The following is a 115,343-nucleotide window of genomic DNA, read 5'->3' on the forward strand; positions in this document are numbered from 1 at the left end:
CTGTGATCGCGAAGCCATCTGCTGGTCGGCGACAACAGGTGGAATAAACAGCGTTATGGTGCAGGATCTGCTGACAGAGAGTGTGGAAAAGCGCTTTGGCAATACGCTTTACCTGCCACATGCCGTTGAGTGGCTGACCGATAATGGCTGTTGCTACATAGCGGACTCAATAAGAACGTTCGCCACCTCACTCAGGTTCATCGTGTGTACGACGCCAGTGCGCAGTCCGGAGAGCAATGGGATGGCTGAATCGTTCGTTAAAACGTTCAAGCGTGACTACGTGTATGTTAATGACCTGCCGGATGCCATGACAGTGATGTGAAAACTGACGGAATGGATGGAAGACTATAATAACTGGCATCCCCATAAAGGGCTGAAAATGCAGTCACCAAGGGAATACAGAAGTTCGCTGCTAGCTATAAATTAACCGTGTCCGTTTTAGCGGGGGCAACTCCACAAAGAGGACGTGGAGCTAAAATATTTGCACGGATAAAAAACCATACTTAACTATTAGTATTACATTAAAAAAATACGGACTCTTTATCAGCAGTCCGCTAAAGTCTATTCAAGGAAAAAACATGTGGCATATCAAGCATTAAAAATTAGTATATAGTGGCAGATTTTATCAAGGTATATATTCCTATAGATACCCTAAAATGATTATCTATTAATCCCCTAATTTAGCGGTCATATGCACTCGATTACCAGTATACGCAGAGAGAATTTTGTATGACGTTTGTGCTTCTTTTGCTTTAGCAGCAATTTTTGCTTCTGCACTGTCAAGAGTGGAAGCAGTTACGCTGACCGTCTGCGCCATACCAGAGAATGAGACAACAGAGAGAAAACCAGCTGCTGCGAGAAGTTTGATATTTTTCATAGTGATAACCCTAGTAAAGTTAATGTTCATCATAAGAGCATACTGCTCGTTTCCTGTTGATGAGCATTAAAAACCCTGCAACTACTATAGGGTCAATACTTTTTATTGTATTTTTTATATAGCGCTGACTGTCTTGAACATCCACTTATCGAGAAATTTTTCTTAAACAATAAAATTCACTCATAATCAATAAGATATGGCAATTTTTATATCGTTTTACACTGAAGATATTTTTTCTTACCCCATTTATATAGGTTTCAAAATATGTCTTTGCAGGTAATTGGAGGCTGGAACTCACGCATTCCTATCCCCTTCCCTTCAAACAACTCTAGCTTTACTCTGATCAAAAGAATAAATACCCAGACATTAAATCACGTGACATGAAATGCCAAAACTGTCTAAATAAACTGGACTGACCCCAGGATTAGATATAACCTTCAATTAGTAATGTCGGTTGGTTTTTCTTCATATTTCCCGTTTCGCCAGCCTGCTGGAAATTCAGCTGGAGTCTGGTAATCCAGCGATGAATGTGGACGGCACTCGTTATAATCCTGCCGCCAGTCATTAATCGTTTTCCTGGTGTGAACTGATCCTACCCACGTAATGTGGACACGGCCCTAAGCAAGGTTCTGGTTTTCAAATTGTTCAGGACTGAGCCCACCACAGGCACTGTGGCGACGCCAGCGATTGTAATCGCACTCAATATAATTAAATACAGTTGTTCTCATCATTTCCCGGCTGATAAAGCGTTCACCGTGGATGCATTCCACTTTCAGCGAGTGGAAGAAGCTTTCCACACACGCATTGTCGTAACAGCAGCCTTTCGCGCTCATGCTCCCGCGCAGATTATGCCGCTTCAGCAACGCCTGATAGTCCGCTGAACAGTACTGGCTGCCACGGTCAGTATGAACAATGACATTTTTCGGGCGTTTACGCCGCCACAGCGCCATCTGCAACGCATCGCAGGTCAGTTGTGCCGTCATTCGCGGTGCCATTGACCAGCCGATGACAGCTCGCGACCACAGGTCAATCACCACTGCCAGATACAGCCAGCCTTCATCGGTGCGTAAGTAGGTGATGTCTCCCGACCACTTCTGATTCGGGCCGCTGGCGTAAAAGTCCTGCTTCAGCAGGTTCTCAGACACAGGCAAGCCATGCTCACGATAACTGACCGGGCTGAACTTGCGGGCTGCCTTTGCCCGAAGCCCCTGGCGACGCAGGCTGCCAGCTATCGTTTTGATGTTGTAGGCCGGGAGCTCATCCGCAAGCCGTGGCGCACCATACCGTTGTTTTGCATCAGTGAATGCTCTGAGAACCGCGGCATCACAGGCCAGACGGAACTGCTGTCGCGTGTTTATCTGATGACGCCGGGAGCACCAGGCATACCAGCCGCTACGGGCCACGCGCAGCACCCGGCACATGGCTTTGATGGTGAACTCAGCCTGATATTTTTCGATAAAAACATACTTCATTTCAGGAGCTTCGCGAAGTATGTCGCGGCCTTTTGGAGAATAGCCAGCTCCTCTGCCTGCTCCGCAAGCTGGCGTTTAAGCCGGGCATTTTCAGCATCCAGTTCGCTTTCGCGTGCAGATGATGTCAGTTGTTGCTGTTGTTTTTTTCGCCAGCCATAGAGTTGCGATTCATACAAACTGAGTTCGCGGGCAGCGGCAGCGACGCCAATGCGTTCAGCAAGCTTCAGAGCTTCCTGGCGGAATTCGGGAGTGTGCTGTTTACGCGGCTTTTTACTGACGGTTACTGATTTAGTCATGTGAGCTACCTCTGGTTGAGAGTTTACTCACTTAGTCGCGTGTCCACTATTGGCGGGTATCTGTGCCAACAGCTCTCAGGCCAAGGGCCGCGTTAAGCGCGCCAACCTGACGCTGCAGGAGCGGCTGGTTAAGGAGATGTGCCTGGAGAATATCACCTGCATTGATGCCGCCAACGCCTGGATCGAAACGTTCATCAGCGACTTCAACCACCGCTTTGCCAGACTGGCAAAATACCCGAAAAACCTTCACCGCACGGTCTAGAGAGCCACCTGGAACTGGACGACATTTTCGCCTGGCAGACGCTTCGGACGCTCTCAAAAGCACTGACTTTTCAGTATGAAAAAATCCTTTATCTGGTTGATCCCACTGACGAAAACTCACGCATAGTCGGAGAAGAAATCCTCGCTTTTGATTATACGGACGGTACGCTCAAATTCCGCCATGGAAACAGAACACTGAAATATCAGATGTTCGATAAGCTGGACTGCATCAGTCAGGGGCGCATCGTTGATAACAAAAGGCTTGACGCGGTGCTGAAGCTGGCGAAGGAAAAACAGGATGAGCTTGAAGCCGCAGGAAAAAGAAAGGCGCAGCCAGAGTATGCCTAAAAGGCGGGCACAGATTCAGGCTCAGCTCAGAGCCATCAATCCGGTTCTGGCTGAACCCTCTCTTTTCAAATCAAGCCTGAAAAAATGAGCTCACTGCCCTTTTTTCTTCATCAGAAATCAGCAGAAAGTGACATTTAAAACCGGGAAATCAGGGTGACATTATCAATAAGGAAAGACAGCGAGTATAATAGTTGTAATATCCGCACCTCCCCAGAACATCTGAATTTGTCTTTGACAGAAAGAACCGCGCTTCCGGCAGGAAGCCGGCCCCCTTGAAAACTCTCTTATCCTGTTAAAAAGCCTGATATGGTTCGGAGTTAGTCGGTGTTTCCTCCGGCAATAGTGCAGTTGGCTTCACAACAGCGTACATTATCACATCAGATTTATGCCAAAACGGCGTAACGCACTGGCCCACAAAAAGAAAATAAGGACGGTTACGACGCAGCAGCTACCCAGCGTGATCCAAAAGCCAAATCGCTGACAGAAAACAGGGAATAGTAAAAACATAGGTAGTGTCGGCACTACATACCAGAATGTATACCACGCATGATTGGCTATTTTTTGCTGACTCTGTCCTTCCAGCTTCATCCACACGAGCACAAGCACAGTAACCAGGGGAAGCGCGGCGACAAGACCACCAAGCCGATCACTACGCTTGGCAACTTCAGAGATAAAAACAACCATTCCGGCGGTGATCGCGTACTTAATCAGTAGCCATAACATCATAAACCCTCACTAATCCTGTAAGTTAACGGCCCTGCACCGACCTATCTCCCCAGCGCAATCCCGGTTTCGCGGTGTCTGTTACGGCCGTATTTTCTCATGCCTCGTCAGCCACGGTGAGGCTCTTTCAAGAGCTGGGTTGTATGAAAACGAAAAAACACAGCCAACAATAATTTACAAAATAACTTATTGACCCTGTATTTACTACAGGGTTTTTAATGCACATCAACAGGTGAGACGGCGATGATGCCGGTATCACCAGATGACCAGATAACCCAAGGAATATGACCATGAAAAATATCAAACTGCTTGTTGCTGCCAGTATGCTCTCCGTAGTCTCTTTCTCTGGCTTCGCCCAGTCAGTCAGTGTTACTGCTGACACACTCAGCAACGCGGAAGCGAAAATTGCCGCTATCGCCAAGGAATCCGGTGCTTCGTCCTACCGCATCACCAGTGCTGACCAGAACAACTTTGCCCGCATGACTGCAGTCCTAGATAAGTAACCCGGGACTGTACTACCCTGAACCTGACCAGTTAACGCAAGAGATGGTCGCAGAGCAAATAGCCGGACTGGCTGTCCCCCAGTGGGATGCATCTGGTTCCGCTGGCGACCTCACACGCAATCCCTCACTGTAACGTTTTCTGATCTCACCACGCTGGCCATAACAGATTGCCCTAGCCACTGCATTACGACCTTCTCTCCGGTTAAGCTGAGTCAGGATACGTCGGCGATAATACTCATCATAAATATAATTAAGAAGGTATAAATTGCTTCATTCGGCGCACTATTGTAAACGTTTTTGGCGGGACAGGATGTACTTGTGTGTACGAAACCGAGGGCCAACAATAAATATTGATTTAATGCAAAGGCCCATATAAGATTGATTTACAAGGTGATGGTGCTCCACCTTTCCCAACCGCCGGTTTTTCAACACCGGATGATGGCGCCTGATATACAGATGAAGTTGTCCTCTTATAGGCATGTATGTCAGGTATAGCTATGCAAAATAAAACCACATTACCGCTTACCGCAGAATCTCTCTCTTTTCAAAGAGATAATCCGATTTATGTCTTCGGTCATCGAAATCCTGACAGCGATGCTATTTGCAGCGCGCTGGTTGTGGCTGACTGGCTTAATTACACCGGTCGTCCCGCAACGCCCTGGCGCCTGGGGGATATCACCCCGGAAACCCGTTATATCCTCAACGCTGCGGGTGTTTCACAACCCGATTTACTCACCGTCGATCTGACAGATAAAACCGTATGGCTGGTTGATTTTACGGATGCAGAGCAGGGACCGTCTTCGCTGATGGACAGCAACGTCATCGGCATCATTGACCATCATCGTATTGGTACCCTTGTTACCCGCAATCCACCGGATGTCTGGGTGCGGGCGGTAGGATGCTGCGGAACAGTAATTCTCTCAATTCTCATGCATGACATTCCGATGCCGCTGACTGCCGCTCAGGCTGTGTTGCTGATGGGGGCGATCCTCAGTGATACCGTTGCGCTGACGGGTCCCACCACCACCACTCAGGATCAGGAATCCGTGGCTGTTTTGCGGGAAATCGCCGGTATCGATTATGACCAGTTTGTGACAGGGCTGCTGCGAGCCAAAACAGATATAACCGGGCAATCCGCGTCGGTTTTACTCAATCGTGACGCCAAAAATTACCGGATCCATGATGTGCCGCTGTTGTTGTCACAAATTGAGGTCCGCGACATGGCTGATATTACTCCCCTGTTGCCTGAGCTACTGCAGGAAATGGATAAAACCTGCAAGGACAGCGTGCTGGACATGGTGATCCTGATGGTGACAGACATTACCAGCCGGAACTCCGTTTTGCTTTTTTCAGACAGCAGCCTGACAGGCTCCCGCCAGGTATCGCTGCCCGGCATGACAAGCCGGAAAAAAGAAATCCTCCCCTGGCTGACCAACCGCTTCGCTTCTTATAAGAGGTGATTTATGCAAATTTACCGGCATGCCTTGTTACTTGTACAGAATGAAACCGATGGTCTGCTGTTGCTTGAGCAGGCAGAACGTCTGGCAAAAGAGATGGGCACCCGTATTACTGTCGGGCATCTCAGTGCTGACTATAGGGAACTGGATTATACCAGTGACTCATTAACCAAAGACCGTCAGTCCCGCGAAGTTATTGATGCAAAGGCAATGCTTAGCCGTCTGGTGGAGTCCAGCAGTATTGATATCAACGTCAGGTCCATCGTCAGCATCCATCGTTTCCGGGACGTTGAGGCCGTTGTTCAGCATGAAGATATCGATCTGGTCATGCTGGGGCATGAAAACCGCCTGTTCGGGGTTTTTTCCTCCTTTTCTTTCGAATTCATCAATCACCTTTCTGTTGATGTTCTGATTAAACATATTCCAGCCCCTTAAAAGAAGGTCAAACTTATGAGCTTTGAAATTGAATGTATCATCGCAAGAGAAATTCTGGATTCCCGCGGTAACCCGACCGTAGAGGTTGAAGTGACTTCTGTAGGGGGCAGTATGGCCCGTGCCTCCGTTCCTTCCGGTGCCAGCACCGGCTCCCGTGAAGCCATCGAGCATCGCGATGATGACAAGACACGTTTTGGCGGTAAAGGTGTTCAGGATGCGGTCCAGTGCGTCAATACCGAAATTAACGATGCCCTGCAGGGCTACGATGTACGCCGCCAGAAAGAAATCGACAACTGTCTGATTGCCCTTGATGGCACAGAAAACAAAGGCCGGCTGGGTGCTAATGCGATCCTTGGCGTATCGCTGGCAGTATCCCGCCTGGCGGCACAACTATCCTCTACCCCGCTCTACCGCTATCTGGGTGGCGTCGGCGCGAATCTGCTGCCGGTTCCCTGTATGAATATCATTAACGGCGGAGTTCATGCCCGCTGGCAGGGCGCTGATTTTCAGGAGTTTATGATTGCACCATGGGGAGCCTCTTCCGTACGCGAAGCTATTCGCTGGGGCAGTGAGGTCTACCAGGCCCTGCGTCAGGTCCTGCTGGAAAAAGGTTTATCCGCCGGCGTGGGCGATGAAGGCGGTTTTGCACCGGCCGTTTCCTCAAACCGTCAGCCGCTGGAGCTTATCGTGGAGGCAATTAGCAAGGCGGGATACCGCCCAGGCGAAGATATCGTTATTTGCATGGATCCGGCCTCCAGTGAATTCTACGTCGATGGGAAATATACCCTGCGTACCGAAAATACCCGGCTCAGCGCCGACGAAATGACCCGCTACTATGAGCAACTGGTGAAGGATTTCCCGATAGTCCTGATTGAAGATGGCCTTGCGGAAGACGACTGGGCCGGCTGGCAGCTCCTGCACCGCGCGCTCGGCGATAAAGTTGAGCTGGTTGGCGATGATATCTTTGTGACCAATGTGAAATATATCCAGCGAGGTATCGATGAAAACCTGGCCAATGCCGCATTGATCAAACTGAACCAGATAGGCACCCTGAGTGAAACCATCGAAGCCGTCCAGTTGTGTCAGGATAACAACTGGGGAACCTTTATTTCGCACCGGAGCGGGGAAACCGTGGACAGCTTCATTGCAGATATGACCGTCGGCCTGCGGGCTGGTCACCTGAAAACCGGTGCACCCAGCCGTGGGGAGCGCATTGAGAAATACAATCAACTGATGCGTATTGAAGATGAATTAGGTGATGCCGCCATCTTCGCCGGTAAAGCCGCCTTCAAAAAACGCTGATTCCGTCACCCTTCCCGTATGCTCAGATACGGGAAGGGGTAGGGTGGTTCTGTGAACGGAAAAATACTCATACTGTAACAGCAACGGGGATCCAGGCAAACTGTCTGGTTTTCCTGATCGCTGATGCCTTTTTTAATATACTGCCGGATGATACCAGTGCCGTTGTAATCGCGCTGTTCATCGGGAGCGGTGCCCATCTTCTGATGCGTCACCTCCTTGACCGGAGTCCAGGTAAATCCGGGTAATCAGTACAAACAACTCAACGGGTTCAGGTCCTTCCGGTTCAGTTGTGGGTGACAGACAGGTAGTTGTTATGGGGAAAATTATTTTACTCCGCCATGGCGAAAGTTAGTTGAATCGCAAAATCGTTTTACCGGATGGGAAAATGTCCCGCTGATGCTGAAAGGAGTGGAGGAAACCCGGCGCGCAGCAAACCTGATAAAACGGTCCGGAATCAGTGTGCCACTACAATCATAGATGGAGCCTGCACATCCGTTCTGAACCGGGCAATTCATTCGCTCTGGCTGATAATGGAAGCGCTGAATCAATTGTGGTTACCGGTGGACAAATCATGGCGGTTAAATGAACGTCATTACGGTGCGCTTCAGGGAATGAACAAAGATGAAGCCACTCAACAGATTGGCCAGAAAATCGTTTATCACTGGCGGAGGAGCTATCGTGGTATCTCCCCTCCGTTGCCGGATGCACCTGCTTCACTTCATCGTGAGGCACGTTATCGTCATGTGTCCCTGACGGATTTGCCGGGGGGAGAAAGTCTGGAAATGACGCAACGAAGGTTGTTGCCTTACTGGCACCACGTCATTGTCCTGCGCGTCGCCAGTGGCGAAACCATGTTGCTGGTCAGTCATGCTAATACACTGCGTGCGCTGACCATGTTTATTGAGCAGATTGATGAAAATAAGGTTCCCGATCTGCATGTCCTGACGGGAATCCCCGTACTGTATGAAATGAATGAAAAACGGGCCATCACCGCACGTTATTCCCTTGAATGACGGTCTGATGGTGCCCTGATTTCAGCGAGGTGGTATGTACAAATCATTATTCGCGGTGGTGATAGGCGGATCGATCGGCTGTGTGATCCGCTGGATACTGTCCATGCGTCTCAATGCACTTTTCCCCAATCTTCCACCTGGTACCCTGGTGGTTAATCTGGTTGGCGGATTTATCATCGGTATGGCACTGGCCTTTTTTGTCCGGCAGCCTCACCTTGATCCCGCCTGGAAGTTTTTTATTACCACCGGCATATGTGGCGGTATGACAACCTTTTCCACCTTTTCTGCTGAGGTGGTGGTGTTACTTCAGAATGGCAATTATGCATGGGCTGTCATTTCCGTACTGACGCACGTAACTGGCTCGCTTCTGATGACTGCCACTGGTTTCTTTGTGATGACACTGCTGTAAAAGCATATGCGCCATACACTTAACCGCGCCATGTCTCCGGCAGATTTTCATTTTATCGCCATAACAACATACCTGACCTGCCGGGTCAGGTATTTCCGGAGAAGGGTGTATGGAGATGCTCCCTGAGAATATCGTGAAGGGACTTTCCGAAGCCGAGGTGCAGACCCGGCTGGGTCAATGTGGCTATAACGAAGTGCGTGAACAGCCTCCGGACCAGGTGCGTGCTATCCTCAAACGTCTGCTGGGTCCCATCCCCTGGATGCTCGAAATTGCGCTGGTACTTGAAGTGGTTCTGGGAAAGACGACTGAACCAGTGCGCGCTCAGACAACGACGAACCATCCATTCACCTCATTCGGAGGTCACAGATAGTCGCTGTCTCACACGCCGAATCCCCTCCTGAGTTCACCACGATCCAGCAGGTCATGGCGGCGTCCGGCGCCATGATCCTAGCAGTCGCAACCGGCAGCGACGGTCATCCCCATATCCGCGGGTTGCAATCATTAGTCGAAGCACTAGGCGATGATACGGCAGGACTCGTCAGGGATACGGTTTCCAGTGAAAGATTAGACTTATTGCTGCCGGCAGTAGTGTCAGCGTTGCCAGTGTGGCTGAAAGCAGCCCACCAATAATGGCAAATGCCATCGGTCCCCAGAAAACATCCCGGGCAATCGGCAGCATCCCGAGAATGGCCGCCGAAGCGGTCAGCATGATGGGGCGTGAACGGTGCAGCGCAGCGACTTTGATCGCCTCATCCGCAGTGAAACCATTTTTCATCCCCACATCCACTTCGCTAATAAGAATGACGGCATTACGGATGATCATCCCGGCCAGTGCAATGATCCCCAGCAGCGCCACAAACCCCATCGGTATGCCAAAAGGCAGCATAGCCACAACTATCCCAGGCAAACCAAACGGTGCCATCAGCAGGGCCAGCAGCATCGACGAAAAGCGTTGTAACTGAATCATCAGCAGTAACAGCATCACCATCAGCGTGACAGGCAATACCGCATACACTGAGCTGTTTCCTTTCTCCGATTCCACAACCACTCCACCTTCCTCCACACTGTAACCCGGCGGGAGACTCTCCCGGAAACCGGCAACCACCGGAGAGAGTGCCGATGACACGGTCTCTGCACGAACGCCGGGCGCGGTATCCGACTGAACCGTGATAAACGGCAACCGCTGCCGACGCCAGATAACCGGATCATCCAGCGTCCATTCTGGCGTGGCGACCTGTCCCAGGGGAACTTTATTCCCGGTCGATGATGTCAGCATCAGAGCATTCAGTAACGCCGGGTTTTGTCGTGAGGCTTCATTTCCCCGCAGCACCACATCAATCTGGCGGTTACGGTCGCGCAGGGTGGTCACGGTGGTTCCGGAAAACAGCGTGGCAAGCGTTCCTGCCAGTGACTGAGACGTCATGCCGGTGGCACGCGCCTGCGTCTGATCCACCCGCAGACGGATGACCCGCTCCGGTTCACCGGACGTCAGATTGACACCCCGGGTATCGGGATTGCGGGCAATCATCCCTGCCAGTTGCGTGGCCAGTTCACGTACACGGGTATTATCCGGCCCGGATACCCGGTATCTGACCGGCCAGCCCACCGGAGGGCCCAGCTCCAGTGTGGATACCCGGGTTGTGAGCGTACTGAAATCTTTCGACAGGATCTGCTCAAGCTGTTTCTGCAGCCGGTTTCTCGCCGCTTCATTTTTCGCCACTACGACCAGCTGGGCAATGTTCTCTTTCTGCAGCAGAACATCCATCGGCAGATAAAAACGCACAGCGCCGGAACCGATGTAGCTTGAGTAATGGTCAATATCAGGATTATCGCGCAACTTCGCTTCAAACTTCAGGACGTCGCGGTGCGTCTGTGCCTGGCTGACATTCTGCGGCAGAGTCAGGCTCACCAGCAGCTCCGGGCGATCGGACGCTGGGAAAAACTCACCCTGCATCAGCAGGGCTCCGCCCCCGGACAATATCAGTATCGCCAGGGCACAACCGAGTGTCTTGCGCCGGTGCTGCATCACCCGGTCGAGCAGGCGGGTATAATGACGGTGAAAGAAACTGTGCTTATGTGACTGATGTGAATGCTGTTCCGGCAGTAACCAGACGCCGGTAAGCGGCGAGAAAAGAACCGCAACCAGCCATGAGCTCAGCAGCGCTGTCAGTACCACCACAAACAGGGAGTAGCAGTATTCTCCTGCGCTCGATGCCGCAAATCCCACCGGTATAAATCCGGCAATCATCACCAGTGTCCCCGTCAGCATCGGGAACGCGGTGGTACGAAATACCTGCGTGGCGGCCACACTCAGGGCATCGCCAGCCTCAAGCCGCGACACCATGGCTTCTACGGTGATCATGGCATCATCAACCAGCAGTCCCAGTGCAATGATCAGGGCACCGAGGGAGATTCGCTGTAGCCCTATTCCGGCCAGTTCCATCCCGGTAAATGTCATGGCCAGCACCAGCGGAATGGCCACGGCGACCACCAGACCTGCCCGGCTGCCCAGCGAAACAAAAGAAACGGCCAGCACAATAATAACGGCCTCAACCAGCACCTGGACGAATCCTCCCACCGCGTCACTGACTACGGCCGACTGGTCTGCCACCTTCTCCACACTGATCCCGTAAGGAAGATGCGTGCGGATCCTGTCCATCGTCGCGTTCAGCGCCCGACCAAAATCAACAATATTTCCACCGCGAGCCATCGAAATCGCCAGCCCGAGTGCTGGTTTACCGTTAACCCTAAACTCCGGTGAGGGCGGATCTGCCTGCTGCAGTGTGACCGTGGCCAAATCGGTGAGTGGGATAAAACGGTTTCCGGTATGCAGCACAATTTGCCGCAGGCTGTCCACGGATGTGAAGGCGCCACTGACTTCCACCGACATATTTTCCTGTGATGTCCGGATACGTCCGGCGGGCGTGACGGCATTCTGTGCCTGCAGAGCCGCCGTCACCTGCTGAAGATCGAGTCCCATTCCCGACAGTTTCAGTGGATCAAAAGCAATCACCACCTGTTGTTCGCTGTCACCCAGCAGCGTAACTTTCCCTGTTCCCGGAACAGCCAGCAGAGATGTCCGGATATCATCGACGGTATCGCGTAACTGCCGGGGAGTGAAGCCGTCCGACGTGAAGCCATAAATTGTGCCGTATGTATCATCGAATTCATCATCCACGGCCGGGGTGGTGGTGCCGTCCGGCAGGGATGCCCGGATGTCGTCCATCTTTTTCCGCACGCTATACCAGATACCCGCAACCTCTGACGGCGGTGTGTCATCACGCAGGTTCACAAAAATCACCGACGAGCCCGGACGCGTGTAACTCTCGATATAATCCAGATGTGGGATTTCCTGGAGCTTCTTCTCCAGCGTGTCGGTGACGAAACTGACGGTATCTTTTACCGTTGCGCCCGGCCACTGTGCCGACACCACGGCGGTCTTAATGGTAAACGCCGGATCTTCGCTGCGCGGCAGATTTAGAAAGCTCATGACGCCTGTCACCGTGACCATCAGCATCAGAAAAGCCACCAGTTGTCGGTGGGCCAGTGCCCAGGCAGAAAGATTAAAACCGCCGGAAGCGTGCATAACATTTTTCATTTTTGGTTCTCCGTCAGCACGTTTTCCCCGTCACGTAACTGACTGACCCCGGCAGTGACCACCTGTTCACCGGCTGTCAGCCCTTTGCGGATGAGCACCGAATCGGTCATATAGGCCGCAATGTCAACGGGTGTCAGGCGCAGGCGATTTTTGCCGGTGTCCACCACGAACACTGCCGGTTTCTGTTCTTTCCTCGTCAGGGCAGATGCCGGTACCTGAAACACTTCACTGCCGCCCAGGGGTAATGACCCGGTGACCGTCGCCCCCATAGCCATTACCGCGGGTGCATTCTCAAGGTCATAGCGTACCCGCCAGGTCCGGGTCTGTGTGTCGGCCTGCGGGCTGATGTCACGCAGCGTTCCGGTTACCGACACCGACGGGTTATCCGCCATACGCAGGGTGAGTGTCTGCTGCTGTTTCAGGGTGTCAGCCAGAGCCCCCGGTACGCTGAAGACCGCATCACGGGCCCCTGACTGCGCCACCCGCAGGATTTCCTGTCCGGTGGTCACTACCTGTCCCGGACCGGCGCTGACGGTGGTGACCACCCCGGTAACCGGTGAGAGCAGTCGCGCATACCCCAGACGGTCCGCTGCACTGCTCAGGTCGGCCTGAGCGCTCTGCAGTTTTGCTGTTGCCGTGTCGCGGTTTGTGCGGGCCTCGTCAAGCTGAACCCGGGCAACCGCACCCTGCGGGGCAAGCAGCGTCATGCGTCGCAGGTTTATCTCAGCAAGCCTGGCGCTTGCCTCGGCTTCCTGTACTGCCGCCTGAGCACTGCGGTACTGATTACGCAAATCGGTATCATCCAGTTCAGCCAGTACCTGCCCGGCAACCACTGACTGCCCCACATCCGTGAGTCGTTTCACCATCCGGCCATCGGTACGGAAGCCGATAATCGTCTCTTCATGGGGCAATATTTCACCGGTCATCAGCGTCTGTCCGCCATGATTGCCGGCAGATACCTCCGTGGTCATCACCGGTCTTGGTGGGACATGGCGGGATACCGGCTCATTATCACAGCCGGTCAGTTGCAGGGCGAGGGCGAAAACCAGGGCTGAGCCCCGTCGCCAGAAAAGCAAAGACGCTATCAGGGGGATGAATGAATATGATGGCATGGCAGCCTCCGGAAAAAATGCTGCCATGAGTAAACCGCAGGTGTGTCCAGATACGTTCGACGAACCATCAAGATTTGGTCAAGAAAAGTGAAAAAGAAAACTCATACGGGCAGTTTCACCCGAAACAGGAGTCCGTTCCCCTCTTGCGGGATACTGGCGGTCAGCGTTCCGCCGTGAGACTCACAAATGGCTCTGGCAATCGACAGACCCAGTCCACTGCCTCCTGAATGACGGGAACGGGAAACATCAGAACGGGTAAACCGGTCAAACATCACCGGCAGAAAATCCGGTTCGACGCCCGCGCCGTAATCCCGGAAGGAGAACGTCCAGTAGCCTGACTGAACGGAACCCTGTATCGTTTGCTTCCCGCCTTCCGTCGCGTAACGCAGTGCGTTCTCCATTAAAATGGTAAAGACCTGTCCGATTCGCAGCGGGTCCGCACAACATTCTCCCGGAGGGATATCCGTGTCGTAACCGAAATGCCCGGCGGTAGCCTGTGGCCGTAGCCAGGCAATCTTTTCCTGCAGTAATCCGGCGGGTGAGAAGCGTTGTTTATTCAGCGTAAGCTGCCCTGCATCAGCCAGTGAGAGCAGGTGCAAATCATCAATCAGACGGCTGAGGCTCAGGAGCTGGTTCATCACCATATTCATCTGCGCTTTATCAGCCGGGAATACGCCGTCCATCATTCCCTGTAGACGGCCCACCGCGGCCGTCAGTGGAGAGCGCAGTTCATGCGCGGCTGCAACATGAGATGCCCGTAATTCCCGGTCATAACGTTCAAGTCTTTCGGCCATGGTATTGAAGTTCTGCGTAAACAACATCAATTCAGAGGGCGCACTTGCATCCATTTTTGAGCGAGTGGTAAAACGCCCCTGCGCTATCGCTGCGGAGGCTCGCGTCAGCAGACCGAACTGCCGGGCGAGAGGCCGGGCGGCCAGCAAACCGAGCATAATTATCAGCGGTGTCACAAACAGGACCAGCCCTCCCAGCGTCAGCCAGTCTGTTGACGCAATGGACGGATCTGAGAACTGCAGTCCGTACCAGTCATCAATAATTTCATGGTAACGGATGCGATTAAGATCGGGATTTTCCCGCAGATGCAGAAATTCCTGTCGTACCGCCTCCGGCATCCGATGCTGTACCCAGGCATCCAGCAGGGCAAAACGCAGCCACATGCACAGGGCGATAAGCACGACACTTCCGGCCGCCAGCGACAACACCCTGACGCAAATCCAGCGCCATAATGAACGGGACTCTCTTTTTTTCATGGCTGCAGATACCGGTAACCGATCCCTCTCACGCTGGTCAGCACACCGCTGACCCCCGCTTTTTCCAGTTTGCGGCGTAGGTTATAGATGTGTGTATCAACCACCCTCTCCAGCGCATCACTTTCCGGCAGGCAGTGTTCAAGCAGCGTCTGACGGGAACAGACGCTCCGGGGGCGGGTCATCATCATGTCCAGCAGTGAAAACTCGGTGGGGGTCAGCTCAAGGTGCACCCGGTTTTCATCGTGAATAACAGCGACTGACATGGTGTCCCGGTTGAGTTCAACGGCCCCCACCCGGCGATAATTTTCAGCGCTAGCATGCGCTGCCGCCCCACGCCGTAACACCGCCTGCACCCGGGCCACGACCTCACCCGGATGATAAGGTTTGACGACATAATCATCCGCACCGAAGCGTAAGGCCCCGATACGGTCCGGGGCCTCGCCCATTGCGGTGACCATTATCACGGGAACATCGGATTCGCGGCGCAGCCGGCTGAGTATTTCTGTTCCGGTCATACCCGGCAGCATGATATCAAGCAGAATAAGTGCAGGATGCTGGGTAAGGGCGGCTTCAAGTCCTGCTTTTCCATCATGGGCCAGTATGACCCCGAAGTTTTCACGGCGAAGATAGGCTTCGAGCACATTCGCCGCATCCCGGTCGTCCTCGATAATCAGAATACGTTTTGTGTTCATTCATTCTGCCTTGATGGTTTCTTGATGGTTTCCACGCTGAGTCTTGATAAAGCATCGTCATAATCCACTGCGGGTGGCCGGGCGGGTCACAGCTTACCGTAATGCATAAACATAAAACGAGGGATATATGATGGCAACGTATTCGTCTGTAACAGGGTGTACAGTGATCCTGCTGGCAGCGACCTGCGGGTCCGCTATTGCCGACAGCGGCAATCAGGATGGAGTGACGGTGGGGATAATGGGAGAAAACGCCCCCCGCTACAGTGGCGCGGATAAGCAGCACTGGACAGTGATGCCTTCCCTGCAGGTCCGTAAAGGCGCGTTTTTCTTCGACTCAACAAAAGGTATCGGTTATGACCTGCAGACGGATAATGGCCTCTATTTTGAAAATGCGTTCGGATACAGTTTTGGCCGTGCCGATCAAAATTCATCGTGGCGCGATGGTTCTGACAAACTGAAAGGAATGGGAAACATCCGTGGTGCACTGAACACGCAGGTTGCTGTTGGCTGGCAGGTGAACAGCTGGTTTACCCCGGAAATCCGTGCAACTCTGCCGCTGACGGATTCACAGGGGGTACAGTACCAGGCCTCGCTGACGCTCGTGCCCTGGCAGAACGACACAGATACGGTTGCCCTGCAGGGCGCGGCACTTTTTGGTGACGCCCGGTACATTAACACCTGGTACGGCGTTAATGCTGCCCAGAGCCGCACAACCGGTTTCCGGGAATACAACCGTAGCGCAGGATTTTATGCTACGCAGACTACCCTGAGCTGGCAGCATCAGTTTAATGAACACTGGGGCACCCTACTGGGCGCTTCATATGCCTGGCTTGCGGATAAAACCAGTGACAGTCCTGTTGTGTCAGCGCGAGACAATATCAGCGGTTTTGCTGGTATCAACTGGACATTCTGACACGCCAGGAACTGGCAGAGTCTCCGAAAAGTGGACTATCAGAAACATATATTTGAATGTTGATATCAGATGATGTTTTGCGAGTCATCTACTGGCTTGGAAATGGCTTCAAGCCCTGAGTGATATATCACCGGAAGATTACGAGCAGGAGCATGTACTATTACACTTTCAGTGGAGTGGATTATAAGCGCAGGATAATAGCATATGAGGACAGCATTAAAATTCATTACATTCCCAAATCCTTTATCTATATTCTCGCTAGTATAAAATCATGTATAGCGAAAGAAAACCCTAGCACCTTAAATAAGACCGCACCGACAGTCTTTTGCGCCGAGGTTCTTCTCCCCCCCATAAACAATGACCACGAAAATATCAGGAAAACTACGACATCACATGTCAGATGGGCCGAATCCCAGCTTAACCAGAATTGACGAATGAATACTTGAAAAATTTGACATAAATTGAATATCGTCATTCCATAATAGTATGGGCATAGTACGAACTGCCAGCTAGTTTGTTCCGTCCGTTGAGTCTCTAACTGACTATTATTTTAAGACTAACATATCAGTCTCTTTGATTTTTAGATAGCAATAATATTTGCTGATATTACTTCATTGAGTACTTCTACCGCCATACTGGCATCAAGATTCTTGACCGACACATAGACCTTTATATGAGCCTCCACGCTATCGAGAATTATCTCGAACGTACGGTCAAGCTCTTCTGGATAGTAGTTCATCACGCTGTCGAACACGCTATTGTACGATGCCCTGACAATCCCATTACATACCGTAAGGAATAAGGCGATATTTCTCATTCAGAACTGAATCACATGCGGTAGCAGGAGGATGAAAATCAGCTACTGAAGAAACAGGTGGCTGGCCTGAGTGTGGACAAGGAGATGCTTCAGGAGATGCTGAAGCAAAAGTTCTAAGGCCGGCACAGAAATACCAGTCGGTGCATTCTCTGCGGGAAGCATATCGTATCAACGCCTACCGGGGACGCGGGTTACTAATGCAAAGCAGAACTGTTTAACCGCCGCTATCGGACATAAATACTGGATTTTAATCTATTTAGAACTCAGAATGAGGTACGGGAGAATTACATTATGCTGGCTGAGGTAATACAATAACGAGCGGCCTCATGAATCTCTGAATAACCTGATACAGGAAGAGGTATCGGCTGATGACTGAAAACCCGGAGCTATCAAGAAGTGCATGGAACAAAAATGGCATGCTTAAACTTACAGCGTTTGGTTTACGTATACTTCGCTCTTCTTACTTTTTATGATGATAAATTTGGCATACCACCCTGTTCTTAATATATTTAAAAAAAACCAAATACTCCCTCCACAAATACTTGACGTCACATGATACATTAATGAGGCCTTAAAAGAAAAAACCGATGATTTAGTAAATCACACATAAATATTGAACACAATACATTTAACATAGAGAAAAAATTAGTGAGTTAAGTAATAGACATATTAAATCAAAACTACAACTCAAGACATCTAAACACCCCACCATGGTGCATAATAATAACAGAAATACTTCTAACCGTAAGGATACATGATAAAAAATGGTTACCACAGCGGGGAGGTAACCATTTTTAGTTAACTACTCTCTCGGAGGAAAACCTGCCTCACGTAAAGCATTAGCAACTTGTTCAGTAGATAAAGAAGTTTTCACTTCGATCTTACGAGTCGGTGGATCAGTTATGATACTTGCCTCAGGATCAATATTTTGAATCACTTTAGTCACTGTCCGGGCACATCCGCCGCATGTCATATTTTCTAGATGTAATTGCATATATATATCCTATTTAGTTGTAGTAACTTCAATGATAGAACTTGCCACCGTTGTAAGGTCAAGCCCTATCGCCAAAAATTTTCGTGCTTATATTCTCTGACTAAGCGTTTCACCTGAGGTGGGGATATATACTGCCCCAAAGTATTTCAAGTAAACCGTTCAGTTGTGCTTTCTGCCGGCTGTCGGGCAACAAGACGAAGACGTAGCAGTCCTCGCAGTAAAAGAAGTGGTTGCCGCGCCGTAACCCCTTATCCCTACGACAATGCAATACGCGGGCGGTTTTATCCCTCCACCCACGTATTGCCGACCTTATCGCCAGACAGTGGCGTTAACCTGCCCGGAGAGTTATGGCTTAGCCGGAGAGCTTTCTGTCCATCCGCCCCCCAGCGCTTTATACAAATTGACCAAATTGCTCATTCGCGCCAGTCGGGTCTGAACCAGAGTTTGCTGTGCACTGAACAGCGCTCGTTGCGCGTCAAGCTCCGCCAGATTATCGTCAATACCGGCCCGGAAGCGCTGTGAGGCCAATTCATAGTTAGCCTGGCTGGCCTGCACCAACAATTGTTCTGAACGGAATTGATCGTCCAGGGTTTGTCTGCCCGCCAGGCCATCAGCCACTTCGCGGAAGGCAACCTGAATCGCCTTCTCGTAATTCGCAATTTCGATGCGCTTTTGTACCTGGGCTAGGTCCAGATTGGCGCGCAGAGCGCCTCCCCGGAAAATAGGCAACGAGATTTGCGGAACAAAACTCCAGGCCGCTGACCCCGGCTCGAACAACCCGTCCAGACTCGAACTGGCCGTACCAGCCGATCCTGTCAAACTGATTGCCGGGAAAAATGCCGCGCGAGCGGCCCCGATATTGGCATTGGCCGCACGCAGTTGCTGCTCTGCCGCACGGACATCCGGACGACGCACCAGCAATTCTGCCGGCAAGCCCGCCGGCAACGCGGAAGGGATGATGTCATCGGGCAAGGTATTCGCCTTATCCAGGCTGGCCGAGAGTTCGGCCGTCAATGGCTGCCCTAAAAGCAAAACCAGTGCATTGCGATCCTGCGCCGCCACCCTCGTATAAGCAGCCTGACTGACTTCCGCAGTACGCAACGCAATCTCTGCGCGCCGCAAATCAATTTGCGTTGCATTACCCGCATCAAACAGCGCCTGGGTCAATGCGTAAGTCCTCTTTTGCGTGCTCAGCGTATCGTGAGCCAGTTGCAGCAACTCCTGATCCGCACGCAACGTCAGATAAGCGTTTGTCACCTCAGCGAGCAGGCTCAGCCTTGCCGCAATCCGTGTTTCATCCAACGCCAGGTACGTTGCCAGCGCCCGATCGCTGAGGCTACGAACCCGTCCCCACAAATCCAGCTCCCAGGCTGACACCGCACCATTAACGTCATAACTCCGCGTTATCTGCGTTGTACCACTCGGGCTGACATCTGCGGGCAGACGCTGCACGGTAGCGCCCGCATCCACATTCAGTGTTGGCAACATATCGGCACGACGGATCCGGTACTGAGCCCGCGCGGCCTCAACATCCAGCACCGACTTGCGCAGATCGCGGTTGTTTGCCAACGCGACCTCAAGTAATTGTTGCAACAACGGATCACGATAGAAATCGCGCCAACCGATATCAGCCACGGCAGTCTGAGCCGCTGAAACTGTTCCCTGAGCATAAGCCGCTCCCGAAGGATAGCTTGAGCTCGTTGGTGCAGAAGGCCGTTCGTAGTCCGGCGCCATAGTACAACCGGCCAATACCAGCGCCATCGCCAGCACCGAGAGTTTATTAATACGATGGTTCATTTCATACTCTGCTTTCATTATTCTCTCTCCGCCCGTCATGGCCGTGAATCACTGATTGCCCGCTGTGCCTGCTTGATTTCCCGGCGAATAACCAGCTTACGGACCACGACATAGAACACTGGCGTCAACAAGAGTCCGAACAGCGTCACCCCCAGCATCCCGGCAAACACGGCAATCCCCATGGCATGACGCATTTCCGCACCGGCACCGCTCGCGATCACCAAAGGCACAACCCCCGCAATAAATGCCAACGAGGTCATCAGTATCGGGCGCAGACGCAGGCGAGCGGCCTCCAGCACAGCAGCCAGAGGATCGACGCCTTCACTCTCTCTGGCGCGAGCGAACTCGACGATCAGGATTGCGTTTTTCGCCGCCAGTCCCACCAGCACCACAAAACCAATCTGCGTGAAGATGTTGTTATCTCCATTCGATAGCCAAACCCCGGCGATCGCGGAAAGTAATGCCATTGGGGCAATTAACAGCACCGCAAACGGCAGCGACCAGCTGTTGTATTGTGCGGCCAGGATCAGGAACGCCAGGAACACCGCCAACGGGAAGATATACAGCGCCGAGTTGCCAGTCTGCTTCTCCTGGTAAGTCAGATCGGTCCATTCGTATGTCATTCCCTCAGGCAGCGTTTCACTAACGATCTTCTCAATAGCTGCCGTTGCCTGTCCGGAGGAGTAGCCAGGCGCTGCGCCACCGGTAATATCCGCCGACGGATAACCGTTGTAACGCATAACACGGTCTGGTCCAGAGGTACGGGTAATGTTCACCAGCGTTCCCAGTGGGATCATGTCACCCGCGGCATTACGCACTTTAAGCAACCCGATATCTTCAGGCTGCATACGGAATTGCGCATCCGCCTGAGTGATCACCCGATACGTACGACCGAAGCGGTTAAAGTCATTTACATACAGCGACCCCAGATTCACCTGCAACGTATCAAAGATATCGGTCAGTGCGACGCCCTGAGACTTGGCTTTGACGCGGTCGATATCAACCTGCAACTGAGGTGCGTTGGTCTGGAAACTGGCCATCATCCCTGCCAGTTCAGGAGCCTGCATGGCCTTCGCCATAACCATCCCTTGAACACGGGTCAGCTCTTCAAAGCCAAGCCCTGCCCGGTCTTCGATCTGGAGTTTAAATCCTCCCATGCTGCCCAGCCCCGGTACCGGTGGTGGCGGGAAGATCCCGACAAAACCGTCAGGTATCTGGCTAAATTTCCCCATCAGGCTACCGGCAATAGCCTCGGCAGACAGCGAAGGATCCTTACGTTCACTGAAGGGTTTCAGCATGGTAAACATCAATGCGGAGTTAGGCATGTTAGGGCCGTTTACCGACAACCCAGGAAACGCCACGACGCTTTCCACTCCAGGTTCCGCCAGCGCAATTCGGGACATCTCTTTCACTACGGCTTCCGTGCGATCCAACGAGGCGCCGGAAGGCAATTGAGCAATCCCAACCAGATAGTATTTGTCCTGAGCGGGCACAAAACCGTTAGGAACCTGCTGGAACCCCAACAGTGTCAGGCCCAGGAAACCGGCATACAGCACCAGCACGATGATACTGCCGCGTACGGCCCGGCGGACTGCGCCAACGTAGTTGTTCGACAATCTATCGAAGAAAGCGTTAAAGCGACGGAAGAAACCACCGAATACGCGATCCATGATGCGCGTCAACCTGTCGGCCTGCGCCATATCCTGATGGGGTCTAAGCAGAACCGATGCCAGCGCCGGCGACAACGTCAACGAGTTGATCGCAGACAAGATCGTCGAAATGGCGATGGTCAGCGCGAACTGGCGATAGAACTCCCCCTGCAATCCTGACAGGAACGCAGAAGGAATAAACACAGCAGCCAAAACGGAAGTAATGGCTAAAATAGGGCCAGTCACCTCGTCCATGGCCCTTCTTGCCGCTTCTTTCGGAGAACGGCCCTGTGCAATATGCCGTTCGACGTTTTCAACCACCACAATGGCATCATCGACAACGATACCAATCGATAACACCAGACCAAACAACGACAGCGTGTTGAGCGAAAAGCCGAACAAATACATGAGGGCGAAAGTACCGACCAACGAAATAGGTACCGCGACCAGAGGGATGATCGAAGCCCGCCAGGTTTGCAGGAACAGCATCACCACCAGTACCACCAACACCGTCGCCTCCAGCAACGTCATTGCCACTGATTTCAACGAGGCGCTGACAAACACTGTCGGGTCATAAGCGATACGGTATTCGATACCTTCCGGGAAGTTGGCCTGCAGCCTCGCCATCGTCGCCCGAACCGAGGCAGAGACGTCCAGCGCATTGGCGCCTGGCGTCATAACGATGTGCATACCCACGGCATTTTTATCGTCCAGCAGGCTGCGCAGGGAATAGTTGTCCGATCCCAATTCCAGACGCGCAACATCGCGCAGGCGGGTAACCTGCCCGTCAGCGCCAGCTTTGATCACGATATCGCCAAACTGCTCAACGGTGGTCAGACGCCCCTGGGCATTGATACTGACTTCGAAGGCTGAGGAGCTGTTCGGCTGTTGACCGACAGAACCGGCCGCGACCTGGACATTCTGCTCACGAATTGCTGCGGTCACATCACTGGCCGTCAAACCGCGGGAAGCGACTTTGGTCGGATCCAGCCAGACGCGCATCGCGTATTCACCCTCGCCCCCAAGCGTGACGCTGGCAATACCTGGCAAGCGTGATAGCTCATCACGCACGTTCAACATGGCATAGTTGGAAACATAAAGCGGATCGTAGCGATCGCCCTGTGCAAATATATGCACAACCATGAGGATATCCGGTGACGTTTTCTCCGTCACGACACCGATCTGCTGCACCTCAGTCGGCAAGCGCGGCAAGGCCCGAGAAACCCGGTTCTGCACCTGAATCTGCGCAATATCGGGGTCGGTTCCCTGCCGGAATGAAATCGTCAAGACCATTCGACCGTCGGCAGACATCTGGGAACTCATGTACAACATGCCTTCCACCCCGTTGATTGCCTGTTCCAGTGGAGCAGCAACGGTGTCAGCAATCACCTTAGGGTTAGCACCAGGGTAGCTTGCCGAAACCTGCACGGTAGGCGGTGTTACCGATGGGTATTCACTCAGCGGAAGCTGAAAGAAAGCCAGAGCGCCAGCTATCAGCATAAACACCGATAACACAATCGCGAAAATAGGCCGCTGGATGAAGAAGTGTGGGAATTTCATTATTGGCCTCCCCCTTCAACGGAGCCGGCTTTTTCCCCCTCGCTAACCGACGCGCCAGAAGCCTGCATCGGGGTCAAACGCGGCGTCACCGCCATACCGGGACGCACCAGCCCCTTGATAATAATGTTCTCACCGGCTTTCAGGCCACTCTTGACCACGCGCAAACCATCAACCACCGCGCCCAGCTCAATCGGGCGATACTGCGCCTTATTATCCGCACCCACCACCAGGACATAGTTGCGTCCCTGATCGCTCCCTATCGCCTGATCGTCAATCAGAATCGCCTGATGTGCCGCACCGGTGGCCAGCTGCACGCGGGCAAAGGCACCTGGCGTCAGTTTCCCATCGTCGTTAGGGATTACGGCACGTACCCTGACAGTACCGGTACTACGATCGATCTGATTCCCGACAAAATCGAGCGTTCCCTGATGCGGGAAACCTTTTTCTGTCGCCAGCCCAACATGCACGGGTAAACGCTCTTCCACCTTGTTAACTGCGTCAGGACGTGCCTTGCTGACTGAATTAAGGAACGTCGCTTCGTCAATATCAAAGTAAGCGTATAGCGGATTGACGGAAACAATCGTTGTCAATAGCGTCGCAGATCCCGTACCACCGCCGCTGACCAGATTTCCCTCAGTCACCAGCATGCGATCCACGCGGCCGGTAATCGGTGCCACCACGCGCGAATAAGACAAGTCCAGTTTCGCCGCCGCAACCTCGGCCTTTGCAGCCTGCACCTCAGCCTGACGAGCATGACGTGTAGAAGCGGCGTCATCGTAATCTTTCCGGGATACCGCGCCATTGTTCACCAGCCGACCAACTCGTTCAAAATCGCGATTGGCCTGGATAGCCAGCGCTTCTGCCTGCTTGAGTCGTGCTTGCGCGCTGTCAAGAGCCACCTGGAATGGACGAGGATCAATTTGGAACAGCAGCTGCCCCTGACGCACCATGCTGCCTTCAGGTACGCTGACAGCGTCGATGGTACCGCCAACGCGTGGGCGTAGCTCTACGGTTTTTGGGGCCGCCAATGAACCGGTAAACTCTGCCGAAGGGACTATCTGACGCGAGAGCACTTCGGCTACGGGAACCTGGGGAGCCATAGGTGCGGCCGCTGCGGCCGGCTCATCGTTGCCGCCACTATCCCGGGCAAACGCAATCCCGGCAGTGGCGATGATTGCGGCCGACACAATCAGAACCCCAATTTTCATTTTCATAACAGTGATCCTTTCATACGCCACAGGCAGCCCCGGCCCATCCGAAAACGGCGCTGTAGCAATTTCTTACAAGGCTAAAGGTTGATGTTACTGGAAGGTCAAGCACACCAATTAAAAAAAATGAAAAACATCCAATCAGGCTTAATTAATATTTAATGTGTAAGCGTTAAACGAGCGCCGTATTGACGATTATTTATCGGGAAGAACCACGTTCCATGGAAGTAGTTCGGCCACTTTGTTGCTGGACTACTCCGGTAGTATGCTCAAGATATGGCGAAGGTAGTGACCCATGCAGCAATTGAGCTCACCGCTGAAGACTCACGCCAGACCTTCCCCCTTCTCCCGGGATAGCCGCCTGCGGCAGCATGTCATTCGTCATCGCGCTGCCAACCTGACCATTCAGAACCAGCGGCACAACATGCCGCATTTCTTTACGCAACTGGCTGATTTGCTAGCGCGGGACCAGCAGATGATTGGTAGGTGCTTGGCTGTCCGCGTGTCTCCGGGGTCAGACACTGACCTTTACTGACAGCTGGCGGCCCCCATTAAGGTCGGAACCACAGTACTTGGCGGGCTGTGCTGCAGGCGCTGATACTGCCCCAGTACCAGTTCGGCGCTGTTCAGAACATTTAGCATCCAGAACGGGGACATGTCTGCCATGCGCTCGTTACTATAGGGCAGGATCGTCTACCGGGGTGGGGTCAGTCCATCAACGGCTCGGAAGTGTCTAGATTACCCGTGGCGATTCAAGAAGGTTGAATATGATTCCCGACTCATTAATGGAACGCTGCATGATGTTATGCATTACGGGTTGACATTACGATGTGACGGGCCGGGTTAGCTGTATGGAGCCTGTACACAAGTTTGTGTAATTGCCTGATTTTGATATGTTCAATTCAACATCAAAAGCAGGTTACTTTATGGACGAAAAACAGTTGTAGGCTCTGGCTAACGAACTGACCAAAAATCTCAAAACCCCTGACGATCTCAACCAGTTCGATCGCCTGCTGAAAAAAATCAACGTTGAGCGCCGCCTCAACGCCGAAATGCTCCATCACCTCGGCTACGGTAAACATCAGTCTAAACCGGGTGCCAACTCCCGCAACGGCTATTTCACAAAAACCGTTACCACCGGCGATGGCCCGCTGGAACTGCGTACGCCGTGCGATCGTGACGGCTCCTTCGAGCCCCAACTGGTGAAGAAAAACCAGACCCGGATCACCGGGATGGATAACCAAATCCTGTCACTGTACGCCAAAGGGATGACCACCCGTGAGATAGTGGCTGCGTTCAAAGAGTTGTATGACGCGGATGTCTCACCGACGCTGGTAGTCCTTCATGCTCCGGAAGGTCAGACTGATGTTGTCTTCACTGCCATCATCAGCAAGCGTGTTTTTAACGGTAAGATTGACTTTTGGGGAATATTCAGAAATGACAGAATCACAATTATTTTTATTCAAATCAACTTTTTTGCGCTCAGACAAGGGGCAGACTCCTGACCATTACTGAAGTCGCCCGCCACGAGCAATTTCAGGGGGAGCTCCGTTTTCTTGCTCGCACCACCGGTATGCAAATCAAGTTTTAAATTAATACGCGCTTTAGGGATTTCGGACTGAAAGGAAGAATTAGACATGGCTGTCCCTGTTCTATGGAGTGATAGAAACGGTCAATGCCAGTGAAAAATAAATAAGAAAAAATTACCCAGCCAGAACAACTTTCCGGTTCGCGTCATCCGACGTAAATAAAAATCCCGGAACCAAAAAAAGCGGGCGCATTCCATCCACCAGCATGTCGACACTGTATTTTCTGGGTATTTGTCTGAAATGAAAAATTTCGGATAAGGCCCAATGGCTGGAGTTTGGGAACGTTCCCTGCCAGATCGAAAATGAAAAAATGTAACAAAGATTTACATTCCTGGCTTTTAACAAAAAAAATATCATCTTTCTGATTTATAAAAATTTTACACCATAACCCTTCAGGCCCCGCGGGATAAGGATGTACAGAAAATGATCAATTTGGCTTAGGGTGTATATTTGTACAAAATATCACCAGTCACGTGAAATATCTGATTTTGTACTTTTATCAGAAATTGAGAAGCTGGACGTGACTGAGCATGTGAAAAACTGGCGACAGTTTCAGGTTTCCATCATTTCTTATTATTCACGTAAACCGGGCTTATTTATTTTTTTTCAGATTAAAGGAATTGCAACGCCCGGACTTTACGCATATCTCATACCTGTACCAGCGATATGAATATCTCAGCCGCCGGTGCATTAGCGCGACCAGGAACAACACCCGTTCGGTTTACAGAAAGACAGACGTGGACAGTGATGAGCTTTGCTGCGGGTTGAGAACGGTTGTTTTACTGCTCAAGGTTGTAACACGATCCGATTCGACTCCAGCATGACAGCCGACAGTGTATGAGCCGCAAAAACAGCCATACAGGCTGACAAGTCGCCATTCACAAGAAACTCAACCGGCGCAACGAGTTTCCCTCCATCCGAAAATCCGCAGGTCAGTGCCGACTTCCTTACCAGCAGTGCATTCGCATCGCTGTATTCCAGGGCCAGAAGCGTTTCATTGTCCCAGTCCCTGTCACTCACCGCTGCATTGACCCAGCCCCGCGATTTAAGCTGTTCAATTGCGTACGTCAGCCGATACAAATCCGACTGCGCTGACACCGGTCCGGTGCACGAAGACCACAGATATTCCAGACGACTGAATAAGCTGGCGGCAAGGCCTTTGTTACGCCCCAGCGTCAGCAATCCCTCAATATCAGATGCGATTGCACGTGGAAACCGTTTTTGCTTATACGCCACCGTTAACCAGCGCAGTATAAATGCATGCGTGCTGAGTGGCGACAATGCCTGACCATCCTGCTGAGCGGTACGTAAGGCGACAAGGGCGCACCAGGCGAAATGCGCAAGTGCTGTGACGGTTTGTTCCGGGGGTAAGGTATCGTGAGCTTTTTTCATTCAGGGATTATATCGGCGCTGCAGACACCGGGGAAGACCTGGATAACTCCCCCATTAATTAGAGAAGCTATTACTTTCACGGACAAATCATCCCCGTTCTGGCCGTTGCTATTGGCTCTGACATGGCCTTAACATGCACGGTAAGCTGGTTAAAGGGTGTTGCGAAGACTCCCTGAGCGACGCGGTTAATAATGATCTGCGTCATACTCGTTACACCGTCAGTGCAGGCGGTACCGGTCACCTTTTGCCATGCGTCGGCGATGATGGCGTTAAGCCCCGGAGGCGCACTGTCGGTCAGTTGCAGGTTTCGCCCTGTACCCAGCGTATCGAGATTGAGCAGCAGCACCATTTTGCACTCCGGTGCGCTGGCCGTCTCCCATATCCAGCGTAACAGCGTCGGGAGTGAACGATGTCGTGCCTGCTGACGCTGGCGCGAATATTCGCCGGTGCGCTGCCAGACTTCAGAGTGAAAACGCAGAATCAATGACCGGTATTCGCTCATGGCTTCACGATACGGTAGCGCCAGCGTAAAGCTGAATGCCGCCAGTCGCGGGTAATGGTCAACGGCCTGTTGCAGAAATGCACGCGTGCTGACGGCATCCGCGCTGACAGCATCAGACGCCCGTATGTAAGAATGATTCATAATGCAGACTCTCTTTAGGTTAAATCAGGGAGGACACCGCCTCTACGGCGGTATCTGGTTCATAAAGACGGGGAACTATCTGGTACTGCAGCAGTAGTTTCTCTGCCAGTGCGCTTCTTCGATGCTGTAGATACCAGTCAGACACCGGGGACAGTGCTTCACGCCCTGGTAATGGTCGCCGCACCACACGCAGTACCAGGAGAGCACCATTACCGTCGCTTCCAGCCCGTTGATGAGACTGCGCAGCTTTCGGTGCCGGGCTTCGGTTTTCACTTCCGGGTCAAGGTGGGCGCAGGCCATCAGCACATGCCGGGCCACGCTCTGCTGGTCATGTTCAAACCACGGCGGCTCCCCGTATGTCCCCGCATGGAGCACCAGTCGACAGCCGCAGGACGCGCAGCTCCATATCTGCCCCGGCGCACTCACGGCCTCCCCGGCTGTCGCGAAGTGGCCTTCGCGGTCATTGGCCAGATAACATTTCAGCATGCGCATGCCGTCACTTCCTCTATCCGGTTGGTATCAGCACGCACATCACTGTGCTCGCCCGTCCGGCAGGTGAGGCAGTAGCGCTCACCGTGGTAATCACTGCCGCAGCCGTGACAGTGCCAGTCTGCGTAGAAAACCAGGGGACGGGCTTCCGGTACATAAGACTGCAGTTGCCGGATATGGCGGGTCTCCCTCACCCCGGGCTTTACATACGGGCAGTGCTGTCGACCGTTCTCCGAAAGCTTTGCTGCATGATGTTCAAACCACGGACGTTCGGTGTCGTATTCAGGATGGTACTGCAGGGCACTGGCACACAGATGGCAGCTGTAGCGGTCATACGGCGCGGTCTGCGCGGTTATGGCTCCCGTGAGACGGCCGTTGCCGTCCAGAGCCATAAACGATTTTGCATACATAGTGGTACTCTCCTTACCGCCAGACGACACGCAGGCGTCAGCCGTCCCGGTACGGGCAGCGTGGCAGGGTGAATGGCGGTTCAGTTATGCGTTAGCGGGTCGGTACGGTTGGTGGTCGGCACCGGAATACAGAAAGGTTACGGTTGTGCAGGTGCGTCGGTGGGTCTGAAACAAACGGGACAGGGTCTGGCGCCACAGTACTGTCGCCGGCAACGGGGACACGTCCAGCGAACCGGGATGGCCTGTGGCTGAGTGCGGCGTCGTTTTTCCATTCAGATATCCTCCCTGCTCAGACGCCACGGGAATCAGCAATACGCTGCTGCATCCAGGCTTCCACCTCGCTTCTGCGCCAGCGGGAGCTGCGCCCCAGCTTGATGGGTTTCGGAAACAACCCGTCGCCAATCAGTTTGTAAAACCATTTGTCGGTCATCCCGGTAAACGTGGTGATAAAGGTCATGTCGATAAGCGGGTCCTGAGCTGAAAGCAGTGTGTCAGGGCTGGCATTAATATTCGTATTCAACGTGGTCATGGTATTTTTCTCCCTCTGAGGATATGGCTATCGGGAGACGTCCGGTGGTGGTTGAATCATGGGGTTACCGGTTCTCCTCAGAGGATAGGGGAACGTTGTAAAAAATTACCCGGCCCGCACAATCAGGCCTGATGAATCGAGATATGTCTGGCTCAGCCACGGCTGCAACCGAAGTTACGCTCACCGTCACCGGTGATTTTGGTCTCCAGCTTGGCTAAATAGGCCGCCTGCGACAGGGCCTGTTGCAGTTGAGCACCATCGCCACGTGTCAACCATGAGACTGGACTCGCCGGGAAACGAGCCAGAACGGCATGCGCCTGTGCATCCACCTTCAGGGCGCTGCACCACGCTTGTTTAATCATACCTGCAAGCGAATCCGGGTCTTTGTAATCTCCCGGTCCGCACCACGTATCGCGGTTCAGCAACAGCACCGCGTGGTAATGCTTCTTCCCTTTGATTTCACCAAACTCCCGCGCCCAGATAAAACGCAGCGTGGTCGGCCAGACGCGTTTGCCCTCGCGACGTTGACGCGTCTGAAGGGCATCAATCCGGGCTTTCAGGGAATCGGTGAAGCGGGAGATAACAGCAGCATCGGTGGCCGCTGGCGTATCCGGCAGACGGAGGTCAACACGCAGGGCCAGTAAGCGGGTGTAAGCGTTAAGAGCGCAACTGAAGGTATCAGCGATGCGTTGCTGCCAGTAAGGGTCGTATGTGTAACTCATTAAAATGGACTCCGGTGGGTTATCGTTCATAACCATTACCGGTGCTGTTAAAAAAAACTTATTGCCTTCAGCGAGTCCGCCAGTCGATCCCTCAGAGACGGCTGGCTTCAGTAAAATATCGTGGCTGGCAGAATGATTGCGTAAAGGGTAATCGCCTCTCAGAAATCGGTTCTAATGCCGGGTGACCCGAAGGCTGCGAAAAAACAGTCTTCCCGTTAGACGATGGCGGGTACGCTTGACATAAGCGGCGTCAACGAGTTCATCGGGTGGCAAATCACGGGTGATATTACAAATCGTCGCCAGTGCTGTATCGGAGAGTTTAAAACTCCGTGACAAGGCGTAGTAATCCCCGGTTTTTTGGTTACTGATGTTATCGAATAACGCTCTGAAGAAATCCGTCTGTGAAGGTCTGCGGGCGTTGATAATTGCCTCTGTCGCTTCATCCCTGAATGTTACCTCCACCTCTTCCATCCCCAGTGAGCGAATGATCCCGGCAATGTCAGGCCAGTAGCGAAGATCGAAACTGTTAAGTCGCTGCAATTCTGGCTTACAGAAGCAGCTGAAGATTGCGATGCCCTTGTATTGACCTGGACCCAAAATAGGTTGTGGTTACCCTGAAAAGCAAATATTACCCCAGAGGGATGTATATACCCGGGGCAAGAGCCCCTGTACCAGTCCCTCATTGCTGTCATGATATTATTACCCCGTTCAATAAGCCCGATAAATAATCGTTATCGGGACTACTGCTAAAACGCCCTGTAACGCATCAGGAGCGCCATATTCATACTAACCACAGATTTCCACTATCGTGTTATTCAATGCGCTTATGCAGGCTCACAGGAAGCTATGGCGGTATAAGACACTACAGCGCTCAATTACTTATTAAATAGCTTGCGGTGATTACCAGGATAATCACCCTATTCCACGTCACCTCAATCGGGTTATTCTGTTTACGATACAATCATGACTATTATCACCAACACGGATAATGCCCCGTTTACAGTCGTTACCAATGGCCTTGTTTACACATATCAAAAAACTTTCAGGGATAACGGGTCACCGTAGTATCTGTAACTGACAGGTATTGTAAGCGTCAATATCAGGCAGACAGAGCAATACCGACAGGCTTACTACAGGTTAGTTCACTGACTGAGCATTTAACGCTCATCACTAATACGCAGACCAGTAATAAACCATTGATACTCACCTGCTGATTTTCAGGCATGACCATTCACCCAAAACGTTACTGTTAACCAGTAACCACCCTGTCGTTATGATTATTAGATTACTGATGTTAATCATCTTCACTTTTATCCTGACGAGGACTAGTCAATGGTAATATCGACTCAATTCAATTCTGTTTTCTTAATGATAGATTTTTAATGAGTGCTAAACATTCAGGTTGTGACTACATTGAATGGTGTATTTCTTACCTGATGGCAATGATTGCTCAATGGATACCATCCAATAGTACTATCCCCTTAGTGAATACCTTCAGATAATAATACCTCCCAGGCATAACCCACTTACTGATAACACATCATCGATTACTGTTACAAATGATAAGACCCCTTCTTTAATATATTAATACCAATCCAACACGCCAGGCATAACAATAGCTATGAAGATAACCACGCCAGACAGCACTTACCTACAACAAACGCCTGCATCAGTTACTCTGGAATTATCTTTTTTCAATAACATGAAAATAGACACCACGTCATATCAAATAACCTCAATCAAATTAACCCCGTATCATCACTGCCCGCAGAAGCCCTCAATCCTGATTATGAGCAACAAAATGGAAATACCTCATGGCAGCCCGACCTGATACCAGAAATGCCCCCTGAAGCGAACCAGGCACCATGATGGGGATGAAAACGAAAGCATGCAGGAGAACAAGATAACCTATTGAGACGATACTCATCCAGTAAACAGAGAAGCATCTGAGAGATAAACAAAGAAAATGACAACTTTAAAACCATGGTAAAACCTTGTCAAAACCAGTATAAATCAACAATAAAACCTCACGATGACTACCAGATGTGTTTTTAAGTGACGATAAAACCATCATCGTGATACTGTGTAGCTACAACAATCACCACCATAACCACTACTATGTAGTTTACGATTACAGGTATCCACAATGGTTGTACATTACGACAATGGCAGACAACATCTTATAAAAACCCGTGACCTGAGAGTCTGTGCTTTTTATGCCGGGTGGCTGGGTGTTAATAAAATAATTAACACCCGTGACATTCCTCACCAGGATGCAGAAAGTTGTCGACAGGCACTCAACAAACTGATTAATCAGTTCATACCGAATGCAGAACAGCGGGCAAGACTTTTTTCTGATATGGAAACAGCCCGTGATGAAAACATCCTTCCGCTGGAAAGTTTTGACTGGCTAGAACAGGATGAACGGGCAACATTCTGGTTATGGGCGTATATTTGCAAGGCCGGAGACTACGAACTTGGTATTGACAAACCAGCAAATGCAGAGTTCGGAAAGAACTGGTATCAGCGAATGAATCTGAGTGTATCTCCGACAAGCCACCAGGAAAGAATTAATATTATCATCTCTTTTTTCGACAACATTATTATTCCGACCCCACCGGTAAATCATCTCAAGCGCCAGGTCATGGACAGGCTGAAAGACCAGTGGAAAAATATTTACAGCAAACCAGCTCCGCTGAAATGGTTACCTAATGAAGAAGACGCGGTACTGTGGGCATGGAACAGCCTCAAATCGCTTCAGGAAGAAAGAAATGCGCCCACTATCGGGCTCTCATTAAATATTTCAACGCCAGGAATGAGTACCTGGTTTACCCCCCTGAGTCATTCTGAACGCAATTTAGCCCTGCGCACGGCGATCGACTTATGGGACGATGCACCGGATACAAAGCGTTTATTCCTTCTGAACCTGAATAAAGCCTGGAACCAGCAAAAATTACGTCAGTCCCGTACCGATAAAAAAGCACTCAATACGTACCTGAAGAACGAAACAAAAACTCGACTGGACTTTATGGCAGAACGTAGCGGAGTTCGCATCAGTGATATGCTGGAAATGCTGATTAATGACCATTACCGAAAAACCTGTGGTGGTGAGTGAGGGCTTTGCGCTAAAAACAAGGTGAGCGGAGGCAGTAATACAGACCAGAAATGACATTCAAAATAATTTCAGACCTATATTACCGGTGTGAGAACGGCAGCAGAAGTGCTGCCGTTTTGTTATTTCACTCACGGAGGTTAATGTGTCCAGTAAGAACAAACGGGGTCCCGATACCCTGTTACCGTCGTTATTCCTTCTCCCGGGTCAACTGTCCCACAAAATACCCGTGCGTATGCTTCTCGCGCTAAGTCACAGCTATGCTTTCTGTTCCGGTACCCAGGTCTCTCTGATACACGGTCCGCCAGCTCATGAAGGCGGCTATTTATTGCCAGTAATAAGGGAGAAAGAAATGCATTGTCCGAATTGCGGTTCGCAAAACATACGACTGCGCCATGTGGGTAAAAAGACGGGTGGGGTCATTGGCGCAACAGCCGGAGGCATTGCCGGGCTTGAAGGAGCCTCCACCGGTGCGCTGATAGGTTCAGTCATTCCGGTTGTCGGTACGATAGCCGGAGGCCTCATTGGTTTTCTGTCCGGCGCCTGTGCTGGTGCGGTGGCAGGCTCTCTGGCCGGAGAACAACTGGACGGTACCGTCTTTGATGAATACGGCTGCACGCAGTGCGAGCATATCTTCAGTGCACCGTAACGTTAATAAGGGTCAGCCCATCCTGCACAAAGCCTGAGCCGCTGACCGTACTCGCTACGGCACGACTGATGACAGGGCGTGTCAGCATGCTGTCGTCATTTCAGCTACCTGGCACTAACCCTTTGTTAATTCTCCTGTTTACTGAAAGATGAATTTTACTTTTTCTTTTCCGCCATTACGGGGGATGGACATAACGTGTCCCTCCCCGCCCGCATAATAACCGCATGAAATATCAACCTATTTATCGCACACGGAGCGTCCATGCAACGACCCGATGAAGAGGCCCGCTACGACCGGCTGGCCGTCAGATTGTCGGTCATTATCAGCCGGTTAATGGCCGGAGAAACGCTGACCCTTCAGACACTGTCCGGTGAGTTTGGTGTATCGATACGCACCCTGCGTCGTGACTTACATCAACGGCTGGTCCACCTCGACATTATCGGGGAGAACGGCACGTATCGGCTCAGTGAGAGCGCCACGCGTGATCACTCTCCGGGGGCCGTTTCCTTTGCCCGCAGTACCGGTATCGCACGCATTATCCCGTCGCAGAACCGGCAACTGATGCACCTGCTGATGAATGAAACGGGCACCTCACCCTGCTTTATCTGGCACGACTTACCGCCAGCATGGACACAGGCTGACAGTTTTCATCGTCTGGCCGAAGCCATTTGTCATCACCGGGTGGTCAGTCTGCTGGTCGGCGGTGTCCGTCACGATGAGCAGGAGCCTTACCGCCTGATTTACCGGCATCAGCACTGGTATCTGGTCGTCTGTTGCCGGGGGAGCCTTCGGGTGTTCCGGCTGGAAGACATTATCTCGGCCTCACTCTCAGAGCAAACCTTCCGTCGCCGGAGCGAAATCAGTTCGCTCATTACTGAAGAGGGATTTATCAGCGCACTGCCCCACTTTCACTTTATCAGTGATGTCATTCACACCTTCAGGGAACAACACCCTGAACATCCATCCAGACCCAAAGGAGTCAAATCGTGAAACCTGTCGAAGGCCCTCTGCTGCTCTTCACCCTGATGTTGTCTGCCGTAACCCTGAGCGGCTGTGGCGACAAAAATGAACGCGAGTTTATCCGGGGATGCAAATCAGGCGGCGGTACTACCGCCGTCTGCGGATGTATCCGGGATGACCTCAAAACGAAATATACGCACGGGGAGCTGGAGAAAATGAACCAGCAATACGGTTATGTCCCCCCGCGCTTCATGGACAACATGCTGAGCGCTGCTCAGCAGTGCAGAAAATAAGGAAATCTGAACATGGCGCTTGTCATTAAATATTTCGCGATTGCCTTCGCCATCGCGCTTGTGGTCGTGCTGTTTAACGTGTTCGGGAGTACCGGCGAGATACGCAGTTTTGGTCAGGGAATGGAATATCTGTTCTGGATGACGCTTGGGCCCGGAGCCGGTATGACGGTCGGTGCTGCTCTTCGACAATGGCTGATGCCGGATGCGGTATACACCCGCGAAGGAATGACCGGATTACTCAAGGCCCGTCTGTTCTGGCTTGTGGGCCCACAGTATATCGGCTGGCTGGCCGGACTTATCGTCGTGGGTAAACAACTCATGTAACACGGCTGCCCCCCAACAACATTTTTGACTGAGAAGGAAAAATACCATGCGATTCATGCACGCCATCCTGTCAGCAGGATTACTGACCTTTGCCATCACGGCACAGGCGGTCCCCAATATGTGGAGCAGTGGCTTCGGTATGGGCGTCACCGAGTACATCATCACCAGCCCGGAAAACGTGATGATGAACCTGAACTGCACCGGCAACCCTGACGACCAGAATATCCTGCAGCATCACGTCATGCTCACCCTGCCTGACGGCAGCGGTGCCGATTCACAGGATGAGAAAACCGCCATCACCGTCGTCACGGATGACCAGACGTTCCCCCTGCCGTCCTCTCTGGGCTGGCGTAACGGCGACAACGCCTGGCTGTCGTTCATTGATGCCATCAGAAAAGCAACGTCGTTTGAGATTTACGTCAACGACAAACAGGTGGGGCACTTTACCCCTTCGGCTGGAAACGTTCACAAGGTTCTGGCTGATATGCCCGAATGCACGACACTGACCGCCGGGTAACCCGGCGCATCCCCGGTTTACAGCAAAATCAATCAAGGACAATACGATATGACCGACATTTCGACACTCAGCCAGCGACTGACGACGCCAACCCTGCATTTTGTTCTACTCACCGTCGCCACCTGCGGCATCTGGCCGTTACTGTGGCTGTACCGAAAACAGCAGATTATCAGCGACACCACCGGATATCCGGTTTGCGGCAATCTGTTTATCATCTGGCTCGCCGTCTGTTTTGGGCTCGGACGACAGTTCGGCGTGATGGCCTCACCGGACCTGGCGGGCTACTACACGGGCAGCGATACACTGTTGGCCTTAAGCGGCATTCTGTCGCTCACCTGCGGCGTGATGTACATCGTCTGGGCCTTTAAGGCCAGAGCAGCACTGCGACACTATGCGCTGAACACCTTCCGGTTTGACCTGAAGATGAATGCGTTTTATACCGTGGTGCTCAACGTCTTCTACATTACATACTGCATCAACGATATGCCGCAGGCACTGGCGAAGCACCGCATTATTCATGGTCAGGCCCCTGTGCCGCCGGAGTCTCCGTCACCGCAGTAACGCAGCTCTCCTCTTATTATCCGGCCGGGGCATTCCTGTGTGCCCCAGATTCATCCGGATCCCCCCTCTGAGATTTGACCCAATGACATTACTGAAAATCGTGCTCAACACCCTGCGTCAGGTGCTGACGTGGTGCGCCAGCAGCCGGGCGCAGCAGTTTGTGGAAGACCACTTCCGCGAAGAAGGCTATGACGAAGACAGTATTTACATCGCCAGACAGGCGGCAACCCTGCTCGCAGGTGCCTTAATCACAGCGCTCATGGAACAGATACTGCAGCTTATTGCCACACACTTAACCCACTGATGCCCTGCTCACTGAGCGGGGCATTTTGTTTTATGCCATTCATCAGGAACTGAATATGCAAGTCACTGACGATACGTCGTTACCGCCAGGGCAATTCACCCGCCGACAGGCTGAAGCCGTGGTCACGCTTTACCACAACGTCACTATAGAAGATGACCAGGGTACGCACTTTCGGCTGGTTATTCGCGACAGCGAGGGGACGTTAATCTGGCGGGCCTGGAATTTTGAAGCCAGTGCCGGGGAATGGCTTAACCGCTATCTGCTCAGCCACGGGATCCCCAAACACTGACACACCACAGCTTAACCCAATAGCGACCACACAAAAAAGCCATGCTCCCACAGGAGCATGGCTGTTTTGTTTATGCCGTTAAATCAACAATAAGGAATTTACCATGAGACTAGCCAGCCGCTTTGGACGGACAAACCAGATCCGTCGCGATCGTCCGTTAACCCGCGAAGAACTGATGCAGGTCGTTCCCAGCGTATTCAGTGCAGATCGCCACGGTTCCAGGAGCGAAAAATACGCTTACATACCCACCATTACTCTGCTCGAAAATCTTCAACGCGAAGGCTTTGAACCCTTCTTCGCCTGCCAGTCACGCGTACGCGACCCTGACCGCCGGGAGCACACCAAACATCTGCTGCGCCTGCGTCGTACCGGTCAGATAACCGGCCAGCAGGTTCCCGAAATCATTTTGCTTAACTCGCACGATGGTAGCAGCTCATACCAGATGCTGCCGGGGCTGTTCAGAGCCATCTGCACCAACGGGCTCGTCTGCGGACAGTCGTTCGGTGAAATTCGTGTACCGCATCGTGGCGATGTGGCCGGGAAAGTGATTGAGGGGGCTTATGAAGTGCTCGGTGTCTTTGATCGGGTGGAAGAAAAGCGCGAGGCCATGCAGTCACTTCGACTACCAGCACCCGCGCAACATGCCCTGGCGAACGCCGCACTGACATACCGCTTTGGTGAAGAATATCAGCCGGTGACCGCAGCGCAGATACTGACACCGCGACGGTATGAGGACCATCAGGACGACCTGTGGACCGTTTATAACCGCATTCAGGAATCGTTGCTGAAAGGCGGGCTGAGCGGACGCACCGCACAGGGTAAACGTACCCACACTCGTGCGGTTAACGGTATCGACGGGGATATCAAACTCAACCGCGCGCTCTGGGTGATGGCCGAAGAACTGCAGCAGGCACTGAGCTGATGCAGCACATTCCTGCAAATACCCGTCTGACGGCTGTCTGGCCCGTTTCCCTGCAAAACCAGTCCGGCTGCCGTTCCATCTCCGACGATGACCTCTGCGCCTGGTGCAGACATCTTTGCTACCGTCCCGGCGAGCTCAGCCTGTGCCGACTGTCTGTATCTGACAGCATCTGGCCCTCACGGTGCGATGAAGATGGCTATGCGCAGTCCTGCCCGTCACTCCTGCTGAACCAGCATCCCCAACCCGATAAATAAACAAGGAAAAACTAACATGACCGACATTATTAACCTTCACGATACCCTTCCGTTACCGCCACAACCTGCCGGTTCTGCGCCAGCGCTGACCGCCACCCTCGTACAGGACGAGCAGCGCATCGGCTTTTGGCCGCAGTACTTCGGCAGCATACCGCAGTGGATAATCCTTGAGCCGACGGTCTTCGCGTGGATGGACCGTTTCTGCGCCGACTACAACGGCGGTATCTGGAATTTTTATACGCTCAGCAACGGTGGTGCGTTTATGGCCCCGGAAGCGGAGAACAATGAACCGTGGTCGCTGTTCAACACTATGAACGGCAACGGCGGTGAACTCAGTGCCGACGCTGCGGGGATTGCCGTCTGTCTGATGACTTACAGCCACCATGCCATGCGCACCGAATGCGATGCCATGACGGAGCACTACTACCGCCTGCGGGATTACGCGCTCAGTCACCCGGAATGCAGCGCCATCATGCACATCATCGACTGAGCATCCCGCCATGTCGTATGAACTGTCTCACCTGAATACCCTGTGGGATGCGCTGGGGAAAATAACGGTCAGGGATGAGGACGGAGACGTTGTGACCGACGAACTCTTCCTGCATTTTCTGACGGGCACCTCTCTCTTCCCTATCTGGTCATGGTTTGAATCCCAGCACGACGAGTTCGTCGTTGCCGTGAAACTGTACAACACATCAATCCCGGACGGGTCAACATAAAGGAAAAGCCAATGAATATAACCCCTTGCCCCCCCGACAGCGGGGGAATATCTCCCGCCGCACAGCGCACTATCCGACGTGCGCTGACCCTGCTGGAACGCCAGTTACGCGAGCCCGGCGCCTCCTTTACCTCCACCACCGCCGTTCGTGACTGGCTGCGTCTGCAACTCGCCTCACTGGAGCGTGAAGTATTCACTGTACTCTTCCTCGATAACCAGCATCGTCTGATAGCCCACGAAACGCTCTTCACCGGCACCATCAATCATACGCAGGTCCATCCCCGCGAGGTGGTTAAGGCCGGTCTGAAGCATAACTGTGCCGCTGTCATTGTGGCGCATTGCCACCCGTCAGGCCTTGCCGAACCCAGCAATGCAGATCGTCAGGTCACTACGCGTATTCAGCAGGCGCTGGAGCTGGTTGATATCCGACTGCTTGATCACCTGGTGGTGGGCGGCATGGAGATCGTCTCGTTTGCTGAGAGAGGGTGGCTTTAAGGAGAGAATAACGATGAAAATCATCAGCAAACGCCAGGCGATGGCGATATACCGCCAGCATCCGCAGTCCCGGTTGTTTCGCTTCTGTGCCGGCAAATACACATGGTCCGGCAGCATCTGCCACTACGCAGGTCGGGAAGTGCAGGATATCAGCGGCGTGCTCGCCGTCTTCGCAGAACACCGTCAGGACCGCAACGGCCCGTACGTCGTATTACGCAGCGTTACGCTGAATTAATTCACGTTTAAGGAAGGCTAAAATTGTCGAATACAATACCGCCTGTAAACCACGATATCGCCGCCCCTTGGTGGGGGCTTAAACGCGATATCACCCCCTGTTTTGGCGCACGTCTGGTGCAGGAGGGCAACCGGCTGCATTACCTGAACGACCGCGCCAGCATCACCGGCACCTTCAGCGACGCGGATTTACGCCATCTCGACCAGGCATTCCCGCTACTGCTGAAGCAACTGGAGCTGATGCTGCTTTCCGGTGAGCTGAATCCCCGTCATCAGCACTGCGTCACGCTGTATGCAAAAGGGCTGATATGCGAGGCCGACAGCCTCGGCTCGCACGGGTACGTCTATCTCGCAATTTACCCGACACCTGCAACAACAGAATAAACCTCCCGGCAGTTTTCCTTCGTTTAACTCACCAGTAAAGGTTTCCATTATGCAAACACAACCTGTTCCTCCGAAACGGGAGGTTTCGCCACGCCCGTCACCCGTGGCGATCTGGCAGCGCCTCCTGAGTCACCTGCTGGACCGTCACTACGGTCTGACGCTCAACGACACGCCATTTGGCAAAGATGGTGTGATCCAAGAGCATATCGATGCCGGTATCTCACTGTGCGACGCGGTGAATTTCATCGTGGAGAAATACGACCTGGTACGCACTGATCGTCGCGGTTTTAACGCGGAAACTCAGTCGCCGCTTCTCACCAGTATCGATATTCTCCGCGCCCGCAAAGCCACCGGGCTGATGACCCGTCATAGCTACAGGGCCGTTACCGACATCACCACCGGCAAATACCGTGAGGTGCAACCATGAAGCTGTCCCTGACGGTGGAAGCCGATGCCATCAACGTACTGGCCCTCAACATGGGCCGGATCGTCGTAGACATTGACGGTATTGAACTGACCGACCTGATCAATGTGGTGAACCAGAACGGTTATTCGCTTCTCGTTGCTGACGAACCGGGGAAATTGATTGTTGAAGATCCAATTCCGCCCGTTGCCCGCCTGAACGGCATTCAGTGCAGCACTGCACATATCACGGCGGAAGACAATGCTCTGCTGTTTACCCTTTCACACCAGCATGAAGACTTTGGCGAGTCTGAATGGATTAGTTATACCGGCTCGGGTTATCTGCTCCACCTGGGCGCGTGGTCGTTTCCGGTCTTACGCCTCAAACGCCTCGGTCTGTCAAAAGCCTGCCGTCGGTTATTAGTGACGCTTATGCGTCGCTACGCCGCTGGCATTGTTCATCTGGATGCCTTTGGCGAAGTGCTACCAAGTTTTACAACCTTTGACTGGTAACCCCACCTCAATCACCACAAGGTTTTTACATGCCGGAATTAACCACCGAAGTGGCTCTCAACATTCTGATTGGCTGGCTGCAGGACAACATCAGTTGCAACACCGGCATTATTTTCGACAACGACGAAGACAAGACGGATTCAGCAGTGCTGTTGCCCTGGATTGAGCAGGCGCGAAACGATGTTCGTAATCTCCGCCATCTTCAGCTTCTGCAACAGACCAGAACCTGTTAGCCACCGAACCATACTCACCACACACCTATAAGCCCCAGCCCTTACCGGCTGGCGCTTTGCTTTATATAAAGGAAATTAAAATGTCAGATCTTACCCTCACCGAACCTGAAGTGTTAACCGGCCATACCGATGTGATTTGTTCTACCAGTATTGAGCGCATCATCACCGGACGTAATTTCGCGATTGCACAGATTGAAACGCTGATACAACAACTTGACGATATCTCGACGCTGACCCGCAGCATCGGCGGTGGTAAAGCGAATGAATAGGGAATGCGGCAATACAGCTACGACTGCTGGCTGATGGAGGATACTGATACGGCCATGAAAGCCATTACTCGCAATATCGATCGTGGTATATGGCGGGATCTGATGCAACGCTCGGGAATGCTGGCGCTCATGGACGCACAGGTCCGCGACGAGTGGTACAACAGCCTGGAGAAAGACGATATTCCGGCTATCAGTGAAGAGAATATTCTCAACACATTCGAACAACTGCATCTGAATAAAGGTGAGGTGTTTGAACGAGGTGTGATTAACGTGTTTAAAGGTCTGAGCTGGAATTTTAAGACAAACAGCCCCTGTAGGTTTGGCGGGAAAATCATCGTGACGGGGCTTGTCAAATATGACCGGTGGGGATTTGGTCTGAACTGGGGCTGGCAGCGTGACCGGTTAACGGACCTTGAGCGCATGCTGATGCTGCTGGATGGGAAGGCCATCCCCGACAATCGCGCCGACGTCACGCGCCGGTTAAGCGACCATATCCATGAGAACAGGCATAGCACCCGTTATGAGGATGAGATGTCTGTGATTAAGTATTTTCAGAAGGGAACTGTCCATATCACGTTCAGGCGATCGGAGCTGGTCGATAAGCTGAACGACATTATCGCGAAACACTATCCAGGGGCGTTGCCCACTAAACAGTAAGGAACCAAATTATGGTATCATTTTCAAACATGGATGGTGCTCACTGCGATTCCGTAGTAGATCACTATACCTTGCCATCAAATAGTATTCAGATGGATGTAAAAGTTCCTGTTCAACCATCAAATTTTGACCCTTTGCAGAAGGGGGCCTTAATGGGGGCCTCAACGTTTATGGAACAAGATAAAAACCATTCTAATCAATGCAATTACAAAACAAAATCCATTCCGAGTCCGGGCACCAAATTCAGTATTAACGGACGTCGAAAGACGTCCGTTTTTCGTTTTAAGCCCCATCATCGCTTTCATTATCGTCGCAACCACCAGAATCATTTCATCCCGAGTTACCCGATCTTTTTCAGCAGTGCTTTCCACTTTGCTAATCATGTCTTCGACAATTCTACTTCTCCTGCAGTGCCTCCTTTCTGTTTGCCAAACCGAAGCTGTCAGCACCTTTTTAAGGCGTTACAGGGGGAGATTTTTGCTCCGCAAATAACTGAGTCACCCCGTTCAAATGACGCTGAATTTGCTGTTGCGTAACCAGTGCGGCATCGCCCTGCTGGCCCTGCATCACACGAAGTTGCTCCTCCAGAGGGATCGTCTGGTTAAAGCTGTTCATCATCTGGTAGACGCTGGATTTCAGTTCGCTGACGGTGATGTATTTGCCTTTCTGTCCGTCCAGCGTATTGAGCCTGTCGGCCAACACCTGAAGTTGCTGCATGCCTTCATGCCAGCCAGTTAATGCGCTTGCAGAGAGTTTGTTTTCAGCCTGTCGTTGTTGCCACTTCTGCTGTAGTTCAGCGACTTCGGGTTTCTGGGGCCACAGCACTTTTGCCTGTGCCAGCAACCCATTGCCATACTGATATATCCAGTCAGGAGGAAGTGCAGCCAGACTGTCCAGCTGCAATGATGCATTTTTCAGCCAGCCTGTAGGGTCAAGTTTGTCTTTATCAGATTGCTGAAGTGTCTGCACTTGAGCACTGCTCAGCGCCTGAGGAAGAGGAGCCACCGAAGCTGTAAGCGCATCCGTAGCCTCATCTACCCTGGATATATAGTGCCAGCCAGTGAGTGCAATAGAACTCAACACCAATGCGGAACAGACTCCCGCCAGAAACACCGGCCAGCGCTTCGGCTGCGGTGTTGCCGCATGCACGACCTGCACATTCAACTCTGGCTCAGGACGAATAACGTACACCAGGCGGCTGGTAGAAGAGGGGTTTTCCAGGGCCGATTCCGCGACCAGCGCCTGTGGTGGCAGCGTCACCGCCTGCAGTCCACTGTCTTGTGCCGAGCTGTTTTCAAGACGTGTCAACGCACCTTGTATCTGCTGCATCAGCGGCGCAGTCAGGCAGACATGTTTCAGCTCCTGACGCACCAAAATATCATTGACGGATCGTAGCAGCCCTTCTGTCTGCACTAGCGCAGACAAATCACCATGATCGAGTGAAAATGTGCGAAAAAGCTTCTGCAAGCGCTGCAAAAGCCCGTTGAGGATTTCTGCGCGAGCATGAATCGGTTGCGGCCAGAACTGCGCCCATTGATGGCTCAGCAGGGCATTCAGGATAGCCAGCCCTTCGTTCAGGCCATTGATACGGGCCAGGTGGCTACGGGCAAGCGTATACCAGGCACCGGTCTGTAACTCGACGCCATTTAGCTCAAATAATGAGAGCGACAGGGCCTCCACCTGCGACCAGTTCACGTCGGGACGTGCCGGATGGGTGAGTTTGGCCATCTCATCGCGCAGCGCAATAAAATCAGGTAGCTGACGTGGGTCACTGCCGGTTTTCACCGGGCGAGGTTGAACATCGTGCATAGTGGTCCATCCCTGAGGATAAGCAGAAAGCGAGGTTTACTCTGGTAGCAGTACGCTAATCATGTCGAAAAATGCATTTTCACTGAACACCGTTCGGGGGGCCGCCGGGCGGCCAAATGTACTGAATGACCAGTTCGCATCCTCTCCCGAACGCATAAACAGGCGGTATAACGGCGTAATGCGACCGTCACTGCATAGTGTCACTTCGATGCCCCCCGTCACACCCTGCCCGTACAAAAACACAGGGGTGAATTTCATCATTCGGTTTCCATAACGCAGAGCAATAGCGGGGACGGTGAAGGAATGGTTGCCCGCAAAGGCGTCAAGCACCGACACCGGCATCGTTTCAATGTTGATGCCTGTCCCGGTGAGCCAGGTTTCCATTGTTTCCTGAAGCTGGTTCATTCGCTCACAAAACTCGGCAATATCGGCCTGACTTTTGCTGTCAAAAACGCGACTGCGGGGCTGCTGCTCCTGCAGTTTTTTCATAAATCGTGCTTTGGCTGACATACTTTCCCTGTGGTTTTCGTCAGATAAATGAGCCCTGTATATGGGATTTGGTATCGAGATAATTCTGCTGTTTGAGGTGGCGAATCAGCACTCGCCCTTCCGGCATAAACTCCGTGCCGTAGCGGACAAGGCCGATGCCTTTTAGCTCGGCATCAATGGCGTAACGCAATTCGCCAGGGATTTCCTGGTCGAGCAGAATCACATTGATACTTTTCAGGCGCGGTTCGTATTTGAGCAGCACCCCGGAGAAGATCTGCAGCAACTGGTGTGCGGTACCCGGCATCCCCTGCAGAATTTTGGTCAAGTCAGGCAGACCATAGTCCGGCAGATGCGCCAGCGTGCCGGCACGACAGTTGAGGATCCGCTGCATGTTATCAAGCACGGACAAAATCACCTGATTTTGCTCGCTGACCTGATGGAGATCGAGACCTCCGGTAAAGTTACCGAAGAGAGTTTCATAGAGTGAAGGTGCATTATTCGGCATATATTTTTTATTAACTAGTTATGGCATTTCAGAAATTGAATTGTATCTTCAGAAAGATTGCATCGCTCAATATATTGAGTTCTTTTTTCTTCTGTCAAACTTGACCAGAAAGATCTCCAATATACATCCCACCAAAACTCCATATCTCCTTGCAAGCTGCCATAAGCCCCAAAATCTCTATCGGGGAACACACTTTCCGGGTTAGGTGGTTCTAACCCCTCCCCACAAAGGCAGGTAATAAAATCATTGTGATTAGTGATAATCCTAACAATATCCTGTTCAAACTCCTTAAACTTGTAGCAAATTATTTTTTTATCACTCTCGACAAACACGCCTTTTTCTTTTGTCAACCGTCCATTGAAGAACAATTCAATCATATGCTCAACAACGAATAAATCATCAGGCTTTACCATAAAGCGAGTTGAATATGCATATACATTGTCTTTCTCTAAAGACAAAAACAATGGATACACTGAAGAGTGATCTAAAGACAAATCAAATTGTGCAATGGGAAAATCACTCTGCAACTCGTTTTTTTTTCTAAAAAAATTAATTTTCATCGATATAATCCGCCATCCAGTCCGCACCAAAATACCCGGCAGCCCCGAATACGATTCCACTAACGAGTCCCGTCAGCACCACTCCGGGACCAGTTTCAATGCCAATAGCAGCACCCGCAACAGTTCCTATTTTAGCACCAGCAATAGCCCCCCCACCCACCAGCTTGTCTGATTACTTCAGCTGTTATCGGTTTGACGCTGCCATTTTTGATAGATTTTTCGGTCGCCTGCTCGAGAGCATAAGCCGTGAAAATGATGCCTGTAACCTGAATTACACGAGCACCACGAGTAAAATACTTTGCATATTTTAATGTGTCTGGTGTAAAAATCGCAGATGCTGGTATTTTCTCTCCATGCACAATACTTCTTTATCTATATCTCTCACATAGTTTGAAATTCTCTCTATTTTTTCTTCAAATGAGGATTCTGGTTCCTGTAATCATCAAGGCTTTTGAGTATCTCTTCAGTAGAGATTAGTTTCTCACCTGACCTCACAGCTTTATCAATATCAACAATGATGGTCTTCCCTTCAAATCGCGGAGACCCTTCAGGAAATGCAGAACTAGTAGAGATATATGACGAAATATTATCTCCCATAACATGCTCGGCAACTGTAAATGGTGCTGAATAATTCTTTGACATTAAACCATATCGTTCAGGGTTGGTTTCTGAAAGAACTTTCAAATCTGACAAGTCCATTTTTGAAAGGTACGGAACAGTATTTGATGCGTAAATCTTCCTGACTAAAAAACCATCTTTACCGGGTTCATCAACAATAACAAAGAAAAAAGCCCTCGCAGGCATCAGTGGTCCTAAGACATCATAGTGGGAATGAGGTTTATCATTCGTCAAAGTGGACTGTTCAGACATTCCATTTCTCCAGCGCCGGGACACCCAATAAAATTGTTAATGTAGAGGCATCTTTGGTAAATACCCTATCGCAAAGCCCCTGTGAATCAGTGAACCCTTTAAATGTCTCCCCTTCTGTATTTGTAATGAAATATGGGACATTTTGAATGGGCTTACCATCATCAGCCAAAACCCTGAACTGCTCATCATAAAATCCTTTGCGCACAAGATCCTTGGCAACAGGGAAGGAATAAAACTGAACATCCTGCGAAGCACTTCCTGTCGTCGTCGTCCGCTTGATCTTTCGCGTATACGTTGTATTCGTCCCGTACTCTATCTTCCCGCCTTCGATTTTCAGGTAGCTGCCGCCACCAATCAGCGTCACCTTTTTCTTACCGGCGAACAGCATGTCGCTCGCCGATATCAGGCTCAGCTTTTGTTCCGCGGATAAGTGCATCTCGCCGTTCTGTGCCTGGATTTGTACCGGTCCTTCGCTGGCGTTCAGGGTCAGCGAACCGCTCTGGGCAAACAGGCCAATCTGTTCCCCGGCAAGAATCGCAGTATTTCCCATTGAGCCGCTGGTGAAGGCCACACCCTGCGGGCCGTGGAAGTGGATCATCTCGTTAAGCTGTTTCAGGCGCTGGTCGAACATTGCTTTCTGGCTCGCAATATCGGCTTCCAGTGCCTGCGCCTGGGCTGCTGCTGCGGTCAGGGCTTTCAGCTGCTGCTGGCAGATGTCGATTTCTTTCAGCGCCGCGTCCATGTCCAGCACTTCACCCGCCGCTTTGGTTTGCCCGTCGGCGGTGATGAACAGGCCTTTTGCCACGCGGATAACACCGTGTTCATCGGTGCGCAGCTCAAAGCCTGAGCCCCGCTGTTTGTTCTGCTCATCAACGATATGGCCCTGATTAAGCTGCGTGGCACCATAAGGTGTGGTGAGCGCGATGTGTTCCTGTCCGCGCTGGTCTTCCATTCGTAGTTCGTTATCTGCCGCCGTGCGCAGAATGTTCTGGCTGCGGTTGTCACGGGTGACGATGTCCTGATGTTCTGAGTCGTGGAACGCATACGCGATATACGGGCGGTCGATATCGCCATCGTCCCAGGCGATGCCCACTTCCGTGCCGTCAGTCAGCGGCGTGTGCCAGCCGTACTTATCGCCGGAATACGGTTTGGCCTGGCGTATCCACAGGTAGCTGTAGCCCGGCTCTGCATCTTTTATTCTTACGCTTTCTGATACACCGACCCAAGGCTTCGCCATTCCTTGAAAAAATCCAATGGGCAACTACAGCTCAGTCACTAACGGCAGTACTCCAAGATCCAACAGTCTGATTTCAATATCATTTGATTTAGCAATATGCTCTTTGTTGTTACCATCAAAAACGTCCTCCGTTGAAACAACTATTGTCCCAATTTGCTTATCATTCTTTATGACAGGTACAACTCTGGCAGCTTCTGGAATCAAATTAGGTAAAAGAACCGCTGGGATAAACAACATCCAACCACACGAAATCCTGTCAGGAAAAACCTTCTTATAGACTTCATCGTAACCATTTTCTTTTGGAATTATTTCCGAGAAGCTATAGCCACCAGACTCTACGCTTGAACTTGTGCAACTACCATTATTTTTGAGAAGCAATAGAAAGAAATTGAGCATTGAATCAACGTTTAAACTTACATTGCTCATTTCCGCGTCAAAAGTGATAACTAAGTTTATAGGATTTTTTCTGCGACCTGTACTGGAATATGAAGGGTAGCAATCTATTCCTGCACTATCTTCATCTGGTCCTCCATCCCAAATACCAGTTGTCCAGTTAGGATATTCTTTTTTATATTTTTCATCCCAACGGTTTAAGATGTCAGAGGAAATACCTTGTTCAGTGAATATTTTGTGCTGAAGAGCCTGTTTTCTGGAGTAGCCTTGCTCATACCACATTTTTGTTACCCCTAACAGAATATCAAGCTGTTTAGTTGTTTCCTGGAAGATGGTTGCAAGCTCAATTGGCTTAATTGGCTTAATTGGCTCATCACGGCCAAGTTTTTGTTCCATCCTGAAATTCAATTTCATGGTTGATACCTCACGATGATGTCATTGAACCCTACAAACATGCGTTTAAAATAAGCATAACTAATCGGCTGCATAAAAAACCAAACAACTTTTAATGGTTGATTTATTGTTGAAACCGCCTGATGTCGACCTGCCTGGTTTATTGCACTTCGGTCTCCTTTCCACCATTTTTTCTTTTGCATAGAGTTAATTAAAAACTGATCATACCGTGCCTTCGCCTCCCAGAACTGGCAAAACACCTCTTTCCAGCCATCGAAAGAAACACCACAGTATTTAAACTCCTGAATCTGCTTCGTCTCCGGGTTGTAGAATGTGCCACAAATTCTTGTCTGGTAGTTTATGGTGACTTCACTCCAGCGGGAACAGCGTCTTACCATCGGCATAACTTTGCCGTCCGGCGGGCAGTTTTTGCAGGATTTTTCATCGGCTTTATCCTGCCCGCAGTCTTTGGAATCCACGCCCTCATAGCTGACCGCTTCTGAGTAGTCCATATCGTCTTCCCAGAAATCACCGTGAGTTTCGGCGCTGACAATCATCGGCTCCTGGAGAATAGAATCATACTTTTTACCCTGGTAGGTAAAACCACTATTTCCAGATGATGAACCACCTGCCGGAGTGGACATATCATCATCCCAGCCATCATTATTTGTAGACGTTGAGCTCCCCCGTGAACCTATTGCGCCACCGGCTGCACCAGCGCTTCCGCGCTATACCACCACCGATTACGATGCCAACCATCAGAGACCTCTCCTTTCCCTGTTGAACACAATATGTTTTAGATTCTCAAAACGGTGATCGGTTGAATAGCCATTTGGCGTCCTAAGCCATTTGTCCACTTCAGGCTTCAGATAAAAACCGGGATAATACGTTTCGATCAACATAAAATCACGCCGGACGTTTTTCTCTTGCAGGGGCAGTGAATTAGCGTACTCTAGCGCAATCTTCAGACGGGGAAGATAAATAATGTCTGACTCAGTCAACTTCGGATCTTTCTTTCGGATCCGGCGGGCGGTTTCTTGCCACTGGGGAATGAACTGGCGCTATAGATAAAAACTAAAGTTCAGTCATCAGCGGCGATCACCCGAGATCAAGCAATCTGATTTCAATATTATTTTATTTAGCAATACGCTATTAATTTCACCACTAAATATATATTTAGTTGAAACTACTATTATGACAATTTGTTTATCATTCCTCACAACTGGTATAACCCTTGTCGCCTTATGAATCAAATAGAAATATTATAAACCAAATCATTGAATCAACTTTACACATTTTTAATCAGCACCGTGTCAAAACCAATAATTAATTCTAAAGGATTTTTACCACACCCAGCACTTGAATATGCACACATTGAGTTGTGATTTATAAATACAACAACCTTTCCTTTCTTCGCAATATTAATTTAAACATCTAACCATTTTGGTAAATGCCCATTTTCCGATAATTCTATCTCAACGTTATTTGCACAAATAATATCACTTTCATTCTTGCCATCAAATTCATTCTTCGTTATGACCAACGTGGATTTTCTCTCTGGAAAATGTACGATATCAGCAGCCGAAGGCACTTCATTAGAGCTAATCTCTTCCGGCAAATATAGCATCCACCCAGCAGAAAGACGGTCTTCAAAAACAGAGCGCTGCTCCATTCGATATTGCTCAGTTTCAAGACTAATATAACTATAAGTCCAGTGCTTTAGATCGGATATATCTGTTATTATTTTTTGAAATGTATTCCGATCATTTAAAGAATCTAGAGATCGAATAGCGATGGTCAAAGAATATCTATCCGGAGAAACTGCTGGAGTATTTTTGTACCAAATGACCACAGGACTTTCATCTTTTTCCTCGCTGGCTAATACAATGCTAATTGTTTTGTTTTTAGAAATCAAGCTATCCAAATAATCTAATGCTTCAGATGATACTGCTGAATTAGATAATGCAACAATTTCCTTTAAAGGATTAGCAATCAACCATTTTTGTGGCTTATTTTCCCATGCCGGTAGTAAGTTAATGATATCTTTCAATTCACCATACAAATTATGTGCTGAAAGAACCTTTTGTCTATACAAGATGCTTTGAATGATATATAACATGTCATCAACCTCTCATTTATTATGGAAAAACAGTCTTGATATATTCAACTGGCATAGGCTTGTGTATTACTTGAATTGTGAATTTTTGTTCTAAAAATTGAGTTCGTGCATAGTTGGCACTTATTGGCTGCATAAAGTACCATTCTAATCTTCCTGGAGGAATTCCTTTTTTAGCCGCAGCGTTTTGTCTTTGCGCTTGTTCAAGGAAAAGACCTTCATCGCCATATTTTATGGACATGAAAAATTTCAATAAACCATCTTTAGCAAAGAATTGGTCATAATTAGCTTTAGTTTCTTTCAGAAGACACTGTTTTGGCACAAATCCATCAAATGCAACGCCGTAGGTCCACTCCATTATTTTCATAACCTGGAAGTGAATCGGAAACTGACAAATATAAAACTGATACGCGACGCTGATATCTGACCACCCTTCTATATTTTGTAAAGTAACCATACCTTGAGTATAGATACATTGATCACAGCCTTCCTCACTTAATTCCTTCGTGAGTGTCTGAGCTTCAGCTTTGACTTTCTCCATCTCAGCCATCCTGGCGAGATAAGCCTCTCGGGCCTCATCCAAATTTTGTATAAGACTAATTATTCCACCGAGACGCCCTCCCCGGACACGAGGAAATGTTCCTGTCCTTCCGGCTGGTATAGGAAGAGTCTCTCCCATTTCACTCATAGCGCTCCTCCAGCAACTCGCCCCATCAGATGTTCTTTAATTTGTTGATATTTAATATATTCACATTCAACAGATTCAGAACCCTTCAATAACCATTGGCTGACTGCATAGTGTTTATAGAAATATGGTTCATATGCACTGGTGATTAAAAAATCAGTCATTACTTTTTTATCATTAAATCTATAGGTCTTCACAAAATCGTCTGCATCCTTTAATCGCTGTAGCAGTTCAGGATCTTCTCTTAAAGCGGGAGAATGAGTGACGATTAGTTTATACAAACCATTTAAATACATTGCATTTTCAGTCTGACTTAATAGATCCAATTTTTCCTGCGTCAATTTAATTACCATCAGTTCGTCTCTTTCATCTTTTACCAAAATTGCGTTCATCAAGTTCAGTTCTAAGATCAAGAACTTCCCCCCTTGATGTTAAAACCCACTGTTTCACCCCCTGAATTAATCGAGAGCGTTCAGGGAGTTCAAGCCAGACACTTAAATGCTCTAACACCCTGGGATCATAAAATCTGAACAAAGCACTTTTTCCATTGGGAAGTTCAATAGTGAGAAATTCTTTAAACTTTTGAAGCAAACCTTCAGGGGACAATGGGGAAAGTAACCATGAGAGAGCAGGATACTTCATATCGAGTTCTTTCAGTCTTCCCCGATAAAATTCAGAACGGTTTAATCTGATTAGCCATGGTCCAGCAAAAGCCAGCTTAGAATCGGGGTAAAGATCAAAGAGTGGATATGTAATAGCAATTTCAGATTCGATTTCATATCCAAAATGGCGCTCAAACTGTAATCCATCTACAAGAGCATATAAAGAACACTCTGGATGACATAATAATTCACGCATGATGTAATCATATGATTTGCTCATCAATCCCCCCGAACGACAAATGCATTGCCATTCATCGCTGCTTTCATCAGGCAACTCAGGCAAATACCACTCCCTGCTACAGCCTGGAAAGGTATGGCTGCGGGCCCCGTCGTCACCGACCGCTTAATCTTGCGCGTATACGTCGTACTGGTCCCGTACTCTATCTTCCCGCCTTCGATTTTCAGGTAGCTGCCGCCACCAATCAGCGTCACCTTCTTCTTGCCGGCAAACAGCATGTCGCTCGCCGATATCAGGCTCAGCTTCTGCTCTGCGGAGATGTGCATCTCGCCGTTCTGTGCCTGGATTTGTACCGGGCCTTCGCTGGCGTTCAGGGTCAGCGAGCCTGTTCTTGCAAACAGGCCGACGCCTTCCCCGGCAAGAATCGCAGTATTTCCCATTGAGCCGCTGCTGAAATCCCCACCCGCATTCATCACCACGTTCTGGCTGGCGGTCATCTGCATATGCTCGCCGCTGGTAAACGCCACCCCTTGCGGGCCGTGGAAGTGGATCATTTCATTCAGCGGTTTCAGGCGCTGGTCGAACATCGCTTTCTGACTCGCGATATCGGCTTCCAGTGCCTGCGCCTGGGCTGCTGCTGCGGCCAGGGCTTTCAGCTGCTGCTGGCAGATGTCGATTTCTTTCAGCGCCGCGTCCATGTCCAGCACTTCACCCGCAGCTTTGGTTTGCCCGTCGGCGGTGATAAACAGGCCTTTTGCCACGCGAATAACGCCGTGTTCATCGGTGCGCAGCTCAAAGCCTGCGCCCCGCTGTTTGTTCTGCTCATCAACGATATGGCCCTGATTAAGCTGCGTGGCACCGAATGGCGTGGTCAGCGCGATATGCTCCTGCCCGCGCTGGTCTTCCATCCGCAGTTCGTTCTGTGCCGCCGTGCGCAGGATGTTCTGACTGCGGTTGTCGCGGGTGACGATGTCCTGGTGTTCTGAATCGTGGAACGCATGGGCGATATACGGGCGGTCGATATCGCCGTCGTCCCAGGCGATGCCCACTTCCGTGCCGTCAGTCAGCGGCGTGTGCCAGCCGTAAGTATCACCAGCGTACGGCTTCGCCTGGCGTATCCACAGATAGTGATAACCCGGCTCTGCGTCTTCACGGCTGAAGTCCATTTTCACCCGGTAGCGACCCTGATTATCAAGATGGGCGTAGGTGTCATTCTTCTCGCGGCTCTCAACACGTGCCGTGAGCGTGCCGTTCATTTTCGGACGCGGTTTTTCCACCGGACGGAAGCAGAACTGTTCGCTGTAGGGTATGCCCCACACAGACACATGCAGGCGGCTGTCGCGTGCAGCGCTGTATGTGGTGAGGGTTATCAGCACACCTTCTTTCAGGTCACTGAGATTGCTGCCGTCGGCTTCCAGCACCATGCCCGGCATCAGCCCGGCGGCGTTGCTGAACAGGTGCAGCCGGACCGATTTATTCAGCTCACGCTCATGGTGGATACAGGCGTAAAACGCCCCGCTTTCGACTTCTGGCTCAGAGGTACCGTCATCACCGGCTTCCAGGAAAGGTGCCGCATAGCGGTAATGTTCCCCGGTCGTCGTGGCGCTGTTCCGGACGGTTACGGCGGAGTCCATCGGCGTGGTCGCCGTGCGGTAGTTGTAATCGCGGGTGCGGACCAGCCCGGTCACGGTGTTGTGCCAGGTGCGCAGCCCCCATACGGATTCAGCGGCACCGTCATACAGCGCAGACGGCTCCTGATAAGGCAGATGTTCGCCAAACTGGTAGAACTGCTGGCTGTCGGCAAAGGTCACCGTATCCAGCCCGGTGACATCGTTGACGCCGGTACGGAACCAGATGCCGACTTCAGAAAGAATGCGCTGGATAAACTGCAGGTCGGTTTCCCGCCACTGGGTAATGAGCTCGCGCTGCGGATAGCTCTTCTCCAGGCGAAACTCAAAGTCAGCCCCTTCCAGACCGTGCGCACGCAGCACCTGCTCCACCAGCTCCGGCACGGAGAGGTTCTGGTATACCGCACAGCGGCGGGTATGCGAGAGCAGTGCCAGGCGTGAAGATATCGTCACGCTGTAGTGCGTCTGGTCGTCGGTCGTACCCAGCCACTCAAAGCCCGTAATCACGCCATGCACTTCCCGTCCGCTGAGCATGCGCAGCGTGGCGTACTTCAGCAGTACATCCTCTGCTGCCACATCGCTCTGCAGCGAGGTGAACGCAATGCGCCATTCAGACGGGGCGCTCAGCGCTTCGCGTCCGTGGAAGTTCAGCACATCCGGTTTGACCCGGCTGTCGTTTATCTCCAGCGTGTAGCGGGTCTGTCCGTCGAACAGCGCCAGCCAGTTATCCATCGCCATTGTTGTCACTCCTTAACAGGCACCAGCGTCAGGAAGCCATTGCCAAGCTCGATGGTGCGTGGCTTGTCCGGGTCAAGATCGTCGCGGCTTAACACCAGCCGCCAGGTATTATTTTTCATATCCGGGCGGTTGAACAATCCAATAACCGCGACGTACTGCGCCTCTTCATCCATCGGCATATTGAGCATCACGCTGCCTTTAGGCATCACCAGCAGGGATTTACTCGCCACGATGTCTTCTTTCAGCACGGTGTCGGCATCACGCAACAGCTTCTGGTAATCGGCGGCATCCACCTTCTGACGGTCTTTAAGCTGATAGACGCGTACCATGGTCGCCAGCGGCGTCTGCGCTTCATCAGCATTGGCGGCAGAGCGCGGTTCAAAGTCGAGATGAAGCACCTTAATCTTTTTGTAGAAGATGGCTTTGGTCATGCTGACCGCACCATCGGAAACAGTCTGGGTCAGGCCGCAACCGGCCAGCAAACCGCAGAGCGCGAGCAGAGCAATCTGTCGCAGGGGAACGGATGTCATTCAGAGGTTCCTTTCAGAATAAACAGCAGAATTAATCAAAGCGGTAACCGCCATCCTGGGCAGGAAGTAGCGGTTTGCAGTCCAGCCCTTCATAACAGCCCAGGCTGACGGTAAGGTGGCTGCGGCCAGTACTGAGAGTTCCGCCTTTTAGCCCCAGAATGCCGGTACGGCCCAGTTGAATACGGCGTTTTTGCCCAAGACGAGGATCAGGTAACACACTCACCGGAACCGTCAAACGCAGGCGTACATCCGAGCGATAGCCGAGATACACACGCAGCAGCACCAGCAAATCTGTATGCAGTTGACCACCGGGCAGCCAGCCTTCGGCCTCTTCAGGATTATTGGTCGAAAGTATCAGCAGGATCCGACTACAGGCTTCTTTCCCGGTTTTGCCAAGCGTGGTGCGCTGTGACAGGGCAATCCGGTTTCCTTTCCCCAGGCCGCTGCGCTGTGCCACCTGCACTTTCACCGGGTCCGGGCTGATGATGGTCGCGGTAGTCTCCGGGGCCAGTAGCCCTACGAGCTGTCGAATGCCCTCGGCGTTACGGGTCGGCAGGCGCATCGCACCGAGCAAGGCCAGAAAGCGAGAAACGGGTGTGGCAACGTGTTCCGCCGTGCCGGGGATCCCGAGGCCCACCAGCCCTAAAAGGCACTGTGAGGTGTCGTCGGTCCCCCCCATTTCAAATGTCGCCGGGTAAGCGTATTTACGCCAGATACGGTAATACTGAGTGGTAATTCGGTGGCTGAAGATATCTAGAAACGCCGTGGTCGCTTCATACCCCTCGCGGCGCTGGGCAATGTCGTCCAGATACGCCGTCGGCAGGGGTGAATCTACGCCATACATCCCGAGGAACGTGGTGCGCACCGTGGGCGGCAGTTCCGGGTGGTCTTCGTCGGTTTCAACGGTTCGCAGTTCACTGGCCGGAAAACCCATCCCCGGCCAGGGACGGAAGCGCACCGGATCGGCGGTTGGCTTTTCAGCGGTACCCAGCAGGGGTGCGTCAGGATTTTCCTGTTCCAGCAACTGGCAGTAACGGTAAAAGTTAACCCGCCAGATGTCCTTGCCAATCTGCTCTGTCAGCCCGGTACGTGCTGGCTGTGATTCTCTGTCCATCTCAGTCGTTTCCCTGTCGGTTGCAGTACCAGCGTGAGCTGATTGAAGAGGTGTACATCGGCATACAGCGCAAAGAAGCGATGCAGCATTTCGCCAAAGAGATTCACATCGCCCTCTCCGGCAAAGTTGTCGGCATTAAGGGTGACTTCAATCTCCACACCGCGCAGCATGTAGCCATGCTCAAAGCGGCGTACCAGCGTGTGTTTCACCGCCACGATGGCTTCCAGGCGGCGGCGGTTCATCTCGTCGTCGGTCCAGTCGTACAGAGCCAGCGTACCGCGCAGCACTTCCGGGTTATCCATCATGCTTAAGAAACTCGAGCCCAGATGGCTCATCACCCGCCAGTGGAAACGGTCATTCGCGGGCGGATAGAGCGGCAGGCTCGGCGCAATCAGGTTCAGAACCTTTACCGGAACCTTGCCTGCTTTCACGACCCGGTCGAGCAGCGTACTTTCCAGCGCCTTACGGGGCATCTGCCCGTTGGTGCCGGTGATGCGCATGGAGAGTGATTCTGGCTTATCTGCCAGTTGTTCAATTTCAAACGAACGCCCACCGAGAATCAGCCAGGTGTCGTACAGACCAGACGGGCCGCGCTTCACTCGCGTGTGGAAGTAACGTTCCGGCGCATCGTGACGCATCATGCCGCCGCGATGACGGAAGCTGGTGAACGGTACATACGGGTGCTTACCGTTTTTCACCGCTCCGTGAATGTTATCGACGCTGTAGATTTCAGTGTGCCCGTCCTGCACGCGCATCGGGCGCAGCAGGTATTCGTTTTCCAGCGGATCGATGGTCAGCGGATCCGCTTCCAGAGTGAAAAGATTTATCACCGGTGAGCAGTGCAGGCGGAAGTTTTCAGTTTCGAACGGCATATCGGATTGCCAGCCGCCGTTGAGCACGATGTCGATTTCAAACCAGGTAGTGTCCCGATTCAGCCCGGTCAGCTCCAGCCCACGTAGCTCCACGAACATAAACTTCTGTCGGAAGCTGAAATACTCCAGCAGCAGCTGATAGCCGCTGAATGCCGAGTCGCCTTTCGGCCACAGACGCTCATTGTCTTCAAAGCCCATCGGCTTGCACCAGCCATCAAAGCAGATGCGTTCAGTGCGCGTTGCCGCATGGCGGACATACATTGCATGCACCCGGCGGGTCAGCGCCAGATGCAGGGCCGACGCTACCGGGCTTTCGGCATCAAGATAAAGGGCGACTTTATCAATGCCACTTTTCGCCCAGTCCACTCTGCTGCTGCATTCAAAACGCAGACGAATCGCCGCGCGCCCGTCAGGCTCGGTCTGCAAACGCGCATCAGCCAGATGAATGGGTTGCAGGGTGATGTCGCGAGTGGTGCGGTACTGACAAACGGTTTTGTCCGGCCCGACCGGACGCGACAGTACCGAAAAACCTTCAGGCAGCACTTCGGCCTGCTTCAGCTGTTGCCATTCCGGCTCGAAGGCCACTACGGAGAGTGACGGAATGGTGCGCATATAGTGTGGCCAGAGCAGGCTGACCAGCCCTTCGGTCAGTTCCGGCAAGTCATCGTCGAGCTTTTCGCGCAGACGCCCCATCAGGAAGGCAAACCCTTCAAACAGGCGCTCGACGTACGGGTCGCGGGCACCGGTTTTATCCAGATTGAGCATGGCAGCGCGATCGGGGTGGGCGCGGGCAAATTCTTTACCGGCTTCGCGCAGATAGCGCATCTCCGCTTCGTAATAGCGCAGGGTTAAATCATCCATGCACGGGTTTCCTGAGTATTGTGGTAGTCAAAAAAAGTGGAAATCAGATGTGGCCTTATCAGCCACACAGCACCATTGCCCGGGCGGGGTCAATGGCAATCAGGCCAGCCAACAGCTCGTCCATTTCAGGGGCGAGGCGGGTTTTGTCGCTTTCGCTGCGGCCTGCTTTGAGGCGAAGTAATTTCAGGCGGCGGGCCTGCACTTCAAACAGCAGCGCAGGTTCCCAGTCATTGAGCGTCAGTTGTGATGCGCTGCTGGTGAGTTCGCCAAGCAGTTGGAGCGCCATTTCATTGCGCCCGAACTGCTCTGCAACGCGGGCCATGAGCAGACGCAGTAACCAGCGGTTGCGGGAGGACTCCATACCCGGACGACTCTGAAGCCAGCTAAGCGCCGCCTCCGGGCCATCGCTGTCACCCTTTTCCATCGCCTCCGCTTCCAGCGCGAGAATGTCATCCGTTTGCTCTCCTCCGGCAACCGCGGCAGGTTCATTAACAAATCCCGGCATGTCGTCATTCACTTTTTCGGCAATCCAGGTCAGCGTCACTTCATCGGCAAACGGCGTGCCGTCGCTCCACGAGAGCTGCTCAAGGCCATGCAGGCGGCCCAGCAGCAGCTTCAGGTCGCTGAGGATGTAATCCGCCCAGCCATCCCAGGGCTGTCCGGCGCGGGTCAGCCCCTGCCAAAGGTACCACTGCAAATCGAGCCAGAAACGGTTGCCGCCTTCACAGAACATCGTACTCGCCTGCTCCACCAGCTCCGTCCAGCTCTGCTGTAGATACAATCTTTTAAGCTGCGCGCGGTAATCCGGTTTTGGCGGTGAAAGACGCGTGCGGCCGCTGGCATCCAGCGCCGGGATCTGACCCACCGTATCCCAGCGAACCGCTTTCATCAGCCGGTGCGATGCCAGCCAGCCGTCCTGCTGATCGGCCAGCCAGCGGGAGAGCACCTTTGACTGGCTGAAAAATTCACCTTCTGACTTCACAACAATATCCGGGGCTGACGACCTGACGGTTGAAACAGGTGTACTTTCTGCCGTACCGGTGCCCTGTGGCGTTAAGCCATCCAGCCCACCGGAGCCTGCCAGACGGATTTCCAGCGCACGGGATAAACCGTCGAGAGAAGGACGATCGCTCTCCGGCCAGCGTTCCAGCAGCGTTTCCAGCAGGCAGAGAACCGCTGCCGTCTGTGAGGTCTGTTCGCGGGTAGCATCTGGCCACAGAGAAAGCGTGTCCTGTATCTTCGTGCTGTTCAGCCACTCCAGCGCAGACTTGCGTGCATTCGGGCGACGCGGATGACACTGCTCACCGTAGCGGCTCAGCACTGCCGCCAGCAGCTGCAGTCCTTCACATAACCCTGATTCCCCCTCCAACTGCAGACGGGCGAAGATATACCAGGTGACAACTCTTAAATCCCGGGCGGTATAACAGAGGATCTTTTCAGCCAGCTGATTCAGTTTTTCTGAATCCGTTCCAGAGAGCTTGTTGATTTCCTCGCGCATTAGTTGGAAATCGTCGTCATAGGCCGGGTCTACCCCTGTCCCGTCGCCGTCCGTTAACGGCTTAAGCCAGTTATCCCATTGAGCCAGGCTGCCCTGTTGACGGGCGAGCAGCGAGGACTGCTGCGCGTCATCAGGCAGGCACAGTGCCAGCAGTGCTTTTGCAGTTGCCATCTTATTCCCCCTCCGTGGATGCAAAGGTGTTATTCACAGCATCGGCGCTGACCGAGAAAATCGATGCCGGCAGGCTGAACCCCTGTAGCTTCAGCAGCGCCAGCGGACCATCGCCCAGCTCGCTGCGCATAATAAATTTCAGCGGATTGCCGTCCTGTGTGATCCACACTAGCTGAGTTCGGCTGCTGTCGAGCGGGGTGATCAGCGCTTTATCCAGCAGACGGATAAAGCCCCAGTTACCCTGGTTGTGTTCGTACAGACGCATTCCTGCGGTATTGCTGCGCCAGCTCAGGTCGACGCCTGGATAATAGGTATTCCCCGGCCAGGTGAAGCTCTGCCAGCTTTCCATCTGGTTGAAGTAATCCAGATTCTGCCCGTCCAGCGCCAGTTGGATACGTGCAACATCTCGTGAAGGACGCGCCATCAGTTCAAAATGCACGCCTGCATCCCCCTGCGCAAAGACAATATCGGAGATATCCGCCAGTTGGTTGATCGCCGCCAGGAATGCTGGGTTGACGGTCACCCCCTGACTTGCGGAAGGATCGACCACCCAGTGATTGCCTTCCTGATGCAGGATCCCGCCAAGGTTCGTTTTGAGGAATGCCGCGATACGCCCGGAATCACCACGCAGGAACTGCGCCAGAAGAGGAAGTGAAGCATCACTTCCCGTAGCCTTAAACGGATAGCGCCCGGCAAATGCCGTATTCCACTGCGAGACGATAGTGCTCTGCCAGCGGGCATTGAGGCTGCCTGCCGCCGGGGCCAGCACTTGGCGCCAGGCCAGCTCAAGAGGCTGCACAAACAGCGCCTGGCCAAAACCGTTCCACTCTTGTCCAAAGCTGGCCGCCACCAGGCTGCCGTAATCGCGGGTGTCGGTCAGGTCAATCGCTTTACCCTGGAACACGGTCTGGGCCAGCATCTGAGCCATCGCCTGCGGATCCGGCGCACTGGTCACCTGTTGCAGCTTGAGGCGCACCTGCGTCACACGCGCCAGCCAGGACTGGAAGCTCAGGTTGCCGTTACTGCCCGTGCCGTCTTTCCCGACCATCAGGCCATTGAGCGGGCCAAACACACCGTCCAGCGGACCTTTTGGCCCCTGAGCCTGTTCAATAAACTGCTGTGCGTTCTTTTTACGGCCCACCAGCTTCTTCGCCGAATCGACAATTGAATCCGCCAGTGCTTCGCCCTTGGCTCCCGTCTGCCCCTGCCAGGCTAGCGTGTTCATCAGCGCCACCAGCGGTGACTGACGCACATCCGCCAGCAGGTTGAGCTGGGCAATCGCTTCAGACAGCGATTCCGCCTCGTGCCACTGAATGCTGTTCGCCAGGTTCAACCAGGCATTACCGAAATCGGTAAAGTAACGCTCGGTCAGGCGCTGCTTCAGCGCTTCCGGCGAGATATCGCTACCAGCCTGATGAGTCTTATCCGTCAGCACCCAGTCGATTTCTGCGCGGCGAGTTTTCACCACTTCATCAATAGCAGTTTCAACCTGCTCTTCCCACGCCTGCCTGGTGAACATCCCCGGCACCACTTCTTCGGTACTGAACAGCGTTGAGGCATTGGTATCACTGGTCATATCTGCCAGGGTTAAATCCGGCCAGTTACGGGCGATGCGCTGCAGCATTTCCTGATACAGACCAGACTCCGCATTACGCTGACCAATCTGCTTAAGCAAAATCTGACGCACAGTCCCCACCAGCTCGGCATCCGGTTTGATTGCCCACTCGGGATGAGACGGCAGATTCTGGGCATAGAAGCCAAGCAGTTTTGGAGCCTGGGTTTGCCATGCGCTGTCGGTTACGCCCGCACGCGTCGGCCAGACTTTCAGCATGTTTGCAGCCAGCCAGGGACCATCCGCTTTATCGGGGTGCCCCAGCATCAGGTAGCCCTTGAGCAGGTTATAGGTTTTTTGGGTGGCGGCAGTACGCGCATCACTGGCAGGAGGCAGTTGCACAAAGGCGTCCAGCTGGCGGCGGAGCTCATCGGCCAATGCATCACGCATCAGCCCATGATTATTGCGGGCATACAAGGGCCAGAGTGAATTCAGCGTTTCACGGTCCTGATTCAGGCCAAACGTTGTGTACCATGGCGCGCCATGGGCTTCCCGGTCCTGCAAACGGGCGATGGCCTGTTGCAGAACCAGCTGGTTGCGCAGACGTTCTGTCAGCGGCTGGCGGGTATCGGCAGCAACACGCGCCGTTTCCTGCGCCTGATAAATCTGCGCCCGATTAACCACCAGTGAAAGCAGCGTTCCCGCGCCCCACAGCAGAACCAGCGCCAGCAACACCAAACGCAGAACTCGCGGCCAGTGGAAGCCTATTTTACGGGCGTGAACCTGGAGACAATCTTCTTCCAGCGCCTGCCATGCTGGCGGACTTAAACGTGCATTCGGCAGCGTGGGGGTCGCCACCTGAGCAGGGCTGAACATCACCCCACGCAGACGATAAGGTGCCGGGCCTGTCATTAGGCTGGTCAGCAGCGGCGTTAACTGCTGTTTGAGACGCCCGCGCAACTGATCGGAGAGTTGCAGCAGCCAGTCGTGTCGGGTATCACTCAGCAGCACGGGCATGCCCGCATCGCGTAAACGGGAAGACAGCGTGGTCAGTGATTCAACCGCCGCTTCCGGTGCAGCCCCCGGTCCGAACAATGAGCCAGTCGCCGGAACCCCCTCGCCTTCCTGGCTCCAGGCTTCCTCGCGGATAAACCACAGCCAGACCGGAGCCTGCCAGCCAAACAGCGAATCCCCTTTCTGGCGGCTGCGAACGAGCGTATCCAGCGCAGCAGCATCCGGAAGCTGGGCACAGTCCATCACCTGCACAATACCATCCAACGGGCGCTGAGGACGAACCTCATTCAGCACATCAACAAATTCAGGTTCGGGCGTGGCTTTTGCCTGGCCCGCATGGATCAGCACAATGCCGTCGTTTTCCTGCCAGTGGTCACGCTTAAGGCCCGGTACCACTTTCTCGATATGATCATCTGTGCCCTGCACCAACACTAAGCGGACTTTGAATTTCCAGCGGCGGCCGTAGCGCAGGCGGAGGTGATCGATGAGCTCTGCACTATTGAAAAAACCTTTCCCACTTGGATCCTGGAGAATCAAAGGCATCTGACACTCGGCAGACTTTCTCTTATTTTCCTCAAAAGCCGCCCTGACACCTGTTTTTCCTGCACGCTCAAACAATCGTTCAACCACCCAACCAATAAGTCCAATCATGAGGATTGAAACCAGGCTCCATATCAGTAACTGGGTGCTATCGAGCGGACCGATCCCAGTCCAGTGCACCATTTTTTCTGGCCAGGCCATGAACAGATACACAAAAATGGCGATGAAAAAAATAAGGGTGAGTACGATGCTCCCAATAAGTGTTTTTACTTTCACAATGTGTCCTGTCGTATCCCTGTGTTATCTCCGGGTGTAACACCGGCAATCCAGATGTCATTTGTATCAGTTTCTACAGCGATTATTTGTGCCGCTCCTGAGCGGGCAACAAGTGAGGATATGGCCACCGCAAGCCAGGGAGCAGAAACACCGCAATAACCGATGAAATCGTCTATGTTTTTATGTTCTTCAGCCATATTGAGAGATAATTTGTTTTCTTCACACGCAGAATGCCACTCTCCCCCCTGCGAGAAATTCAATCCAGTCCCCCAACTTCCCTTAACCTCTTCAGGTGATAATTGGCTCCAGATCAGTGCCCGTGAGAGTGTTTTTGTCAGAGAATCATTTTTGTATTTTTCAGGCCTGCGTAATTGCACGGCCTCAGGAATGCCAGGATGCTTTCGGTTCAACATTAATGCTAACGTTATTGCCTCGCCTTCACCTTCTCCGGGGGCTTGACGAATCTCCGCGCTGAGCGACAAAACCAGTGATGGTTTGCGCCAGGCATTATCGAGCCAGTTGTCGAGCGCTTCAAACCCATTGCCATCGAGTAAAACGAAAGAACGCCCGGTCTCTGACTGAATAATCTCTGAAGCGATTTGCAATGCATCAGGGATCCCCGGGGTATTAAAGTCAGCTATCAGTCGACAAATAATGTCTGATGGGATTTTTGCGAGTACAGGCTCAATTTGTGTAATAAGTGTTTTTATGGCTTCGCTGAACTTAGTTGATTGCAGCTCTTCAAATCCCGACAATTTCGAGTGTCGGACCTGAGCCCCTTCTCTTGTTTTTTGTACTTGAATAATTGGAGAAGAGGATTGTATTGCAGAAAGTATCTTATCTGTTCTGCTTCCTGACTGCGTTATAACACCTGAAGCAATAAGCCATGCAGAACGTTGCCCCCGCAAAATCTCTTCATTCCATAGCGCATTGCGATTAGCATTCCAGGACTCAGCCCAGACCTGATCTGTTTTGTATGCAATGCGACGCAGGCCAAAAAAGATCCCCCACAAACAGAAAGGAACACCCAGCGCGGTAAACCAGAAAACAAGCCCCTCTTTCGTGCCGGTCCAAAATAAAAATGACAGCAGACAGCCAACAACCAGCAGAAATACAAATAATCCTGACCATTTTCGTGTATCAGGGCGATGGACTTTAGGGACTACCGCAGGGACTTCATCCAGAAACACCGGCATATTTATGCTACCTTACCCGCCGGAAATGAGCTGATCAGCGTACAGCCACATCCACATTTATGGCCATGGAACGCAACAGGAACCCCCTGATCAAGATAGTTTGGATTGCCCTCAATGATTGTCGTCGGCCCATGCCCCTCTTTTGGGCATGAAACCTTATCCCCTTTACGAGCAACCCCAATCCCACCAAACTTCATCGTCCCAGATCCTGTTAACACTGCGCCACCATGGGTGGTTTTATCACCAATACGAACGATTGCTAACATAGCTATATATCCCTAAATTGCATCTGTGATTTTATTTAAGAAATAAAGGTCATTAACTCACTGTTTTATCCAGTCAAGGCGCTTTAACCCATTACTTAAACATCGGCAAACTCCTTCACCAACTTATCAGCTTAACTAACTAGCCATACATTAAAAGCATAATCTTTCGCAAAGAATTGACAACTACAATATATCCACAAAATTAATCCATGCGGTAATAATTTTTGCTTTTGACTTATATTTAATCTTTAACATTGAGCTTTCGTAATCAAGTATTTCTACAACATCCCCTTTTATCAAATAGGGCTTATTTCGCTTTTGTTTTTTATTTTCATCGTATAAAAATGCCTTATCATTTCCGATTAACGTTTTAACACTACCATCAAGAGTTAAATTATCAGATGCAAGCAACTTATCAGCATCCGCGTTAGATAAGGTCACCTTTTCTGTTACGCTCTGTTTAGAACAGAGCGTTAATACAGCTACAACTTGCTGTTGTTCAGCAGAAGGCAAGGTAATCCTTTTACAAGCCGAAAGTAAACGTGGGATTTCTCCAGATGAAAATTTGAAGATGTACGCATCCTTAGGATAGTCCATTAATAAAGACACCGCATCGGTAGACAATGCATCCAGAAACAAATTACTTCCTTCTATGTCGGATGTAATAATTGTATTGTTATCATATTCTTTACCTTGGGCATTAGTATATTTTACATTGTAACCATCATTGTTTTTTTCTACGACCCACACACTTCCGTCATTATTTTTAACTTCATTGGCAATAATGACATTTCTCGCATGCACTGCAACTGACAAAAAAATTGACGCTATAGCTATAGAGTAGCTTTTATGGATATTCATTAATCACCGCCATTATAATAATGAATATCATTAGGTGCAGGGTAGCGCGATACCTTTATAACCGGATAATTTTCACCTGCAACGCATTACTGATAATATCCACATAATTATTTATAGTTAAATTTTTACGACCTTTGATTATCACCAATTAGTAAAATTAACAAAACACCTATTTCCTATTTATACTACTTGCTACATTTATACAGAACCCATCCAATCACTCGAAGCCTATGGATAGTCAAAGCCGTTATTCCTAATAACAGCATCATAGGCATCATCAATACTGTGTATCGACTACTACATCTAACTTAGTTCCTGTGCTGATTTTATCGAAAGAGTAGTTAGTGGTTTCGGAATCCATTACAACTGATATACTTAGCTTGTTTTTATTAATCCATTTATAGACAACAGAACCATCGTTGATTTTATAGCTATCATTGCTGGAGGATAGATTATTTTTTAAATTATCGGATACGGCTTTATTAAACCCAATAAACATCTGATAAGCGGAACTGACATCTAAGTTATTAAACTTACAAGTATACTTAGATGTACCATCAAATTGTCGATTAGGGTTTTCATTATGGCAATATTCCCTCCAATCACTCTTTGAATGTGAATCATTATTTTGAGGTGTAATTACATCACTATGCTTATAAAACAAAACATAGTTCTGTTCGGTAACAAACAGGTTATTCCCTGCCTTTACGATTTCATCATAAGGTGCTGGACACTCTTTGCCTGGAAACAATGATGTGAATTCATAAACATTCTCCGGAAGTTGAAGGTTTTCATGTTTGAACAATGCGCTATACAGATTCAATGTCTTAGTCGACATAAAATATGAAATCGCACTTCTCTTCAGCTTGACATAATCAGTTGAACATACGCTTTTGTTTTCTAAGAAATCATTAGTTATTATTAACTTCTTATCCTCAATGCTCAAAATAGACTTACTGTAGATCATATTAAGATGATTTATGACATCGGTATCATGCTTACCAAAAAGATCATTTCCTGATACCTTATCAAACACCCATTGAGTTCCTTTTGTATCGTCATCTGAGTGTGCCATACCTGATAGCAATGATACCAATAAGAAAGTCAGATTCGCTCTATTATACATCCGCCTCCCCTCACGATATTAATAAGACACTCATAGTCAAATCTCATGCATTCTATTGCAGCTATCTACACCTGGATTAATCAGGAATATTTTTTGTCACGACAAGACATCCATTACTACCTTCGCTGAAAGAAATTTCCGTCACTCCCCCAGGAAAAGATTGGGTGACAATAAGTTTTTTAGCACTGTTCCATTTATAAGAGACGGCATCACAATTATTATCACATTGAGAAGTAAAATCATGATTCAGATTCAAGCTAGCTGATAAATTTTTTCTTTCTTCTCCTGACAGGCTATTCCTATATTTAGAATAAGCGTCTAACAATGTCATTTTTTTATACATACACTCTTCAATTGTTCCATCGCCATAAACCTGTTCAATCGTCTGCTGCTTCTGCACACAATTAATATTAGTATCTTTATTCTCTGCATTATTTTGAGTGTAAATGACAGCTCTGTTTTTAAGAATCATTACTAATGAATCATTAATTTTAATAAAATATGAAAAAGGATAGTCACAGCTAGATACACCATTCCTTGAAGTAAACAGAGTAATCCCATCATTCACATCTAAATTGTATTTAGAAAAGAATTCTTTATATAATTCAACAGTTTTTTGGCCATGCCAATAATTCAAAGGTTTTTTTTCTAACTTATTATATTCAAATTCGCAAACATTTCTAATAATGACACTTTTATTGTCAATAATAATTTCTTTTCCTCTGAACACATTATCTATAGAGTCTTTTGTTATATAAACCCCATTTGGATCAATCGGGGTCGATATAATATAATGCTTCCATTCTATTTTTTGTTGTTCCGGTGACACAGAATTTATAGCATTGTTTGATTGAGCCTCTGCAACAATGGAGAAGGCACTTAAAAAAACAACAAATAAAACTTTAATCATCACTAATCCTTACAATCAATGTGCTGAGTCATAGATACCATTCAAAAACATATTATTCTCTGACACTCTCCTTTTTGCAAGGCCAGGGTCACCACCATTAGTGATATCTAAAAATTCATTAGCTGCTTCTTCATATTTTTCAGAGTTAACAAGCCTCAATAAGTTTGGAGCCCCATTTGCAGCAAAGAAAAACTCGCCACAGTTAAATAGCAAGCTAACGAGTGCATCGAATTCATATTGGAACAATTTCACGCCAACATCTCTCTTTACACCATTTTCGAACCTAATCAAATCCAAATCAAAATATCTATCAGCATCAGACGCAGTAATCCCTCGTTCAAACTCTGTAGGTAAGGATATATTTTCACATCGTTGAGTCTCAATTAAATGTCCATATCCGATTGTGCAATTACCCTCTGTGTCGTTATAGGCACTTAGGCGCAATGCTTCCCATGACTTTATAAATACCTTTCCTGCTTCAGATGTACGAAGCTGAGATATATCCATACGTTCAGATGGTTCAGACTGGTGAGTTCCTTCTCCGAAGGTATTATCATACCCTTCATTCAATATACTAATTGGGTCAATTAGATCTTTACGCCTTAAAAAAGGTAGGATAGATCTATCAGTCAAAGGTGCTCTGATATTATACGCAACATCACCTGTATATACTTCAAAATGAAGCATATATACCACTGTGCCATCAACTTTCACTGTTGGCAACCCAGTTCTGGTACTGATAAGCTTACCAGTATTGCCAATGACATCCCCTTTACTAATATTCTGCCCAACACTTACCTTAATGCTCGATGGATCTAACTCGCCATACCTGACTATAAACTTTCGTCCATTAACAGTTTCATGGAGAATGGTAACCTCATTTGTTGCATCATAGAAAAAACCTGAACCAAGCACTTTTCCGTCACAAACAGCTACGACAGCCTCATAAGGATTAGTATACAAGTCTCTCGCAGCATGCTTTCTGGTACCACCAGAACGATTTCGTCCAAAGATTGCCTGAGATGCATTGTTGTCACTTAATGATGCAGCCCAGTAATATCTATTCCAAACACCTTCGATATCATTTTTAGGTTTAACTTTCAAAGGAAAAATGATGTCCTTACTCTTATTCTGAGATATTGCGGATAAAAACGCAATCGGATGCATATGCCACGGCTCACCTGCCATCCCGGAGATCTGTTTCATCCACTTCATCTTCTCGATAAAGCTTTCCGTATAGGTTTTCCATACGGCCATTGACGGATCGGCGGTTAGCGTATCCAGATATGTTTTCCAGTAGACATCGTCCTTTCCGTAATACCATTCGCTGGGGTGCCTGACAATAATACGGTAGAGATGATCACGATAAGACGGGTTGTGCACTGCCTGCAGATACTCTTCTTCCGAGTATTGCCCGTCATTATTGGTGTCGATCTGCTTCAGAAGGCGGCTGTAATTATACTGGTTCGTCGCCCGGCTACTGTCCGTTTCATTTTGGGCAGCCTGATAAAGCTGTTCAAGGATCCCTTTTACAACGTTATCAGGGTGATGGATACCGTCTATCAGATCGAAGCTCTCTGGCGCTTTATCCAGGGTAACAAACCCCAGTGAAGCGAGGTCAAACTGCGCCACTTTTTTCACGCTGCTGGCAGCCATCCAGCCACCTTCTGGCCTCACCTGGTAATACGCTGCCTGGGTATTATCCGTCAGCGCCTTACCATCAGCATCTACGCCCGGGACTCTTGAACGGGTCAATATGCCAGGTGCACGGCTCTTACGCTCAGTGCTCACCATGTTACCCGACGCATCCGGCATAAATAATGCGGCCCCTTCGGCATAGCTCAGGTATGCAGGATTGTCTTCCCCGGCTTTATCGGGGTTGGTCAGGAAGACCGGGAGATTATTGTCCGGGCTCAGGCATTCGATGTGCACCTGATAACGCGAGCGCTTACCACTTTCTTCCGGCAATTCATAAAAGCCAAGATGACCAATACTGTCTCCGGCGCTGATTGCCACAGGCGTTTCAGGGACCACGACTTCGCCGTATTTTGCCGCCCCCTGTGACCGGGCTCCTTCTGCTATCAGATTGTCATTGTCCGAAACAACCCAGACCCGATCGCCTTTTTTCAGCTCCCCATTATCTCTGTCCAGGGTTACAAGGCTGAAAATACGATTATCAGTTAAGCGGGTAAATGAGGCGCTGCCAGGGTCAACGGTGACAGGAAAATCTTTCGGCAGTTTGCAGCGTTTTGTTCCTGTACTGACATCCTCCGTGCTGAAGTAGGCTTTCAGTGCCGTGCCGGTTTTATACCCCTGCTCATTACCGGTTCCTGCATGATAAGCTGGCGAACATTTTTTCCACCAGGAAGGAGGTGTAGCCTTGCCGGAAAGAGGTTTTAACCAGCCTCTGTCTGACACTGTCCAGACTTTCTCACCCGCCGACAGTGGGCCGGAATCATTGACGAGCGTCACCTCACAGAACTGACGGTGATGGTGCCCCGAATGTGTTGAGGTCATTACCTTGTCACTCAGTTTCACCTGAGTTCCCGCAGGCAGCGAACCCGTCCCTGTCCCCGTATTCACCTGCGCCGGGGAGGTGTAATAAGACTGGCCTTTTGCTGTCTCCCGGAGGTTTGCATCTGTCTGACCGTAAGCAGAGACGGGTGCCAGATTCATATAAAGCGTATGGAATGTCAGCCCGCCGGACGTATTTTCTCCTGGCTGAATGTAATGTCTAACCAGTACAAATGAGGTTGAGAAATAAAGCTTATCTCCGCGCCATGCAATGAAGTCGTAATCCTCACAGACGCGGTACGCAACAATTTCGCCATCTGCCATACACCCTACGGCCTGTTCCCCGACATACGGCTGATTAACATAGCCAAGCTCAGAAGGGTTGCTTCCGGTCAGTGCGCACCACGGGGCAGTGGCATCCGTAATATGAATACCGCCATGCCACATTCCCTGGCTGCCAATAAGATAAAGACCAGTGCTCTCGCGATCCAGCAGACTCAATAATTCTTCCGAATTTCCGAATACCTTACCTTGTCCATTAGAAGGTATCGGGAAGCTTATTTTTGGTATTGAAGCCATCGTTTTTCCTCCCTGCTATTCACTGGCCCACTTGGCTGAATTTTTTCCAGTCACACTGATATCGGTTTTTTTGAAGTCAGGGGTGTCAACGGGAAGTGTGTTCCCCGTCCCAGGCACAAGATAATTTGACGCTCTGGTTACGAAATCCCCGTTAGTCCCGTGCTCAATCCCACTTTCGCTCAGCTTGAGGTAAGACCCTCCGCCGTTCAGCGTCAGGGTTTTCGGGGTGCTGATGGTGATTTCATCCTGGCTGCTGGTGATCGTGAACTGCTGGTCGGCGCTCATTTCCAGCGTGCTGTGCTGGGCACGCACTTCAACGTTGCCCAGGTTGGCGATGACCTTCGCCCCGGCCTTATGGGCAAACAGCCCCAGAGACTGCTCAGCGCTCACCGTGACATTTTTCATGGCCCCGATATCGACATGCTGGCCTGCGGTGACCATGGTGTTTTTTGCGCTGGTCAGCTGCAGATGCTCGCCGGAGGTCAGGGCCACCCCCTGCGGGGCGGAGGCCAGCACCACAGCCGACTGTAAATCTTTCAGGCGGCTCTGGTGCAGGTTGGTCTGCGTCTGAATATCGCAGGTCAGCGCTTTTGCCTGTTCGGCTGCGCCGTTCAGCGCCTGCATTTCGCTGTTGGCCTGGGTAATCTGACTGACTGCCGGGTTCATCTCCAGCACCTGCCCCTGGCCTTTGGTCTGGGCATCCGCTGTCAGATAAATACCACGGGCGGCACGCACGGCACCAAATTCATCCGTGCGCAGTTCAAAGCCAGTACCGCGCTGTTCACGCCGGGCATCGACCAGGTGGCCGATATTGAGCTGAGTTTTACCAAACTCCGTCGCGAGCTTAATGTGCTCTTCCTGGCGCTTGTCTTCCAGGCGGAGTTTGTTGTTTGCAGGCGTTCGCAGAACGTTGCGCGTGTGGTTATCGTCGGTGACGTGATCCGGATGTTCAGAATCGTGCTGGGCATGGGCGATATACGGGCGATCGGGATCGCCCGCGTCGAACATCACCGAGACTTCGGTACCGTCCAGCAATGGTGCGTGGAAACCGTAGTTGTCGCCGGCATACGGCTTCGCCATACGCAGCCACAGATAGGCATAGCCCTGCTCACTGCTGCTGCGGTCAAAGTCGAGCTTCGTGCGGTAGCGGCCCTGATTGTCCAGCCAGGCATAGGTATCGCCTTTCTCGGTACTTTCCACACGCGCGGGCAACGTTCCGGCGATCACCGGGCGGTTATGCAGCGGCGGGCGGTAGCACACGGCTTCGCTGTAAGGGAGCCCGGTAAAGGTCATCTGAAAACTTTTTTTGCGCGACCCGCTGCTCTGCACACCCGTAATGACGATACCGTCTTTCAGGCTGGCTGGCAGTGAGCCCTGCGGCTCAAGTACTTCACCCGGTGCCAGCACCGGGCTGGTCGTTTTCCCTGTGACCGCCTGCTGCGCATTCAGAATACGTTCATGACGCAGACGGGCATAATACGCCCCGCTTTCCGGGGTGTCGGTATCCCCTTCACTCAGGAAAGGCTCGGCGTAGTGATATACCTCCCCCGTGGTGATGCCATCCGCCGTGCTGACAGACGCGGAACTGTCCTGCGGCGTCAGCGCTTCGCGGTAGTTGTAGTCGCGGTTGGCAACGCTTTCAGACACCACCAGATGCCCGGTTTTGATATCCCAGACGCTGAGCTGACCGTTATCACTGGTGCGTGACGGCTGGATCAGCGGCAGGGTGACGCCAAACTGATACTGCTCCTGGCTGTCCTGGAAAATCACCACATCCTGTTCAAGGCGGCCGTCCATTTCAAAGCGCCAGAAAATCCCGACTTCTGCCAGCAGGCGCTGCACGAACTCAAGGTCGGTTTCGCGCCACTGGGTGATCAGCTCGCGTGCCGGATAAGCCTGCGACAGACGGAATTCGAAATCAGCCCCTTCCAGCCCGTGGGAACGCAGGATCTGCTCCACGACTTCCACAACGGACTGATTGAGGTAAATCTCGCTGCGTTTTGTGTGCTGTAACAGCGCGATGCGCGGCACGATTTTCAGCGTGTAGTAAGTTTCATCCGCCGAAGTCGAAAGACGCTGGAATGTCTCAACCACGCCATAGACGGTACGCACAGGCGTGGCAGGCAGACCGTTATACAACGGAACCTGAAACGTGAACGAGGCGGGTTTAAGTAACATGCTGTCGCTGGCAATATCGCCTGCGGTACAGGTTACCTTAACGGTGTAGTGCCACGGTTCGCTGAGCTTCTCCTCCGCTTTGAAATTGAAGACATCCAGAAAGTGCGGGCACTCGTGAACGTTCAGCTTGTAGCGGGACATCCCCAGAAGTTCGTCGATTTTTTCCTTTGCCAGGGTAATCACTGAATCATTCATGGCGTTTATCCTCTGACAGGCTCAGTAGCCGGTTCGTCAAATGCCAGCACGATCCCTTCTTCCTCATTCCACCCTAACGTCAGTGAAGTCTGTTTCTGCTTCGCCGCCATATGGCTGAGCAGCTGCTGGCTAAGCACCGGCAGAATTTGCTGGTTGAGCAGGCTGTCGACGTTACGCGCCCCGGTATCCGGCAGCAGGCAGGCTGCGGTCAGGGCGTCATACAGGCTCTCGTCAATATACGTGGTCAGGCCGTAGTGACGATGTAAGCGCTTACTGACCTGCGCGAGCTTCATCTCAACGATGGTGCGCATAGCCGTTTCCGCCAGCGGGCGGTAAATCACGGTCTGGAAGCGGGCGAGCAGCGCCGGCTGGAAGTGGTCTCGCAGGATCGGACGCAGCAGTTCGTGGAGATCGCCTTCGGTGGCCTCCGGCTGTTCGTCGATCAACTGCATCAGGTGGTCGCTGCCAAGATTCGAGGTCATCAGAATGACGGTGTTACGGAAGTCTATTTCACGCCCTTCGCCGTCGCGCATAAAGCCGCGGTCGAATACCTGATAGAACAGGTTCATCACGTCACGATGTGCCTTTTCTACTTCATCGAGCAATACCACGCTGTAAGGACGCTTGCGCACCGCTTCAGTGAGAATACCGCCCTGTCCGTAACCGACGTAACCCGGAGGCGAGCCCTTCAGCTGGGAAACAGTGTGCGGCTCCTGGTACTCGGACAGGTTGATGGTAATCAGCGATTTTTCACCACCGTACATCACGTCTGCCAGTGCAAGCGCAGTTTCAGTCTTACCGACGCCACTCGGGCCAACCAGCAGGAACACGCCCTGCGGACCGTTCTCGGACGTAAGCCCGGTTTTCGCCGCACGCAAGCGCTGGGCGATGGCGGTCAGCGCCACATCCTGCCCAACCACGCGTTTGCCGATTTCATTTTCCAGGGTTAACAGCTCAGTTTGCTCGTCCTTCATCAGCGAGGAAAGCGGTACGCCCGTCCAGTCTGCAATCACGGTGGCAACGGTGCGTACGTCCACATCAACGGAGAGCAGCGGGTTGCTGCGCTGCATTTGATTGAGTTCCTGTTGCAGCGCGTGGGTCTCGCTCTGGCGGGAAATGTCCTGGCGGCATTCCAGCAGTTGTTCGGTGAGTTTCAGCTCCTGACCGTACTGGGTTTCCAGTTCGTCGAGCCCGACGATAAGGTCGTTCTCTTCCTGCTCGATGGCGGTCAGGCGTTCACCGTGGCTCTGATTGCCGACTGCGATATCTTCCAGCAGCGCCTGCTTCTCCATTTCAAGAGAGGTAATCTGCGCGCGAATGCGGGTCAGCTGTTCCGGCATAGTGTCCAGGCTCATACGCACGCGCGCAGCGGCGGTGTCCAGAAGATCTACCGCCTTGTCCGGCAACTGGCGGCCGGTCAGGTAGCGACGGGAGAGCGTGACCGCGGCACGGACCGCATCATCGGTGATATGCACGTTGTGATGTTCGGCGTAGCGAGATTTCAGGCCGCGCAACATCAGGCAAGCAGTGTCATCGTCCGGCTCGTCTACTTTCACCATCTGAAAGCGGCGTTCCAGGGCGGCGTCACGCTCGAAGTATTGTTTGTATTCAGACCAGGTGGTGGCTGCGATGGTGCGCAGTTCGCCACGTGCCAGCGCAGGTTTCAGCAGGTTGGCCGCATCCGCGCCGCCGGCCTGGTTACCGGCCCCAATGATAGTGTGGGCTTCGTCGATAAACAGCAAAATCGGTACCGGCGACTGCTGCACGGCATCAATGACGTTTTTCAGACGCTGCTCGAATTCGCCCTTCACGCCTGCACCCGCCTGCAGCAGGCCGAGATCCAGGGTGCGCAGTACCACTGGCTTGAGGGATTCCGGCACATTGCCCTCGGCGATACGCAGCGCCAGGCCTTCGACCAGCGCCGTTTTGCCGACGCCAGGTTCGCCCACCAGAATCGGGTTGTTCTTGCGACGGCGAGAGAGAATGTCCACCATCTGGCGAATTTCGGTATCACGACCAAAGACCGGGTCGATCTTGCCCTCTTTCGCTTTGGCGGTAACGTCGAGGGTGAATTTATCCAGTGCGTTCTGCAATGCCGGACGGAGTTCACCTTCTTTCACTTCGTTACCCACCGGGCGGCCGATAATTTCCGCATCGCCACCGGAAGACTGTACCTGCTCTGCTTCCTGCTGCACTTCCGGGCGCTCGTCGGACTGCGCATCCAGCAGCGGGCGCAGGCGCTCCAGTTGGCTCTGACCCAGGGTAAGCAGTGGCCACAGGCCATCACAGTGGATCAAGTTCGGGCTTTCAATTAGCGCCATCAGCAAGTGCTGACTACGAATGTATTCTTCACCCTGCAGTGAGGCCGCCATCCACGCCTGTTTCAACAGCGTATTGAGAGAGTCGGCAAGCTGCGGGCGGCTACGAACCGAGCGCGGAAGCCCATCCAGCCATCCCAGCAGTGCCTGCCATATACCGTCCATGTCCCACTCGTAGCGGCGCGCCAGCACCGTGAGGTCGCCTTCGCCCTGCTCCAGCAGCTTGAGCAACCAGTGCTCCGGCAGGATTTCCGCGTGTGCGCGAGTCTGGCACAGGGAGGCAGCGCCTTCCAGCGCACGAGCGCAGTAAGGATTGAGACGACGTAACAGGACGGCTGAGTTTTCCATTTTTCTCTCTCTTGATGATTCCCGGGCACGCTACCGCCCCTCGCTGTTCCCTGTTCATCAGGAACCCAAAGCGCATCAGGTCAGGCAGGCAGATTGTGTGATTCTTTGCTGAGCGCCCATGCCAGCGGACGCTTAGCAAAAAACTGCGGACAGGGCCCTGTCCGCATGCGACTTACGCAGTAGCGCGTTCGTTCCAGGAATCGGAATGAATGATGTTGCCGTCTTTGTAGGTCCAGGTGATTTTTTCGTAACGCAGTTCGATCTGCTCGAGGTGGTTGTGCTTCTCGAAAGAAGGATCCTTGATGTCGTGCATCACAGGGTTCACTTTCACCACTTTCACGTTTTCCAGTTTGGTGTTGAAGTACTCCACTTCCTGGCCAGCGTCGTTGATCTTGTACCACTTGAATTCCGCAGACTTCAGGGTCTGACCGGTGGTCACAGCCTTGTAGAGGTACGGGCTGGAGGAGTCGATTTCCTTGGTGAACAGGAATGGGGTGTGGATACGGGTACCAGTCAACTTGCCGGTGTTGTTATCGGTTGGTATGTACAGGTTATGTTGCTGTGCAACCACTTCGATGCTGCCTTCACGATCCTGAACGTCCACAGAACCTTTGATGTCCGCACCGCCGTCGTCTTTCAGCCAAAGATAAACAGGAATTGCCATCGGATTTACTCCATTAATGTTGAGAAACGTCATCATCCTGCGATGACGCTGAGGTTTTGCCGGGTATCTGACAGGCATTGGCCTGCGGTACCAGACTGATTTCGACACGGCGGTTGAGCGCTCTGCCCTCCGGGGTGTCATTGGTTGCGACCGGGCGGCTCTCGCCATAGCCCTGCACCGCAAAACAGCTTTCCGGCACGTCACCGGTGTCACGCATCCAGTCGCGTACCGCTTCGGCACGCTTAAGGGACAACGTCTGGTTCAGTTGCGGATTGCCGGTGTTATCGGTATGCCCGGACACGACAATCAGCCAGCCTGGTTTGGCCTTGATGCCCACCAGCGAGTTGACCAGCAGTTTGGTGGAGCCGGATTTGAGCTCGAATTTGCCCGAGTCGAACAGCGACATGCTGTCGAGGCGAACAATTTTCGGCACCACTTTTGGTTTTGGTGGCGGCGGAGGTGGTACGTAGGTATCGATGGCCTGCTGAACGCTCAGCCACAGGCGATCGCCCGGATAGAGTCCCAGACCATAACGCTGCGGCTCGCCCTGGCGCTGCCAGCGTTCCAGCAGTAAAGCGTCCTGCTGTAGGGCATACAGGGACTGCGCCTTCGGTGCGTAGTGCGTCATTGGAATGGCATACCAGCGCTGCAGATCGGAGGCGATACGCCCGATTAGTGACTGGTTATGTAGCACAGACAGACCAAGTGCACTGACAATGCAGAACAGCAGGAACATCACCACCCGACGCCCGGTTTTCCCGCCCTGAAGTGGCATGGCAAAAGGTGCAAGCAAAGGCAGAACAGGGTCTGCAAAGTGCCACAGTGCGGGATACGTCGCGGTTGCAACTGGAGGGAGCAATTTCGAATGGCGGAACAACCACTGTGGCCAGACAGCCTCTGTAAGAGTACGAAGAGAGCCACTGCGAACAACCACCGCAAACGGCGTGACGGCCGGGCACAGACTGTCCACTTTGGTCAGCTCATCCATCACCACCTGTTGTAACATGCTCATAGCATGGGATAGATATGGCAGACGGGTCACGTTTTGCGGAAGAGCCCGCCACTCATCCAGCGTCAGCGCCGGTTCATCCGCCGGGCAGACCAGCGGAGTTTTACCCCGGATCACAATCCACGGTGTTTCTGGGCCGAAAAACTCACCCACCAGTACAACTGGCGGCAGGTAGCCAGAAAGATCCTTCAGCTGTTTCACCTGCTGGCGGAGCACTTTCAGGGAGGCACGCAGCAATCCTTCATCCTCGTGCAAATCCGGCAGGCAGCGGAACATCACCACCAGTTGTCCGGCCATGCGAGGCTCACGCGCCAGTAAGCGATCGGCAAATTTACTTAACTGATCCGTTGCACCGACGTTTAGATAGCAGCCCTGCGCAGTGGTACGACACCCACCTTCCGTAAAAAGGTGATCGCGGAGATCGCCGCACACCAACAAAACTGGCCCGGTAAAACCAAATGGAGGATACACGCCCTCATCGGCTTGCTTCCCGGCAGGCTGCTGACGACGATAGCGGCGACGAATCACCAGCAAGGCTAAAATGATCCCTGCGAGCGTCAGCGCGCTTTTGAACAGCGCAGAGACATTCAGAAATCCCCAGAGAACCCAGAGTGCAGCAGCCAGGCAAATCAGCACCGGAAATACAGCCCGTAGTAGTGCAGATCTTCGCATCAGCGCAGCTCCGGAAGTTGCTGGTGCAGCAGATCCTGCAACCACAGGTGACCACCCGCCCAGACCAGCACCGTGAGCACCACGGCCAGGATTATCCAGAACCACACGGAACGCAGAAGGTTGTAACGACGTTTTCCGGTTTTCTGTACGACCAGATCCACACCGGTCTCCAGAGGTGGCACTCGCTCATTCAGGGCAGCAATGACTTCTTCACGCTGCTCCTGCCCGACGCCGGAGAGGCTGAACTGCCCCTGGAACCCCAGCGCAAGAACACGCTGGTAGCAGGTCAGCACAGCCGGAACCGGAGACGGCTGGCGCAGCACTTCAGCAATACGGTCGTATAACGCGCCGCCCGCACGCAGCGAACCAAAGTAACGGGCCTGCAGCGGTGCAGCACGCCAGGCTTTGATACCTTCGTCCACATCGTTCTTCTGCCCCCCTTCAGACTCAGATTCACCAGCATCCGCTTCAGGATCAGCAACGACAGGTTTACGGTTCATCACCGCTTCATCCAGCAAAGCGCATTGCGCATAAGAAATATGCGTGATGCTCTCGCTGTCATAACCGGCCCGCTCCAGTGCTTCACGTACGCTTTCCACCTGCACGCAGCAGTTTTTATACAGCGCCTGCCCATCCGGTGCCCTGGCACCGTGACGCAGCTGCGCCACGGTAAGCCATGTGTCCGCCATCAGGCTGTCGATATCGATATCCTTTCTCATGAGCGCAGCACCGCAAATAGTTCAAGTTCAAGCTCACCCAGCAGTGACGGTACGTAGAACAGGCACACGCCCTGCTCCAACATGTCATGCGCCGCGCGACTCTCCATATCCAGCACGAAGTACTGATTTTCCAGGCGCACCGGCAATGCCGCAGGCACGCGGCTGAGAGGGATAAGACCAATGCCTTCCATCGCCACACCGGAAATCTGCCCCACATCGTCCGGTGTACCGGCCATCGCCATTTCGGCAAACTTCTCGGCCACCTGCCAGGCAGGCAGATTCGAACGGACAGACAGGTAGAAATCGGCTTCTTCGCGCAGACGAATATCGTGCAGTACCGCCTTCCAGGTCTGCTCGTCCTGACGGGTCATGTTCACGGCAACAACACGCGACGGCAGGCTGGCTTCCAGCAGTTCACTGATCAACTCAAATAGAGGTGGGAAGGTATTTTCCGGTACCTGATGGTCGTATCCCGGGATGGCATCCAGATCGCGGTCCAGTGAGAACGTCAACATACTGCCAGCTAGGCGCACCAGTTCAGCCCAAACCTGTTCAGGATGCCGGGCCGGGAAGCGTTCGAACTCAGTCAGCACGCGGGCATGGGTATTCAGCGCATTCAGCAACCAGAACAGAGAGACGTCCGCCACGGCAAAATCCGCCATGCGATCGTTACTTTCACGACGCATTGCCATCAGACGCTGACGGCGGGAACGCAACTGGCGATTCAGCAAGACCAGACGTTCACGCAGGAGATTGCTCGCTGAGAACATTACCATCGGCGGCACAAAATCAGGATCCTGACGCCATGCACCTTGCCCGTCACGCAGCAGACGAGCGACAGCACAGGTCTGCCAGGCATCGTTACTTTCGTGATCGAAGCGGAATGCCAGATTAAATCGGGCCACCGCCATCGGCTCTTCTTCCTGTCCGAAGGCATCCTGAACCGTCACCCACTCTTCGCGATAGCGCAGCGGACGCTCCGCAGGCACCGTATCGGTCTGAACGTTCACAATCCCTGGCTGCATGACCGGCAGAGCGACAAACACGGTCACGCTGTCCGTACGGCCGGAATTCGGAGGCAGAATTTCGCGAGGCTCTGGCGACAGATCGCTACTTTGGGTATCAATCAGCGTGCCATCCGGCAACCACAGGCGCAGCGACTGCGCCTGTACTCGTCCGGAAGCCAGGAGCGCTTCATTCAGTTCCACGCGTTCGACCCCCCACGGGAAGGGGCTGGTCAACGTGGACAGGCCTGCACGGGAAAACGCCTCCCATTCAGACTGCTGCTGGAACTGTTGTGGGGCCAGCAAGGCCCCTTCGTTCCATAACGGACGATATATTTTCATCCCTGATTTTCCCTCGCCTTAAGACTTCGCCTTCGGCATCTGGGAAACCAGTGACAGGTTGACGTCCATCCCTTCCACCTGGAAGTGCGGGATAGCAAACAGCTTCACGCGGAAGAAGCCCGGGTTATCCTCGATGTCTTCTACCACCACTTTCGCATCGCGCAGCGGATGTGACGCCTGCAGCTCATCGCCCGGATCGGTCATTTCCGTCACCAGACCGCGAACCCAGGTGTTGAGCTCAAGTTCCAGCAAACGACGATCCTTAGTGGTGCCGATGTTTTCGCGCTGAATCAGCTTAAGGTAGTGCGCAATACGCGACAGCAGGAAAATGTACGGCAGACGGGCGTTGATGCGGCTGTTGGCGGTAGCATCAGCGGTGTCGTACAGCGCCGGTTTCTGGGTAGAGTTCGCAGAGAAGAAGCACGCATAGTCGCGGTTGCGGTAGTAGGACAAGGGAATGAACCCCAGATTCGCAAATTCAAACTCACGAGTTTCAGGGATCATCACTTCTGACGGGATCTTCACCTGATTGCCGGTACCCAGGTCATACAGATGGATTGGCAGGTCCTGCACGGCACCACCGGCCTGCGGGCCACGAATTTGTACACACCAGCCGTTGTTGATGAAGCTGCGAACCATGTTGGATGCAAAGGCGAAGGATGCGTTGGTCCACAGGTATTTATCGTGATCCGGGCCTTTCACTTCTTCCACGTAGTTGAAGCTCCGCACCGGCACGGTATCCGGGCCATACGGCAGACGTCCCAGCACGCGTGGCATCACCAGGCCGATATAACGGGAATCATCCGTCTCGCGGAACGATTTCCACTTGATGTACTCCGCACGGTCGAAGTAGTTACCAATGTCTTTGATGGCCGCGACATCTTCCATGGTATCTTTCAGGAAGAATTTCGGACCTGCAGAGCCGATAAACGGCATATGCGCGGCAGCTGAGACTTTCGAGATGTTACGCAACAGGGCAACGTCCTGTGCAGACGCGTCAAATTCGTATGCGGAAATCAGTGCAGCAATAGGCTCTCCACCCGGCGTATCATACTCATCAATGTATGTCTGTTTATATAATCCGCTCTGGATAATTTCCGGGCTGTCTTCGAAGTCCTGACGCAAATCTTCTTTAGACATATCAAGCAGTTCGACTTTCACGTTCTGGCGGAAATCGGTTTTGTCGACAAGGGATTTAACGCCGCGCCACAGACTTTCTACCGCCTGAAAGTCTTCATGGTGCATGACAGCGTCAAGCTGACGGCTAATCTGGTAGTCCAGTTCTGCGATATGATGGTCAATCAGGTTTTTGTCGAGTTTTTCAACTTTTGAGCCCGATTTTGTCAGGCACTCCAGGAACACCTGCATCCCCGCCGTTAAGCGCTCATCCGCAGTCGCATCCGACATCGCCTGCGCGTCCTGCCAGATATCCAGTGCACTCAGTTCAGACACCGGATTCAGATTGATTTTCTCAAACAGAGACGCGTAAACCCCACCTGCTGCAGGACGTTCAAGCACCACACTCTCGCCACCAGCGGCATTCTCATTTTTTACAGACATCAACATCTTCCTTATTAATCCGTTTAAACAACGTGACCGTTATGGCTGTTTCGGAGCCAGAGCTGACAGCTCAGTTCTGAGTTCTGCGCTTAATTCCGGGTCGAGGAGAATTTTTTCCAGCTCCTTTCGGAATGCCTGGTTATCCAGCAGGTTTGCTTTTAAATCACGCAGCAAATTACGCATGGACAGCATCGCCTTCAGCTGTGGAATTTGTCGTGAGACCTGTTCCGGTGTGAAATCCTTCATGCTCTGGAATGTCAGACTGATATTGTCTTCACTGCCATCACCGGCAAGCGTGTTTTTGACGGTCAGATTTACTTTTGGGGAATATTCGGAAAGCACAGAGTCAAAGTTATTTTTGTTGAGATTAACTTTTTTACGCTCGGATAATGACGCGGACTCCTGGCCATGACTGAAATCGCCCGCCACCAGTAATTTCAGAGGAAGCTCCGTTTTCTTACTCGCGCCACCGGTATGCAGATCCAGTTTTAGATTAATACGTGCCTTGGGAATTTCGGATTGATAGGAAGAGTTAGACATAGCTGTCCCTGTTCTATGGAGTTATAAAAACGATCAATACCAGCGAGAATTTAATAAGAATGGCAAACCCAGCCAGAACATCTTCCTGGTTCACATAATCCGACGAGAATCAAAATCCCGGAGTTAAAAGCGAGCGCATTCTATTCACCAGCATGTCGACACTGTATTTTGGGTATTTCTCTGAAATAAAAAATTTCGGATAAGACCCACTAGCGGTGAGTGTAGGAACGTTCCCTACGGGACTGGAAATGAAAATATGTAACAGAAAGTTACAAATTCAAATTTAACACAAAAAGATCATCATTCTGATTTATAAGAATTTTCTTTAAGACATCCATGTAAACCCCATGGGATAAGGCTGCTTAGTAAGCGACCGATTTAACTTAGGGATGAAATCGAGCAAAATCTCACCTAACTCGTGAAATATCTGATTTTGTACTTTTTAAAAAAATGAGAGATTGGAAGGGAATGAGTATGTTTAAAATAGCATGCACACCCAGCATGGCGTGCAACATTAATTCATTTACAAGATCATTTAACACACACGAAATTATTCACAAAAAATATATATCAGTAGTCCAATACAGAAGAGTATCGAAAAAATATAAGATAATTACCGCTGTGAGCAATGCAATCACGCTCCGGCGATGCGTTTGAATTCACCTTACTCTGACCCACCGCCATCCAATAGCCATTGTCGCCGCCACAATCGTCACTCCCGCCGCCACATGCAGCAGAAAATCCAATGGATGTACCTCCACCGGATGGCAAAATGACAGTAACGTCAGCGCCATACAGGACACCCCCGCTCCAGCGATAGCTAACGTACGTAACGGATACAACGTCCGCGTTCTGCGTAAATACGCGATCGCAATCGCGACCATTGGTGTGCTGACCGCCATCATAAACAGATAGCAATTCACCTCGTCGGGATGATGAGCCTGAATATGCGTCCGTCCGAGGCTTAACACCACGCCCCCCAGCCAGAGTGCAATCAACGGTGCGAACCCTTTCCAGCCCAACAGCTTACGCCCGGCAATACTCAGCAGAAACGCATTGCGAATGGCCAGTGTCCCCATGACAAATGCCAGAATAAGCTGAAACGCCGCCAGTATTGCGCCGGATTGCGTCCAGTCCGTTGCCACACGCTGAAATACCAGACTGCTTAACCAGCCACACGGCAGTGCCATCAGCAGCCACGCGACAACGCGTCGGTTGCTTGCCCAGGGCCGACGTATCGGACTGGCATCCTGACTGAGTTTTGCAATTAAAAGATTATGATCGGCCATGGTTCGCTCCCATCCGGCGAAGGTTGGTTAGTGCTCTGTGTAGTAACGATTTCACGGCAGCAATGCTTAAATTATGACGAGCAGCAGCCTCCGCAAGACTCATTTCCTGTAGATGGATATGCTCCACAATCTGGCGCTGACGCGAAGGAAGCTGGTCTAATATCATCGCCAACTCTTCTTCCCTTTCTTCATCTTCCGGGGTGTTGTCAGAGACCTCCTCTGCAATCTGCCCATCATCCGTTTCACGTAGCCAGTGATGGCCACGCCTGCGTAATGCGTCAACGGTTCTGGCCCGGGCGATAGCCATCAACCAGGGCAAAAAAGGACAGGCCGGATCGTAGGTATGCCGCACCCGGTGAACCGTCAACAGGACGTCCTGAATAACGTCATCCACCAGCACGCTGTCGGAAATCTGCTTGCGAACAATCGCCCTGATCGCCGGGACGATAGCCCGCAACAACTGTGTATAAGCCTCGCGTTCGCCCGCCTGAGCGCGAGCCATTAGCGCGGGCCAGGCTTCACGCGGCGCTAAACCGCTATCCATTTTTCGCCATGGCAGTTACCTCATGCTTTTTTACCGGATGCCTGATTCAGGGCGTTAACGACAATTGAGGGCGTCAGAACCTGAGGAAGCACTTTCGGTGCGCTACCATCTGCAGGGTAAACCACGTAGAGAGGTAACCCACCCTGCCCGAAGGTGTTCATCGCATCATCAATATCGGCGTTAAATCTGGTGGAATCCGCCACCATATAAACCGTTCCCGTTTCGGCCAGGGCCTGTTTCACCGCCGCGGTTGAGAGTGACGTTCGCTCGTTCACCTGGCAGGTGATACACCACGACGCCGTAAAATCCACAAAAATGGCTTTGCCATGCCCGCGCATCTTTTCTACCGTCTGCGGTGACCACGTTACCCGCGTGATGTTTTCTGCGCTCAGCACTTCCGGCTGAGAGGACTGGGTGTGCATCACACCCGGTAGCGGGCCGATAGCCGCAATCAACAGCACCGCGGTGACCGCCAACAGCACTTTATAGGGGTGACCGGTATAACGTCTGCGCTGTGCCATACCGTACAACCACGCCGCAAAGCTCACCACCACCGCACTCGCAAGCAGAGCCGCCAACGCCGTCGTACCTGCCTGCTGTGTAAGTACCCACACCAGCCAGGCAAAGGCACCGAGCATTGGGAATGCCAGACCACGCTTAAGGATATCCATCCAGGCACCTGGTCGGGGCAAGCGTTCGGCAATAGCCGGAAAGAGTGAGATCAGCGTAAACGGTGCCGCGAACCCGAGTGCCAGCGCGAGAAAAATACCCAGCGAAACGGCCGGAGTCTGCACCAGTGCATACCCTACCGCCCCGGCCATAAAGGGCGCTGAGCACGGTGTCGCGACCACAATCGCCAGCGCACCGGTTAATGCCGAGCGGGTAAACGCGCCGCGCCCGACCGAGATTTCCCCTGCTCGTTGAAGCGATAGTCCCACCTCAAACACACCGAGCAGGTTCAGTGACGCCCCCAGAATAACCAGCGCCAGTGCAGCAATGACCAGCGGAGACTGAAGCTGGAACCCCCAGCCAACAGCCATTCCACCCGCCCGCAGCGCCAGCAGTACGCCTGCTAAGACCAGCATGGTAAAAATCACACCCAGCAGAAACCCAATCCCTTCGGTGCGCGCGCTCCGGGTATCGCCTTGATGACGTAAAATCCCTAACGCCTTAAGGGAAATGACCGGGAACACACAGGGCATAAAGTTGAGAATAATGCCGCCCACAAAGGCGGCCAGCATGGCTGTTAACATAGCAAACCCCGGCGGCTAAATTACGAGTGCGAATTTGCGTATTTTTTCACGGCATCCATGGTTTTCTGGATGTGCTCGTCAGGGTTACGATCGGTATAACTCAGCAGGATTTTGCCATCCGGCGCGATAACGAATGAGGTACGGTCAGACACCGTTTTACCGTTCATCTGCATCAACGTCTGGTATTCGGCTGCCACTTTCGCGCCAGGGTCAGCCGCAACGGCAAATTTATCGCGACACTCCAGCTTCGAGAATTCATCCACCTGATCGACATTCCCGGCAGTTACCCCCACCACGGTTGCACCCAGTTTCCTGAAGTCATCCGTCGCTTCAGCGAAAGCATGAGCCTCAAGGGTGCAGCCTTTGGTAAATGCCGCCGGGAAGAAATAGAGCACCACCGGGCCTTTCTGCAGCGCCTGCTGAAGAGAGAAGGTGAGCGGTTTGCCGCCAAGCGCCCCCTGCAAACTGAAATCCGGCGCTTTCGCACCGGCTTCAAGGGCTGCATGGGCACTAAGGGTGAAAAGGGAAAGACTCAGAACGGCGGCGGCTAACAAGGTATTCAAACGTTTCATGGGCGGCTCCATCAGAGAAAAAGGTGCTGTATGAATAATAGTTCGCACGCTAACGCCTGAAGGTTTCGCTCACGGATAAAAAAAATCCGCAAGGGTCGCTTGCGGATCTTTGCTTACGCTCTGCGGAGGCTATTCATCTTTCACCACAATCAATGGCTCAATATCGCTCTCTTTCTTCACCACCAGCGAGTCGTCGCCGCGCAGGCAGGTTCCGCCGTAGTTACCGCCTACGGTAAAGGTACAGACCTGAATGTGCTTGCCATCAACGTTTGGCAGGCACCACAGCTGCTGGTAGATGTTTTTGCGGTCGACAAACTTGCCGCTGGATTTATCAAGCAGCTCATCCTCAGGGCTGATCAGATCGATATTGCTGCCGCAGCGTCCGGCAATCGGTTTAACGGCATAGCCGGTTTGTTTCAGCAGGTCGTTAACCTCAAAATCGGTATCAAGCAGGTAACGATGATTCGGGAACAGCTGCCAGAGTACCGGGAGGATTGCCTTGTTGCCGGGAATAACCGTCCACAGCGGTTCAAACACCAGAACTTCCGGGCGCAGCAGGACGTCAATCAGGCGCACTTCGCCTTCAGGATGTCCGGTGCGGATTGGCACGGCGGCATACTCGGTTTCGCTCACCTCGCGGATCTGTTCGATCGCGGTTTCCCACGCCCAGGTCTTCCACACGCAATTCACGTGACGGCCTTCGTCGTCAATCAGCTGTCCGGCAGCATCCCAGCTCAGTGCGCCGAGCCCATGCAGAATTTTGGTTTCAAACCCGGCCTGCAGCAGAGAACGCTGAATAAACAGCGCGTGATAATCCTCCTCGACATCGTTGTCCTGCATGATGTGCACAAACGGACGCGCATGGCTGTGTTTCCACGCCCCGGTTAGCTCTTCCAGCAGCCCTTCCGCCGGGTTATGTCCGTTGCCGCGATAGCCGTTTTTCACCCACTCTTCGAGAATTAGTCCGCCCTCGGTGTGGCAGGACGCGGAATCAGCGTTGTACTCGTAGACCTTAATGCCCCGCTCATCCATGCAGAAATCCATACGACCGGTAATCATATGGTGACGGCGCCACTGCCAGGAGAGGCGCAGACGTGGCCAGAGAATTTTAGGGATGTCGAAAAGTGCCAGTAAGTTGTCGTCTTTCAACACTTTGTCGGTCGCATGCAGGTACATCAGGTGCAGTTCGTTAGTCGCTTTGATCAGCTCCTGCTCGGCGCTTTCGGTAATGGTGAAGTACTGGCAGGGATCTTTATTGATAAAGTGGCCGTTCGCGCGGACATATGCCTGCTGCAACGCGTCGTTTTCGTTAAGCCATTTACCGTCGAACTGACGTTTGTTTTTCAACCGCGCGCCGCTGATTTTCAACAGCGCACCGTCGATTTCCGGCTGGGGAATGCTGTGTTCCGTGCCGTCCGTCTGGATCATCCAGCCGAGAATTTCAGTGTCGTTGAAGGTGTCATGAATGGTGTAGCACCCGTTCTCGACGCTCAAACGCAGTTCGCGCGTCCACTGCTGCCCAAGCGGCAATGGTGAGTGAATGACGTTCTGCTCCGCGATACGGACCTTATCGTCCAGAAGCTGGGTGATCACCGCTACGTGGCCGGTCTCATGAAACTCCCCACCCTTTTGCCAGATAAGCAGCGCTCCGGCTCGCGGCGCGCGTTTCGAACCGTTGGAAAAGGCCTGTAACGGCAGAATGTTATCGTTCACTACCTGGCGCAAAAAGCGCAGGGAGAAGATCTCCCATGCCATGCCGACATCGGTAAAAACGAAACCATAGTTGAGGAACAGGAAACGGCGGGCAAACTCAACACATTGCCACTTGTGGCCCATGTATTCATTGCCGATATAGCTGCGAAAATCCGCATCTTCCGGGTACTTACGCGGATCGAGACTGCCGTAATTTGAAGAGTAAATCGCCACGCCACCCGGCGCATAGCCTAATAACGTCCCGAATGGCGCGTCACTGCTTAACTTTCCTTTACGCATGTATCCAACCTAAAACAGGCAGGCGGCAATTTTCTTAAAGGGTTGTCGTCGTCTGCACGTTGTAATTAACCTGACAGAGGTGGATTTATCATACACCTGCAAGGCACATTAATTACATGTTAAACAACCAACATGCCGCGAAATGTCCTGGTGCAATCTCCTGCATGGCAGGCTCCTGCGTCTGGCAAACCGGCATGGCGTGCGGGCAGCGGCTGCAGAACTTACAGCCCGCTAGCGCGGACGTGGGGCCAGGAATGTCGCCGCGCAGGGTTGCATCTTCGAGATTGCGAATACGCGGATCGGGCTGGGGAACCGCCGCCAGCAGCGCGCGGGTATACGGGTGAGCCGGACGCTGATACAGCTCATTCGCTGGTGCGACCTCCACCAGTTTACCGAGATACATCACTCCAATGCGGCTGGAGATATGCCGCACCATGGAGAGATCGTGGGCGATGAACAGATAGGTTAGCCCCAGCTCCTGCTGCAGATCCTGCAGAATATTCACCACCTGCGCCTGCACCGAGACGTCCAGCGCCGAGAGCGGCTCATCGCACAGCACAAATTCAGGATGCACGGACAACGCGCGGGCGATAATGATGCGCTGACGCTGCCCGCCGCTGAACTCATGCGGGAATCGTTCAAGATGTTCGTGCTTGAGCCCCACTTTGTAGAGCAGCGTTTCCGTGCGTTCCCGCTGTTCTTCGCGGCTGTAGCCGTGGATCTGCATCGGCTCGGCCACCAGCTGTCGCACGGTCATTCCGGGGTTGAGCGAGGAATAAGGATCCTGAAAAATCGCCTGCATCCGCTTACGCAGCGGCTTAAGCTCTTTTTCGCGGGCGTGGGCGATCGCCTGCCCGGCAAAGTGGATCTCGCCCGAGGTGATATCGAAAAGGCGCAGGATGGCGCGCCCGAGGGTGGATTTCCCGCAGCCGGACTCCCCCACCAGGCCAAACGTTTCGCCAGGCTGGATATCAAAGCTCACGCCATCAACCGCTTTCACGGCCACGCCTTTACGCAGCAAACCGCCGTTGAGCGGATAGTGCTTGCGCAAATCGCGCACGCTCACTAATGGCGCCTGTTGTTCACTCATGCCTGAATCTCCTTGTCGGCCCATAGCCAGCAGGCAGCACGATGCCCCTCTCCTGCGGTGTAAAATGCGGGTTGTCGTTCACACTGGGGCGTGCGTTTCGGGCAGCGTTCCGCGAACGGACAGCCCGGCGGCGGGTTAAGCAGGCCAGGCGGCGAACCTTCAATCGGCGATAAACGCTGATTCACCTCATCCGGGCGCGGCAGCGAGGCCAGCAGCCCCTGGGTGTAAGGATGCGCAGGGCGATAAAAAATATCTTCCACGCTCCCTTCCTCCATCACCAGCCCGCCGTACATCACCACCACGCGACTGCAGACCTGCGCCACCACGCCGAGATCGTGGGTGATCAGCAGAATCGCGGTTTGGGTTTGCTTTTGCAGGCTTTTCAGCAGGCGCAGGATCTGCGCCTGAATGGTGACGTCCAGCGCGGTGGTCGGCTCATCGGCTATAAGAAGCTTCGGGTTGCAGGAGAGCGCAATTGCGATCATTACCCGCTGGCGCATCCCGCCGCTGAACTCGTGCGGATACTGGTCGTATCGGCGTTCCGCCTCGGCAATACCCACCTGTTCCAGCATGGCGATCGCCGCTGCCCTGGCCGCTTTTTTGGTCAGTCCTTTATTGCGCATCAGGATCTCAGCCATCTGTTTGCCGATGGTTAGCACCGGGTTCAGGGCGGTCATCGGATCCTGGAAAATCATCGCGATCTCGTTGCCGCGAATGGCGCGCATCTGCGCGGGGGTTTTCTGCGCCAGGTCCTCGTTCTGGAACCGGATACTGCCCCCGGCGATCCGTCCGTTGTTCCCCAGAAGCTGAATGATCGACTTACAGGTGACGCTTTTCCCGCAGCCCGACTCGCCAACAATGCCGACAAGTTCCCCCGGCTGCACCTGAAAGCTCACGCCGCGCACCGCATGAACCTCGCCCTCGCGGGTGCGGAACGTGGTTTGCAGGTTCTCAAGCGCTAATAAGTTACTCATCGCGATTCGCTCCTGGCTCAAAGGCGGTACGAAATACATCGCCCAGCACGTTAAAGCTGAACACCGTCAACAGGATCAGAATGCCGGGGAACATCGCCAGCCACGATGCCTCGCCAATGTAAGACTGCGCGTTGTTAAGCATGCTTCCCCACGACGCCGCAGGCGCCTGCACGCCCAGCCCCAGGAAGCTGAGCGTTGACTCCATCAAAATGGCCGAGGCGATATTGAGCGTGGCCGCCACGATAATGGTCGGCAGCACGCCGGGAATAATGTGGCGCATGATAATGCGCAGAGGATGCTCCCCCGACGCGCGGGCATACAGCACGTACTCGCGCTCTTTCACCGATAGGGTTTCAGCACGCACCAGCCGCGACATGTTCATCCACGTCAGCAGGCTGATAATCAGAATGATGTTATCCACGCCCGGCTTGAGGTAAGCATTCACCACCAGCAGCAGGAAGAAGGCCGGAATGGCCATCAGGATATCCACGGCGCGCATCATCAGGTTATCCAGCCAGCCGCCAAAATAGCCGCTCACCGTTCCCACTACCGTGCCGATAAGCGTGGAAAAGAGCATGGCGAGAAAACCGACCATCAGGGAGATCTGGCCGCCATACAGCGCGCGGGTGAAGTAGTCGCGTCCGTACTCGTCGGTGCCGAACCAGTGCGCGGCATCCGGTGGCAACGTGCGTGCGCCAAGCGCCATCCGGTCCGGATCGTACGGACTTAAGCCCGCACAGAGCGCGGCGACAACGAAAATAAAAAGCACAAACAGGGAGAACTGCGCCGGACGGTTGCGGCGCAGCTGGTGACGAACCTGCTGCCAGCGTCTGCTCATCCGGGTTACCTCAGCGTACGAATGCGGGGATCGGCGAAGCGATAAAGCACATCGGCGATCAGGTTACCGACGATCAGCATCATCGACGAGAGCATGATGATCGCCATGATCAGCGGGTAGTCCAGCGAAGCGATCGACTGGATCCCGAGCAGCCCCATCCCTGGCCAGGAGAAGACGCTTTCCGTCACATAGGCCCCCACAATCAGCTCACCGAACGACAGGCCGAACAGGGTGATCACCGGCAGCAACACATTTTTCAGCACATGGCGGAACAGAATACTGGAGCGCGTCGCGCCGTAAGCCACTTGGGTCTGCACGTAGTCGGCCGAGAGCTGCGAGATGGTGTTGGAGCGGATGTAGCGCACGTAGCTGGAGAGGTTATAGAACGTGAGGGCAATACACGGCAGCACGCCGTGGCGCAGCAGATCCAGCCCGTTGTCCTCCATGCCGATGGTGCGCATTCCCATGCTGGGGAACCAGTTAAGCTGCACGGCAAAAACGGTGATGAGCAAAATGCCGAACCAGAAAATCGGTACCGAGATGCCGATATAGGCGAATAAATTGAGCAGATGATCCAGCCAGCGGTGCTTAAATGCCCCCGCCAGCAGGCCCAGCGGGATCGCCAGCACGATAGCCATCAGCAGCGACGACCCCATCAGCCCCAGCGTGGCCGGAATGCGTTCGCCGATCATCTCCAGCACCGGGCGGTGGTAAATCAGCGAATAGCCGAGATCGCCCTGCAGGACGTTTTTTAGCCACAGGACGTACTGCGTGACCAGGGGCTTATCCAGCCCCAGGCTCTGGCGAATACGCTCGATATCCTCCGGGGCCATGCGCGGCGTAATGTAGGCCGCCACCGGATCGCCGGGTGCGAGTTTGACCAGCAAAAACGCCACCAGTGAAATAAAGAACAGCATCGGCAGTAATTGCAGCAGCCGACGCGTAAGAAGTGTGTTCACGACGTGCCCTTACCAAAGCCCCGACCCGACGGCCGGGACAATCGCTTATTTCTGATAGATTTTTGACAGATCCTGGAAGAGGTAGACTGGTTTCGGCTCTGCCTCCTGGGTGCCGCCGAAACGCTTGTCCACCGCGACGGTCGCATTGGTGTAGGCAATCGGGTAGTACGTCATGTCATTCGCCACCGTCTGCTGAATTTGCTTGTAGATATCGGCACGTTTAGCGGCGTCGGTTTCCACCGCGCCTTTATCCCAGAGGGCATCGAACTGCGGATTTTTGTAGTGCGCGTAGTTATAGGCTTCGTTGCTCATGAACAGCGATTTGTAACCATCCGGCTCGGAGCCCATGATGTAGCCGCCCAGGTTCAGCTCCCACGCGGTATTGTTCATATCGAGGCTGCGCTGAGACATGGCGTTGGAGTCCAGCGGCATCAGCTCCACGCTCACCCCAATGCCCTTCAGCGCCTGCTGAATATAGAGCGCCATGCTCTCCTGGGTTTTGTTGGTGTTCACATACGCCAGGCGCAGCTTGAGGTTATCCGGCGCGCCGGATGTTTTCAGCAGGTCTTTGGCTTTTTGCAGATCGAATTTGTACTGCTCGACGTCATCCGTCTTGTAAAGCGTATCTGGCGTCAGGAACGAGGTTGCCGGTTTGGCGTAGTCGAGCGAGGTAAACGCGGTCTGGGTCAGCTCGTCCTTGTTGATGGCATAAGCAATGGCCTGACGCAGCGCTTTGCTCTTCATCACCGGCACGTTCTGGTTGAACGTCATATAGGCCAGACGACCTTCAGGATAGACCACGAAGTCAAACTTCCCGGTATTTTTCAGGCGGTTCACATCCTGCGGGTCAACCATCTTGAGGTTGATTTCACCGTTTTGCAGCGCCAGGTTGGCGGCGTTACTGTCTTTGGCGAAACGGTAGGTCACTGAATCAAGCTTCGCTTTGCCGTTCCAGTAATCGTCAAAACGGGTCAGGGCGTAATACTGCCCGGCGCGGTACTCTTTAAATTTGAACGGCCCGGAGCCGACCGGCGCATCGTTTTTGCTGCTCTTTTCCAGATCGCCTTCACCGGCGAACACGTGCTGCGGGATCGGGTAGATCTGCACCAGGGTTCCGGTAAAGGCGGCGCTAACCTGCGGTAAGGTGAACTTAACGGTGCGGTCGTCGACCTTGCTCACTTCAACGGGCTTGCCGCCCCAGGTAAACATGCTGCGGAAGAAGCTATGCTGTTTGGCATCCAGCAGTTTATTGAACGTAAAGACCACGTCGTCCGCCGTCAGCGGCTGGCCGTCCTGCCATTTCAGGTTGGGTTTTAACGTCAGGGTATAGCTCAGGTTGTCGGCGGAGGGCGTCATGCTTTCCGCCAGACCCCACTCAATGTTGCCGTTATTAAAGCTATACAGCGGGGCATAGAGCGCCTGCATGATCGTTAACGTGGTACGGTCGCTGGCATAGAGCGGATTAACGGCTAACGGGTCGCCGGAGGTTATACCAATAATCAGCGAACCGCCCTCTTTTGGCGCGTCGCTTTTTGCCGCTGAGGGCGTATTTGTCTCTTTATTTTTCGCATCATCACAGCCAGCCAGGCCTAACGCGAGCGAAACCAGCACTGCCGATAACAGAAGCTTGCGCATCTCACTAACTCCTTGCCTTATAAAGTGTTTATTACTGCATCTTTTATTTATGTTGAAGCATCATATGCAGCTTTATCGGTTTCTGCATTAATTATGAAAATGCGATTTTCGATTAAGCTTATGCCGAATTTGATATATATAAGCGCCAGAAGGAATAGCGGTTAATTGATTGCGCTCACATCGTTAAACGGTTCACAAATCTCCTGCTACACTGCCTCAACACATCACTCAAAAGGCAGACCAACATGTCAGACAACACTTATCAGCCACCGAAAGTGTGGGAATGGAAAAAGAACAACGGCGGTGCATTCGCCAACATCAACCGTCCCATCTCCGGTGCGACACATGAGAAAGAGCTCCCTGTGGGTTCTCATCCGCTACAGCTCTACTCCCTGGGCACACCGAACGGTCAGAAAGTAACGATCATGCTCGAAGAGCTGCTGGCGCTGGGCGTGACGGGCGCCGAGTACGACGCATGGTTGATCCGCATTGGCGAAGGCGATCAGTTCTCCAGCGGGTTTGTAGAGGTGAACCCGAACTCGAAAATACCCGCGCTGCGCGATCACTCCACGACTCCGCCGACGCGCGTATTTGAATCCGGCAGCATTCTGCTTTACCTGGCAGAAAAATTTGGTCACTTCCTGCCAAAAGATCCAGCAGGCCGCACGGAAACCCTGAACTGGTTGTTCTGGCTGCAAGGGGCCGCCCCGTTCCTCGGCGGCGGGTTTGGCCACTTCTACAACTATGCTCCGGTGAAAATTGAATATGCGATTGACCGCTTCACCATGGAAGCCAAACGCCTGTTCGACGTGCTGGATAAACAGCTGGCCCGCGGCCGTTACGTGGCCGGTGAGGAATACACCATCGCGGATATGGCAATCTGGCCGTGGTTTGGGTGCGTCGCGCTGGGAAGCGTGTATAACGCCGCCGAGTTCCTGGACGCGGAGAAGTACATCAACGTTCAGCGCTGGGCAAAAGACATTGCGCATCGCCCAGCCGTGAAGCGCGGGCGTATCGTTAACCGCACCAGCGGCGAGCTGAACGAGCAGCTTCACGAACGCCACGCGGCGAGTGACTTCGAGACAAATACCGAAGACAAACGTCAGGCGTGATAGCTGGCCGGGCGGGACACCGCCCGGCTGCAAGGATCCTTTCCCAGGGCATGATTAGCTTAAAGGCTGCCCCCATATTGCTGGCACTATTTGTCCGTTTTTCTCACACCAGACCGTGAGATACGACGAATTAACCGACAGCAGTCACAAAGGATCTGTTATGAAACTCATTAAAACAACGCTGGTTATCAGCGCTCTCATTTTTTCTACCTCGGGAATGGCCATCGACAAAACCGCTGCCGGCGCGGTAGCAGGCGCGGCCATTGGCGCAGCCACGGGCAAAGATCTGAAATCAACCGTTGGCGGTGCCGTCGTTGGCGCTGGTACGGGGGCGATGTTCAAAAACGGCGAAAAAGGCAAAGACGCGCGTAAAGGTGGTGCGGTAGGTGCTGCCGTGGGCGCAGGTGCCGCGGCGGTTACCGGCAAGAGCGTGCTGAAAGGTGCAGCGGTTGGTGCGGGTACAGGCGCGCTGATTGGTGAAGCGACGCACTAGGGCTGTGTGCCACCTTGTGAACAGGCATGAATAATAAACCCAGCGATCGCGCTGGGTTTTTTGTTTTTTTGAATTAGATACAAGCCCGTTCGAATAACCGACGCGCGGCTGGCGTTAACCCTGACATATGCATGCAGGCATGCACCATTCCCGGCAACCGTTCACAGCGTACTGGCACCCCCGCCTCCTCAAGCCGCAGAGCATACTCTTCAGCCTCATCGCGCAAGGGATCATATTCACAACTCAGGATGGTTGCTGGCGGTAACCCCCTCAGCGAGGCCATATGCAGCGGCTCGGCATAAGGATGACGACATTCTCCCAGATAGTTCTCCCAGCAAAACACCATCGCATCACGCGTTAAATAATAACCTTCAGCAAATTCACAATAGCTTTGGGACGACATTTCGCGACTTAACGCCGGGTAGAGCAGCAACTGATGCTCAATGTGAGGTCCGCCGCGATCCCGGGCCAGCAGAGCTGTCGCGGCAGCAAGATTGCCGCCAGCACTGTCGCCGCCCACCGCCAGACGGGTCGCATCTATCCCCAAAAGCGCGGCCTGTTCACTGGCCCAGCACAGTGCCTGATAAACATCTTCTAACGGCCTTGGGAAGGGGAACTCCGGTGCCAGACGGTAATCAACGGAGAGTATTTTCCGACCAGTAGCATTGGCCAGTGCCTGACAGGGCCGATCGTACAGCGACAGCGAGCCCAGACACCATCCGCCGCCGTGAGCAAAGAGCATTGCAGGCAGAACGATTTCAGCGTTTGAGGCAGCAGGCGTATACGCGCGAAGACCGATAGCGTAACCATCATCAGCGATAACAACGTAATGTTGAATGCCGCAATCTGTTTCCTCCTCACCCTGTAGCCGCAACAAATCCACTTCGGTGGCGGCACGCAGGTCGGCTAACGACGCCGGTTGCGGCGCGCCCGATGACGCAGCCAGAAAGTCTGCAATGTTTTTATCAAGCGGCACGATCGGTGTCCTCTGAGAGAAAGGGTACGATTAGCCCAATAAACGCCTCATGACACTCTTCGGTAATAAAATGCCCGCAGTCCGCCACCGTCTCGCCACGCAAATCAAGGGCATTGCCCTGTAGAGTTATCAACGGCGCATCACGCGTCGCATGTTCGGCCCCCACCGTTAACACCGGCATGGTTAGCGGCGTTTGCGCACGGCGCTGGTTCTGCCGGATGGTTTCCGGTATAGCGCGATAATAGTCGAATCCCGCACGCAGCCCGCCGGGCGTTGAATAGGCGGCGATATACACCTCTGCGGCAACCCGTTCACGTCGATGAGACCAGCGGTCGAAAATATAGCTGAGATACTGTGATTCGCGCCCGCTGGTCAGGGTTTCGGGTAGATCCGCCAGTTGATTGAACATGAAGTGCCAGAGAAAGATGTTCTCTTCCGGTGCGACAAAAATCGGCGGTGGTGGTGCCAGTCCAGGGATAACCGCTTCTGTCAGCACAAGTCTTTCTATCGCCTGAGGAAAATCGCTCGCCATGGCATAACCAACCCACATGCCGATATCGTGACCCACTATGCTATAACGCGAATGGCCCAGCTGCGCCATCATGGTATGCAGCATGGCACCGACACGTCCGGTATCATAGCCGTCGCGCGGTTTATCTGACTCACCAATGCCCGGAGGGTCGACCGCTATCGCCTGAAAACCCGCCGCCGCCAGCGCCTGAAGGACATAGCGCCAGGTATACCAGGTCTGCGGCCAGCCCGGTATCAGCAATACCGGTTGTCCTTTTCCCGCCACGACGCAGTGGATGCGCTGTCCGTTCACTTTCGTATAGACGTGTTCTGCCCTGAGATCCGCGTGCGCGATCTCACCGTATTGTTGTTCCATGGTGACTCCCTGTGATGTCGTAGCTTAGCGAATGCCGAGTAATGCGTTGATTTGCTGAGGGTTAACTGGCGCACCGGCGAAATCATCGAAGACTTTATCGGTGATGTGAATAATGTGGTCGCGGATGAACGCAGCCCCTTCTCTGGCACCATCCAGCGGATTTTTCAGACAGCACTCCCATTCCAGGGTTGCCCAGCCGGCATAATCGTATTGAGTCAGCTTCGAGAAAATAGCCCTGAAATCCACCTGGCCGTCACCTAATGAGCGAAAACGTCCTGCACGATCGACCCACGACTGATAGCCACCATAAATACCCTGACGCCCGGTCGGATTAAATTCAGCGTCTTTGACGTGGAACATGTTGATCATGTCCTTATAAATATCAATAAACTCCAGATAGTTAAGCTGCTGTAGCACCATGTGGCTGGGGTCGAAAAGTATCCGGCAGCGGGGATGCTCTTTCACCCTTTGATAAAACATTTCAAACGTCACCCCATCATGCAGATCTTCGCTCGGGTGGATCTCATAGCAGAGGTTAATACCCTGCTCGTCACAGGCGTTAAGCACCGGCATCCAGCGCCTGGCCAGCTCGTCAAAGGCGGTTTCAATTAACCCTTCCGGGCGCTGCGGGAACGGGAACAAATAGGGCCACGCCAGCGAGCCAGAGAAGGTACCCAGATCGCTGAGTCCAAGCCTGGCAGAGGCCTTGACCGCCATCAGCAGCTGTTGCTGTGCCCATTCGCCGCGGGCCAGTGGGTTGCCGTGGACTTCCGGCGGCGCAAAGCTGTCGCATAAGCTGTCGTAAGCAGGATGTACCGCCATCAGTTGGCCGAAGATGTGGCTGGTCAGCTCACTCACCACCAGGCCATGCTCCGCCAGCATACCGGTCAGATCGTCGCAGTAGGTCTGGCTTTCTGCCGCCGTCGCCACGTCGAAGAGACGGCGATCCCATACCGGGATTTGCAGAGCGCTAAACCCCGTTTCCGCCGCCCACCGGGCTATCGCAGGCAAATTATTGAATGGGGCCGCATCATCGCTGAACTGAGCCAGATGGAGAGAGGGACCTTTGAGGGTTTTCATCGTATACTCCTATTGTTTGTCGATTGACAAACAATAGGAGTAAAGCCGGATAACCGCAAGCGAAAATTATAAATTCGTTGGTAATCCAGATGATTTAGGCGATCCTGTTTCACTGAATTCAGGACCAACCGGAGCAACAAAATGGCAGGCAGACCGCGCCAGTTCGATCGTGACCAGGCGCTTATCAAAGCGCGCAACCTGTTCTGGCGACAGGGTTATGAAGGAACCTCAATGTCGGATCTAGTGGCAGAGCTGGGGATTGCATCGGCACGGATTTACAAGGCATTCGGTTCAAAAGAGCAGCTCTTTCGGGAAGCTATCGCCGATTACGAAAAACAGGAAGGCGGTTTTGCGGATCGGGCCTTATCCGCAGGGGGCAACGTGCGGGATACCATCCAGACGCTGTTAATGGATGCGGTTCACCTGTACTGCCATCCGGATTTGCCGCAAGGATGTATGGTGGTGGCCTCTGCAGCCAGCGTCAGTGCGGAAAATGAAACGCTCAAAACCTGGCTGGCACAGCATCGCCTGCAGCGTACGCAGCAGATCATCGATCGTCTCCACCAGGCAGTGCATAACGGTGAACTGCCGGATACGACCGATGCAGAGAGTCTGGGAGACTATTTTGCCGTCTTTTTACATGGTTTGTCGGTGCAGGCCAGGGACGGTGTTCCGGAATCTCGTTTGCAGGCGGCAGTTAAGCAAGCGCTTAGCCTGCTGCCGCATTGCTGAGTGCGAAGCATCAATGATGATCGTCGTACTGATGCTCAATCACCATCCCTTCCGCCACGCTCGCCACATGCCGCGCACGCGGGTGATAAACCGGAGCAGGCGCTGGCGCGGCATAGACAGTTTGTGACGGTGCAGGCGCGACGGTTACCGCCTGCGGAACCGTGGTGGATGACGGGACAATCACCACTTTATAACCGCTCGGGACATCCACGGTGACGCTTTGCGCCATTGCTGAATTAACCATAGCCAAGCCTGCCATGACGGCCAATACAATATAGGACTTTTTCATAGACTGTATTATTTCCGGTAAAATAAGAAAATTAATAATGTCGGGAGGAGCTTAAGGCTATATTAATTCCCATCGCCGTTACGGTGCAGAAAATGCCAAATATATTGTTACATTAACACATGAAAATAATAACGTAGGCCGGGCAAGGCGCAGCCGCCGCCCGGCAACATAAAACAATTTTAATTAATCGCGATATGACCTTCCGGCGTATTTATCCAGCGCGGCGCTTTCAGCGTATCGGCGTAATATCCCACCAGCTCACACAGCAAATCCTCTATCACGCGCGCCATCTCCTCTGGCAGGGCGCGGCCGATCAGCAACTGGGTTAAGACCTGGCAGTATTGCCCGAGCCGACAAGGGGCATTCCCGGAAGCCGTCTCGCAAATCTGATTAATACTTAATATCCCGCGCTTTTTGCCGTCCGGCCTGTTTCATCTGACGCTTGTCCTGACGGCAGTCGTGATTACTCTGGTTATTGTTCGCCACGCAGGTCTGCTTCACCTGCCGTGACGCGTCGCGGGTTTCCTGCCTGACATCACGCGACACACGCCGCTCTTGCGCCTGCTGGGTGGCGCTGACAGATACCGAAAACAGCACAAGAAACATGAAAGATAGTACAGGGATGACGGACAACGATCTGTTCATAGCAACACCTCATAGAAGAGAGCCCAGAACGTCAGGGGGGTTAGCAAAAGAATAGCAGTTTCAGCGCGCGCTGAATGAGGAAGGCGTTAATAATACAAGGCCGCACAAGGCGGCCTTGCAACGTTGCGTTATGCCGTCAGGCGGAACTTTTGCACCGAGCGCTGAAGATCTTCGGTCTGACGCTCCAGCGCTGCCGCTGCTGCGGAAACCTCTTCCACCAGCGAGGCGTTTTGCTGGGTAACGCCGTCCATCTGGGTAATGGCAATCCCGACCTGCGAAATGCCCTTGCTTTGCTCCTCAGAGGCGGAGGCGATTTGCTTCATAATGGTTGTCACTTCCGTCACGTCGCGCAAAATCGCATCCATGGTGGTACCTGTGTCGCCCACCAGCTGAGCCCCCTGCTCTACCCGATTAACGGAATCAGCGATCAGCCCTTCAATTTCTTTTGCCGCGTTGGCGCTACGGCTTGCCAGGTTACGGACTTCACCCGCAACCACGGCGAAACCACGCCCCTGCTCACCCGCGCGTGCCGCTTCAACGGCCGCATTGAGTGCCAGAATGTTGGTCTGGAAGGCAATGCTGTTGATGACGTTAGTGATTTCAGCAATTTTCTTCGAGCTTTCAGAAATGCCGCTCATGGTGGTCACCACTTCTTCCACCAGCGAGCCGCCACGGCTGGCGGTGGTCGATGCCACATCTGCCAGTTGGCTTGCCTGACGCGCGCTTTCCGCATTCAGTTTCACGGTTGCAGTCAGTTGTTCCATGCTGGCAGCCGTCTCTTCCAGTGCGGCAGCCTGCTCTTCGGTACGGGAAGAGAGATCGTTATTACCACTGGAGATTTCCGTCGCACCGCGCCAGATATTTTCACTGCCGGAGCGGATAGTGCTGACCGCTTCGCGCAGACTGTCCTGCATCGCGCTCAACAGAGGAACCAACTGTCCCACGCAGTTGCGGCCGAAGGGTTCAATTGGCTGACTGAGATCGCCCTGGGCAATCTGGCGGAACTGCTGGCGAATGCGGTCCAGCGGTTTGACCAGCATCGCGACCAGGTAGCGGTCGGTGAAAAGCAGGATCAGCAGGCCGATAATAGTGGCGGTGATAATCACCGTACGCGTCATGCTGGTCAGGTTGTCCACCACCACGCGGGTGCTGTCGAGCGCCTTCGCGGCCGCGTTGTTAAAGTTCTCGGCAGCAGCACCAAACGCGCGGCTTAGCGGCGGGGTAACGTTATTGGCCTGCTGGCGATAGCCATCCAGAGTCTCCAGCTTCGCCTGCTGCATTTGCGGCGTGATACCTTGATCAAGCAACGCCTGCCAGGTACCGATGACCTGAGCAGAAATCTGTTCGTCCATTGGTCCTGGCGAGATCGCTTTCATCTCGGCCAGTTTCTTACCCATGTTATCCAGTGCCTGTTGGGCAGAGGCCAAATCCGGCGTGCCGCCTGCGGCTTTGACTTCCATCGCACGGCTCAAACGGGTCACAAAGCGGAAATACTGATCGTTGCCCTGACTGAGTACCGTCATCTGTTTGACCAGTTGACGATCCACGTCATTGCCATCCGAAACACGCGAAAGGGACCAGGTACTGTACAGGCCAACACCCGCCCACATTAAACAAAAGATCCCGAGAATCGTCAGCATGACGAAGCGGATCGTGAAATTACGGAGCATATTCATAAGTCTTCCTTGCCGTGAGGGTGAATTCGCCCAGAGGCGAGTACTTCTCTCGTTATCGGCAGGAACCGGGGAAATTATAACGTTTTGTGATCATTTTTGATTAGCGTGGCTTCATTAGTCACACAGCTGACGTTAACCATCACCTCGCGCTTAGTTATGTCATTTGTGATGTGATAAGTTCAGAATGAAAACGTTGTTTCGAAAATTCAACGATAAAAAAGGAGACATCATGTCCTGGAACCCTGACCCCGCCCGCTATGAAAATATGCAGTACCGCTACTGCGGAAAAAGCGGCTTGCGCCTGCCAGCACTATCGCTTGGTTTGTGGCATAGCTTTGGCCACGTACACCCTCTCGAATCCCAGCGCGCGCTGCTGCGCAAAGCCTTCGATCTCGGTATTACCCATTTTGATCTTGCCAACAACTACGGCCCACCGGCGGGTAGTGCAGAAGAAAATTTTGGCCGCCTTCTGCGGGAGGATTTTGCCGGGTATCGCGACGAACTGATTATCTCCACTAAAGCGGGTTACGACATGTGGTCGGGGCCGTATGGGTCAGGCGGTTCGCGCAAATATTTGCTTGCCAGTCTCGATCAAAGTCTGAAGCGGATGGGTCTGGAGTATGTTGATATTTTCTATTCCCATCGCGTCGATGAAAATACGCCGATGGAAGAGACTGCGGCGGCACTGGCCCATGCTGTGCAAAGCGGTAAAGCGCTGTATATCGGGATTTCATCCTATTCAACGGAGCGCACCCAGAAAATGGCTGACCTGTTGCGTGAGTGGAAAATTCCGCTGCTTATTCATCAGCCATCCTACAACCTGCTCAACCGCTGGGTAGATAACACCGGCCTGCTGGATACGCTTAAGCAAAACGGGACGGGTTGCATTGCGTTTACCCCGCTGGCGCAGGGGTTGCTTACCGGAAAATACCTGAACGGGATCCCTGAAGATTCTCGCATGCAGCGCGAGGGTAAAAAGGTACGCGGCCTGACGGAAAAAATGCTGACCGAAGCAAATCTCAACAGCCTGCGTTTGCTGAGTGAAATGGCGCATGTCCGTGGACAGACGATGGCGCAGATGGCGCTAAGCTGGTTGCTCAAGGATGAACGCGTTACCTCAGTGCTGATCGGTGCAAGTCGCCCGGCCCAGATCGAAGAAAACGTTCGGGCCCTGGATAACCTGCACTTCAGCGAAGATGAGCTGGAAAGGATTGATCGACATGTTGCGGACGGGGAGTTGAACCTGTGGCAGGCATCATCAGATAAATAGGTCATTTCGCCCCCTCAGCCCGTAGGCCGAGGGGGACACGTACTTTACTTCTTACTGATCTTATCCAGATACCCCATCACAAACGCTGACAACACAAACGTCAGATGGATAATGACGTACCACATCAGTTTGTTATCCGGGACATTTTTCGCGTCCATAAATACGCGTAACAGGTGGATAGAGGAGATTGCCACAATCGACGCGGCCACTTTATTCTTCAGCGATGAAGCATCCATTTTGCCCAGCCAGCTGAGCTTCTCTTTACGCTCGTCGATATCAAGCTGGGAGACAAAATTTTCGTAGCCAGAGAACATCACCATCACCAGCAGTCCGCCCACCAGGGTCATATCTACCAGCGACAGCAGAACCAGAATCAAATCCGCTTCGGCAATGGAAAAAATGTTCGGCAAAACATGCCAGATTTCCTGAAAGAACTTAATCGTCAGAGCGATAAGCGCCAGCGAAAGGCCAAAATAGACGGGAGCCAGTATCCAGCGAGAGGCGTACATGGCATTTTCAAAAAAGCGTTCCATAAAGTCCTGTTTGCAAAAGAAACCAGCGCCCAGTATATCTCAACGGCGCTGACTGTTTGCAATAACTCAACGGTACGTCACTCAGACGTTATCCGGGTTAACCTCCGGACGTGCGTACTCCGGCCAGACAAGCGCCACCAGCTCAGGATAGGCTTCCAGACTGAACTCACGAAAGCACTGACGCAGATTTAATACGTCGAGGTCGGAATATGATACTTTCTCACCGTTCAGACAGCGTTTTTTGATATTATCATAATATTTATACACTGCTGAATTCAGGTCGCTGCAGCGACGCTGTGCCTCAAACAGTCCGGGCGTATCATTAATTTCCGACATTTTCATGCGTTTAATTGTCGCGTGTAAAAAGTCGATATATTCATGGTTCACCCGCCAGTACCAAACAGGCGTTACTGAGTTCATCAATACAGAGAAATGATCTTCCCCTTCCTCTTTTGTCATCCGTTCAGGTTGTGGAGGTTCACTGGCGTCCTTCGACACTTTCGTTTTATTGAATTCCTGCATCAATAAAAGAACACCAGCGGTCAGTAATAGTAATGTGATGACCGTAAAAAAGATGCTGTTCATGGGTAGGCTCCATTTTTTTTGATTTTAAAATTGCCTCATGATATTGTCAACGAATCTCACGCCTTTACCAACCCCACCCTGTTGAAATTAAAGGAAATTAAAAATGCTGCCCGACTATCTCGTCCCGGCTAAGTACCACATTGCGTCTGTGGAACAGCAACCCGCGGAAGCAGAAAAAGAGGCGAGTTTCACTCAGGGAAAAAGAAAGCTCTCCGATTTCGAGCCTGACATATTAATTGGCGTTTCCCAAACAGGGAAATCCCGTAATATGTTGCTGGAAGAGCACGATCGTCATATAAAGGACCGCTTATTTCGCGCTATAAAAATTGAAGCCTTTGTCCATCTGCTGAATGACCTGCAAGCCGAAGGCGAAATAGATGCCCAGAAACTAAGTCAAATAATGGCCGAAAAAACAGAAGAAATAAATGAAGCGGGCAATGAAATTTGGCTTAATCTAATTACACGAGAAAAAAACAACCCTATATTTTACACCCTGGGGGAAGATTAACGTGAAAGAAATTAAAAATAACGACGTTTATTTGACTTTAGATGATAAAAAAAGTGATGAATTTATCTTAAAGCAAAATCTCGACGCGCTGAGAAAGACAAAAAATGACGAGATGACGCGTATAACACAAGATTTGGTATCGATCCCGGCGACGCTCGTGCGTCTGAAATGGCAGAATCGCCGTGAAATTTACCCGCTACAGGTCAAAGAAGAAATTTACGGTGCCGTGGTGAATGCCATCATCGAGCAGCGTCCAGAACTGAAAGAGAAGGTGCTGGGACGTCTTGAGGCCAATTATCAGTATCTGCTTGCCAGAGAAATCGCCACCCTGCGTCTGACGCGCAAGCTGTCAGACGGTGAGTACCGTACCTCAAACGTCACCTGCGTGGCGCTTGATGAGGACGCGCTGGCTTCTCACCCGACCGCTCCTGCATCCACTGATACAAAAAAATAATCAAACCGATATGCATAAAAAAAGCCGGCTTTCGCCAGCTCTTTTTTACTTCACGGTCGCTTTCTCTTCGCCGACCAGCCCAATCTTCAGATAACCCGCCTGATGCAGCGTGTCCATTACCTTCATCATGGTTTCATAATCGACGGTTTTATCCGCACGGAAGAAGACCGTGGTGTCCTTCTTGCCACCCGTGAGCTGATCCAGTGCCGGGATGACAGAGTCGGCCGTCACCGGGTCGTTCCCGAGGAACATGGATTTATCCGCTTTTACCGAGATATAGATTGGCTTCTCCGGGCGCGGCTGTGGCTGGCTGGAAGAGGCAGGTAGATTCACCTTCACATCCACCGTCGCCAGCGGCGCAGCCACCATGAAGATAATCAGCAGAACCAGCATAACGTCGATAAACGGCGTTACGTTGATTTCATGCATTTCGCCGTTATCGTCCAGATTTTCGTTCAGACGCATCGCCATAGCATCAACCTGCGCGCAGTTTAGACGCCGCGTGCACCGGCTTAACCGAGCTGGCATTCAAATCAAGATCGCGACTTTGCAGTAGCAGAACCTGTGCTGCAACATCACCGAGAGTGGCTTTGTAACTGCCAATCATACGCGCGAAGATGTTGTAGATAACCACAGCCGGGATTGCGGCAACCAGACCGATTGCCGTCGCCAGCAGCGCTTCCGCGATACCCGGCGCAACCACCGCAAGGTTGGTAGTTTGAGACTGCGCGATACCGATAAAGCTGTTCATGATGCCCCAGACCGTACCGAAAAGCCCGATGAACGGCGAGATCGCGCCGATCGTCGCCAGATAACCATTGCCACGGCCCATATGTCGACCTACAGCGGCAACACGACGCTCCAGACGGAAGCCGGTACGTTCTTTAATACCTTCGTTATCTTCACTGCCAGCGGAAAGTTCCAGCTCGTTCTGAGCTTCATTAACTAACAGGGTGGTCAGGCTTTTTACGTGGAAGGATGAGGTCATATCTGAAGCCTGATCCAGAGAGCGGGCTTCAGCCAGTTGCTGTTGCTCCCGCTTAAGGCGACGCTTCTGCGAAAGCAGCTCAGCACTTTTGCTGAAGAAGATAGCCCAGGTGACAACGGACGCCAGAATCAGGCCGATCATCACAATCTTAACCACGATGTCAGCATGTTGATACATGCCCCAAACGGAGAGATCCGTCTGCATCAAATTATTACCCACTCTGTATCTCCAGGACGCAAATCACAAAATCTGAACGTAATAATATCAAAACATCGTCGAATTGATAGTAGTTCTCATTAGTATTTGCATGGTGCCGTAATTTTCGCTCACTTTCCTTGCGCTTACGCAGTAAAAATTTCTTATGCGATTTTTTGCTAATATTTTCTGCTTATTCGATAAGCATCCGGGTGCAGTTTTTTACAATCGTGGTAGTCTGGACGTCCAGACGTATAAAAACAGGGTTAGCGAACATGACAAAGAAGCATCTTGATACCACGCTGGTACAGGCAGGACGCAGCAAAAAATACACCCAGGGATCGGTCAATAGCGTGATTCAACGAGCCTCCTCACTGGTATTTGATACCGTTGAGGAGAAAAAAATCGCCACGCGTAACCGCGCAAAAGGCGGACTTTTTTATGGTCGTCGCGGCACGCTAACCCATTTTTCACTCCAGGAGGCCATGTGCGAACTGGAAGGTGGCGTGGGCTGTGCGCTGTTCCCGTGTGGTGCGGCAGCCGTCGCCAATACCATTCTGGCGTTTGTGGAACAAGGCGATCATATTCTGATGACCAACACCGCCTATGAACCCAGCCAGGACTTCTGCACCAAAATCCTCAGTAAGCTCGGCGTAACAACCGGTTGGTTCGACCCGCTGATCGGCGAAGGCATCGCAGAACTTATTCAGCCAAACACGCGTATCGTGTTCCTGGAATCTCCAGGGTCACTCACCATGGAAGTCCACGACGTCCCGGCTATCGTGAAAGCGGTTCGTAGCAAAGCGCCAGAAGCGATCATCATGATCGACAACACGTGGGCGGCGGGCGTGCTGTTTAAAGCACTGGAGTTTGACATTGATATCTCGATTCAGGCGGCGACCAAATACCTGATTGGCCATTCTGACGGCATGATTGGCACTGCGGTATCCAATGCACGCTGCTGGGATCAGCTGCGTGAAAATGCCTACCTGATGGGGCAAATGGTGGATGCGGATACCGCCTACATGACCAGCCGCGGGCTCCGTACGCTGGGCGTGCGTCTGCGTCAGCATCACGAAAGCAGCCTGAAAATAGCCGAATGGCTGGCGCAACACCCGCAGGTTGAGCGCGTCAACCATCCGGCGTTGCCCGGCAGCAAAGGTCATGAATACTGGCAACGGGACTTTACGGGGAGTAGCGGTTTGTTCTCATTCGTTCTTAAAAAACGGCTGAATAATGACGAACTGGCAAACTATCTGGATAATTTTACCCTCTTCAGCATGGCCTACTCCTGGGGCGGCTTTGAATCCCTGATCCTGCCAAACCAACCGGAGCAGATCGCGGCTTTGCGTCCCGGTGGTGAAGTGGACTTCAGCGGAACCCTGATCCGACTGCATATCGGTTTAGAAAATGTTGACGATTTAATCGCGGATTTAACAGCAGGGTTTGAGCGTATCGTGTAGAGTGCTGGCTGAAAATGTACTCCCTGGACGTTTTTGTGAACATTGCCACCAGAAAAGTCCGCATTAGTTGCGCCCGGGATCAAACCCGAAGCGCAAATAAAGGAGTACAATAGCTCTATATCTGCTGTTCCACAGGAAAGTCCATGGCTGTTATTCAAGATATTATCGCAGCGCTCTGGCAACACGATTTTGCCGCGCTGGCGGACCCTCACGTCTTAGGTATCGTCTATTTCGTGATGTTCGCGACTCTGTTTCTGGAAAATGGATTACTGCCAGCGTCATTTTTACCCGGTGACAGTTTGCTTTTACTTGCCGGGGCGTTGATCGGCAAAGGCGTCATGGACTTCACGCCAACGATGGTGATCCTCACTTCCGCAGCCAGCCTGGGCTGCTGGCTGAGCTATTTGCAGGGCCGCTGGCTTGGGAACACGCGCGTCGTGAAAAGCTGGCTGGCCCAGTTACCGCATAAATATCATCAACGTGCGACCTGCATGTTTGATCGGCATGGCCTGCTGGCACTGCTGGCCGGGCGTTTTCTGGCGTTTGTTCGTACTCTGCTGCCAACAATGGCGGGCATTTCTGGTCTGTCGAACCGCCGCTTCCAGTTCTTTAACTGGCTGAGCGCCCTGTTGTGGGTTGGTGTGGTCACGACGCTCGGCTACGCGCTGAATATGATCCCGTTCGTGAAACACCACGAAGATCAGGTGATGACCTTCCTGATGGTGCTGCCGATTTTCCTGCTGGTGGCAGGGCTGGTAGGGACCATCGCGGTAGTGATTAAGAAAAAGTACTGCAGTGCATAAACAAAAGCCGGGTGGCGCTACCGCTTACCCGGCCTAAGCTTCCCCTTCACGCTCCCTGCATGGTTCTTATACGTGACGCATCTTCCCCCGGCGTGACGCCGAAGTAGCGCTTAAACTCCCGACTGAACTGCGACGCACTTTCATAGCCCACCCTCATCGCCGCCGCGCTGGCCTTCATGCCATCGTGGATCATCAGCATTCGCGCCTTATGCAGGCGGTAGGTTTTGAGATACTGCAGCGGTGAAGTGCTGGTCACCGACTTAAAATTATGGTGAAACGCCGAAACACTCATATTCGCTTCTGCCGCGAGCTGGTCGACGCTCAGGTTTTCCGTGTACTGACTTTCAATACGCTTGAGCACGCGGCTTATCAGGCTGAAGTGGGTCTGTCGGCTCACCAGCGCGAGTAAAGCCCCTCCCCCCGGCCCCAGCAGTACATGGTAGAGAATTTCGCGGATAATCTGCTTGCCGAGAATACGTGCATCCAGCGGCCTGTCCATTACGTCCAGCAGACGCTCAATGGCGCAGAGGATCTCTTCAGATAATGTCGCGGAGTTAATCCCGCTTGATGCCATTGAAGGCTGGAAAAGCTCGTCTTCACCAATCTCCATCAGCAGCTCCTGCAACTGAAGAATATCGACATTGACGCGAATACCCGCCAGCGGAACGGCCTCTGTCGCGAAAGTTTCACATTCAAAGGGTAAAGGTACTGTCAGCAGCAGGTATTCATTGGTGTCGTAACGGAAGACTCGTTCATTGATATAGCCAATTTTATGGCCAGAAAAGAGAAAAACGATGCCTGGTTGATACATGACCGGCGTGCGCGTCCCGGGTTGCGTACCGTAGAGCAGGCGAATGTCCGGCAGCAAATTGCTGACACCATTTTCATTATCTATCAGTCTCTTAATCTGCATTGTGAGCTGATGACAGATCGCTTCACGGTTCATATTACGTTACTCCGGGTACGGTTTCCGACGTTGATAGTGTGCGTGCTTTTCCGCGCTTTCTCCAGCGCTCTGTAGAAATGGGCAAGACATCGGCAGGAATGTGCATTGAGAGGATAGCCCCGGACAGCCACAATGTGCAGCATCAGGTAGCCTTCTGCGCCACCACGATTTTTCACCCACATAAGGGAACGAGCAATGAACAACTTTAATCTCCACACCCCAACCCGCATTCTGTTTGGTAAAGGCGCTATTGCCGAGTTGCGCGCACAGATCCCTGCTGACGCCCGCGTACTGATCACCTACGGTGGCGGCAGCGTGAAAAAAACCGGCGTGCTGGATCAGGTTTACAGTGCCCTGGAAGGTCTGGACGTGCGTGAATTCGGCGGCATTGAGCCAAACCCGTCTTACGAAACGCTGATGAATGCAGTGAAAATCGCCCGCGAAGAGAACATCACCTTCCTGCTGGCCGTTGGCGGTGGCTCAGTGCTGGACGGCACCAAATTCATCGCCGCAGCGGCACATTACGCTGACGGCATCGACCCATGGCATATCCTGGAAACCCGTGGCAGCGACGTGAAAAGCGCTATCCCGATGGGCTCGGTACTGACTCTGCCAGCCACGGGCTCTGAATCCAACAAAGGTGCCGTGATCTCCCGCAAAACCACCGGTGATAAACAGGCCTTTATGAACGAACACGTTCAGCCTGTGTTCGCGATCCTCGACCCGGTTTACACCTACACCCTGCCTGCACGTCAGGTGGCTAACGGTGTGGTCGACGCCTTTGTGCATACCGTTGAGCAGTACGTGACCTACCCGGTGGATGCCAAAATTCAGGATCGCTTCGCGGAAGGCATTTTGCTGACGCTGGTTGAAGAAGGTCCGAAAGCGCTGAAAGAGCCAGAAAACTACGATGTTCGCGCCAATGTGATGTGGGCGGCAACGCAGGCGCTTAATGGCCTGATCGGTGCGGGTGTGCCTCAGGACTGGGCAACCCATATGCTGGGCCACGAACTGACGGCCATGCACGGTCTGGATCACGCTCAGACGCTGGCCGTAGTACTGCCTGCGCTGTGGAACGAAAAACGTGACACCAAACGCGCCAAACTGCTGCAGTACGCTGAGCGCGTGTGGAACATTACCGAAGGTTCTGACGATGCGCGTATTGATGCCGCCATCGAAGCGACCCGCAACTTCTTTGAAGGCCTGGGCGTGCCAACGCGTCTCTCAGGCTACGGCCTGGATGGTAGCTCCATCCCTGCCCTGCTGGCGAAACTGGAAGAACACGGTATGACTCACCTGGGTGAGCACGGCGACATCACGCTGGACGTGAGCCGTCGTATCTACGAAGCGGCACGCTAAGCGTTTTTGTCCTCCCGACTTTCGTTTTTTGACATTTCGTCCAGACTTAATGCACACCCCATCGTCGGAGAAACCCTCCGACGATGCGCACCTGAAGGAGGAAAAATGGCAAACCAAACCGTAATCAGGCTGAAGGACGGCAACGTGATGCCCCAACTGGGGCTCGGCGTATGGAAAGCCGGTAACGACGAGGTCGTCTCCGCCATTCATAAAGCCCTGGAAGTCGGCTACAGGTCGATTGATACCGCCGCTGCGTACAAAAACGAAGACGGTGTGGGTAAGGCACTGGCCAGCGCTGGCCTGCCCCGCGACGACCTTTTCATTACCACTAAACTGTGGAACGACGATCAAAAGCGCCCCCGCGAAGCCCTGCAGGAGAGCCTGGACAAGCTCCAGCTCGATTACATCGATCTCTGGCTGATGCACTGGCCGGTTCCGGCTATCGACCATTATGTTGATGCCTGGAAAGGAATGATTGAGTTGCAAGAAGAGGGGCGGGTGAAAAGTATCGGTGTCTGTAATTTCCAGGTTCACCATCTGCAGCGCCTGATCGACGAGACGGGTATCGCTCCTGTCATCAATCAGATCGAGCTGCACCCGCTGATGCAGCAGCGCCAGCTTCACGCCTGGAACGCAACCCACAATATCCAGACCGAATCCTGGAGCCCGCTGGCTCAGGGTGGTGAAGGCGTATTTGATCAGAAAATTATTCGCGACCTGGCGGATAAATACGGTAAGACGCCAGCACAGATTGTGATTCGCTGGCATCTGGATAACGGCCTGGTGGTGATCCCGAAATCGGTCACCCCTTCGCGCATCGCCGAGAACTTCGACGTCTGGGATTTCCGCCTGGACAAAGATGAGTTGGGTGAGATTGCGAAACTGGATAAGGGCAAACGACTTGGGCCAGACCCGGATCAGTTTGGCGGATAGATAAAAAAACCCCGGCTTGCCGGGGTTTTTATTTTACGCTTTACGTTTGGCTGGCTTCTTCGCCGTCGTCCCACCGTTTGAACGCTGGTGCACGATCGGTGTGTGCTTGGTCAACGCCGGGCGCGTATTGCGATTCTGACGACGCGCCTCGCGCATTTCATCCAGGGTAGGAGCCGGTACCAGACAGTCGCGACGCGAGCCAATCAGGTGCTTTTTACCCATATCTTCCAGCGCCTGACGGATCAGCGGCCAGTTTTTCGGATCGTGATAACGCAGCAGCGCTTTGTGCAGACGGCGCTGTTTATCCCCTTTTGGCACCACCACGTCTTCGCTCTTATAACCAATCTTACTCAGCGGGTTCTTGCCGGTGTAATACATGGTCGTCGAGTTGGCGAGCGGTGACGGGTAGAAGTTCTGCACCTGATCCAGACGGAAGCGACGCTGTTTCAGCCACAGCGCCAGGTTCACCATGTCCTCATCGCGCGTACCCGGGTGGGCAGAGATGAAGTAAGGGATCAGGTACTGCTCTTTCCCTGCCTGCTTAGAGTAGGTATCGAACAACTGTTTAAAGCGATCATAGCTGCCCATGCCCGGCTTCATCATTTTCGACAGCGGGCCTTCTTCGGTGTGCTCCGGCGCAATCTTCAGATAGCCGCCAACGTGGTGCGTTGCCAGCTCTTTGATGTAGCGCGGATCTTCCACGGCGATGTCGTAACGTACTCCGGAGGCGATGAGGATCTTCTTGATGCCTTTAAGGTCGCGGGCGCGGCGATAGAGATTGATTGTCGGCTCATGGTTGGTATCCATGTGCTGGCAGATGTCCGGATAGACGCAGGACAGACGACGGCAGGTTTGCTCTGCACGCGGCGACTTACAGCGCAGCATGTACATGTTGGCGGTTGGGCCGCCAAGATCGGAGATCACGCCAGTAAAACCCGGTACGGTATCGCGAATGGCTTCGATCTCATTGATGATCGAATCTTCAGAGCGGCTCTGGATAATGCGTCCTTCATGCTCGGTAATAGAGCAGAGCGAGCACCCTATAATTCTGATCATTTAGAAATTTTTTTGCGTTTAAAATCAATGAATTGAAAGATTTCATTTTTCTAAGTCTGATAAAACAGATGAAAACCCAACTGACTATACTCATAAAACTCAATCTTTGCGCTGCTGTACGATACCAGTAATTACAGGCGCCGAGTTTAACATCATGAAAAGTAGCCCAATAATGAATGACGCAACGCCAGCTGCGGTGCCTAACTTCTGACTGAACACCATTGAAACAAAGTACATATTTGGGATAAAAACGGACATAGCAATCACGAAAAGTAACTTATTCAGATAATTATTTATTCGGGTCTTAACCTCAACTCTATCATAAAAAGCCATCGAAACGTAAGCAGTTATCAGTGAATAAAAAGACCATGTCATATAGTTAACCGATTCATTAAATGCCTCTCGCAAAAGCAAAGCACTTTCTGTCATTCCCTACCTCATTAAATCAATAGAAAATAAATCTGAATAATTTATTTTTAAAAGAAAAGAACACAACATAACTTCAGTAGTTATGATTAATCCCTGAATGATTATTTCTTAGCAAGATATAACATGCTTAATGTATATCAGGCAATAAAAAAACTCCCAAAGACCACCGCTGTGGTCTTCAGGTATAGGATTTAAAGAACGAACTCAGTCCGGAAACGTATCACTATCTTCTGTAACGTCCGCTTTCTCTGGTAACATTCTGTTTTTAATATACTGTGAATTCCTGCAGATGAGAGGAAAAATCTCCGAGTTATTCATTATACAACTCGTTGCCGTACGGGCGTCCTCCGGAGACCATGATGAAAATGAAAACGTCTGACGGTCAAGCCATTGAGACAATAATACATTATCAACAGAAGCGCTAAACAGCGCCGCAATAGCCCTGCGTTCAACGGCCTTCTCAGGTTCAATAAACGACAACTCATTATGAAAACGGGTAATAATCGCAATACGGCTGTCAATACGAATATGTCTCTCAAGTAAGACATCGTGCAACTCATCAAGTACAGTCTCTCTCTGGGTATCGTCGAGGCAAGACCACAGGAAATGAATGTTCTCGGCATTTGTGACAACGTCTGGCTCTGCATCACGGAACCATGATGCAAAGATACCCACACTACCTTCCATCCGGATATGCTGCCCCTGAAGTTGCATTTGTTCAAGGATAAAGCGCATGTTCACAGGAAGAACCGTAAAACACTCAATAAGCCTTTCAGAAGAACTAAATACTCCACATGCCAGGGCGTTCAGCTTTTTCTTCAAAATATCAAACTGCTCACCTGACTGATATACGTCATGGAGAAATACTGGACCCATAGCATTCACATCAGACTCAATTATTTTCTCTGACAGTGCTTTTTGACGCTCTCGCACAAATATTAAAAGAGAGGTTGCATTTGTAGCTTCTTTGATGACGTCATACTGACCTTTAACAAAGCTCAGGACAGGTATATTCACCAGAAGACCTAAATCAACAATCCTGCCAACAGCATTTTTGATGTACGGCAGAACATTTTTATCCTTAAGTGCTATAAAGATACTCTCGGCAGTACGTAGATAACGAAGATATGCAGCCAAAGCCAGGTCAAACCGTTCCTCACCAATATGTTCACTGTACGACTCGATACCGGCATAGTTACCATGGAGCACCATGTGAGCAACAGCCTGTGCAGCAAATTCCGCAGGGAAGAGATTCCTCGTCGCCGTATTATTAAGATAATATTGATTTAAAACATTATTATTCCAGTCCGGGCTCAGAACAATTTTTCTGAAATGGATAACGTCCTCAACAACCTGACGATTTTTAAGCGTCATTATTGCAGAGCTAACCTGAGCCCCACCTGTACCATCATTCTTTCCAATTACGTTCTGTACCGCCTTCGATGCAATATTGATATGCCGGATAATTCCCGGATTAAAAAGGTCTATCTGAGGTTGCTCAGCTCCATAGCGTAACATCTCCTCCCGACCGTGATTTCCGATATCTAGTGTGCCAATTTTCAGGTTTGACAAGGTCTCTTCATTATTGACAAGGTATTCCACATAAAATACGCCATCTACAAAATTCTCCATTTTATTCAGTAGTGATTCACCGGCCAGAACAGAGTATGAATCAGCTTCCTGCAGCAACGTCTGCGTGGATTCAGCCTCCAATTTTTCTGAATCCTGAATTTCATCAAGTTTACTCACAATAAACGATATTTGCCTTTCGACGAAAGGCTCTAGGCTTATCCGCCCGTCAGCCATCAGTTTCTGCAGACTCAATACGAAACCTTCATCATTCTTTTCTCTGAGTGAAACAGCATAACTCTGATTCAGCATTTGCACTGCGACTTTGAGTTGCGGTTCGGCGAGAGCCTGACACTTCTCATCCATCCGGCTATAAGAAACCAGCCAGTCTCGCATCTGAATATGTGGTGCCACTCGCTGCCATGCTTCAGCGAAACCCCACAAGGCCGTCAGTTCTTCAAGCCGTGGGATATTTATAGCACCAATCGCGTCTTTAAGAGGCGTATCAAGCAACTCGCTCCTGGCAAGCTCCACCGTGGACTGATAGTGGATGCTCATCAGAAATTCGCTCCATCTTTCTGTATCGTTATTAAAAATTCGGGATATTTGTTGATAAGTTAGCGAGAGCATCTCGTCAAAATCATCCGGAGCAATACCGGGTTCGGTCTGACTAGCTTTGGGATCGCGAAGTAATACTTTAATATCTCGCTCCCCGTATCTGACCACCAGTAAGTAGAGAGCAATAAGAATATGGCGATGATCTTCTGTTGCAGGAACGGTAAGGTTCAGAATATGAATATCATTAACAAACTTCTTCATTAATCGCGGTGTGATACGAGGATACTCAGAGGGTTTCCAGCGCTCAAGCAACACCGTTGCTTCCCGGCACGCTATCCCTGCATCCTCATTTACTGTTTCTTTCCAGTACTGCCTTAACGCTTCCTGCCATCCTGCCGA

111 protein-coding genes, 10 pseudogenes and 1 riboswitch (2 of these 122 running past the window's edge) are annotated in these 115,343 nt (G+C 52.2%); of the genes and pseudogenes, 41 read left to right on the forward strand and 80 right to left on the reverse strand.

Annotated elements, in window-relative coordinates; all coding sequences use genetic code 11:
* A pseudogene (locus ACJ9Y9_RS19785) lies at positions 1–427 on the forward strand (IS3 family transposase) (it extends 770 nt beyond the left edge of the window).
* A 240-nt stretch (positions 428–667) separates the two neighbouring features.
* On the opposite strand, the gene ACJ9Y9_RS19790 reads toward ACJ9Y9_RS19785, so the two are convergent.
* From ACJ9Y9_RS19790 to ACJ9Y9_RS19800, 3 genes and pseudogenes are all read right to left on the reverse strand, one after another.
* Positions 668–877 carry a YdgH/BhsA/McbA-like domain containing protein gene (locus ACJ9Y9_RS19790; protein WP_032443218.1) on the reverse strand — a complete coding sequence of 70 codons (210 nt, stop codon included), beginning with the start codon at positions 875–877 and terminating at the stop codon, positions 668–670.
* A 437-nt stretch (positions 878–1,314) separates the two neighbouring features.
* Positions 1,315–1,464 (reverse strand): annotated as a pseudogene (locus tag ACJ9Y9_RS19795) (integrase core domain-containing protein); the annotation flags it as partial.
* Positions 1,465–1,494: 30 nt separating this feature from the next.
* Positions 1,495–2,645 (reverse strand): IS3 family transposase gene (locus tag ACJ9Y9_RS19800; RefSeq protein WP_085954962.1). Its coding sequence is split into 2 segments (ribosomal slippage): positions 1,495–2,384 and positions 2,384–2,645, totalling 1,152 coding nucleotides; the frame shifts between segments, so codons are not numbered across the junction.
* Between the two features lie 58 nt (positions 2,646–2,703).
* On the opposite strand from ACJ9Y9_RS19800, the pseudogene ACJ9Y9_RS19805 reads away from it, so the two are divergent.
* Positions 2,704–3,342, forward strand: a pseudogene (locus tag ACJ9Y9_RS19805) (ISNCY family transposase); the annotation flags it as partial.
* A gap of 284 nt (positions 3,343–3,626) precedes the next feature.
* Here ACJ9Y9_RS19805 and ACJ9Y9_RS19810 read toward each other — a convergent pair.
* The gene (locus tag ACJ9Y9_RS19810) at positions 3,627–3,977 is read right to left on the reverse strand and encodes a DUF3147 family protein (protein ID WP_016154441.1); all 351 of its coding nucleotides are present in this window, start codon (positions 3,975–3,977) and stop codon (positions 3,627–3,629) included.
* A gap of 290 nt (positions 3,978–4,267) precedes the next feature.
* Between ACJ9Y9_RS19810 and ACJ9Y9_RS19815 the strand changes: the two genes are divergently transcribed.
* On the forward strand, positions 4,268–4,480 hold the full coding sequence (locus tag ACJ9Y9_RS19815; RefSeq protein ID WP_009652456.1) for a YdgH/BhsA/McbA-like domain containing protein: 213 nt from the start codon (positions 4,268–4,270) through the stop codon (positions 4,478–4,480).
* A gap of 120 nt (positions 4,481–4,600) precedes the next feature.
* Here the strand turns inward: ACJ9Y9_RS19815 and ACJ9Y9_RS19820 are convergent.
* Positions 4,601–4,744: pseudogene (locus tag ACJ9Y9_RS19820) on the reverse strand (Tn3 family transposase); the annotation flags it as partial.
* 116 nt (positions 4,745–4,860) lie between these two features.
* A riboswitch (Fluoride riboswitch) is annotated at positions 4,861–4,935 on the forward strand.
* 42 nt (positions 4,936–4,977) lie between these two features.
* Between ACJ9Y9_RS19820 and ACJ9Y9_RS19825 the strand changes: the two are divergent.
* From ACJ9Y9_RS19825 to ACJ9Y9_RS19850, 6 genes are all read left to right on the forward strand, one after another.
* Positions 4,978–5,940 carry a DHHA2 domain-containing protein gene (locus ACJ9Y9_RS19825; RefSeq protein ID WP_009652407.1) on the forward strand — a complete coding sequence of 321 codons (963 nt, stop codon included), beginning with the start codon at positions 4,978–4,980 and terminating at the stop codon, positions 5,938–5,940.
* 3 nt (positions 5,941–5,943) lie between these two features.
* Positions 5,944–6,372: a universal stress protein gene (locus tag ACJ9Y9_RS19830; RefSeq protein WP_009652460.1), complete on the forward strand. Its 429-nt coding sequence runs from the start codon at positions 5,944–5,946 to the stop codon at positions 6,370–6,372.
* A gap of 15 nt (positions 6,373–6,387) precedes the next feature.
* Entirely contained in the window at positions 6,388–7,674 is a 1,287-nt protein-coding gene (gene eno, locus ACJ9Y9_RS19835; protein ID WP_009652415.1) for a phosphopyruvate hydratase, read from the forward strand.
* A 377-nt stretch (positions 7,675–8,051) separates the two neighbouring features.
* A complete protein-coding gene (locus ACJ9Y9_RS19840; RefSeq protein ID WP_223175621.1) occupies positions 8,052–8,687 on the forward strand; it encodes a 2,3-bisphosphoglycerate-dependent phosphoglycerate mutase in 636 nt (211 codons plus the stop codon).
* Positions 8,688–8,721: 34 nt separating this feature from the next.
* Entirely contained in the window at positions 8,722–9,096 is a 375-nt protein-coding gene (crcB, locus tag ACJ9Y9_RS19845) for a fluoride efflux transporter CrcB (protein ID WP_016154442.1), read from the forward strand.
* A gap of 109 nt (positions 9,097–9,205) precedes the next feature.
* Positions 9,206–9,466: a cation-transporting P-type ATPase gene (locus ACJ9Y9_RS19850; protein ID WP_016154443.1), complete on the forward strand. Its 261-nt coding sequence runs from the start codon at positions 9,206–9,208 to the stop codon at positions 9,464–9,466.
* Positions 9,467–9,634: 168 nt separating this feature from the next.
* On the opposite strand, the gene ACJ9Y9_RS19855 is transcribed toward ACJ9Y9_RS19850, so the two are convergent.
* The 4 genes from ACJ9Y9_RS19855 to ACJ9Y9_RS19870 all read right to left on the reverse strand — a co-directional run bounded on the left by ACJ9Y9_RS19855 (position 9,635) and on the right by ACJ9Y9_RS19870 (position 15,766).
* The gene (locus tag ACJ9Y9_RS19855; protein ID WP_016154444.1) at positions 9,635–12,694 is read right to left on the reverse strand and encodes an efflux RND transporter permease subunit; all 3,060 of its coding nucleotides are present in this window, start codon (positions 12,692–12,694) and stop codon (positions 9,635–9,637) included.
* Positions 12,691–13,806 (reverse strand): efflux RND transporter periplasmic adaptor subunit, encoded by a 1,116-nt coding sequence (locus tag ACJ9Y9_RS19860; protein WP_009652501.1) that lies wholly within the window; start codon positions 13,804–13,806, stop codon positions 12,691–12,693. The genes ACJ9Y9_RS19855 and ACJ9Y9_RS19860 overlap by 4 nt, the downstream gene beginning before the upstream one ends.
* Positions 13,807–13,907: 101 nt before the next feature.
* Positions 13,908–15,074: a cell wall metabolism sensor histidine kinase WalK gene (locus ACJ9Y9_RS19865; RefSeq protein ID WP_009652412.1), complete on the reverse strand. Its 1,167-nt coding sequence runs from the start codon at positions 15,072–15,074 to the stop codon at positions 13,908–13,910.
* Positions 15,071–15,766, reverse strand: coding sequence for a response regulator (locus tag ACJ9Y9_RS19870; protein ID WP_032950081.1), 696 nt, complete (start codon positions 15,764–15,766; stop codon positions 15,071–15,073). Before ACJ9Y9_RS19870 ends, ACJ9Y9_RS19865 begins: the two co-directional genes overlap by 4 nt.
* A gap of 127 nt (positions 15,767–15,893) precedes the next feature.
* Between ACJ9Y9_RS19870 and ACJ9Y9_RS19875 the strand changes: the two genes are divergently transcribed.
* Positions 15,894–16,679, forward strand: coding sequence for a MipA/OmpV family protein (locus tag ACJ9Y9_RS19875; protein ID WP_016154445.1), 786 nt, complete (start codon positions 15,894–15,896; stop codon positions 16,677–16,679).
* 1,619 nt (positions 16,680–18,298) lie between these two features.
* On the opposite strand, the gene ACJ9Y9_RS19880 is transcribed toward ACJ9Y9_RS19875, so the two are convergent.
* The 6 genes and pseudogenes from ACJ9Y9_RS19880 to ACJ9Y9_RS19905 all read right to left on the reverse strand — a co-directional run.
* The gene (locus ACJ9Y9_RS19880; RefSeq protein WP_016154448.1) at positions 18,299–18,490 is read right to left on the reverse strand and encodes a heavy-metal-associated domain-containing protein; all 192 of its coding nucleotides are present in this window, start codon (positions 18,488–18,490) and stop codon (positions 18,299–18,301) included.
* 345 nt (positions 18,491–18,835) lie between these two features.
* Positions 18,836–20,305: an efflux transporter outer membrane subunit gene (locus ACJ9Y9_RS19885; protein ID WP_009652383.1), complete on the reverse strand. Its 1,470-nt coding sequence runs from the start codon at positions 20,303–20,305 to the stop codon at positions 18,836–18,838.
* Positions 20,306–20,322: 17 nt separating this feature from the next.
* Complete coding sequence (locus tag ACJ9Y9_RS19890) at positions 20,323–23,496, reverse strand: efflux RND transporter permease subunit (RefSeq protein WP_009652455.1); 3,174 nt, start codon at positions 23,494–23,496, stop codon at positions 20,323–20,325.
* Positions 23,496–24,710, reverse strand: a complete 1,215-nt coding sequence (locus tag ACJ9Y9_RS19895; RefSeq protein WP_009652401.1) for an efflux RND transporter periplasmic adaptor subunit — start codon at positions 24,708–24,710, stop codon at positions 23,496–23,498. The genes ACJ9Y9_RS19890 and ACJ9Y9_RS19895 overlap by 1 nt, the downstream gene beginning before the upstream one ends.
* A gap of 304 nt (positions 24,711–25,014) precedes the next feature.
* Complete coding sequence (locus ACJ9Y9_RS19900) at positions 25,015–25,137, reverse strand: hypothetical protein (RefSeq protein ID WP_369700765.1); 123 nt, start codon at positions 25,135–25,137, stop codon at positions 25,015–25,017.
* A gap of 119 nt (positions 25,138–25,256) precedes the next feature.
* Positions 25,257–25,382: pseudogene (locus ACJ9Y9_RS19905) on the reverse strand (hypothetical protein); the annotation flags it as partial.
* Between the two features lie 272 nt (positions 25,383–25,654).
* Between ACJ9Y9_RS19905 and ACJ9Y9_RS19910 the strand changes: the two are divergent.
* Positions 25,655–26,041 (forward strand): annotated as a pseudogene (locus ACJ9Y9_RS19910) (transposase); the annotation flags it as partial.
* On the opposite strand, the pseudogene tssB (ACJ9Y9_RS19915) reads toward ACJ9Y9_RS19910, so the two are convergent.
* The 8 genes and pseudogenes from tssB (ACJ9Y9_RS19915) to ACJ9Y9_RS19950 all read right to left on the reverse strand — a co-directional run.
* Positions 26,039–26,343 (reverse strand): annotated as a pseudogene (gene tssB, locus ACJ9Y9_RS19915) (type VI secretion system contractile sheath small subunit); the annotation flags it as partial. The pseudogenes ACJ9Y9_RS19910 and tssB (ACJ9Y9_RS19915) sit on opposite strands and share 3 nt — an antisense overlap.
* 736 nt (positions 26,344–27,079) lie before the next feature.
* On the reverse strand, positions 27,080–27,685 hold the full coding sequence (locus tag ACJ9Y9_RS19920; RefSeq protein ID WP_009652485.1) for a DUF2913 family protein: 606 nt from the start codon (positions 27,683–27,685) through the stop codon (positions 27,080–27,082).
* A gap of 76 nt (positions 27,686–27,761) precedes the next feature.
* A complete protein-coding gene (locus ACJ9Y9_RS19925; RefSeq protein ID WP_009652434.1) occupies positions 27,762–28,328 on the reverse strand; it encodes an inovirus-type Gp2 protein in 567 nt (188 codons plus the stop codon).
* Positions 28,329–28,403: 75 nt separating this feature from the next.
* Positions 28,404–28,820 carry a putative zinc ribbon protein gene (locus ACJ9Y9_RS19930; protein WP_009652429.1) on the reverse strand — a complete coding sequence of 139 codons (417 nt, stop codon included), beginning with the start codon at positions 28,818–28,820 and terminating at the stop codon, positions 28,404–28,406.
* Positions 28,808–29,227 (reverse strand): putative zinc ribbon protein, encoded by a 420-nt coding sequence (locus ACJ9Y9_RS19935; protein ID WP_016154451.1) that lies wholly within the window; start codon positions 29,225–29,227, stop codon positions 28,808–28,810. The genes ACJ9Y9_RS19930 and ACJ9Y9_RS19935 overlap by 13 nt, the downstream gene beginning before the upstream one ends.
* A gap of 289 nt (positions 29,228–29,516) precedes the next feature.
* On the reverse strand, positions 29,517–29,756 hold the full coding sequence (locus tag ACJ9Y9_RS19940; protein WP_009652493.1) for an AlpA family transcriptional regulator: 240 nt from the start codon (positions 29,754–29,756) through the stop codon (positions 29,517–29,519).
* A gap of 152 nt (positions 29,757–29,908) precedes the next feature.
* On the reverse strand, positions 29,909–30,478 hold the full coding sequence (locus tag ACJ9Y9_RS19945; protein WP_016154452.1) for an inovirus Gp2 family protein: 570 nt from the start codon (positions 30,476–30,478) through the stop codon (positions 29,909–29,911).
* Between the two features lie 171 nt (positions 30,479–30,649).
* On the reverse strand, positions 30,650–31,018 hold the full coding sequence (locus tag ACJ9Y9_RS19950; RefSeq protein WP_009652475.1) for a hypothetical protein: 369 nt from the start codon (positions 31,016–31,018) through the stop codon (positions 30,650–30,652).
* A 1,606-nt stretch (positions 31,019–32,624) separates the two neighbouring features.
* Between ACJ9Y9_RS19950 and ACJ9Y9_RS19955 the strand changes: the two genes are divergently transcribed.
* From ACJ9Y9_RS19955 to ACJ9Y9_RS20050, 20 genes and pseudogenes are all read left to right on the forward strand, one after another.
* Positions 32,625–33,593, forward strand: coding sequence for a hypothetical protein (locus ACJ9Y9_RS19955; protein ID WP_016154453.1), 969 nt, complete (start codon positions 32,625–32,627; stop codon positions 33,591–33,593).
* A 349-nt stretch (positions 33,594–33,942) separates the two neighbouring features.
* Positions 33,943–34,239, forward strand: coding sequence for a membrane protein (locus ACJ9Y9_RS19960; protein WP_009652512.1), 297 nt, complete (start codon positions 33,943–33,945; stop codon positions 34,237–34,239).
* A gap of 261 nt (positions 34,240–34,500) precedes the next feature.
* Positions 34,501–35,229: a helix-turn-helix transcriptional regulator gene (locus tag ACJ9Y9_RS19965; RefSeq protein ID WP_407226219.1), complete on the forward strand. Its 729-nt coding sequence runs from the start codon at positions 34,501–34,503 to the stop codon at positions 35,227–35,229.
* A complete protein-coding gene (locus ACJ9Y9_RS19970) occupies positions 35,226–35,492 on the forward strand; it encodes a hypothetical protein (protein WP_009652486.1) in 267 nt (88 codons plus the stop codon). The genes ACJ9Y9_RS19965 and ACJ9Y9_RS19970 overlap by 4 nt, the downstream gene beginning before the upstream one ends.
* Positions 35,493–35,504: 12 nt before the next feature.
* Entirely contained in the window at positions 35,505–35,816 is a 312-nt protein-coding gene (locus ACJ9Y9_RS19975) for a hypothetical protein (protein ID WP_009652410.1), read from the forward strand.
* Positions 35,817–35,862: 46 nt separating this feature from the next.
* Entirely contained in the window at positions 35,863–36,333 is a 471-nt protein-coding gene (locus tag ACJ9Y9_RS19980; protein WP_009652431.1) for a hypothetical protein, read from the forward strand.
* A gap of 48 nt (positions 36,334–36,381) precedes the next feature.
* On the forward strand, positions 36,382–36,894 hold the full coding sequence (locus ACJ9Y9_RS19985; RefSeq protein ID WP_009652395.1) for a DUF4234 domain-containing protein: 513 nt from the start codon (positions 36,382–36,384) through the stop codon (positions 36,892–36,894).
* Between the two features lie 82 nt (positions 36,895–36,976).
* Positions 36,977–37,198 (forward strand): hypothetical protein, encoded by a 222-nt coding sequence (locus ACJ9Y9_RS19990; RefSeq protein ID WP_009652443.1) that lies wholly within the window; start codon positions 36,977–36,979, stop codon positions 37,196–37,198.
* 55 nt (positions 37,199–37,253) lie between these two features.
* Positions 37,254–37,487, forward strand: a complete 234-nt coding sequence (locus tag ACJ9Y9_RS19995) for a DUF905 domain-containing protein (RefSeq protein ID WP_009652474.1) — start codon at positions 37,254–37,256, stop codon at positions 37,485–37,487.
* Between the two features lie 103 nt (positions 37,488–37,590).
* On the forward strand, positions 37,591–38,409 hold the full coding sequence (locus ACJ9Y9_RS20000; RefSeq protein WP_009652424.1) for a DUF932 domain-containing protein: 819 nt from the start codon (positions 37,591–37,593) through the stop codon (positions 38,407–38,409).
* Complete coding sequence (locus ACJ9Y9_RS20005; RefSeq protein ID WP_009652519.1) at positions 38,409–38,663, forward strand: hypothetical protein; 255 nt, start codon at positions 38,409–38,411, stop codon at positions 38,661–38,663. The genes ACJ9Y9_RS20000 and ACJ9Y9_RS20005 overlap by 1 nt, the downstream gene beginning before the upstream one ends.
* A 16-nt stretch (positions 38,664–38,679) precedes the next feature.
* Positions 38,680–39,153, forward strand: coding sequence for an antirestriction protein (locus ACJ9Y9_RS20010; RefSeq protein ID WP_009652453.1), 474 nt, complete (start codon positions 38,680–38,682; stop codon positions 39,151–39,153).
* A 10-nt stretch (positions 39,154–39,163) separates the two neighbouring features.
* Positions 39,164–39,382, forward strand: a complete 219-nt coding sequence (locus tag ACJ9Y9_RS20015; protein WP_009652503.1) for a hypothetical protein — start codon at positions 39,164–39,166, stop codon at positions 39,380–39,382.
* Between the two features lie 11 nt (positions 39,383–39,393).
* Positions 39,394–39,876, forward strand: coding sequence for a DNA repair protein RadC (gene radC, locus ACJ9Y9_RS20020; RefSeq protein WP_016154455.1), 483 nt, complete (start codon positions 39,394–39,396; stop codon positions 39,874–39,876).
* Positions 39,877–39,889: 13 nt separating this feature from the next.
* Positions 39,890–40,111 (forward strand): DUF987 domain-containing protein, encoded by a 222-nt coding sequence (locus ACJ9Y9_RS20025; RefSeq protein ID WP_009652392.1) that lies wholly within the window; start codon positions 39,890–39,892, stop codon positions 40,109–40,111.
* Between the two features lie 23 nt (positions 40,112–40,134).
* Positions 40,135–40,494 (forward strand): type IV toxin-antitoxin system YeeU family antitoxin, encoded by a 360-nt coding sequence (locus ACJ9Y9_RS20030; protein WP_009652436.1) that lies wholly within the window; start codon positions 40,135–40,137, stop codon positions 40,492–40,494.
* A gap of 49 nt (positions 40,495–40,543) precedes the next feature.
* The gene (locus tag ACJ9Y9_RS20035) at positions 40,544–40,921 is read left to right on the forward strand and encodes a TA system toxin CbtA family protein (RefSeq protein WP_016154457.1); all 378 of its coding nucleotides are present in this window, start codon (positions 40,544–40,546) and stop codon (positions 40,919–40,921) included.
* Complete coding sequence (locus ACJ9Y9_RS20040) at positions 40,918–41,409, forward strand: DUF5983 family protein (RefSeq protein ID WP_009652438.1); 492 nt, start codon at positions 40,918–40,920, stop codon at positions 41,407–41,409. The genes ACJ9Y9_RS20035 and ACJ9Y9_RS20040 overlap by 4 nt, the downstream gene beginning before the upstream one ends.
* 29 nt (positions 41,410–41,438) lie before the next feature.
* Positions 41,439–41,642 (forward strand): DUF957 domain-containing protein, encoded by a 204-nt coding sequence (locus ACJ9Y9_RS20045; protein WP_009652505.1) that lies wholly within the window; start codon positions 41,439–41,441, stop codon positions 41,640–41,642.
* Positions 41,643–41,722: 80 nt separating this feature from the next.
* A pseudogene (locus tag ACJ9Y9_RS20050) lies at positions 41,723–42,568 on the forward strand (DUF4942 domain-containing protein).
* A 453-nt stretch (positions 42,569–43,021) separates the two neighbouring features.
* Here ACJ9Y9_RS20050 and ACJ9Y9_RS20055 read toward each other — a convergent pair.
* From ACJ9Y9_RS20055 to ACJ9Y9_RS20260, 42 genes and pseudogenes are all read right to left on the reverse strand, one after another.
* Positions 43,022–44,377, reverse strand: a complete 1,356-nt coding sequence (locus ACJ9Y9_RS20055; protein WP_028018563.1) for a VasL domain-containing protein — start codon at positions 44,375–44,377, stop codon at positions 43,022–43,024.
* A 36-nt stretch (positions 44,378–44,413) separates the two neighbouring features.
* Entirely contained in the window at positions 44,414–44,866 is a 453-nt protein-coding gene (locus ACJ9Y9_RS20060; protein WP_229255550.1) for a hypothetical protein, read from the reverse strand.
* A 40-nt stretch (positions 44,867–44,906) separates the two neighbouring features.
* Positions 44,907–45,371 carry a type VI secretion system baseplate subunit TssE gene (gene tssE, locus ACJ9Y9_RS20065; protein ID WP_028018565.1) on the reverse strand — a complete coding sequence of 155 codons (465 nt, stop codon included), beginning with the start codon at positions 45,369–45,371 and terminating at the stop codon, positions 44,907–44,909.
* 14 nt (positions 45,372–45,385) lie between these two features.
* On the reverse strand, positions 45,386–45,931 hold the full coding sequence (locus tag ACJ9Y9_RS20070) for a hypothetical protein (protein WP_028018566.1): 546 nt from the start codon (positions 45,929–45,931) through the stop codon (positions 45,386–45,388).
* 402 nt (positions 45,932–46,333) lie between these two features.
* Positions 46,334–46,801: a hypothetical protein gene (locus tag ACJ9Y9_RS20075; RefSeq protein ID WP_229255551.1), complete on the reverse strand. Its 468-nt coding sequence runs from the start codon at positions 46,799–46,801 to the stop codon at positions 46,334–46,336.
* Positions 46,794–47,996, reverse strand: a pseudogene (locus ACJ9Y9_RS20080) (type VI secretion system Vgr family protein); the annotation flags it as partial. The gene ACJ9Y9_RS20075 and the pseudogene ACJ9Y9_RS20080, both read right to left, overlap by 8 nt.
* A gap of 66 nt (positions 47,997–48,062) precedes the next feature.
* A complete protein-coding gene (locus tag ACJ9Y9_RS20085; protein ID WP_050482936.1) occupies positions 48,063–48,845 on the reverse strand; it encodes an Imm52 family immunity protein in 783 nt (260 codons plus the stop codon).
* The gene (locus tag ACJ9Y9_RS20090; protein ID WP_032666933.1) at positions 48,842–49,468 is read right to left on the reverse strand and encodes a Tox-REase-5 domain-containing protein; all 627 of its coding nucleotides are present in this window, start codon (positions 49,466–49,468) and stop codon (positions 48,842–48,844) included. Before ACJ9Y9_RS20090 ends, ACJ9Y9_RS20085 begins: the two co-directional genes overlap by 4 nt.
* A 782-nt stretch (positions 49,469–50,250) precedes the next feature.
* Complete coding sequence (locus ACJ9Y9_RS20095; protein WP_028018558.1) at positions 50,251–50,943, reverse strand: Imm52 family immunity protein; 693 nt, start codon at positions 50,941–50,943, stop codon at positions 50,251–50,253.
* A 19-nt stretch (positions 50,944–50,962) separates the two neighbouring features.
* On the reverse strand, positions 50,963–51,628 hold the full coding sequence (locus tag ACJ9Y9_RS20100; protein WP_050482935.1) for a restriction endonuclease fold toxin 5 domain-containing protein: 666 nt from the start codon (positions 51,626–51,628) through the stop codon (positions 50,963–50,965).
* On the reverse strand, positions 51,625–52,038 hold the full coding sequence (locus ACJ9Y9_RS20105) for a hypothetical protein (RefSeq protein WP_028018557.1): 414 nt from the start codon (positions 52,036–52,038) through the stop codon (positions 51,625–51,627). The genes ACJ9Y9_RS20100 and ACJ9Y9_RS20105 overlap by 4 nt, the downstream gene beginning before the upstream one ends.
* Positions 51,992–52,507, reverse strand: a complete 516-nt coding sequence (locus tag ACJ9Y9_RS20110) for a DUF4123 domain-containing protein (protein ID WP_072032723.1) — start codon at positions 52,505–52,507, stop codon at positions 51,992–51,994. The genes ACJ9Y9_RS20105 and ACJ9Y9_RS20110 overlap by 47 nt, the downstream gene beginning before the upstream one ends.
* Positions 52,507–54,825 carry a type VI secretion system Vgr family protein gene (locus ACJ9Y9_RS20115; protein WP_033830143.1) on the reverse strand — a complete coding sequence of 773 codons (2,319 nt, stop codon included), beginning with the start codon at positions 54,823–54,825 and terminating at the stop codon, positions 52,507–52,509. The genes ACJ9Y9_RS20110 and ACJ9Y9_RS20115 overlap by 1 nt, the downstream gene beginning before the upstream one ends.
* Before the next feature lie 11 nt (positions 54,826–54,836).
* On the reverse strand, positions 54,837–55,361 hold the full coding sequence (tssJ, locus tag ACJ9Y9_RS20120; RefSeq protein WP_028019690.1) for a type VI secretion system lipoprotein TssJ: 525 nt from the start codon (positions 55,359–55,361) through the stop codon (positions 54,837–54,839).
* 31 nt (positions 55,362–55,392) lie between these two features.
* A complete protein-coding gene (gene tssG / locus ACJ9Y9_RS20125; RefSeq protein WP_028019689.1) occupies positions 55,393–56,475 on the reverse strand; it encodes a type VI secretion system baseplate subunit TssG in 1,083 nt (360 codons plus the stop codon).
* A complete protein-coding gene (gene tssF, locus ACJ9Y9_RS20130; RefSeq protein ID WP_028019688.1) occupies positions 56,439–58,208 on the reverse strand; it encodes a type VI secretion system baseplate subunit TssF in 1,770 nt (589 codons plus the stop codon). The genes tssG and tssF overlap by 37 nt, the downstream gene beginning before the upstream one ends.
* 58 nt (positions 58,209–58,266) lie before the next feature.
* Positions 58,267–59,877 carry a type VI secretion system protein TssA gene (tssA, locus tag ACJ9Y9_RS20135; protein ID WP_028019687.1) on the reverse strand — a complete coding sequence of 537 codons (1,611 nt, stop codon included), beginning with the start codon at positions 59,875–59,877 and terminating at the stop codon, positions 58,267–58,269.
* Position 59,878: 1 nt separating this feature from the next.
* Positions 59,879–62,986, reverse strand: a complete 3,108-nt coding sequence (locus tag ACJ9Y9_RS20140; RefSeq protein ID WP_395148007.1) for an ImcF-related family protein — start codon at positions 62,984–62,986, stop codon at positions 59,879–59,881.
* A gap of 269 nt (positions 62,987–63,255) precedes the next feature.
* Positions 63,256–64,455, reverse strand: a complete 1,200-nt coding sequence (locus ACJ9Y9_RS20145; RefSeq protein ID WP_028019685.1) for a hypothetical protein — start codon at positions 64,453–64,455, stop codon at positions 63,256–63,258.
* A gap of 2 nt (positions 64,456–64,457) precedes the next feature.
* On the reverse strand, positions 64,458–64,721 hold the full coding sequence (locus ACJ9Y9_RS20150) for a PAAR domain-containing protein (protein ID WP_032667052.1): 264 nt from the start codon (positions 64,719–64,721) through the stop codon (positions 64,458–64,460).
* 183 nt (positions 64,722–64,904) lie between these two features.
* Positions 64,905–65,582, reverse strand: coding sequence for a hypothetical protein (locus tag ACJ9Y9_RS20155; protein WP_028019684.1), 678 nt, complete (start codon positions 65,580–65,582; stop codon positions 64,905–64,907).
* Between the two features lie 277 nt (positions 65,583–65,859).
* Entirely contained in the window at positions 65,860–66,708 is an 849-nt protein-coding gene (locus ACJ9Y9_RS20160) for a hypothetical protein (protein WP_028019683.1), read from the reverse strand.
* A gap of 76 nt (positions 66,709–66,784) precedes the next feature.
* Positions 66,785–67,618 (reverse strand): hypothetical protein, encoded by an 834-nt coding sequence (locus tag ACJ9Y9_RS20165; RefSeq protein ID WP_028019682.1) that lies wholly within the window; start codon positions 67,616–67,618, stop codon positions 66,785–66,787.
* 15 nt (positions 67,619–67,633) lie between these two features.
* Positions 67,634–70,711 (reverse strand): glycoside hydrolase family protein, encoded by a 3,078-nt coding sequence (locus tag ACJ9Y9_RS20170; RefSeq protein WP_028019681.1) that lies wholly within the window; start codon positions 70,709–70,711, stop codon positions 67,634–67,636.
* 15 nt (positions 70,712–70,726) lie between these two features.
* Positions 70,727–73,084, reverse strand: coding sequence for a type VI secretion system Vgr family protein (locus ACJ9Y9_RS20175; RefSeq protein ID WP_028019680.1), 2,358 nt, complete (start codon positions 73,082–73,084; stop codon positions 70,727–70,729).
* 5 nt (positions 73,085–73,089) lie between these two features.
* Positions 73,090–75,750 carry a type VI secretion system ATPase TssH gene (gene tssH / locus ACJ9Y9_RS20180; protein ID WP_028019679.1) on the reverse strand — a complete coding sequence of 887 codons (2,661 nt, stop codon included), beginning with the start codon at positions 75,748–75,750 and terminating at the stop codon, positions 73,090–73,092.
* A 172-nt stretch (positions 75,751–75,922) separates the two neighbouring features.
* On the reverse strand, positions 75,923–76,414 hold the full coding sequence (hcp, locus tag ACJ9Y9_RS20185) for a type VI secretion system effector Hcp (protein WP_028019678.1): 492 nt from the start codon (positions 76,412–76,414) through the stop codon (positions 75,923–75,925).
* 13 nt (positions 76,415–76,427) lie between these two features.
* A complete protein-coding gene (locus tag ACJ9Y9_RS20190) occupies positions 76,428–78,095 on the reverse strand; it encodes an OmpA family protein (protein ID WP_028019677.1) in 1,668 nt (555 codons plus the stop codon).
* Positions 78,095–78,814 (reverse strand): type VI secretion system protein TssL, short form, encoded by a 720-nt coding sequence (gene tssL, locus ACJ9Y9_RS20195; protein WP_028019676.1) that lies wholly within the window; start codon positions 78,812–78,814, stop codon positions 78,095–78,097. Before tssL ends, ACJ9Y9_RS20190 begins: the two co-directional genes overlap by 1 nt.
* Complete coding sequence (gene tssK, locus ACJ9Y9_RS20200; RefSeq protein ID WP_028019675.1) at positions 78,811–80,160, reverse strand: type VI secretion system baseplate subunit TssK; 1,350 nt, start codon at positions 80,158–80,160, stop codon at positions 78,811–78,813. Before tssK ends, tssL begins: the two co-directional genes overlap by 4 nt.
* Before the next feature lie 18 nt (positions 80,161–80,178).
* A complete protein-coding gene (gene tssC, locus ACJ9Y9_RS20205; RefSeq protein WP_028019674.1) occupies positions 80,179–81,726 on the reverse strand; it encodes a type VI secretion system contractile sheath large subunit in 1,548 nt (515 codons plus the stop codon).
* A gap of 33 nt (positions 81,727–81,759) precedes the next feature.
* The gene (gene tssB, locus ACJ9Y9_RS20210) at positions 81,760–82,260 is read right to left on the reverse strand and encodes a type VI secretion system contractile sheath small subunit (protein ID WP_028019673.1); all 501 of its coding nucleotides are present in this window, start codon (positions 82,258–82,260) and stop codon (positions 81,760–81,762) included.
* A 659-nt stretch (positions 82,261–82,919) separates the two neighbouring features.
* Positions 82,920–83,549, reverse strand: a complete 630-nt coding sequence (locus tag ACJ9Y9_RS20215) for an NrsF family protein (protein WP_028019672.1) — start codon at positions 83,547–83,549, stop codon at positions 82,920–82,922.
* Complete coding sequence (locus ACJ9Y9_RS20220) at positions 83,536–84,093, reverse strand: sigma-70 family RNA polymerase sigma factor (RefSeq protein WP_028019671.1); 558 nt, start codon at positions 84,091–84,093, stop codon at positions 83,536–83,538. The genes ACJ9Y9_RS20215 and ACJ9Y9_RS20220 overlap by 14 nt, the downstream gene beginning before the upstream one ends.
* Positions 84,094–84,113: 20 nt before the next feature.
* A complete protein-coding gene (locus ACJ9Y9_RS20225; RefSeq protein ID WP_231079249.1) occupies positions 84,114–85,346 on the reverse strand; it encodes a protein-disulfide reductase DsbD in 1,233 nt (410 codons plus the stop codon).
* Between the two features lie 20 nt (positions 85,347–85,366).
* A complete protein-coding gene (locus ACJ9Y9_RS20230) occupies positions 85,367–85,918 on the reverse strand; it encodes a peroxiredoxin (protein WP_028019669.1) in 552 nt (183 codons plus the stop codon).
* A gap of 129 nt (positions 85,919–86,047) precedes the next feature.
* Positions 86,048–87,910 carry a bifunctional glutathionylspermidine amidase/synthase gene (gss, locus tag ACJ9Y9_RS20235; protein ID WP_028019668.1) on the reverse strand — a complete coding sequence of 621 codons (1,863 nt, stop codon included), beginning with the start codon at positions 87,908–87,910 and terminating at the stop codon, positions 86,048–86,050.
* A 112-nt stretch (positions 87,911–88,022) separates the two neighbouring features.
* The gene (locus ACJ9Y9_RS20240) at positions 88,023–89,000 is read right to left on the reverse strand and encodes an ABC transporter ATP-binding protein (RefSeq protein WP_407226220.1); all 978 of its coding nucleotides are present in this window, start codon (positions 88,998–89,000) and stop codon (positions 88,023–88,025) included.
* The gene (locus ACJ9Y9_RS20245) at positions 88,997–89,974 is read right to left on the reverse strand and encodes an ABC transporter ATP-binding protein (protein ID WP_049005035.1); all 978 of its coding nucleotides are present in this window, start codon (positions 89,972–89,974) and stop codon (positions 88,997–88,999) included. Before ACJ9Y9_RS20245 ends, ACJ9Y9_RS20240 begins: the two co-directional genes overlap by 4 nt.
* Entirely contained in the window at positions 89,967–90,812 is an 846-nt protein-coding gene (locus ACJ9Y9_RS20250; RefSeq protein ID WP_028019665.1) for an ABC transporter permease, read from the reverse strand. Before ACJ9Y9_RS20250 ends, ACJ9Y9_RS20245 begins: the two co-directional genes overlap by 8 nt.
* 5 nt (positions 90,813–90,817) lie before the next feature.
* Positions 90,818–91,771, reverse strand: coding sequence for an ABC transporter permease (locus ACJ9Y9_RS20255; RefSeq protein WP_028019664.1), 954 nt, complete (start codon positions 91,769–91,771; stop codon positions 90,818–90,820).
* Between the two features lie 45 nt (positions 91,772–91,816).
* Complete coding sequence (locus ACJ9Y9_RS20260; RefSeq protein WP_028019663.1) at positions 91,817–93,406, reverse strand: ABC transporter substrate-binding protein; 1,590 nt, start codon at positions 93,404–93,406, stop codon at positions 91,817–91,819.
* A gap of 245 nt (positions 93,407–93,651) precedes the next feature.
* On the opposite strand from ACJ9Y9_RS20260, the gene yghU reads away from it, so the two are divergent.
* Positions 93,652–94,518 (forward strand): glutathione-dependent disulfide-bond oxidoreductase, encoded by an 867-nt coding sequence (gene yghU, locus ACJ9Y9_RS20265; RefSeq protein WP_028019662.1) that lies wholly within the window; start codon positions 93,652–93,654, stop codon positions 94,516–94,518.
* Between the two features lie 160 nt (positions 94,519–94,678).
* Positions 94,679–95,011, forward strand: coding sequence for a YMGG-like glycine zipper-containing protein (locus ACJ9Y9_RS20270; protein WP_028019661.1), 333 nt, complete (start codon positions 94,679–94,681; stop codon positions 95,009–95,011).
* A gap of 73 nt (positions 95,012–95,084) precedes the next feature.
* Here the strand turns inward: ACJ9Y9_RS20270 and ACJ9Y9_RS20275 are convergent, their stop codons facing one another.
* The 3 genes from ACJ9Y9_RS20275 to ACJ9Y9_RS20285 are packed head-to-tail and all read right to left on the reverse strand — an operon-like array spanning position 95,085 to position 97,953.
* The gene (locus ACJ9Y9_RS20275; RefSeq protein WP_028019660.1) at positions 95,085–95,987 is read right to left on the reverse strand and encodes an alpha/beta hydrolase; all 903 of its coding nucleotides are present in this window, start codon (positions 95,985–95,987) and stop codon (positions 95,085–95,087) included.
* Positions 95,977–96,873: an alpha/beta fold hydrolase gene (locus ACJ9Y9_RS20280; RefSeq protein ID WP_032667049.1), complete on the reverse strand. Its 897-nt coding sequence runs from the start codon at positions 96,871–96,873 to the stop codon at positions 95,977–95,979. The genes ACJ9Y9_RS20275 and ACJ9Y9_RS20280 overlap by 11 nt, the downstream gene beginning before the upstream one ends.
* Before the next feature lie 24 nt (positions 96,874–96,897).
* The gene (locus tag ACJ9Y9_RS20285) at positions 96,898–97,953 is read right to left on the reverse strand and encodes a sugar phosphate isomerase/epimerase (protein WP_028019658.1); all 1,056 of its coding nucleotides are present in this window, start codon (positions 97,951–97,953) and stop codon (positions 96,898–96,900) included.
* A gap of 141 nt (positions 97,954–98,094) precedes the next feature.
* On the opposite strand from ACJ9Y9_RS20285, the gene ACJ9Y9_RS20290 reads away from it, so the two are divergent.
* Entirely contained in the window at positions 98,095–98,685 is a 591-nt protein-coding gene (locus ACJ9Y9_RS20290; RefSeq protein WP_023333391.1) for a TetR/AcrR family transcriptional regulator, read from the forward strand.
* 10 nt (positions 98,686–98,695) lie between these two features.
* Here the strand turns inward: ACJ9Y9_RS20290 and ACJ9Y9_RS20295 are convergent, their stop codons facing one another.
* The 4 genes from ACJ9Y9_RS20295 to ACJ9Y9_RS20310 form a co-directional block, all read right to left on the reverse strand.
* Entirely contained in the window at positions 98,696–98,974 is a 279-nt protein-coding gene (locus ACJ9Y9_RS20295; protein ID WP_028019657.1) for a hypothetical protein, read from the reverse strand.
* A gap of 179 nt (positions 98,975–99,153) precedes the next feature.
* The gene (locus ACJ9Y9_RS20300) at positions 99,154–99,294 is read right to left on the reverse strand and encodes a hypothetical protein (protein ID WP_154231567.1); all 141 of its coding nucleotides are present in this window, start codon (positions 99,292–99,294) and stop codon (positions 99,154–99,156) included.
* A gap of 70 nt (positions 99,295–99,364) precedes the next feature.
* On the reverse strand, positions 99,365–99,619 hold the full coding sequence (locus ACJ9Y9_RS20305) for a hypothetical protein (RefSeq protein WP_050482967.1): 255 nt from the start codon (positions 99,617–99,619) through the stop codon (positions 99,365–99,367).
* 128 nt (positions 99,620–99,747) lie between these two features.
* Complete coding sequence (locus ACJ9Y9_RS20310; RefSeq protein WP_028019655.1) at positions 99,748–101,295, reverse strand: methyl-accepting chemotaxis protein; 1,548 nt, start codon at positions 101,293–101,295, stop codon at positions 99,748–99,750.
* Between the two features lie 229 nt (positions 101,296–101,524).
* Here ACJ9Y9_RS20310 and ACJ9Y9_RS20315 point away from each other — a divergent pair, with 229 nt between their 5' ends.
* Positions 101,525–102,565, forward strand: a complete 1,041-nt coding sequence (locus ACJ9Y9_RS20315) for an aldo/keto reductase (RefSeq protein ID WP_028019654.1) — start codon at positions 101,525–101,527, stop codon at positions 102,563–102,565.
* 44 nt (positions 102,566–102,609) lie between these two features.
* Here ACJ9Y9_RS20315 and ACJ9Y9_RS20320 read toward each other — a convergent pair whose 3' ends face one another.
* The gene (locus ACJ9Y9_RS20320) at positions 102,610–103,098 is read right to left on the reverse strand and encodes a TIGR00645 family protein (RefSeq protein ID WP_023309169.1); all 489 of its coding nucleotides are present in this window, start codon (positions 103,096–103,098) and stop codon (positions 102,610–102,612) included.
* 81 nt (positions 103,099–103,179) lie between these two features.
* A complete protein-coding gene (locus tag ACJ9Y9_RS20325; protein WP_028019653.1) occupies positions 103,180–103,683 on the reverse strand; it encodes an ESA_00282 family adhesion-associated protein in 504 nt (167 codons plus the stop codon).
* Positions 103,684–103,786: 103 nt separating this feature from the next.
* Here ACJ9Y9_RS20325 and ACJ9Y9_RS20330 point away from each other — a divergent pair, with 103 nt between their 5' ends.
* The gene (locus ACJ9Y9_RS20330) at positions 103,787–104,191 is read left to right on the forward strand and encodes a hypothetical protein (protein ID WP_028019652.1); all 405 of its coding nucleotides are present in this window, start codon (positions 103,787–103,789) and stop codon (positions 104,189–104,191) included.
* Position 104,192: 1 nt separating this feature from the next.
* Entirely contained in the window at positions 104,193–104,645 is a 453-nt protein-coding gene (locus ACJ9Y9_RS20335) for a hypothetical protein (RefSeq protein ID WP_028019651.1), read from the forward strand.
* A 45-nt stretch (positions 104,646–104,690) separates the two neighbouring features.
* On the opposite strand, the gene exbD is transcribed toward ACJ9Y9_RS20335, so the two are convergent.
* Both exbD and exbB read right to left on the reverse strand, forming a co-directional pair.
* Positions 104,691–105,116, reverse strand: a complete 426-nt coding sequence (gene exbD, locus ACJ9Y9_RS20340) for a TonB system transport protein ExbD (RefSeq protein ID WP_028019650.1) — start codon at positions 105,114–105,116, stop codon at positions 104,691–104,693.
* 4 nt (positions 105,117–105,120) lie between these two features.
* Positions 105,121–105,852, reverse strand: coding sequence for a tol-pal system-associated acyl-CoA thioesterase (exbB, locus tag ACJ9Y9_RS20345; RefSeq protein ID WP_028019649.1), 732 nt, complete (start codon positions 105,850–105,852; stop codon positions 105,121–105,123).
* Positions 105,853–106,103: 251 nt separating this feature from the next.
* On the opposite strand from exbB, the gene metC reads away from it, so the two are divergent.
* Both metC and yghB read left to right on the forward strand, forming a co-directional pair.
* Positions 106,104–107,291 carry a cystathionine beta-lyase gene (gene metC, locus ACJ9Y9_RS20350; protein ID WP_028019648.1) on the forward strand — a complete coding sequence of 396 codons (1,188 nt, stop codon included), beginning with the start codon at positions 106,104–106,106 and terminating at the stop codon, positions 107,289–107,291.
* A gap of 143 nt (positions 107,292–107,434) precedes the next feature.
* Positions 107,435–108,094: a DedA family general envelope maintenance protein YghB gene (yghB, locus tag ACJ9Y9_RS20355; protein ID WP_028019647.1), complete on the forward strand. Its 660-nt coding sequence runs from the start codon at positions 107,435–107,437 to the stop codon at positions 108,092–108,094.
* Positions 108,095–108,140: 46 nt separating this feature from the next.
* Here the strand turns inward: yghB and ACJ9Y9_RS20360 are convergent, their stop codons facing one another.
* Positions 108,141–109,040 (reverse strand): AraC family transcriptional regulator, encoded by a 900-nt coding sequence (locus ACJ9Y9_RS20360; RefSeq protein WP_028019646.1) that lies wholly within the window; start codon positions 109,038–109,040, stop codon positions 108,141–108,143.
* 195 nt (positions 109,041–109,235) lie between these two features.
* On the opposite strand from ACJ9Y9_RS20360, the gene yqhD reads away from it, so the two are divergent.
* Both yqhD and dkgA read left to right on the forward strand, forming a co-directional pair.
* A complete protein-coding gene (gene yqhD / locus ACJ9Y9_RS20365; protein ID WP_028019645.1) occupies positions 109,236–110,399 on the forward strand; it encodes an alcohol dehydrogenase in 1,164 nt (387 codons plus the stop codon).
* Positions 110,400–110,504: 105 nt separating this feature from the next.
* Positions 110,505–111,332, forward strand: a complete 828-nt coding sequence (gene dkgA, locus ACJ9Y9_RS20370) for a 2,5-didehydrogluconate reductase DkgA (RefSeq protein ID WP_028019644.1) — start codon at positions 110,505–110,507, stop codon at positions 111,330–111,332.
* Positions 111,333–111,365: 33 nt separating this feature from the next.
* Here dkgA and ACJ9Y9_RS20375 read toward each other — a convergent pair.
* From ACJ9Y9_RS20375 to ACJ9Y9_RS20385, 3 genes and pseudogenes are all read right to left on the reverse strand, one after another.
* Positions 111,366–112,373 (reverse strand): annotated as a pseudogene (locus tag ACJ9Y9_RS20375) (DUF3362 domain-containing protein); the annotation flags it as partial.
* A gap of 114 nt (positions 112,374–112,487) precedes the next feature.
* Positions 112,488–112,817, reverse strand: coding sequence for a hypothetical protein (locus tag ACJ9Y9_RS20380; RefSeq protein WP_000140246.1), 330 nt, complete (start codon positions 112,815–112,817; stop codon positions 112,488–112,490).
* A 204-nt stretch (positions 112,818–113,021) separates the two neighbouring features.
* A protein-coding gene (locus tag ACJ9Y9_RS20385) for a P-loop NTPase fold protein (RefSeq protein WP_023314849.1) crosses the window boundary here: on the reverse strand, positions 113,022–115,343 show its 3' portion. 954 nt of this gene lie beyond the right edge of the window; only the last 2,322 of its 3,276 coding nucleotides appear in the window; the start codon falls outside the window, past its right edge; the stop codon is at positions 113,022–113,024.

Source organism: Enterobacter sp. CPE_E1241 (assembly GCF_045618265.1).
Lineage (GTDB): Bacteria > Pseudomonadota > Gammaproteobacteria > Enterobacterales > Enterobacteriaceae > Enterobacter > Enterobacter adelaidei.

Coding starts and splice junctions, on each gene's coding strand:
- ACJ9Y9_RS19790 (WP_032443218.1), bottom strand. CDS start 877: ATGAAAAATATCAAACTTCTCGCAGCAGCTGGTTTTCTCTCTGTTGTC.
- ACJ9Y9_RS19810 (WP_016154441.1), bottom strand. CDS start 3,977: ATGTTATGGCTACTGATTAAGTACGCGATCACCGCCGGAATGGTTGTT.
- ACJ9Y9_RS19815 (WP_009652456.1), top strand. CDS start 4,268: ATGAAAAATATCAAACTGCTTGTTGCTGCCAGTATGCTCTCCGTAGTC.
- ACJ9Y9_RS19825 (WP_009652407.1), top strand. CDS start 4,978: ATGCAAAATAAAACCACATTACCGCTTACCGCAGAATCTCTCTCTTTT.
- ACJ9Y9_RS19830 (WP_009652460.1), top strand. CDS start 5,944: ATGCAAATTTACCGGCATGCCTTGTTACTTGTACAGAATGAAACCGAT.
- eno (WP_009652415.1), top strand. CDS start 6,388: ATGAGCTTTGAAATTGAATGTATCATCGCAAGAGAAATTCTGGATTCC.
- ACJ9Y9_RS19840 (WP_223175621.1), top strand. CDS start 8,052: ATGGGAAAATGTCCCGCTGATGCTGAAAGGAGTGGAGGAAACCCGGCG.
- crcB (WP_016154442.1), top strand. CDS start 8,722: ATGTACAAATCATTATTCGCGGTGGTGATAGGCGGATCGATCGGCTGT.
- ACJ9Y9_RS19850 (WP_016154443.1), top strand. CDS start 9,206: ATGGAGATGCTCCCTGAGAATATCGTGAAGGGACTTTCCGAAGCCGAG.
- ACJ9Y9_RS19855 (WP_016154444.1), bottom strand. CDS start 12,694: ATGAAAAATGTTATGCACGCTTCCGGCGGTTTTAATCTTTCTGCCTGG.
- ACJ9Y9_RS19860 (WP_009652501.1), bottom strand. CDS start 13,806: ATGCCATCATATTCATTCATCCCCCTGATAGCGTCTTTGCTTTTCTGG.
- ACJ9Y9_RS19865 (WP_009652412.1), bottom strand. CDS start 15,074: ATGAAAAAAAGAGAGTCCCGTTCATTATGGCGCTGGATTTGCGTCAGG.
- ACJ9Y9_RS19870 (WP_032950081.1), bottom strand. CDS start 15,766: ATGAACACAAAACGTATTCTGATTATCGAGGACGACCGGGATGCGGCG.
- ACJ9Y9_RS19875 (WP_016154445.1), top strand. CDS start 15,894: ATGATGGCAACGTATTCGTCTGTAACAGGGTGTACAGTGATCCTGCTG.
- ACJ9Y9_RS19880 (WP_016154448.1), bottom strand. CDS start 18,490: ATGCAATTACATCTAGAAAATATGACATGCGGCGGATGTGCCCGGACA.
- ACJ9Y9_RS19885 (WP_009652383.1), bottom strand. CDS start 20,305: ATGAAAGCAGAGTATGAAATGAACCATCGTATTAATAAACTCTCGGTG.
- ACJ9Y9_RS19890 (WP_009652455.1), bottom strand. CDS start 23,496: ATGAAATTCCCACACTTCTTCATCCAGCGGCCTATTTTCGCGATTGTG.
- ACJ9Y9_RS19895 (WP_009652401.1), bottom strand. CDS start 24,710: ATGAAAATGAAAATTGGGGTTCTGATTGTGTCGGCCGCAATCATCGCC.
- ACJ9Y9_RS19900 (WP_369700765.1), bottom strand. CDS start 25,137: ATGCGGCATGTTGTGCCGCTGGTTCTGAATGGTCAGGTTGGCAGCGCG.
- ACJ9Y9_RS19920 (WP_009652485.1), bottom strand. CDS start 27,685: ATGAAAAAAGCTCACGATACCTTACCCCCGGAACAAACCGTCACAGCA.
- ACJ9Y9_RS19925 (WP_009652434.1), bottom strand. CDS start 28,328: ATGAATCATTCTTACATACGGGCGTCTGATGCTGTCAGCGCGGATGCC.
- ACJ9Y9_RS19930 (WP_009652429.1), bottom strand. CDS start 28,820: ATGCGCATGCTGAAATGTTATCTGGCCAATGACCGCGAAGGCCACTTC.
- ACJ9Y9_RS19935 (WP_016154451.1), bottom strand. CDS start 29,227: ATGTATGCAAAATCGTTTATGGCTCTGGACGGCAACGGCCGTCTCACG.
- ACJ9Y9_RS19940 (WP_009652493.1), bottom strand. CDS start 29,756: ATGACCACGTTGAATACGAATATTAATGCCAGCCCTGACACACTGCTT.
- ACJ9Y9_RS19945 (WP_016154452.1), bottom strand. CDS start 30,478: ATGAGTTACACATACGACCCTTACTGGCAGCAACGCATCGCTGATACC.
- ACJ9Y9_RS19955 (WP_016154453.1), top strand. CDS start 32,625: ATGGTTGTACATTACGACAATGGCAGACAACATCTTATAAAAACCCGT.
- ACJ9Y9_RS19960 (WP_009652512.1), top strand. CDS start 33,943: ATGCATTGTCCGAATTGCGGTTCGCAAAACATACGACTGCGCCATGTG.
- ACJ9Y9_RS19965 (WP_407226219.1), top strand. CDS start 34,501: ATGCAACGACCCGATGAAGAGGCCCGCTACGACCGGCTGGCCGTCAGA.
- ACJ9Y9_RS19975 (WP_009652410.1), top strand. CDS start 35,505: ATGGCGCTTGTCATTAAATATTTCGCGATTGCCTTCGCCATCGCGCTT.
- ACJ9Y9_RS19980 (WP_009652431.1), top strand. CDS start 35,863: ATGCGATTCATGCACGCCATCCTGTCAGCAGGATTACTGACCTTTGCC.
- ACJ9Y9_RS19985 (WP_009652395.1), top strand. CDS start 36,382: ATGACCGACATTTCGACACTCAGCCAGCGACTGACGACGCCAACCCTG.
- ACJ9Y9_RS19990 (WP_009652443.1), top strand. CDS start 36,977: ATGACATTACTGAAAATCGTGCTCAACACCCTGCGTCAGGTGCTGACG.
- ACJ9Y9_RS19995 (WP_009652474.1), top strand. CDS start 37,254: ATGCAAGTCACTGACGATACGTCGTTACCGCCAGGGCAATTCACCCGC.
- ACJ9Y9_RS20000 (WP_009652424.1), top strand. CDS start 37,591: ATGAGACTAGCCAGCCGCTTTGGACGGACAAACCAGATCCGTCGCGAT.
- ACJ9Y9_RS20005 (WP_009652519.1), top strand. CDS start 38,409: ATGCAGCACATTCCTGCAAATACCCGTCTGACGGCTGTCTGGCCCGTT.
- ACJ9Y9_RS20010 (WP_009652453.1), top strand. CDS start 38,680: ATGACCGACATTATTAACCTTCACGATACCCTTCCGTTACCGCCACAA.
- ACJ9Y9_RS20015 (WP_009652503.1), top strand. CDS start 39,164: ATGTCGTATGAACTGTCTCACCTGAATACCCTGTGGGATGCGCTGGGG.
- radC (WP_016154455.1), top strand. CDS start 39,394: ATGAATATAACCCCTTGCCCCCCCGACAGCGGGGGAATATCTCCCGCC.
- ACJ9Y9_RS20025 (WP_009652392.1), top strand. CDS start 39,890: ATGAAAATCATCAGCAAACGCCAGGCGATGGCGATATACCGCCAGCAT.
- ACJ9Y9_RS20035 (WP_016154457.1), top strand. CDS start 40,544: ATGCAAACACAACCTGTTCCTCCGAAACGGGAGGTTTCGCCACGCCCG.
- ACJ9Y9_RS20040 (WP_009652438.1), top strand. CDS start 40,918: ATGAAGCTGTCCCTGACGGTGGAAGCCGATGCCATCAACGTACTGGCC.
- ACJ9Y9_RS20045 (WP_009652505.1), top strand. CDS start 41,439: ATGCCGGAATTAACCACCGAAGTGGCTCTCAACATTCTGATTGGCTGG.
- ACJ9Y9_RS20055 (WP_028018563.1), bottom strand. CDS start 44,377: ATGCACGATGTTCAACCTCGCCCGGTGAAAACCGGCAGTGACCCACGT.
- ACJ9Y9_RS20060 (WP_229255550.1), bottom strand. CDS start 44,866: ATGAAAAAACTGCAGGAGCAGCAGCCCCGCAGTCGCGTTTTTGACAGC.
- tssE (WP_028018565.1), bottom strand. CDS start 45,371: ATGCCGAATAATGCACCTTCACTCTATGAAACTCTCTTCGGTAACTTT.
- ACJ9Y9_RS20070 (WP_028018566.1), bottom strand. CDS start 45,931: ATGAAAATTAATTTTTTTAGAAAAAAAAACGAGTTGCAGAGTGATTTT.
- ACJ9Y9_RS20075 (WP_229255551.1), bottom strand. CDS start 46,801: ATGTCTGAACAGTCCACTTTGACGAATGATAAACCTCATTCCCACTAT.
- ACJ9Y9_RS20085 (WP_050482936.1), bottom strand. CDS start 48,845: ATGAAATTGAATTTCAGGATGGAACAAAAACTTGGCCGTGATGAGCCA.
- ACJ9Y9_RS20090 (WP_032666933.1), bottom strand. CDS start 49,468: ATGTCCACTCCGGCAGGTGGTTCATCATCTGGAAATAGTGGTTTTACC.
- ACJ9Y9_RS20095 (WP_028018558.1), bottom strand. CDS start 50,943: ATGTTATATATCATTCAAAGCATCTTGTATAGACAAAAGGTTCTTTCA.
- ACJ9Y9_RS20100 (WP_050482935.1), bottom strand. CDS start 51,628: ATGAGTGAAATGGGAGAGACTCTTCCTATACCAGCCGGAAGGACAGGA.
- ACJ9Y9_RS20110 (WP_072032723.1), bottom strand. CDS start 52,507: ATGAGCAAATCATATGATTACATCATGCGTGAATTATTATGTCATCCA.
- ACJ9Y9_RS20115 (WP_033830143.1), bottom strand. CDS start 54,825: ATGGATAACTGGCTGGCGCTGTTCGACGGACAGACCCGCTACACGCTG.
- tssJ (WP_028019690.1), bottom strand. CDS start 55,361: ATGACATCCGTTCCCCTGCGACAGATTGCTCTGCTCGCGCTCTGCGGT.
- tssG (WP_028019689.1), bottom strand. CDS start 56,475: ATGGACAGAGAATCACAGCCAGCACGTACCGGGCTGACAGAGCAGATT.
- tssF (WP_028019688.1), bottom strand. CDS start 58,208: ATGGATGATTTAACCCTGCGCTATTACGAAGCGGAGATGCGCTATCTG.
- tssA (WP_028019687.1), bottom strand. CDS start 59,877: ATGGCAACTGCAAAAGCACTGCTGGCACTGTGCCTGCCTGATGACGCG.
- ACJ9Y9_RS20140 (WP_395148007.1), bottom strand. CDS start 62,986: ATGCCTTTGATTCTCCAGGATCCAAGTGGGAAAGGTTTTTTCAATAGT.
- ACJ9Y9_RS20145 (WP_028019685.1), bottom strand. CDS start 64,455: ATGCCGGTGTTTCTGGATGAAGTCCCTGCGGTAGTCCCTAAAGTCCAT.
- ACJ9Y9_RS20150 (WP_032667052.1), bottom strand. CDS start 64,721: ATGTTAGCAATCGTTCGTATTGGTGATAAAACCACCCATGGTGGCGCA.
- ACJ9Y9_RS20155 (WP_028019684.1), bottom strand. CDS start 65,582: ATGAATATCCATAAAAGCTACTCTATAGCTATAGCGTCAATTTTTTTG.
- ACJ9Y9_RS20160 (WP_028019683.1), bottom strand. CDS start 66,708: ATGTATAATAGAGCGAATCTGACTTTCTTATTGGTATCATTGCTATCA.
- ACJ9Y9_RS20165 (WP_028019682.1), bottom strand. CDS start 67,618: ATGATTAAAGTTTTATTTGTTGTTTTTTTAAGTGCCTTCTCCATTGTT.
- ACJ9Y9_RS20170 (WP_028019681.1), bottom strand. CDS start 70,711: ATGGCTTCAATACCAAAAATAAGCTTCCCGATACCTTCTAATGGACAA.
- ACJ9Y9_RS20175 (WP_028019680.1), bottom strand. CDS start 73,084: ATGAATGATTCAGTGATTACCCTGGCAAAGGAAAAAATCGACGAACTT.
- tssH (WP_028019679.1), bottom strand. CDS start 75,750: ATGGAAAACTCAGCCGTCCTGTTACGTCGTCTCAATCCTTACTGCGCT.
- hcp (WP_028019678.1), bottom strand. CDS start 76,414: ATGGCAATTCCTGTTTATCTTTGGCTGAAAGACGACGGCGGTGCGGAC.
- ACJ9Y9_RS20190 (WP_028019677.1), bottom strand. CDS start 78,095: ATGCGAAGATCTGCACTACTACGGGCTGTATTTCCGGTGCTGATTTGC.
- tssL (WP_028019676.1), bottom strand. CDS start 78,814: ATGAGAAAGGATATCGATATCGACAGCCTGATGGCGGACACATGGCTT.
- tssK (WP_028019675.1), bottom strand. CDS start 80,160: ATGAAAATATATCGTCCGTTATGGAACGAAGGGGCCTTGCTGGCCCCA.
- tssC (WP_028019674.1), bottom strand. CDS start 81,726: ATGTTGATGTCTGTAAAAAATGAGAATGCCGCTGGTGGCGAGAGTGTG.
- tssB (WP_028019673.1), bottom strand. CDS start 82,260: ATGTCTAACTCTTCCTATCAATCCGAAATTCCCAAGGCACGTATTAAT.
- ACJ9Y9_RS20215 (WP_028019672.1), bottom strand. CDS start 83,549: ATGGCCGATCATAATCTTTTAATTGCAAAACTCAGTCAGGATGCCAGT.
- ACJ9Y9_RS20220 (WP_028019671.1), bottom strand. CDS start 84,093: ATGGATAGCGGTTTAGCGCCGCGTGAAGCCTGGCCCGCGCTAATGGCT.
- ACJ9Y9_RS20225 (WP_231079249.1), bottom strand. CDS start 85,346: ATGTTAACAGCCATGCTGGCCGCCTTTGTGGGCGGCATTATTCTCAAC.
- ACJ9Y9_RS20230 (WP_028019669.1), bottom strand. CDS start 85,918: ATGAAACGTTTGAATACCTTGTTAGCCGCCGCCGTTCTGAGTCTTTCC.
- gss (WP_028019668.1), bottom strand. CDS start 87,910: ATGCGTAAAGGAAAGTTAAGCAGTGACGCGCCATTCGGGACGTTATTA.
- ACJ9Y9_RS20240 (WP_407226220.1), bottom strand. CDS start 89,000: ATGAGTGAACAACAGGCGCCATTAGTGAGCGTGCGCGATTTGCGCAAG.
- ACJ9Y9_RS20245 (WP_049005035.1), bottom strand. CDS start 89,974: ATGAGTAACTTATTAGCGCTTGAGAACCTGCAAACCACGTTCCGCACC.
- ACJ9Y9_RS20250 (WP_028019665.1), bottom strand. CDS start 90,812: ATGAGCAGACGCTGGCAGCAGGTTCGTCACCAGCTGCGCCGCAACCGT.
- ACJ9Y9_RS20260 (WP_028019663.1), bottom strand. CDS start 93,406: ATGCGCAAGCTTCTGTTATCGGCAGTGCTGGTTTCGCTCGCGTTAGGC.
- yghU (WP_028019662.1), top strand. CDS start 93,652: ATGTCAGACAACACTTATCAGCCACCGAAAGTGTGGGAATGGAAAAAG.
- ACJ9Y9_RS20270 (WP_028019661.1), top strand. CDS start 94,679: ATGAAACTCATTAAAACAACGCTGGTTATCAGCGCTCTCATTTTTTCT.
- ACJ9Y9_RS20280 (WP_032667049.1), bottom strand. CDS start 96,873: ATGGAACAACAATACGGTGAGATCGCGCACGCGGATCTCAGGGCAGAA.
- ACJ9Y9_RS20285 (WP_028019658.1), bottom strand. CDS start 97,953: ATGAAAACCCTCAAAGGTCCCTCTCTCCATCTGGCTCAGTTCAGCGAT.
- ACJ9Y9_RS20290 (WP_023333391.1), top strand. CDS start 98,095: ATGGCAGGCAGACCGCGCCAGTTCGATCGTGACCAGGCGCTTATCAAA.
- ACJ9Y9_RS20295 (WP_028019657.1), bottom strand. CDS start 98,974: ATGAAAAAGTCCTATATTGTATTGGCCGTCATGGCAGGCTTGGCTATG.
- ACJ9Y9_RS20305 (WP_050482967.1), bottom strand. CDS start 99,619: ATGAACAGATCGTTGTCCGTCATCCCTGTACTATCTTTCATGTTTCTT.
- ACJ9Y9_RS20310 (WP_028019655.1), bottom strand. CDS start 101,295: ATGAATATGCTCCGTAATTTCACGATCCGCTTCGTCATGCTGACGATT.
- ACJ9Y9_RS20315 (WP_028019654.1), top strand. CDS start 101,525: ATGTCCTGGAACCCTGACCCCGCCCGCTATGAAAATATGCAGTACCGC.
- ACJ9Y9_RS20320 (WP_023309169.1), bottom strand. CDS start 103,098: ATGGAACGCTTTTTTGAAAATGCCATGTACGCCTCTCGCTGGATACTG.
- ACJ9Y9_RS20325 (WP_028019653.1), bottom strand. CDS start 103,683: ATGAACAGCATCTTTTTTACGGTCATCACATTACTATTACTGACCGCT.
- ACJ9Y9_RS20330 (WP_028019652.1), top strand. CDS start 103,787: ATGCTGCCCGACTATCTCGTCCCGGCTAAGTACCACATTGCGTCTGTG.
- exbD (WP_028019650.1), bottom strand. CDS start 105,116: ATGGCGATGCGTCTGAACGAAAATCTGGACGATAACGGCGAAATGCAT.
- metC (WP_028019648.1), top strand. CDS start 106,104: ATGACAAAGAAGCATCTTGATACCACGCTGGTACAGGCAGGACGCAGC.
- yghB (WP_028019647.1), top strand. CDS start 107,435: ATGGCTGTTATTCAAGATATTATCGCAGCGCTCTGGCAACACGATTTT.
- ACJ9Y9_RS20360 (WP_028019646.1), bottom strand. CDS start 109,040: ATGAACCGTGAAGCGATCTGTCATCAGCTCACAATGCAGATTAAGAGA.
- yqhD (WP_028019645.1), top strand. CDS start 109,236: ATGAACAACTTTAATCTCCACACCCCAACCCGCATTCTGTTTGGTAAA.
- dkgA (WP_028019644.1), top strand. CDS start 110,505: ATGGCAAACCAAACCGTAATCAGGCTGAAGGACGGCAACGTGATGCCC.
- ACJ9Y9_RS20380 (WP_000140246.1), bottom strand. CDS start 112,817: ATGACAGAAAGTGCTTTGCTTTTGCGAGAGGCATTTAATGAATCGGTT.